General features: G+C 63.4%; 107 protein-coding genes, 1 pseudogene, 1 riboswitch and 1 other annotated feature (1 of these 110 running past the window's edge). Of the genes and pseudogenes, 33 read left to right on the forward strand and 75 right to left on the reverse strand.

Annotation, left to right across the window (positions count from 1 at the left end; translation table 11 throughout):
• From xdhA to M8997_RS14675, 4 genes are all read right to left on the reverse strand, one after another.
• Positions 1 to 797 carry the 5' portion of a xanthine dehydrogenase small subunit gene (xdhA, locus tag M8997_RS14660; RefSeq protein WP_250014773.1) on the reverse strand. 616 nt of this gene lie to the left of the window's left edge, so the window shows 797 of its 1,413 coding nt (coding positions 1-797); it begins with the start codon at positions 795 to 797; its stop codon lies beyond the left edge, outside the window.
• A 111-nt stretch (positions 798 to 908) separates the two neighbouring features.
• Positions 909 to 1,418 carry an ureidoglycolate lyase gene (locus M8997_RS14665; protein WP_250014774.1) on the reverse strand — a complete coding sequence of 170 codons (510 nt, stop codon included), beginning with the start codon at positions 1,416 to 1,418 and terminating at the stop codon, positions 909 to 911.
• On the reverse strand, positions 1,415 to 2,329 hold the full coding sequence (gene puuE / locus M8997_RS14670; protein WP_250014775.1) for an allantoinase PuuE: 915 nt from the start codon (positions 2,327 to 2,329) through the stop codon (positions 1,415 to 1,417). The genes M8997_RS14665 and puuE overlap by 4 nt, the downstream gene beginning before the upstream one ends.
• Positions 2,330 to 2,335: 6 nt before the next feature.
• Positions 2,336 to 2,923, reverse strand: coding sequence for a biotin transporter BioY (locus M8997_RS14675; RefSeq protein ID WP_250014776.1), 588 nt, complete (start codon positions 2,921 to 2,923; stop codon positions 2,336 to 2,338).
• 102 nt (positions 2,924 to 3,025) lie between these two features.
• Between M8997_RS14675 and M8997_RS14680 the strand changes: the two genes are divergently transcribed.
• Positions 3,026 to 3,925 (forward strand): MBL fold metallo-hydrolase, encoded by a 900-nt coding sequence (locus tag M8997_RS14680; protein ID WP_250014777.1) that lies wholly within the window; start codon positions 3,026 to 3,028, stop codon positions 3,923 to 3,925.
• A gap of 25 nt (positions 3,926 to 3,950) precedes the next feature.
• On the opposite strand, the gene M8997_RS14685 is transcribed toward M8997_RS14680, so the two are convergent.
• The gene (locus tag M8997_RS14685) at positions 3,951 to 4,760 is read right to left on the reverse strand and encodes a DUF1499 domain-containing protein (protein WP_250014778.1); all 810 of its coding nucleotides are present in this window, start codon (positions 4,758 to 4,760) and stop codon (positions 3,951 to 3,953) included.
• Between the two features lie 178 nt (positions 4,761 to 4,938).
• Between M8997_RS14685 and M8997_RS14690 the strand changes: the two genes are divergently transcribed.
• Positions 4,939 to 5,295, forward strand: coding sequence for a hypothetical protein (locus M8997_RS14690; RefSeq protein ID WP_250014779.1), 357 nt, complete (start codon positions 4,939 to 4,941; stop codon positions 5,293 to 5,295).
• Positions 5,296 to 5,378: 83 nt separating this feature from the next.
• On the opposite strand, the gene M8997_RS14695 is transcribed toward M8997_RS14690, so the two are convergent.
• Both M8997_RS14695 and M8997_RS14700 read right to left on the reverse strand, forming a co-directional pair.
• Entirely contained in the window at positions 5,379 to 7,649 is a 2,271-nt protein-coding gene (locus tag M8997_RS14695; RefSeq protein ID WP_250014780.1) for a phosphocholine-specific phospholipase C, read from the reverse strand.
• 76 nt (positions 7,650 to 7,725) lie between these two features.
• The gene (locus M8997_RS14700) at positions 7,726 to 8,268 is read right to left on the reverse strand and encodes a hypothetical protein (RefSeq protein WP_250014782.1); all 543 of its coding nucleotides are present in this window, start codon (positions 8,266 to 8,268) and stop codon (positions 7,726 to 7,728) included.
• Positions 8,269 to 8,519: 251 nt separating this feature from the next.
• Between M8997_RS14700 and M8997_RS14705 the strand changes: the two genes are divergently transcribed.
• Positions 8,520 to 9,911 (forward strand): aminotransferase, encoded by a 1,392-nt coding sequence (locus tag M8997_RS14705; protein ID WP_250014783.1) that lies wholly within the window; start codon positions 8,520 to 8,522, stop codon positions 9,909 to 9,911.
• Between the two features lie 65 nt (positions 9,912 to 9,976).
• Here the strand turns inward: M8997_RS14705 and M8997_RS14710 are convergent, their stop codons facing one another.
• From M8997_RS14710 to M8997_RS14750, 9 genes are all read right to left on the reverse strand, one after another.
• On the reverse strand, positions 9,977 to 11,332 hold the full coding sequence (locus M8997_RS14710; protein WP_250014784.1) for an esterase-like activity of phytase family protein: 1,356 nt from the start codon (positions 11,330 to 11,332) through the stop codon (positions 9,977 to 9,979).
• A gap of 112 nt (positions 11,333 to 11,444) precedes the next feature.
• A complete protein-coding gene (locus M8997_RS14715; protein WP_250014785.1) occupies positions 11,445 to 12,194 on the reverse strand; it encodes a polysaccharide deacetylase family protein in 750 nt (249 codons plus the stop codon).
• Between the two features lie 67 nt (positions 12,195 to 12,261).
• A complete protein-coding gene (gene ppdK, locus M8997_RS14720) occupies positions 12,262 to 14,928 on the reverse strand; it encodes a pyruvate, phosphate dikinase (protein WP_250014786.1) in 2,667 nt (888 codons plus the stop codon).
• Between the two features lie 139 nt (positions 14,929 to 15,067).
• On the reverse strand, positions 15,068 to 18,526 hold the full coding sequence (locus tag M8997_RS14725) for a chromosome segregation SMC family protein (RefSeq protein WP_250014787.1): 3,459 nt from the start codon (positions 18,524 to 18,526) through the stop codon (positions 15,068 to 15,070).
• Between the two features lie 76 nt (positions 18,527 to 18,602).
• Entirely contained in the window at positions 18,603 to 19,268 is a 666-nt protein-coding gene (locus tag M8997_RS14730) for a DsbA family protein (protein ID WP_250014788.1), read from the reverse strand.
• Positions 19,269 to 19,387: 119 nt separating this feature from the next.
• Entirely contained in the window at positions 19,388 to 19,894 is a 507-nt protein-coding gene (locus M8997_RS14735; protein ID WP_250014790.1) for a DUF721 domain-containing protein, read from the reverse strand.
• Between the two features lie 24 nt (positions 19,895 to 19,918).
• Positions 19,919 to 20,893: an NAD-dependent epimerase/dehydratase family protein gene (locus tag M8997_RS14740; RefSeq protein WP_250014791.1), complete on the reverse strand. Its 975-nt coding sequence runs from the start codon at positions 20,891 to 20,893 to the stop codon at positions 19,919 to 19,921.
• Entirely contained in the window at positions 20,890 to 22,161 is a 1,272-nt protein-coding gene (locus tag M8997_RS14745; protein ID WP_252597207.1) for an O-antigen ligase, read from the reverse strand. Before M8997_RS14745 ends, M8997_RS14740 begins: the two co-directional genes overlap by 4 nt.
• A gap of 23 nt (positions 22,162 to 22,184) precedes the next feature.
• Positions 22,185 to 22,937 carry a glycosyltransferase family 25 protein gene (locus M8997_RS14750; RefSeq protein ID WP_250014793.1) on the reverse strand — a complete coding sequence of 251 codons (753 nt, stop codon included), beginning with the start codon at positions 22,935 to 22,937 and terminating at the stop codon, positions 22,185 to 22,187.
• 187 nt (positions 22,938 to 23,124) lie between these two features.
• On the opposite strand from M8997_RS14750, the gene mutY reads away from it, so the two are divergent.
• Positions 23,125 to 24,213, forward strand: coding sequence for an A/G-specific adenine glycosylase (mutY, locus tag M8997_RS14755; protein ID WP_250014794.1), 1,089 nt, complete (start codon positions 23,125 to 23,127; stop codon positions 24,211 to 24,213).
• A complete protein-coding gene (locus M8997_RS14760; RefSeq protein ID WP_250014795.1) occupies positions 24,213 to 24,824 on the forward strand; it encodes an HAD family phosphatase in 612 nt (203 codons plus the stop codon). Before mutY ends, M8997_RS14760 begins: the two co-directional genes overlap by 1 nt.
• Before the next feature lie 72 nt (positions 24,825 to 24,896).
• Here M8997_RS14760 and M8997_RS14765 read toward each other — a convergent pair whose 3' ends face one another.
• Positions 24,897 to 26,030, reverse strand: coding sequence for a site-specific DNA-methyltransferase (locus M8997_RS14765; RefSeq protein WP_250014796.1), 1,134 nt, complete (start codon positions 26,028 to 26,030; stop codon positions 24,897 to 24,899).
• A 189-nt stretch (positions 26,031 to 26,219) separates the two neighbouring features.
• Between M8997_RS14765 and M8997_RS14770 the strand changes: the two genes are divergently transcribed.
• Positions 26,220 to 26,909, forward strand: coding sequence for an HAD-IA family hydrolase (locus M8997_RS14770; RefSeq protein ID WP_250015430.1), 690 nt, complete (start codon positions 26,220 to 26,222; stop codon positions 26,907 to 26,909).
• A gap of 36 nt (positions 26,910 to 26,945) precedes the next feature.
• Here the strand turns inward: M8997_RS14770 and M8997_RS14775 are convergent, their stop codons facing one another.
• A complete protein-coding gene (locus M8997_RS14775) occupies positions 26,946 to 27,545 on the reverse strand; it encodes a hypothetical protein (protein ID WP_250014797.1) in 600 nt (199 codons plus the stop codon).
• Positions 27,546 to 27,688: 143 nt separating this feature from the next.
• Here M8997_RS14775 and thrC point away from each other — a divergent pair, with 143 nt between their 5' ends.
• From thrC to M8997_RS14795, 4 genes are read left to right on the forward strand one after another with little or no spacing between them, the layout of a single operon-like run.
• Positions 27,689 to 29,086: a threonine synthase gene (thrC, locus tag M8997_RS14780; protein WP_250014800.1), complete on the forward strand. Its 1,398-nt coding sequence runs from the start codon at positions 27,689 to 27,691 to the stop codon at positions 29,084 to 29,086.
• A 10-nt stretch (positions 29,087 to 29,096) separates the two neighbouring features.
• Positions 29,097 to 30,392 carry a pitrilysin family protein gene (locus tag M8997_RS14785; RefSeq protein ID WP_250014802.1) on the forward strand — a complete coding sequence of 432 codons (1,296 nt, stop codon included), beginning with the start codon at positions 29,097 to 29,099 and terminating at the stop codon, positions 30,390 to 30,392.
• A gap of 6 nt (positions 30,393 to 30,398) precedes the next feature.
• On the forward strand, positions 30,399 to 30,980 hold the full coding sequence (locus tag M8997_RS14790) for a GNAT family N-acetyltransferase (RefSeq protein ID WP_250014804.1): 582 nt from the start codon (positions 30,399 to 30,401) through the stop codon (positions 30,978 to 30,980).
• Positions 30,981 to 31,019: 39 nt separating this feature from the next.
• Positions 31,020 to 33,896 carry an EAL domain-containing protein gene (locus M8997_RS14795; protein ID WP_250015432.1) on the forward strand — a complete coding sequence of 959 codons (2,877 nt, stop codon included), beginning with the start codon at positions 31,020 to 31,022 and terminating at the stop codon, positions 33,894 to 33,896.
• Positions 33,897 to 33,902: 6 nt separating this feature from the next.
• On the opposite strand, the gene M8997_RS14800 is transcribed toward M8997_RS14795, so the two are convergent.
• Entirely contained in the window at positions 33,903 to 34,505 is a 603-nt protein-coding gene (locus M8997_RS14800) for a YqgE/AlgH family protein (RefSeq protein WP_250014806.1), read from the reverse strand.
• A 161-nt stretch (positions 34,506 to 34,666) separates the two neighbouring features.
• Between M8997_RS14800 and M8997_RS14805 the strand changes: the two genes are divergently transcribed.
• Positions 34,667 to 35,464, forward strand: coding sequence for a protein-disulfide reductase DsbD domain-containing protein (locus M8997_RS14805; protein ID WP_250014809.1), 798 nt, complete (start codon positions 34,667 to 34,669; stop codon positions 35,462 to 35,464).
• A gap of 90 nt (positions 35,465 to 35,554) precedes the next feature.
• Positions 35,555 to 36,040 carry a peroxiredoxin gene (locus M8997_RS14810; RefSeq protein WP_250014812.1) on the forward strand — a complete coding sequence of 162 codons (486 nt, stop codon included), beginning with the start codon at positions 35,555 to 35,557 and terminating at the stop codon, positions 36,038 to 36,040.
• Between the two features lie 67 nt (positions 36,041 to 36,107).
• Here the strand turns inward: M8997_RS14810 and rnhA are convergent, their stop codons facing one another.
• The 12 genes from rnhA to coxB all read right to left on the reverse strand — a co-directional run bounded on the left by rnhA (position 36,108) and on the right by coxB (position 45,670).
• Entirely contained in the window at positions 36,108 to 36,560 is a 453-nt protein-coding gene (gene rnhA / locus M8997_RS14815) for a ribonuclease HI (protein WP_250014814.1), read from the reverse strand.
• Entirely contained in the window at positions 36,557 to 37,537 is a 981-nt protein-coding gene (locus M8997_RS14820) for a homoserine kinase (protein ID WP_250014816.1), read from the reverse strand. Before M8997_RS14820 ends, rnhA begins: the two co-directional genes overlap by 4 nt.
• 2 nt (positions 37,538 to 37,539) lie before the next feature.
• Positions 37,540 to 38,541, reverse strand: coding sequence for a 4-hydroxy-3-methylbut-2-enyl diphosphate reductase (ispH, locus tag M8997_RS14825; protein WP_250014819.1), 1,002 nt, complete (start codon positions 38,539 to 38,541; stop codon positions 37,540 to 37,542).
• An 83-nt stretch (positions 38,542 to 38,624) separates the two neighbouring features.
• On the reverse strand, positions 38,625 to 39,371 hold the full coding sequence (locus tag M8997_RS14830) for an SURF1 family protein (protein WP_250014821.1): 747 nt from the start codon (positions 39,369 to 39,371) through the stop codon (positions 38,625 to 38,627).
• Between the two features lie 3 nt (positions 39,372 to 39,374).
• A complete protein-coding gene (locus tag M8997_RS14835) occupies positions 39,375 to 39,773 on the reverse strand; it encodes a DUF983 domain-containing protein (protein WP_250014823.1) in 399 nt (132 codons plus the stop codon).
• A 10-nt stretch (positions 39,774 to 39,783) separates the two neighbouring features.
• Entirely contained in the window at positions 39,784 to 40,284 is a 501-nt protein-coding gene (locus M8997_RS14840) for a murein L,D-transpeptidase family protein (protein ID WP_371929588.1), read from the reverse strand.
• 89 nt (positions 40,285 to 40,373) lie between these two features.
• Positions 40,374 to 41,252, reverse strand: coding sequence for a cytochrome c oxidase subunit 3 (locus M8997_RS14845; RefSeq protein ID WP_250014825.1), 879 nt, complete (start codon positions 41,250 to 41,252; stop codon positions 40,374 to 40,376).
• Between the two features lie 57 nt (positions 41,253 to 41,309).
• Positions 41,310 to 41,921: a cytochrome c oxidase assembly protein gene (locus M8997_RS14850; protein WP_250014827.1), complete on the reverse strand. Its 612-nt coding sequence runs from the start codon at positions 41,919 to 41,921 to the stop codon at positions 41,310 to 41,312.
• Between the two features lie 9 nt (positions 41,922 to 41,930).
• A complete protein-coding gene (locus M8997_RS14855) occupies positions 41,931 to 42,086 on the reverse strand; it encodes a hypothetical protein (RefSeq protein ID WP_250014830.1) in 156 nt (51 codons plus the stop codon).
• Positions 42,083 to 43,033 carry a heme o synthase gene (locus M8997_RS14860; protein WP_250014833.1) on the reverse strand — a complete coding sequence of 317 codons (951 nt, stop codon included), beginning with the start codon at positions 43,031 to 43,033 and terminating at the stop codon, positions 42,083 to 42,085. The genes M8997_RS14855 and M8997_RS14860 overlap by 4 nt, the downstream gene beginning before the upstream one ends.
• A 66-nt stretch (positions 43,034 to 43,099) precedes the next feature.
• The gene (ctaD, locus tag M8997_RS14865; protein ID WP_250014835.1) at positions 43,100 to 44,761 is read right to left on the reverse strand and encodes a cytochrome c oxidase subunit I; all 1,662 of its coding nucleotides are present in this window, start codon (positions 44,759 to 44,761) and stop codon (positions 43,100 to 43,102) included.
• Between the two features lie 39 nt (positions 44,762 to 44,800).
• Positions 44,801 to 45,670 carry a cytochrome c oxidase subunit II gene (coxB, locus tag M8997_RS14870; protein WP_250014837.1) on the reverse strand — a complete coding sequence of 290 codons (870 nt, stop codon included), beginning with the start codon at positions 45,668 to 45,670 and terminating at the stop codon, positions 44,801 to 44,803.
• Positions 45,671 to 46,123: 453 nt separating this feature from the next.
• On the opposite strand from coxB, the pseudogene M8997_RS14875 reads away from it, so the two are divergent.
• Positions 46,124 to 46,558 (forward strand): annotated as a pseudogene (locus M8997_RS14875) (invasion associated locus B family protein); the annotation flags it as partial.
• 93 nt (positions 46,559 to 46,651) lie between these two features.
• On the forward strand, positions 46,652 to 48,064 hold the full coding sequence (gene tldD, locus M8997_RS14880; RefSeq protein ID WP_250014840.1) for a metalloprotease TldD: 1,413 nt from the start codon (positions 46,652 to 46,654) through the stop codon (positions 48,062 to 48,064).
• A 5-nt stretch (positions 48,065 to 48,069) separates the two neighbouring features.
• Here the strand turns inward: tldD and M8997_RS14885 are convergent, their stop codons facing one another.
• From M8997_RS14885 to aroC, 9 genes are all read right to left on the reverse strand, one after another.
• Entirely contained in the window at positions 48,070 to 49,299 is a 1,230-nt protein-coding gene (locus tag M8997_RS14885) for a class I SAM-dependent RNA methyltransferase (protein WP_250014841.1), read from the reverse strand.
• Positions 49,296 to 50,030, reverse strand: coding sequence for a TlyA family RNA methyltransferase (locus M8997_RS14890; RefSeq protein WP_250014842.1), 735 nt, complete (start codon positions 50,028 to 50,030; stop codon positions 49,296 to 49,298). The genes M8997_RS14885 and M8997_RS14890 overlap by 4 nt, the downstream gene beginning before the upstream one ends.
• Before the next feature lie 5 nt (positions 50,031 to 50,035).
• A complete protein-coding gene (dxs, locus tag M8997_RS14895; protein ID WP_250014843.1) occupies positions 50,036 to 51,955 on the reverse strand; it encodes a 1-deoxy-D-xylulose-5-phosphate synthase in 1,920 nt (639 codons plus the stop codon).
• A gap of 114 nt (positions 51,956 to 52,069) precedes the next feature.
• Positions 52,070 to 52,993 (reverse strand): pirin family protein, encoded by a 924-nt coding sequence (locus M8997_RS14900; RefSeq protein WP_250014844.1) that lies wholly within the window; start codon positions 52,991 to 52,993, stop codon positions 52,070 to 52,072.
• An 86-nt stretch (positions 52,994 to 53,079) separates the two neighbouring features.
• Positions 53,080 to 53,334 (reverse strand): exodeoxyribonuclease VII small subunit, encoded by a 255-nt coding sequence (locus M8997_RS14905; protein ID WP_250014845.1) that lies wholly within the window; start codon positions 53,332 to 53,334, stop codon positions 53,080 to 53,082.
• 3 nt (positions 53,335 to 53,337) lie between these two features.
• A complete protein-coding gene (locus M8997_RS14910; protein ID WP_250014846.1) occupies positions 53,338 to 54,264 on the reverse strand; it encodes a histone deacetylase family protein in 927 nt (308 codons plus the stop codon).
• An 83-nt stretch (positions 54,265 to 54,347) separates the two neighbouring features.
• Positions 54,348 to 55,631 (reverse strand): cystathionine gamma-synthase family protein, encoded by a 1,284-nt coding sequence (locus M8997_RS14915; protein WP_250014848.1) that lies wholly within the window; start codon positions 55,629 to 55,631, stop codon positions 54,348 to 54,350.
• A gap of 148 nt (positions 55,632 to 55,779) precedes the next feature.
• Complete coding sequence (gene ribB / locus M8997_RS14920; protein ID WP_250014850.1) at positions 55,780 to 56,883, reverse strand: 3,4-dihydroxy-2-butanone-4-phosphate synthase; 1,104 nt, start codon at positions 56,881 to 56,883, stop codon at positions 55,780 to 55,782.
• A 12-nt stretch (positions 56,884 to 56,895) separates the two neighbouring features.
• Entirely contained in the window at positions 56,896 to 57,990 is a 1,095-nt protein-coding gene (aroC, locus tag M8997_RS14925; RefSeq protein WP_250014852.1) for a chorismate synthase, read from the reverse strand.
• A gap of 167 nt (positions 57,991 to 58,157) precedes the next feature.
• Here aroC and M8997_RS14930 point away from each other — a divergent pair, with 167 nt between their 5' ends.
• The gene (locus M8997_RS14930) at positions 58,158 to 58,421 is read left to right on the forward strand and encodes a DUF1344 domain-containing protein (protein ID WP_250014853.1); all 264 of its coding nucleotides are present in this window, start codon (positions 58,158 to 58,160) and stop codon (positions 58,419 to 58,421) included.
• Positions 58,422 to 58,427: 6 nt separating this feature from the next.
• On the opposite strand, the gene M8997_RS14935 is transcribed toward M8997_RS14930, so the two are convergent.
• From M8997_RS14935 to M8997_RS14950, 4 genes are all read right to left on the reverse strand, one after another.
• Positions 58,428 to 59,018, reverse strand: a complete 591-nt coding sequence (locus M8997_RS14935; protein WP_250015436.1) for a histidine phosphatase family protein — start codon at positions 59,016 to 59,018, stop codon at positions 58,428 to 58,430.
• 12 nt (positions 59,019 to 59,030) lie between these two features.
• On the reverse strand, positions 59,031 to 59,849 hold the full coding sequence (fabI, locus tag M8997_RS14940) for an enoyl-ACP reductase FabI (RefSeq protein ID WP_250014854.1): 819 nt from the start codon (positions 59,847 to 59,849) through the stop codon (positions 59,031 to 59,033).
• Positions 59,850 to 59,958: 109 nt separating this feature from the next.
• Positions 59,959 to 60,873 (reverse strand): DnaJ C-terminal domain-containing protein, encoded by a 915-nt coding sequence (locus M8997_RS14945; RefSeq protein ID WP_250014855.1) that lies wholly within the window; start codon positions 60,871 to 60,873, stop codon positions 59,959 to 59,961.
• Positions 60,874 to 60,995: 122 nt separating this feature from the next.
• Positions 60,996 to 61,346, reverse strand: coding sequence for an RT0821/Lpp0805 family surface protein (locus M8997_RS14950; protein WP_250014856.1), 351 nt, complete (start codon positions 61,344 to 61,346; stop codon positions 60,996 to 60,998).
• 176 nt (positions 61,347 to 61,522) lie between these two features.
• On the opposite strand from M8997_RS14950, the gene pdxH reads away from it, so the two are divergent.
• On the forward strand, positions 61,523 to 62,134 hold the full coding sequence (gene pdxH / locus M8997_RS14955; RefSeq protein ID WP_250014857.1) for a pyridoxamine 5'-phosphate oxidase: 612 nt from the start codon (positions 61,523 to 61,525) through the stop codon (positions 62,132 to 62,134).
• Between the two features lie 15 nt (positions 62,135 to 62,149).
• Here the strand turns inward: pdxH and M8997_RS14960 are convergent, their stop codons facing one another.
• The 7 genes from M8997_RS14960 to M8997_RS14990 all read right to left on the reverse strand — a co-directional run bounded on the left by M8997_RS14960 (position 62,150) and on the right by M8997_RS14990 (position 70,541).
• Entirely contained in the window at positions 62,150 to 62,902 is a 753-nt protein-coding gene (locus M8997_RS14960) for a crotonase/enoyl-CoA hydratase family protein (RefSeq protein WP_250014858.1), read from the reverse strand.
• Positions 62,903 to 62,910: 8 nt separating this feature from the next.
• Positions 62,911 to 64,695 (reverse strand): acyl-CoA dehydrogenase, encoded by a 1,785-nt coding sequence (locus M8997_RS14965; RefSeq protein WP_250014860.1) that lies wholly within the window; start codon positions 64,693 to 64,695, stop codon positions 62,911 to 62,913.
• Positions 64,696 to 64,880: 185 nt separating this feature from the next.
• Complete coding sequence (locus M8997_RS14970; RefSeq protein ID WP_250014862.1) at positions 64,881 to 66,257, reverse strand: NAD(P)H-dependent oxidoreductase; 1,377 nt, start codon at positions 66,255 to 66,257, stop codon at positions 64,881 to 64,883.
• A gap of 34 nt (positions 66,258 to 66,291) precedes the next feature.
• Positions 66,292 to 67,809 carry a tripartite tricarboxylate transporter permease gene (locus M8997_RS14975; protein ID WP_250014864.1) on the reverse strand — a complete coding sequence of 506 codons (1,518 nt, stop codon included), beginning with the start codon at positions 67,807 to 67,809 and terminating at the stop codon, positions 66,292 to 66,294.
• Positions 67,810 to 67,864: 55 nt separating this feature from the next.
• A complete protein-coding gene (locus M8997_RS14980) occupies positions 67,865 to 68,365 on the reverse strand; it encodes a tripartite tricarboxylate transporter TctB family protein (protein ID WP_250014866.1) in 501 nt (166 codons plus the stop codon).
• A 63-nt stretch (positions 68,366 to 68,428) separates the two neighbouring features.
• On the reverse strand, positions 68,429 to 69,412 hold the full coding sequence (locus M8997_RS14985) for a tripartite tricarboxylate transporter substrate binding protein (RefSeq protein ID WP_250014868.1): 984 nt from the start codon (positions 69,410 to 69,412) through the stop codon (positions 68,429 to 68,431).
• A 67-nt stretch (positions 69,413 to 69,479) separates the two neighbouring features.
• Entirely contained in the window at positions 69,480 to 70,541 is a 1,062-nt protein-coding gene (locus M8997_RS14990) for a 4-hydroxythreonine-4-phosphate dehydrogenase PdxA (protein WP_250014870.1), read from the reverse strand.
• Between the two features lie 200 nt (positions 70,542 to 70,741).
• On the opposite strand from M8997_RS14990, the gene M8997_RS14995 reads away from it, so the two are divergent.
• Complete coding sequence (locus tag M8997_RS14995; protein ID WP_250014873.1) at positions 70,742 to 71,425, forward strand: GntR family transcriptional regulator; 684 nt, start codon at positions 70,742 to 70,744, stop codon at positions 71,423 to 71,425.
• 6 nt (positions 71,426 to 71,431) lie between these two features.
• Here the strand turns inward: M8997_RS14995 and M8997_RS15000 are convergent, their stop codons facing one another.
• Both M8997_RS15000 and M8997_RS15005 read right to left on the reverse strand, forming a co-directional pair.
• A complete protein-coding gene (locus tag M8997_RS15000) occupies positions 71,432 to 72,109 on the reverse strand; it encodes an aldolase (protein WP_250014875.1) in 678 nt (225 codons plus the stop codon).
• A 15-nt stretch (positions 72,110 to 72,124) separates the two neighbouring features.
• A complete protein-coding gene (locus M8997_RS15005; RefSeq protein WP_250014877.1) occupies positions 72,125 to 73,120 on the reverse strand; it encodes a LacI family DNA-binding transcriptional regulator in 996 nt (331 codons plus the stop codon).
• A 164-nt stretch (positions 73,121 to 73,284) separates the two neighbouring features.
• Between M8997_RS15005 and ltnD the strand changes: the two genes are divergently transcribed.
• The 4 genes from ltnD to M8997_RS15025 all read left to right on the forward strand — a co-directional run bounded on the left by ltnD (position 73,285) and on the right by M8997_RS15025 (position 77,750).
• Complete coding sequence (gene ltnD, locus M8997_RS15010; RefSeq protein WP_371929593.1) at positions 73,285 to 74,214, forward strand: L-threonate dehydrogenase; 930 nt, start codon at positions 73,285 to 73,287, stop codon at positions 74,212 to 74,214.
• Positions 74,215 to 74,216: 2 nt separating this feature from the next.
• A complete protein-coding gene (gene otnI, locus M8997_RS15015) occupies positions 74,217 to 74,993 on the forward strand; it encodes a 2-oxo-tetronate isomerase (RefSeq protein WP_250014879.1) in 777 nt (258 codons plus the stop codon).
• A 5-nt stretch (positions 74,994 to 74,998) separates the two neighbouring features.
• Positions 74,999 to 76,288, forward strand: a complete 1,290-nt coding sequence (gene otnK, locus M8997_RS15020) for a 3-oxo-tetronate kinase (RefSeq protein ID WP_250014881.1) — start codon at positions 74,999 to 75,001, stop codon at positions 76,286 to 76,288.
• A gap of 283 nt (positions 76,289 to 76,571) precedes the next feature.
• Positions 76,572 to 77,750, forward strand: coding sequence for a GH25 family lysozyme (locus tag M8997_RS15025; protein ID WP_250014883.1), 1,179 nt, complete (start codon positions 76,572 to 76,574; stop codon positions 77,748 to 77,750).
• 958 nt (positions 77,751 to 78,708) lie between these two features.
• Here the strand turns inward: M8997_RS15025 and purD are convergent.
• Positions 78,709 to 79,986 carry a phosphoribosylamine--glycine ligase gene (purD, locus tag M8997_RS15030; RefSeq protein ID WP_250014885.1) on the reverse strand — a complete coding sequence of 426 codons (1,278 nt, stop codon included), beginning with the start codon at positions 79,984 to 79,986 and terminating at the stop codon, positions 78,709 to 78,711.
• A gap of 147 nt (positions 79,987 to 80,133) precedes the next feature.
• On the opposite strand from purD, the gene ubiA reads away from it, so the two are divergent.
• Positions 80,134 to 81,129, forward strand: a complete 996-nt coding sequence (gene ubiA / locus M8997_RS15035; protein WP_250014888.1) for a 4-hydroxybenzoate octaprenyltransferase — start codon at positions 80,134 to 80,136, stop codon at positions 81,127 to 81,129.
• A gap of 8 nt (positions 81,130 to 81,137) precedes the next feature.
• On the opposite strand, the gene M8997_RS15040 is transcribed toward ubiA, so the two are convergent.
• From M8997_RS15040 to M8997_RS15070, 7 genes are all read right to left on the reverse strand, one after another.
• Entirely contained in the window at positions 81,138 to 81,710 is a 573-nt protein-coding gene (locus M8997_RS15040; protein ID WP_250014890.1) for a DUF6101 family protein, read from the reverse strand.
• Between the two features lie 212 nt (positions 81,711 to 81,922).
• Complete coding sequence (locus M8997_RS15045; protein WP_250014893.1) at positions 81,923 to 83,338, reverse strand: FAD-binding oxidoreductase; 1,416 nt, start codon at positions 83,336 to 83,338, stop codon at positions 81,923 to 81,925.
• Entirely contained in the window at positions 83,335 to 84,327 is a 993-nt protein-coding gene (locus tag M8997_RS15050; protein WP_250014895.1) for an L-threonylcarbamoyladenylate synthase, read from the reverse strand. Before M8997_RS15050 ends, M8997_RS15045 begins: the two co-directional genes overlap by 4 nt.
• Positions 84,328 to 84,461: 134 nt before the next feature.
• On the reverse strand, positions 84,462 to 86,756 hold the full coding sequence (glyS, locus tag M8997_RS15055) for a glycine--tRNA ligase subunit beta (protein ID WP_250014898.1): 2,295 nt from the start codon (positions 86,754 to 86,756) through the stop codon (positions 84,462 to 84,464).
• A complete protein-coding gene (locus M8997_RS15060) occupies positions 86,756 to 87,691 on the reverse strand; it encodes a glycine--tRNA ligase subunit alpha (protein ID WP_256473344.1) in 936 nt (311 codons plus the stop codon). Before M8997_RS15060 ends, glyS begins: the two co-directional genes overlap by 1 nt.
• A 238-nt stretch (positions 87,692 to 87,929) precedes the next feature.
• Entirely contained in the window at positions 87,930 to 89,687 is a 1,758-nt protein-coding gene (locus M8997_RS15065; protein WP_250014900.1) for a tetratricopeptide repeat protein, read from the reverse strand.
• A gap of 119 nt (positions 89,688 to 89,806) precedes the next feature.
• The gene (locus M8997_RS15070) at positions 89,807 to 90,823 is read right to left on the reverse strand and encodes a polyprenyl synthetase family protein (RefSeq protein WP_250014902.1); all 1,017 of its coding nucleotides are present in this window, start codon (positions 90,821 to 90,823) and stop codon (positions 89,807 to 89,809) included.
• Between the two features lie 186 nt (positions 90,824 to 91,009).
• Between M8997_RS15070 and M8997_RS15075 the strand changes: the two genes are divergently transcribed.
• From M8997_RS15075 to moaB, 6 genes are all read left to right on the forward strand, one after another.
• Complete coding sequence (locus tag M8997_RS15075; RefSeq protein ID WP_250014904.1) at positions 91,010 to 91,231, forward strand: DUF2007 domain-containing protein; 222 nt, start codon at positions 91,010 to 91,012, stop codon at positions 91,229 to 91,231.
• Between the two features lie 3 nt (positions 91,232 to 91,234).
• On the forward strand, positions 91,235 to 92,008 hold the full coding sequence (locus tag M8997_RS15080; RefSeq protein WP_250014907.1) for a tRNA1(Val) (adenine(37)-N6)-methyltransferase: 774 nt from the start codon (positions 91,235 to 91,237) through the stop codon (positions 92,006 to 92,008).
• 71 nt (positions 92,009 to 92,079) lie between these two features.
• Complete coding sequence (locus tag M8997_RS15085; protein WP_250014909.1) at positions 92,080 to 92,937, forward strand: S49 family peptidase; 858 nt, start codon at positions 92,080 to 92,082, stop codon at positions 92,935 to 92,937.
• Positions 92,938 to 93,033: 96 nt separating this feature from the next.
• Entirely contained in the window at positions 93,034 to 93,219 is a 186-nt protein-coding gene (locus M8997_RS15090; protein ID WP_250014911.1) for a hypothetical protein, read from the forward strand.
• Between the two features lie 5 nt (positions 93,220 to 93,224).
• Positions 93,225 to 94,109 carry a 4-(cytidine 5'-diphospho)-2-C-methyl-D-erythritol kinase gene (locus tag M8997_RS15095; RefSeq protein ID WP_250014913.1) on the forward strand — a complete coding sequence of 295 codons (885 nt, stop codon included), beginning with the start codon at positions 93,225 to 93,227 and terminating at the stop codon, positions 94,107 to 94,109.
• A 2-nt stretch (positions 94,110 to 94,111) separates the two neighbouring features.
• A complete protein-coding gene (gene moaB / locus M8997_RS15100) occupies positions 94,112 to 94,663 on the forward strand; it encodes a molybdenum cofactor biosynthesis protein B (protein ID WP_250014914.1) in 552 nt (183 codons plus the stop codon).
• A gap of 3 nt (positions 94,664 to 94,666) precedes the next feature.
• Here moaB and M8997_RS15105 read toward each other — a convergent pair whose 3' ends face one another.
• Positions 94,667 to 95,173 (reverse strand): glycosyltransferase family 2 protein, encoded by a 507-nt coding sequence (locus tag M8997_RS15105; RefSeq protein WP_250014915.1) that lies wholly within the window; start codon positions 95,171 to 95,173, stop codon positions 94,667 to 94,669.
• Positions 95,174 to 95,316: 143 nt separating this feature from the next.
• Here M8997_RS15105 and M8997_RS15110 point away from each other — a divergent pair, with 143 nt between their 5' ends.
• Both M8997_RS15110 and M8997_RS15115 read left to right on the forward strand, forming a co-directional pair.
• Positions 95,317 to 96,468 (forward strand): PA0069 family radical SAM protein, encoded by a 1,152-nt coding sequence (locus M8997_RS15110; RefSeq protein ID WP_250014916.1) that lies wholly within the window; start codon positions 95,317 to 95,319, stop codon positions 96,466 to 96,468.
• A gap of 205 nt (positions 96,469 to 96,673) precedes the next feature.
• Positions 96,674 to 97,333 carry a ribonuclease HII gene (locus M8997_RS15115; protein ID WP_250014917.1) on the forward strand — a complete coding sequence of 220 codons (660 nt, stop codon included), beginning with the start codon at positions 96,674 to 96,676 and terminating at the stop codon, positions 97,331 to 97,333.
• A 439-nt stretch (positions 97,334 to 97,772) separates the two neighbouring features.
• Here M8997_RS15115 and M8997_RS15120 read toward each other — a convergent pair whose 3' ends face one another.
• The 10 genes from M8997_RS15120 to M8997_RS15165 form a co-directional block, all read right to left on the reverse strand.
• A complete protein-coding gene (locus M8997_RS15120; RefSeq protein WP_250014918.1) occupies positions 97,773 to 98,258 on the reverse strand; it encodes a F0F1 ATP synthase subunit B in 486 nt (161 codons plus the stop codon).
• Positions 98,259 to 98,268: 10 nt separating this feature from the next.
• The gene (locus tag M8997_RS15125) at positions 98,269 to 98,907 is read right to left on the reverse strand and encodes a F0F1 ATP synthase subunit B (protein WP_250014919.1); all 639 of its coding nucleotides are present in this window, start codon (positions 98,905 to 98,907) and stop codon (positions 98,269 to 98,271) included.
• Positions 98,908 to 99,074: 167 nt separating this feature from the next.
• Positions 99,075 to 99,302: a F0F1 ATP synthase subunit C gene (locus M8997_RS15130; protein WP_008125314.1), complete on the reverse strand. Its 228-nt coding sequence runs from the start codon at positions 99,300 to 99,302 to the stop codon at positions 99,075 to 99,077.
• A 115-nt stretch (positions 99,303 to 99,417) separates the two neighbouring features.
• Positions 99,418 to 100,170: a F0F1 ATP synthase subunit A gene (locus M8997_RS15135; RefSeq protein WP_250014921.1), complete on the reverse strand. Its 753-nt coding sequence runs from the start codon at positions 100,168 to 100,170 to the stop codon at positions 99,418 to 99,420.
• A gap of 51 nt (positions 100,171 to 100,221) precedes the next feature.
• A complete protein-coding gene (locus M8997_RS15140; protein WP_250015443.1) occupies positions 100,222 to 100,632 on the reverse strand; it encodes an AtpZ/AtpI family protein in 411 nt (136 codons plus the stop codon).
• 293 nt (positions 100,633 to 100,925) lie between these two features.
• A complete protein-coding gene (locus M8997_RS15145) occupies positions 100,926 to 102,410 on the reverse strand; it encodes a SulP family inorganic anion transporter (RefSeq protein ID WP_250014922.1) in 1,485 nt (494 codons plus the stop codon).
• A 68-nt stretch (positions 102,411 to 102,478) separates the two neighbouring features.
• Positions 102,479 to 102,534: a sequence feature (sul1 is cis-regulatory element that is thought to sense ions involved in sulfur or methionine metabolism; They are found in Alphaproteobacteria), on the reverse strand.
• 91 nt (positions 102,535 to 102,625) lie between these two features.
• Positions 102,626 to 103,792, reverse strand: coding sequence for a cell wall hydrolase (locus tag M8997_RS15150; RefSeq protein ID WP_371929594.1), 1,167 nt, complete (start codon positions 103,790 to 103,792; stop codon positions 102,626 to 102,628).
• A 122-nt stretch (positions 103,793 to 103,914) separates the two neighbouring features.
• Positions 103,915 to 105,384, reverse strand: coding sequence for a ribosome biogenesis GTPase Der (gene der / locus M8997_RS15155; protein ID WP_250014924.1), 1,470 nt, complete (start codon positions 105,382 to 105,384; stop codon positions 103,915 to 103,917).
• 17 nt (positions 105,385 to 105,401) lie between these two features.
• Complete coding sequence (locus M8997_RS15160; protein WP_250014925.1) at positions 105,402 to 106,082, reverse strand: tetratricopeptide repeat protein; 681 nt, start codon at positions 106,080 to 106,082, stop codon at positions 105,402 to 105,404.
• A gap of 109 nt (positions 106,083 to 106,191) precedes the next feature.
• Complete coding sequence (locus M8997_RS15165) at positions 106,192 to 106,773, reverse strand: NnrU family protein (protein ID WP_250014926.1); 582 nt, start codon at positions 106,771 to 106,773, stop codon at positions 106,192 to 106,194.
• A 196-nt stretch (positions 106,774 to 106,969) separates the two neighbouring features.
• Here M8997_RS15165 and M8997_RS15170 point away from each other — a divergent pair, with 196 nt between their 5' ends.
• Positions 106,970 to 107,989, forward strand: a complete 1,020-nt coding sequence (locus M8997_RS15170) for a polysaccharide deacetylase (protein WP_250014927.1) — start codon at positions 106,970 to 106,972, stop codon at positions 107,987 to 107,989.
• 46 nt (positions 107,990 to 108,035) lie between these two features.
• Here M8997_RS15170 and dhaL read toward each other — a convergent pair whose 3' ends face one another.
• From dhaL to M8997_RS15185, 3 genes are all read right to left on the reverse strand, one after another.
• Positions 108,036 to 108,674 (reverse strand): dihydroxyacetone kinase subunit DhaL, encoded by a 639-nt coding sequence (gene dhaL, locus M8997_RS15175; RefSeq protein ID WP_250014928.1) that lies wholly within the window; start codon positions 108,672 to 108,674, stop codon positions 108,036 to 108,038.
• Positions 108,675 to 108,683: 9 nt separating this feature from the next.
• Positions 108,684 to 109,691, reverse strand: a complete 1,008-nt coding sequence (locus tag M8997_RS15180) for a dihydroxyacetone kinase subunit DhaK (protein ID WP_371929589.1) — start codon at positions 109,689 to 109,691, stop codon at positions 108,684 to 108,686.
• Between the two features lie 140 nt (positions 109,692 to 109,831).
• Positions 109,832 to 110,308 (reverse strand): 6,7-dimethyl-8-ribityllumazine synthase, encoded by a 477-nt coding sequence (locus tag M8997_RS15185; RefSeq protein WP_250014930.1) that lies wholly within the window; start codon positions 110,306 to 110,308, stop codon positions 109,832 to 109,834.
• An 88-nt stretch (positions 110,309 to 110,396) separates the two neighbouring features.
• Positions 110,397 to 110,558, reverse strand: a riboswitch (FMN riboswitch).
• Between the two features lie 192 nt (positions 110,559 to 110,750).
• Here M8997_RS15185 and M8997_RS15190 point away from each other — a divergent pair.
• Positions 110,751 to 111,914, forward strand: coding sequence for a YbfB/YjiJ family MFS transporter (locus M8997_RS15190; protein ID WP_250014932.1), 1,164 nt, complete (start codon positions 110,751 to 110,753; stop codon positions 111,912 to 111,914).
• Positions 111,915 to 112,017: 103 nt separating this feature from the next.
• Positions 112,018 to 113,271 carry a peptide antibiotic transporter SbmA gene (gene sbmA, locus M8997_RS15195; protein WP_250014935.1) on the forward strand — a complete coding sequence of 418 codons (1,254 nt, stop codon included), beginning with the start codon at positions 112,018 to 112,020 and terminating at the stop codon, positions 113,269 to 113,271.
• Positions 113,272 to 113,368 lie beyond the last annotated feature (97 nt).

The following is a 113,368-nucleotide window of genomic DNA, read 5'->3' on the forward strand; positions in this document are numbered from 1 at the left end:
GGAACGACGCTGCCGAGCACTTCTTCCCATGTCACCGCCGCGCCGAAACTCAAATGATGCTCCGTCTCGCGGATGGCGCGCAGCTCGCGCACCCGGGCGAGCGATATGACCTCGTTCCAATCGCCATGATAATCCGCAAGCGCAACGCCGAGATCGGTGCCGCCGGCAAGCAGCACCGCATCCGGCTTCTCGCCCCGCAACGGCAGAAGTTCGTTCAGCGAGACCGGCTGGTGAAAGGCGGCGCCTCCCGCCTCCAGCAAGCCGGGCTGCAGCGCCGCGACCTCGGCGGCGCCGGGTCCTGCGATCGCGGCACCGCCGCCGGCGACGACCTTGCGGGCGGCCTCGACGATCGGTCGATAACCGGTACAGCGGCAGAGATTGCCCGCCAGCGCATCATGGATGGCCTCGTCATCGGCATCCTTGTTCGCTGCCGTGAGGCCTGCCAGAGAAATGACGATGCCGGGGGTGCAGAAGCCGCATTGCGACGAGCCGTTTTCCGCCATCGCCGCCTGTATCGGATGCAATTGGCCCGCCTTCAGCCCCTCCACGGTCACGACCGCGCGGCCATCGACCTGCCCCATGGCGAGGATGCAGCTATTGGCGGCATGATAGCGCATGTCGCCGTCGTCCGGGTCGCCGATGAGGACCGAACATGCGCCGCAATCGCCCTCCGCGCAGCCCTCCTTGGTGCCCGTGAGGCGGGCGGAAAGGCGCAGCCAGTCGAGCACCGTCATGTCCGGCCGGACCGATGCCTCCTGCTTCCTGCCATTGAGAAAGAACCTTATGGAATTTGCCATGTATCCAGCTTCAACCGGCGTGGCGCAGCCGTCAAGTGGGCCCGGATGCCAATCCCGCGAACTATTTTCGGGCGCCGGGAAGCCTTTTTCCGCCATGACGTGCGAACCGAACTATGCCGGATCGAGCCGCGCTATCCTGAATTTGCCCCCGGCAAAGAAATGCTCTTCGAGATTGTCGCCTGCGCCGCCGCGATCGACGACGAGAAAGGCCGATTTCTCCCCGAGGGCGATCAGCGGATGATGCCAGACGTTGCGGCCATAATTGACGCCCTGGTCGCCGCGGCACAGAAAAGCTCGCGGCCGGCCGGGAACGCCATTCTCGTCCGGCGCGACCACGGCCAGGAACGGCCGCGCCTGCAGCGGATAAAAGGCCTGGCTGCCGAACGGGTGACGTTCGAGCATCTCGATCGTGATCGGCGGCGAGAAGGCCTGGCCGACAAAGATATTGACGAGCACGCGGGCGTCCGGCCCGGCAATATCGACCTTGGCAAGATCGTGGAAGCGCTCGGTGCTGCCGCCATTGATCAGGCGCATCTGCGCGCCCTCCGTCTCGATCACATCGCCGAACGGCGCGAACGCCGCCCTGGTCAAGGGCTCCACCGTGAGGTCTTCGACACTCATGGCTGCGACGGCCGATGATGTTCGTGCCAATGACGGGCGATATCGACGCGCTGCGCCACCCAGACCTTGTCGTGCTGCTGCACATAATCCAGGAACCGCTCCAGCGCCGCCGCGCGGCCGGGCCGGCCGACCAGGCGGCAATGCAGGCCGACGGACATCATTTTCGGTGCGCCTTCGAGGCCCTCGCGGTAGAGGACGTCGAAGCTGTCCTTGAGGTAGCAGAAGAACTGATCGCCGCTGTTGAAGCCCTGCGGCGTGGCAAAGCGCATGTCATTGGCGTCCAGCGTATAGGGCACGATCAGATGCGGCCCCTTCGGCCCCTGCACCCAATAGGGCAATTCATCGGCATAACTATCGGCCGAATAGAGAAACCCGCCCTCTTCCATCACCAGCTTCAATGTCTGGCTGGACGGCTTGCCCTGGTAGATGCCGAGGGGACGGGAACCGGTGATCTCCGTATGAAGCCGCACCGCCTCCAATATGTGTTCGCGCTCGCGCTCCTCGGAAAAGTCCTTGTATTCGAGCCAGCGCAGGCCATGGCTGGCAATCTCCCAGCCCGCTTCCTTCATGGCGGCGACGGCTTCCGGATTGCGGGCCATGGCAAGGGTGACGCCATAGACGGTTACCGGCAGGGAGCGGCGCGTGAACATGCGCCACAGGCGCCAGAACCCGGCGCGCGCGCCATATTCATAGATCGATTCCATGTTGAGATTGCGCTGCCCCGGCCAGGGCTGGGCGCCGACGATCTCGGAAAGCAGGCTCTCCGAGACGGGATCGTCATCGAGAATGCAGCTCTCGCCGCCCTCCTCGTAATTGACGACGAATTGTATGGCGAGCTTGGCGCCCTCCGGCCATTGCGGGTCCGGAGAGTTGCGCCCATAGCCGACGAGATCGCGCGGATAGGCCTGCAAGGACGATCAACCGCGCTTGAGCAGCGCGCCGACGGCAGGAACCGCAAGCGCGGCAAGAACGAGCTTCAGCACATCGCCGAAGATGAACGGGCCGACGCCGAAGGCCAGCGCCTTTTCCGCACCGAAGAGATAGGCCATCCACAGGAAGCCCATGCCGAGGATGATGATCTCGCCGGCGGCCATGGCGAGCCCCAGCCGCAGCGGATTGCGGGTGAAACCGATATCGGCTGCCTTGCCGATCACCCAGGCGGCGACGAGATAGGCGAGAAGATAGCCGCCGGTGGGGCCGACCATATAGGCAAGGCCGATGCCTTTTTCCGGCGTCCCGGTGAAGACCGGCATGCCGAGCGCGCCCTGCATGAGATAGAGGGCCATGGTCGCCACGGCGAGGCGCGAGCCATAGGCCGCGGAGATGGCGAAGACCGCGAATGTCTGCATCGTCACATTGACGAACACCATGTCCACCTTGGTCTTGGCGGCAAGGGTCATGAGCGCCGAACCGACCAGGGCGAGGCTGACATACCAGACCGCCTTGGCGATTTGCGATTCGGGCTGGAACGTCTCGGCGAGCGAACGGGTCTGGGCGGTATTCATTCTCTGGTCCTCCGGGCTGGCTTTCACCACTTGATGCAAACGGTATATTAAGGAACATGCCGCACCGCAATACGCCATTTGTAGCACAAGGACCTTCCCCGCATGTCTCTGGTTTTCGACAATAGCTTCGCCCCGAATTATGGCGAGGCGGTAGAGATCGCACCTGCCATACGGCGGATGACGGTGAACAACCCCAGTCCCTTCACCTTTCACGGCACCAATTCCTATATCATCGGACGCGACACGCTCGCCATCATCGATCCCGGCCCGCTGGACGACGACCATCTTGCCGCCCTGCGAAGGGCGATCGGCCCGCGCCCCGTCAGCCACATCTTCGTCAGCCACACGCATCGCGACCACTCGCCGCTCGCCGAGACATTGCGCCGGGAAACCGGGGCGCTGGTCGTCGCCGAGGGTCCGCACCGGCCGGCGCGGCCGCTCCACACCGGCGAGGTGAACCTGCTCGACGCCAGCGCCGACACGGAGTTTTCGCCCGATATCGAGGCCGCCGACCAGTCGCTGATTGCCGGGGATGGCTGGACCATCCGCACGATCCACACGCCGGGACACACCGCCAATCATGCCGTATTCGCGCTGGAAGGAACCGGCATCGTCTTTTCCGCCGATCATGTCATGGCCTGGTCGACATCGATCGTCGCACCGCCGGATGGCTCCATGTCGGACTACATGGCCTCGCTCGACCGCATGCTGGAACGCCGCGACCGCGTCTATTTCCCCGGCCATGGCGGACCCGTCACAAAGCCAGGCGCCTTCGTCAGGGGCTTGAAAACACACCGCAAGATGCGCGAGCGCGCCATTCTCGAGCGCGTGCGCGCCGGCGACCGGACCATTCCCGCAATGGTCAAAGCGATCTATCGCGAGACCGATCCGCGGCTGCATGGCGCGGCCGGCCTCTCGGTATTGGCGCATCTGGAGGACATGGTGGCGCGCGGCCTGGTGCAGACCGAGGGCAACCCCGCCATCGACGGCATCTACTCGTAGCTATCCGGGCGTATTGCCTGTCCGGTCAGGTCGGGTCTTCCGCCGGCGACCGCGTCGTTTCCTCTTCCGGCTGCGCCCCCTGCACCTCGGCGTCGAGCGCCGTCATGAAAGCCGCGATGCGGTCGGCATTCTCGCCGAGATCATGAATGCCATAGCGGGAAACGGAGCGCATATCGACATAGGTCGTCTCGCTCTCGTCGCTCAGGCGGATCGCCACGTCGCTGGTGAAGCCGAGCAGCCAGGTGCGGGCGACGACCTGCACGAGGATTTCCTCGTCCTCGCCGGGCTCGCCCTTCTGCTGTACGATCGTCCAGCCATTATTGGCGATCACCGTCTTCACGGCGGTCAGGATACGGTCCGGCGAGCCGTCATAGCGCCGGCCTGTCACCTGCGGATAGGCGGCGGTCTGCAACTGCCGCGAGGCGCGATCGCTCACCAGCGGGTTCATCCGCTCGGTTCGGCCCGACGCCGCGAAGAGCGATGGCGGATCGACGATATCGGTCGAGACGTCATAGATCGTCGGCAATGCCAGGATCTGGTAGAGGGTGGTTGCGAAGGGAACGAGGACCAGCAAGGCGACAATCGCGCCCCAGAACGCCTTGGAGAAGCCGATATCGCCGCGCCGCCACAGGCTGGTGAAGCCCTTCATCGCGAGGAGCAGCGCCAGGATGGCCATGGTGCCGACGATCGCCAGCAGCCACAGGAACTCCGGTGTCTCGATGCGCTCGAACCGATGCCCCAGCCCCGACAGCACGAAGAGAATCACCGCGAGAAAAGCGATGCGAACCGACCATCGGGCCGAGATGGAGTGACGGCGGCGAATATGCGTTCGCATGGGTTCCTCGTATCAAGCGCTTCACAGCTAACCCCAATTGGCATTCCAGACAAGCGCCAGACGCCCGTGCCGCCACGGAACAATCGCCATCATGTATGCCATTCACAATTTATGAATGTATCGCGTTGCACAAACCTGTCATCATTCCGCCATGTGATTTGGCGGATTGCCGCAAACAATGGAGGATGAGGGCCTGTCGCAATCGGGAAACAACAAGAACGGGCTTGAGAACAGCCCGCAGATAAACGAAACGATCTCGCTCGAAATGGTCGAGGTGGAACTGGCGCTGGGCGCACAGGACATCGTCACCCAGGGCTTCGAGGAAACGCTGCGCAAAGCCGCGGATCTTGTCGGCGGCAAGCTGATATTCAACGTCCGCGCCGAGGAAGACAGCGATCATCAACGGATCGCGGCCATCGCCATTTCCGATGGTTCCGCCGAACAGACCGTCTATGTTCTCCTCGCCAATGACGGGCTGACAATGACCGTGACCTCCGACAAGAGTTCATTCCACCGCGGACTGCCGCAACTGTAGGCGAATGTGACCCGCCAGCCCGTTTGCGGCCGGCTTCGCAGAGAGCCGGCGGACGTTTCGGCGCCGGTTGCGACCAGGCAGGTTCAGGCAGCGACCTCGAGATAGACGCGCTGGACCTCGTCGTAGAGCATACCGATGGCGGGATCGCTCCTGCTGATCCTGCCATTCTCCATATGCCCGGCATAGCGCCTCAAATAGCGGGACGGGTTCGCCGCATCGATGAACGCCACGTCGTACCAACCGTCCCTGGTCTGCTGTTTGATGCTCGTTCTTCCATTCTCCAGCGTAGTTTCCTCGCCCGTATAGGCGTTTATGACCTTGAGCCGACCATTGGCGGTCGGCCAATCGCTGAAGTCGAACCGGGCAAATTTGCCATCTTCGTCGGCGATGACCTTGACGATGTCCGGCAATAACTGCTGGCTGGGATCGTCCGAATTGCCATAGAATTCGCCAAGATAACCGTTCGGGCCGTGGATAGCATAGGCATAGTCACCAGCGAATCGATGAGTCTCCAAGTCGGCCGCCAGGCTCCAGCTATCGGAAATTTCAATGGGCTCGCCGCTCGTCCCTTCGACGCTATAGAACCAGCCCCCATCCATCCGGTCATAGGACAGCACAGTGAAAGCCACGCCGAGTTTACCCCGGTTGCGGAAGGTGAAGTTCAGGCGTCTCGTACCGCCTCTTTTGACAAACGAGGCGAGCACCTCGAAGTCGTAGCCGATCGGCAATATATCGCAGCGCTCACGGTCCTGCTTGGCTACGACGGGAAATTTCGCGGCCGGATCGTTGTTGACATCGCCCATGTCCGGCTCGAGAACCGAGGTGGTCTTGGCTTTCGCAACTTCAGCCGCAGTCCAAACCCTTGCCGGTTTTGCCGTCTCCACCAGCTCTGACATTGGGCCGAATTGTGTCCGGTCGAAGTCGAAGGCGCTCGTAAGGTCGCCGGCAATCGCACGCCGCCAGGACGATATGTTCGGGAAGAGCGGGGCCTCCTTGGGTTGCTTGCCCTTGGCCGTAAGCCATGTTTCCAGGAACTGGATCACGGAGGTGTGGTCGAATACTTCCGAGCAGACCCGCCCGCCGGCACTCCAGGGCGAGATGACCAGCATGGGAACGCGCATTCCCATGCCTATGACGCCCCTGGTAGCCCCGGAAACCGATTGTTCAGAATTGAAATCGCGTGGCCCACCTTGCTGGGGGATCACGATGCCGGCGGATGTCTTCCCCATGTCCCCGTTCAGCGGCGGGACGGGCGGCAACACATGGTCGAAGAAACCGCCATTCTCATCATAGGTGATCAAGAATACGGTCTTGCGCCATAATTCCTTGTTGGCAAGAAAGGCCCGCAATATCTCGTTCACGTAATATTCGCCGAAATGGGGAGGGAATTTCGGGTGTTCCGTATAGGCCTCGGCCGGAACGATCCAGGATATCGGCGGCAGCGTGCCATCGCGAATATCCCGTTCGAATTGCGATTCCTCATCCGCTTTCGTACGCAGTACCGAATTCACGGTCTGGTTCTTGGCATATAATCTGGTCGTCTTGTCACGATATTGCCGGAAATATTCCAGCGTATTGTCGCCGTAGTTTCCGGCGAACGGCTGGCCATTCGTCCAGGTCAGTCCGTCCTGGTAGAATTTCCAGTCGACGCCCAGTTCCTCCAGCCGTTCCGGATAGGTCGCCCACGTGGGACGGCTCGCCTCGGGAAGCCCGGGCGAGCTGAAATAAGTATTGCTCGTGCGGCCGTCGCAGGTTCCGGTCCAGAAATAGCTGCGGTTGGGATCGGTGGCGCCATTATGCGAACAGAAGGTGCTATCGCAAATCGTGAATGCCTTGGCGAGCTTGAAATAAAGCGGGATATTGGCGCCGACGTAATGCGCCATCGTAACTATCTTCTTATTCTCGATCCACCTATCGCTCCATCCAAAGTTCCACGCGTCAAGGCCAGAGCCATATTCGTGGTCCGGATCCTGAAGGAAAACATGGCCGGCATCGGTACCGTCGCGTTTGTTAGCCAGATGGTAGGGGCGAATCCGCTGGTTCCGGTTCGTGGGATTCGGCTGGTGCCAGATAGGCTCGCCATCCCGCATCTTCAGCGGGCGCGGATCTCCGAAGCCGCGTACGCCGCGCAGCGTGCCGTAATAATGGTCGAAGGAGCGGTTCTCCTGCATGAGGATGACCACATGTTCGATATCTTTCAGCGAGCCCTTCTCGCAGTGAACATCCGCCGCCAGCATGTCCTTGATCACGGTCGATTCCGCCAGCGCCTTCTGCATATAGGCCGAACAGGCGGCGTAGGCTGCGGTGCTGGTGCCCGCAAGACCGAGCATCTTGATAAAATCACGTCTTTCCATTGTAACATCCTGAAAAATATAAATAAAAGAATGGAGCTCACTCAGATCCCTGTCGTGGCAACACGAAATTCATGGCCTATTTGCATAGATCTTCTCTGCGAGCCGCGAGCGTCTTGCCGCTATTCTCCAGATCGGCCTTGCTCTCCGCTAACGGACTTTCCTTTTCGGCGACGGCATTATCGGCGTTGGCAGGCTGGGCGACGAGAACCTGGCTTGCCTCGGCGCCCGCCACGACGGGCTCAACGGTGGCTGGCAGCTTCGACGCAAGGTCCTGCTCCAAGCGCGGTTCGGCGTCAGGCGCAACAGCGGGCTCTTTCGCGCCATGTTCGACTTCGGCTTCGAGACTGGGCTTGTCGGCTGTGTACGGTTGTGTAGTGGTGATATTCGCCGCAGGCGTGTCGATCCCGGCTTCGGCGGCTACCGCGGGCGGTGCGACAACAGCAATCGTGTTCGACGCAGCAGGCTGATCAGAGACCGGGTGTTCAATGCGTACCTCGCCCGTTTTTGCCTCGCTGAAAGTCGATTGCGCCGGGGTCGGCGAATTTTCCTCGGTCCCGTCGCAGGCTGTCACGAGAAGCAGCGGTAACAGGAAATAATATCGGCCATTCAAAATCATCATCTCCAAAAACAGACATTAAAAACGAACATAAAAAATACAGCTAATTCCGCCGAGCGTATCTGGTACCGCAATGAGGCCAGTTGGCGCCACGCATAGTGCCGGCATATGAAATTCTGATGACACGGCGTGTCCGGATATCCGGCCAAATCGGCTTCACCGCCTCTTCGCACCGCTTCCGGCGGCGTCCCTCTTTGCTCTTTGAGGGGAGTCTGGTTAAGCTCGCTCAACCAGACAAGACGGAGTGATTTGAAATGGCCAGCATGCCCCTTACCAATGTCCAGCAGCGCGACATGGACGCCCTCCTCCATCCCTATACGCCCCTGCACAAGCTGCATGAAAACGGCCCGCTGGTGATGGGCCAGGGCAAGGGCGTCTATCTCTACGATACGCAGGGCAAGGAATATATCGAGGGCATGTCCGGCCTCTGGTGCGCCGGCCTCGGCTTCGGCGACGAGGAGATGATCGAAGCGGCGACGGAGCAGATGCGCACTTTGCCCTATTATCACCTCTTCGGCGGCAAGGGCATGGAACCGGCGATCGAGCTTGCCGAGAAACTGAAGGAGATCGCACCGGTGCCGATTTCCAAGGTCTTCTACACTTCCTCCGGTTCGGAAGCGAACGATACGCAGGTGAAGCTCGCCTGGTACTACAACAATGCGCTCGGGCGGCCGAAGAAGAAAAAGATAATTTCGCGGGTCAAGGCCTATCACGGCGTCACCGTCATGGCGGCTTCGCTGACCGGCCTGCCCTATAATCACAAGGGCTGGGATCTGCCCGTAGAGGGCGTCCTGCACGCGGATTGCCCGCATTATTACAGGTTCGGCCTCGAAGGCGAGAGCGAGGCCGAATTCGTGCAGCGGCTGGCCGCATCGCTGAAGGACATGATCGAGCGCGAGGGGCCGGACACGATAGCCGCCTTCATCGCCGAGCCGGTCATGGGCGCCGGCGGCGTGCTGGTGCCGCCTTCCGGCTATTTTGCCGCCATCGAGCCGATCCTGCGCGAGCACGACATTCTGATCATCGCCGACGAGGTGATCAATGGCTTCGGCCGTACCGGCAATTGGTGGGGCAGCCAGAGCGTCGGCATGACGCCGACCACCATTTCCGCCGCCAAGCAGCTGACGGCCGCCTATTCGCCGCTCGGCGCCGTGCTGGTGCCGGAGGATGTCTACCAGGCCTATGTCGACCACAGCGCCGCCATCGGCACTTTCGGCCATGGCTTCACCTATGGCGGGCACCCGGTCGGCTGCGCGCTGGGGGTCAAGGCGATCGAGATCTACCAGCGGCGCAACATCGTCGATGAGGTGCGCAAGCTGACGCCGACATTCGAGGCAAGGCTGGCCCGGGTCAGCGACCATCCGCTGGTCGGCGAAGTGCGCAATTGCGGGCTGATGGGCGCCGTGGAACTCGTAGCCGACAAGGCAACCAAGCGGCCGTTCAACCCCGCCGATGGCGTCGGTCCAGCCCTGGCGCGTTTCCTCGAGGGCCATGGAGCGGTGCTGCGCGCCGTCGGCGACGCGATCGCCTTCTGCCCGCCGATGATCATCACCGAGGACGAACTGAACGAATTGTTCAACCGGTTCGAGCTCGCCCTGGCCGATACGGAAGCCCTGGTCTCGGCGCAGAATCTGCGCGCGGCGTAACATCGGGGAGCGGAGGCGAAGGCCTCCGCCCCGTCTCCTGTTTGCGGCCGTCTGCTATTTGCGGCCTAGCGGGCCTTGAGGAAATCGCCGACTTCGAGCACGACGAATTCGGTATCGTCAGCCCGGTCCACCGCACGCCCGGCCGAGAATGGCAGGTTGTTGTCATTGCCGACGATGATATGCGTGGCATCCACCACGTCGACGTTCTCGATGGTGACGAACGGCATGTCATAATAGCCGTCGCCGCCGCCCTGGCGCTTCTTGCCGTCCGGATCGGCAATCTTCATCAGGTCGATATAGCCGATCTTGCGCGCGGCTTTGCCGACTTCGGCATCCGACATTTCGATCTTGTAGATGCGCTTGTGCTTCGATGGAGCTTCGAAGCAATCGGCTTTCGGCGCCTTCGGGTCGGCGCATGCCTTGGCCGCGGTGCCGGCGCCATTGTCGCGCTCGATGACGAGGGCGGTGGTCGCATCGATCATGTTGAAATCGCCGATGGCCTCGCCGCCGGCCGATAGCGGATAGAGCCAGGAACGGCCCGTCCAGGCTTTGTCCGCGACATTGAACTCGATGATCCTGAGGGCAGGCATGCCATCGACCTTTTCGACAGTGCCATCCTCGCCGAACAGCGGGCCTTCCAGCAGCGCATAGAGCTTGCTGCCATCCTTCGACTGGGCGAGGCCTTCGAAGCCACCGGAGCGCTTCAGGTTGAAGGCCGGGTTCTTCAGGCTCGGATTGGCGGGCAGCCCGATGGCCGGATTGTCGGGCGAGCGCACCGCGATATCGCCGACCATGGTCGGCACGACATCGGTGACCTTGCCGTCGCGGCTAACCTTGACGAGATAGGGGCCGAACTCCTCGCCGAGCCAGAAACCGTCCTCGACCGGCTGAATGGATTCGACATCGAAATCACTACCGGTCAGATAGCGGCTGTCGCTGCCTTCCATCACGATCGGAAATGGCACTTTACGATCCGGGTCGCGCAGGAATATGGTCTCGCGGCGATCGACGACACCCTTGTCCCAGTCGAAGGCGACATGGTGCAGCATCAGCATCGCATCCGGCGAATTGAACTTGCTGCCGAAGCCATTGTCCGAAAGCGTCCAGTAGGTGCCGTCGCCGATTGCCTTGATACCGGAAAAGCCCTGCAATGGCTGGCCCTGGAACGGCATCGACAGGCCGGTCAGGCGTGCGCCATCCTTGCCGGGGACCGTGCCCATGCCTTCGGCGCGCTTGCGGTCGGGCGTGGTGAATTTCCCCGATGTCTTGAGGTGTTCCGGCGCGTCGTTCGGCGCATCGACCATGGTATTGGCGGGAAGGATGGCCTGGGAGACGAGCTTGGCGTCAAATTGCCGTTCGTCGGCATGGGCAGCCGTGATCGCCAATGCCGAAGCAATAATGGAAAGGAATATCGGTCGCATGAATTCACCTGGGAGTTGAACTTTAATCATCTCCACCGGCATAGGTGTGCCAAATTACAGCCGTTTGTTCTTTTCATGAAACATTTACAACACCCCTCCGTGGCCGGTTTCATCAGGCTCCCGGCCTGACCGGACGCTCCGCCGTGGTGACGTCTTCGAGGCGCACGAAGCGGAAGCCCCGCGCCTTGAGCGCGAGGATACCCTTCACCACCCCCTCGCCGGCCGCGCGCGTAGGCTGGTTGATATGGGCGATGATCACGTCGCCATCCCTCGCCTTTTCCAGCCGTCGCTCCACCTGCCCCGCCAGCAGCGAAGCGCCCATGTCGGCATTGAGCGAATATCCTGCCAGCCGGTAGCCGAGGCCGTGAATGAGCGCCACCGCATCGGTGCTGTATCGGGCAGTGGCGTCGCGGTACCAATGCGGCCGCGGCAGGGCGGCCCGTTGCATGGCATCGGCGCCGCCATCGATTTCGCCCTGGATGGCTCCCAGCGATCCCGCCGTTTTCAGCCCGAACATCGTCGGCTGGTCGTCAATCGCCGGCACATGGGCCAGCCCATGATTCTCGAGTTCGAACAGGTCCGGGTGAGCCAGCAGCGTCGCGATTGCGGCTGGGTTGCGCTTCAGCCACCGCCCGGTGACGAAGATCGTCGCCTGGATCCGGTTGGCGACCAGCATGTCGAGTATGCGCTGGTCCGTCTGGCCCGAACATGCGTCGAGCGTCAAGGCCAGTTGCGGTGCATCCGGGCCGCCCTGGTGCACGTAAAGCTGCGGCTCGACGAAATGCGGCCTGCCGCCGCCGATCGCCGTACCGGCAGCCGCAAATGTGAAGATGGCAGCCAGGGCTGCAGCATGAGCACGCATTTTTTCGCCGAAAACTCCGTTTGCTCGCGAAGATCGCGCAAATAGAGCCGGATTTAAGGCAACCCCACTAGCCGGCCGGTTTTGCCGATGCCTGCGCTGCCGCCAGCCTGGCGATCGGCACGCGGAACGGCGAACAGGAGACGTAGTCCAGCCCCACCTCCTCGCAGAAGTGGATCGAAGCAGGGTCGCCGCCATGCTCGCCGCAGATGCCGAGCTTGATGTCGGGTCGCGTCGCCCTGCCCTTTTCCGCCGCCAGCCGCACGAGTTCGCCGACGCCATCGACATCGATGGAGACGAAGGGGTCCTGGGCGATGATGCCCTTTGCCTGATAGGTCGTCAGGAAGGAAGAGGCGTCGTCGCGGGAGATGCCGAACGTGGTCTGGGTGAGGTCATTGGTGCCGAACGAGAAGAACTCGGCGGCTTCGGCAATCGAATTCGCCCTCACCGCCGCACGCGGCAATTCGATCATCGTGCCGACAAGATAGTCGATGGTGAGACCGGCTTCCCGCATCACCTCCGCCGCCACGGCGTCGATCCTGGCCTTGACGAAATCGAGTTCGGCCCGAAGCCCGACCAGCGGCACCATGATTTCCGGCACGACCGGAGCGCCCGTGGACTTGGCGGCTTCGACCGCGGCTTCGAAAATGGCGCGCGCCTGCATCTCGGCGATTTCCGGATAGGAGATGGCGAGGCGGCAGCCGCGATGGCCCAGCATCGGGTTGAATTCATGCAGGGCGTCGGTGCGCTCGCGCAGCTTTTCGACGCCGACATTCATCACCGCCGCCACTTCCGCTATTTCCTCGTCGGTCTTCGGCAGGAATTCATGCAGCGGCGGATCGAGCAGGCGGATCGTTACCGGCAGGCCGTTCATGATCTCGAAAAGCTCGACGAAATCCGCACGCTGCATCGGCAGCAGCTTGTCGAGCGCGGTCCTGCGGCCTTTTTCGTTCTCGGCGAGGATCATTTCGCGCATGGCGATGATCCGCTCGCCATCGAAGAACATGTGTTCCGTGCGGCAAAGGCCAATGCCCTCCGCGCCGAAGGAGCGGGCGGTGCGGGCGTCATTGGGCGTTTCGGCGTTTGCCCTGACCTTCATGCGGCGTGCGCCGTCCGCCCATTCCATGATCTTGCCGAAATCGCCGGAAAGCTCCGGCTGCAGCATCGGAACCGCGCCCTTGAGCACCTGGCCGATACCGCCATCTATGGTGATGATATCGCCCTTCTTCAGGGTGACGCCCATGGCGAGCAAGGTCTCGTTGCGGTAATCGACCCGCAGCGAGCCGGCACCCGATACGCAGGGCTTGCCCATGCCCCTTGCGACCACCGCCGCATGGCTGGTCATGCCGCCGCGCGTCGTCAGGATGGCTTCGGCGGCGTGCATGCCGTGAATATCCTCGGGGCTCGTCTCGATGCGCACGAGAATGGCCTTGCGGCCCTCGGATTTGAGCTGCTCGGCATCCTCGGAGGAGAAGACGATTTCGCCGGTCGCCGCGCCGGGCGAGGCCGGCAGGCCGGTGCCGATCACCTCGCGCTGCGCGCGCGGGTCGATGGTAGGATGCAGCAATTGATCGAGCGATCCCGGCTCGATGCGCAGCACCGCCTCTTCGCGCGAAATCAGCCCCTCTTCCGCCATTTCCACGGCGATCTTCAGCGCGGCCTTGGCGGTGCGCTTGCCGGAGCGGGTCTGCAGCATCCACAACTTGCCGTTCTCGATGGTGAATTCGAGATCCTGCATGTCCCGGTAGTGCTTCTCCAGCCTGTCCGAAACGGCACAGAATTCGGCGAAGGCCTCGGGCATGATCTTTTCCAGCGAGGGCCGGTCGGAACCGGCAGCAAGGCGCGCCTCTTCGGTGATGTTCTGCGGGGTGCGGATGCCGGCGACGACGTCCTCGCCCTGGGCATTGACGAGAAATTCGCCATAGAGCTTCTTTTCGCCGGTCGACGGGTTGCGCGTGAAGGCCACGCCCGTGGCGGACCGGTCGCCCATGTTGCCGAAGACCATGGCCTGGACATTGACCGCCGTGCCCCAGCTTTCCGGCATGTTGTGCAGGCGGCGATAGGTCACCGCGCGCGCGTTCATCCAGCTTGAGAATACCGCGCCGATCGCGCCCCATAATTGCTGCTGCGGATCCTGCGGGAATGGCGCCTCGAGTTCTTCCTCGATCTTTTCCTTGTAGAGGGCGATCACGCCTTTCCAGTCGTCCGCCGTCAGGGCCGTATCGACATCATGGCCGAGATTTGCCTTGGTATCCTCCAAAATCTCTTCGAAAACCGAGTGATCCAGCCCCATCACCACGTCGGAATACATCTGGATGAAGCGCCGATAACTGTCATAGGCAAAGCGGGCATCGCCGGATTCGCGTGCGATCGCCTCGACCGTCTCGTCGTTGAGGCCGAGATTGAGCACCGTATCCATCATGCCGGGCATCGAAGCGCGCGAGCCGGAGCGCACGGAAACCAGCAATGGCCTGGCATTGTCGCCGAGCTTGCGGCCTGTCACCGCGGCAATGTGCCCGAGCGCGGCCTCGACGTCCTTTTCCAGCGATGCGGGGTAGCTGCGGCCGTTTTCATAATACCAGCTGCAAACTTGCGAGGTGATGGTGAAACCGGGCGGAACCGGCAGGCCCAGCGCGCACATCTCGGCGAGGTTTGCGCCCTTGCCTCCCAGAAGATCACGATCGCCGGCGGATCCTTCCGCCTTGCCATCGCCGAAAGTATATACCCACTTTTCCATTCGCAGCCTCCCATGCCGACGAGCATGATTGAGGTCTACGCGATCGACCGGGCAAGCGCCAGTGCGAATTGTTGCGATGCAGCATTCAAATCGATTAAGAGGGTAAAACCACGTTAACCCTTGAAATTCTTCGTCAAAACTAGCTGGCTTCGCGCAACTGCTCGGCGGTCTGAAGATCGACGGAAACGAGCTGGCTAACACCCTGCTCGGCCATGGTCACGCCGAAGAGCCGGTTCATGCGCGCCATGGTGATCGGATTGTGGGTGATCACCACGAACCTCGTATCGGTCGAAGCGGCCATCTCGTCCATGAGATTGCAGAAGCGCTCGACATTGTGGTCGTCGAGCGGGGCGTCGACCTCGTCGAGCACGCAGATCGGCGCGGGATTGGTGAGGAACACCGCGAAGATCAGCGCCATGGCGGTAAGCGCCTGCTCGCCGCCCGAAAGCAGCGTCATCGTCTGCGGCTTCTTGCCGGGCGGGCGGGCAAGGATCTCAAGTCCCGCTTCCAGTGGGTCGTCGGATTCGATCAATTGCAATTCCGCCGTTCCGCCACCGAAAAGATGGGTGAAAAGCCGCTTGAACTGGACGTTCACCACTTCGAACGCCGCCAGCAGCCGCTCGCGCCCCTCGCGGTTCAGGCTTTGTATGGCCTGGCGCAATTTCTTGACGGCCTCGATGATGTCTTCGCGCTCGCCGATCAGCGCTTCCAGCCGCTCGGAAAGCTCCTGCTGCTCCTCCTCGGCGCGCAGATTGACGGCGCCGAGCCGCTCGCGCTCGATCTTCAGGCGCTCCAGATTGCGCTCGATCCCATCCACGTCCGGCAGTGGCGATTCCGGCGTCAGGCCGGTCAGCTTGACCGCCTCGTGCGGCGGGCAGTTCAGCGTCTCGACGATGCGCGTCTCGGCATCCTGGCGGCGCTCCTGCGTGGCGGCCAGCCGCTCCTCGGCGCGGGCCCTCGCCTCGCGCGCGGTCGCCAGCGCCTGAATGGCGTCGGTGGCGCTGCGGTCGAGTTCCTGCTGCCGGCTCTCCGCCAGTGCGAGCCGGTCGCCGGCCTCCTTGCGCAGGGCCTCGGCTTCGGACAATTGCGAAAGCAGCGTGCGGTTGCGCTGCTCGATGTCGTCCGGCGCATCGGCGAGGCTCTGGGCCTCCCGGTCCGCCTCGATGCGGCGCTCTTCCAGCGAGCGGATATGATTGTCGGCGTTCTGGGCGCGCGTGATCCAGCTCTTGCGCTCATCGCCGATGGCTTCAAGCCGGCGCTGGCGCGTTTCCGCCTCGCGCCGCAAGCCGTCATGGATCGCCCGCGCCTCGGCCAGCGCCGCACGGTCGCGCATGACATCGGCCGTCAGATCGGCCAGCCGCGCATTGATATCCTCCAGATCGGCAGCGGTTTCGAGCCGCATCTCGATCTCGATGAATTGCTCCTGCGCCTCCTCCAGCGATTCGGCGAGCCTTGAGCGCCCCTCATCGAGCGCCGCACGGCGGCTGGCCAACTGACCGGATGCACGCTCGGCAGCGGCAAGCGCCTCACGGGCATCGCCCAGCGCGCGCTGCATGGCACGCCAATGGTCGCGCGCGGTGCGCTCGGCCTCGACCTGCTGGCGTACCTGCGCCTCCGCCTCGGCAAGCGCTGTCTCCGCCGAGCGCAGCCGCTTCGTCGCCTCGACGATCTCCTCGTCCAGTTCCGCCAGGCGGTTCTTCTGCGCAAGGCGTTGCGCCGCCGGTGTCGGAGCATCGGCGCTGGCCGTATAGCCATCCCAGCGCCATAGCGCGCCCGACCGGCTGACGAGGCGCTGGCCCGCCTTCAACTGTGCCTGGAGGCGCGGGCCGTCAGCCTCGTCCACGACGCCGATCTGCGCCAGGCGGCGCGACAGCTGCGTCGGCGCCTTGACGAAATCGGCGAGCGAAGGGACCGCTGAAGGCAGCGGCGCGTCGCCGCCCCTATCGCCTGGCTCGCCCCAATAGACCGGCGCCGCCTTGTCGAGCGGTGCATCGAGATCCTCGCCAAGCGCCGCGCCGAGGGCAGTCTCGAAGCCCTTTTCGACCCTGACGGTCTCCAGAACGGCGGGAAAGAGGTCGGCGCCACCGGCATTGATCATCCGCGACAGCGTATTCGCCTCCGCTTCGAGGCTGCTCAGCCTGCCGCGCGCTTCCTGCAGGGGCTGGCGCAATTCCGTCTCGCGGCGACGCGCTGCCTCGACCGCCGCTTCCGCGCCCATGGCCGCCTCTTCCGCTTGAACGAGAACGGCCTCGGCTTCATCGACAAGCCGCTGTTTCTCCGCTGGATCGTCAAGCGCCGCAATCTGCGCCGTCACGCTGGCGAGGTCGCGCTCGACATCGCCGATCTGGCGAACGAAGCGGTCGCGGCGCTCGGTGCTTTCGCGCAGCAGCCGCTCGATCTGCGCCCGCTCGGCAGCGGCCTCGGCGCGTTCCGCCGTCACCTTGCCAAGCGCGGACTCGCTTTCGCCGAGCTTCGCCTGCGCCTGTTCGAAGGCCGCGCGCGTCTCGATCTCGCGCTCGCCGGCATTGGCATTGTCGTCGTTGAGCCTGCGCTCCTCCTCGTCGAGGCGGACCAGGACATCCGCATTCTCGCGCACCATCTGCTCTTCCCGGGCGATATCCTCGCCAAATTGCAGCAGGCGCTTGGCGATTTCCGACTGCCGCGCGCGCACGCGCTCGGCCTCTTCCTGCAGTTGGCTTCGCGCAATCGTCAGCCGCTGCAGGGCGGCGGCGGCGCGAGCCTCGGCCTCGCGAAGGTCGGGAAGCTGATGCGCGCCGATCCCCTGTTCCCTGGCGGCGTTCATCTGGCGTTGCGCCTGCTCGGCGACGCCGGAGGTCGCTACGGCGAGGATGGATTGCGCCTCGGCTTCCTGCGCCTTGGCCAGCGACCATTTGAGATGCAGCAGGATCGCCTCGGAACGGCGGATATCCGCCGACAGGCTCTTGAACCTGCTTGCCTGCCGCGACTGGCGCCGCAGGCTCTCGATCTGCGCTTCCAGCTGTCCGACCACGTCTTCCAGCCGTTCGAGATTCTGTTCCGCCGCCCGCAGCCGCAGCTCCGCCTCGTGGCGGCGCGTGTGCAGCCCGGAAATGCCGGCCGCCTCTTCCAGCAGCGCACGCCGCGCCTGCGGCTTGGCCTGGATCAGTTCGCCGATGCGCCCCTGCCCGACCATCGACGGCGAGCGGGCGCCGGTCGACTGGTCGGCGAACAGCAATTGCACGTCCTTGGCGCGCGCATCCTTGCCATTGATACGGTAGACCGAACCGGCCTCGCGCTCGATGCGGCGCGAAACCTGCAGCTCGTCGGCATTGTTGAAGGCCGGCGGGGCGCTGCGATCCTGATTGTCGAGGAAAAGCGTGACTTCGGCGGTGTTGCGGGCGGGACGTGCGCCCGAGCCGGAGAAGATGACGTCGTCCATGCCGGAAGCGCGCATGTTCTTGTACGAGCTCTCGCCCATGACCCAGCGCAGTGCTTCGACGAGATTGGACTTGCCGCAGCCATTGGGACCGACGACGCCGGTCAGGCCGCCCTCGATGACGAATTCCGCCGGTTCGACGAAGGATTTGAAGCCGAGAAGCCGGAGCTTGGTAAAGCGCATCGGCCGCCCCTACCCGACCATCGGGGAAGAAATGACGGGCGCGCCGCGGCGCCCGCCAGTTGAAGGAAGGCGGGACCTAGAGAAGCGGGTCGATAATCGCTGACATCTGGTCAACCGTCAGGGCTCCCGAATATTTGGCGCCGTTGATGAAGAAGGTCGGGGTCGAATCCACACCGAAATCATTTGCGCCGCGCTCGCGCACTGCATTCACATCATCCAGAAGTTTCTGGTTCGTCAAGCAAGCCTTGAATGACTCTTGTGTAAAACCGGCCAATTTGGAGATTTGCAGCAGCGGTTCCTCTGCATTAGCCGCCGCGGCCCATTGTTCCTGCTGTTTGAACAGCACTTCGACCAGCGGATAATAACGCTCTTCCGGCGCGCACCTGGCCAGCATGAAGGCTGCCGCAGCGCGCGGATCGAAGGGGAATTCGCGCAGGATCAGCTTCGCCTTGCCCGTATCGATATATTTCGCCTTGATCGTAGGCAGTGTCGTCACCGAGAAATGGGCGCAGTGCGGGCAGGTCATCGACGCATATTCGACGATGGTCACAGGCGCATCCGCCTTGCCCATGACCATGTCCTTCAGGCTGCCCTGTTCCAGAAGCTTCGCCGCATCGACCTTGCCGCTCGAGGCTGGGGCAGCTTCCTGCGACCAGGCAGACCCGTTTGCGGCCAGTGTCATGGCGGCCGTGGAAACGGCGGCGAGCGCCAGGATTTGTCTACGTGTCAGCGGTTCATTCATCAGGGTCACCTGTCTCCGGCGTTGATGTCAGTTTTTCGCAATTAGTATGCAATGCCAGTCTCTTTAAGGCACGCTTGCCCGTCTGTCTTTGAATTTTTCGTGATTTCGGCGCGCCGAGCTCAGGATTTGCCGAGCTGTCTGGCCGCGTGGATGGTCTGCCCGAGCCGCTGCAGCGCCTCTCTCAGCCCGTCGTCCTCGATGCCGCCGACCGAACGATTGATCCTGCTTGCGGTCGCCGCATCCACCGGCGGCAAGGCGGGCCGCCGCTTGACCGGCTGGCTGACGGGCTTCTGCTCGATCTTGATGCGGCCCACCGCCGAAAAGCCAAGGAAAGCGTTGACGCGGCTGATCAGTTCGCCGGTCTCATGCTGGAGGCGCATGGCGGTGAAGCCCTGGCAGGCGATGAGCAGAGTCGCCGGTTGAAACGGATCATCCTCATGGGCGCGGCGGGGCCAGATCAGCTTGAGGGGCCGCGACTGCTCGCCGAGGGCTGGCCCGACGATCTCCTCCCATGATTGCACCAGTTCGATGGCTACGCCCGCACGCTTGCGCAGCACCGGATCGAGAACGCCGGATGCCGGATCCGCGAGCGGGCGGAAGCCTCTCTTGTCACGTTCATTGCTCATGGCATTTCCTGACGGTTTTCGGGCTCAGCGCCCATTATAGCCGCGAAACCATTCGACGAACAATGGAAGCCCGTCTTCCAGCGAAGTGGCCGGCGAAAAGCCGAGATCGCGTGCAGCAAGGCCGATATCGGCATAGGTCCGCGGCACGTCCGCCGCCGGCATGGGCGCAAACTGCTTGATCGCCTCGCGCCCGCAGGCCTTCTCGATGATCTCGATGAAGCGCATCAGCTGCACCGGCTTGTTGTTGCCGAGATTGTAGACCGGCGCGGTTTCGTCCGGCCGATCCAGTATGCGGCGCACCGCGCCCACGACGCCGGCGACGATATCGTCGATGAAGGTGAAATCGCGCTCCATCTTTCCGTGGTTGTAGACCTTGATCGGTTCGCCCTTCAAGATTGCGTCGGTAAAGAGCCAGGGCGCCATGTCGGGCCGGCCATAGGGCCCGTAGACGGTGAAGAATCGCAGCCCGGTCGACGCGATGCCATGGACATGGCGGTAGGAATAGGCCAGCAGTTCGGCAGAGCGTTTCGTCGCTGCATAGATCGAAACGGGATGATCGACCCGATCCGTCTCCGAAAACGGCACCTTGGTATTGGCGCCATAGACCGACGAGGAGCTGGCATAGACGACCGGCGGGCGCCTGGACATCCGCCGCGCCTGCTCGAATACGGCGACCTGCCCGTGGATATTGGCATCGACATAGGCGGCCGGGTTTTCGACGGAATAGCGCACACCGGCCTGGGCAGCGAGATGGACGATGACATCGGCATCCTGGTGGGAGCGAAGCGCCGATGCGAGGGCCTCACCATCCGCCACATCGACGAGCGCGAACTCCACATTGCTCGCACCCTCGAGGGCGGCAAGCCGCGTTTCCTTGAGAGCGACGGGATAATAGGGGTTCATGTTGTCGAGGCCGACAATTTCGAAACCCTGTTGCGCCAATCGCCGTGCGACGTGAAAACCTATGAAGCCGGCGGCCCCTGTAACGATTGCCTTCATGCTGTACCCGGCACTGCCAGTTTTCGCCTTTCCTGCATTATCCTGCGCGACGTCGCGGCGTTCAGCGCCCCGAAAAAGAAGAACAGAGCCGCGATGGTCGTCTCGTGCAAGAGCGGATTGTGCAGGACACCGTAGCTGATTCCCACCACGACGAAATAGCATGTGGCGCGCACGAGGCCCGCACTGGACGCATTGCGCAGGATGTGCCACAGGCCGAACGCCCAGGTGCCGATAAGCAGGATCAGCCCGATGGCGCCATTGTTGAGGAGCTCGTCCAGAATGGCATTGTGCACATGCAGGTACCCGCTCAGCATCGGCGCCTTGTCGCCCGCCTTGGCGCGGACCGCATCCATCTTGCCGTAGGAACCGACGCCGGTGACGGGATTTTCCTTGATGACCCGGACCGCCCCCGACCAAAGCGTCATGCGGATATCCGCCGAGGCCTTGTCCTTCCATTTCGAACTGTCGCCGGTGTCGTAATATTCGACCATGCCGAAGAAGCGCTCATGGATCTTGTGCCCGATCGGCCCCACCATGACGACGGCAGCCAGGGCCACTGAAGAGCCGATATAAATGGCGGAACGCCGAACCGGGCTGTGCTTCGCGGCGAAAACGAGGATCTCCACGAAGATGAAGATCGGCATCACCACGAGAACCGCCCGCGTTTCCGATATGGCGACCGATACCGCGCCGAAGATGAGATATTGCGGCCCGTCGGGCAGGAAGCGCGCGATTGCCGCCGTGAACGCGGACCAGAGGCCCGGCCGCTTCGGCGGAAAACGATTGGGCTGGTCGCGCAACGGTATGGTGGCGCCGATTGCCGCGAGGGCCGCAACGAAGGCGAAGACCGCCGCATTGCCGCCCACGCCGATGCGCCCGCCTTCCATGAGGAAGGAGCAGGCGGCGATGAGGAAGGCCAGCACCGTGCCGAGGCGGGAGCCTAGAACGAAGGCCCGCAGCGGATCGTGAATGAGGATCATGCCCGGCCCGGCAAAGGCGAAGAGCGAAAAGAGCAGCGTATAGCCGATCTGCCTGTTCCCGATGATCGGCTCGCCGCGATAGAAGATGAGCCCGAGCGACCACACGGCATAAAGCAGGGCGAAGAGGTAGAATTTCCCGGCGAACAGCCGCGCGGTACGGTGGCGCGCAATCGCGAGATAGAGGCCGACGCAGGAGAAGATCAGCAGCGAGACCGGACCTATGACGATGCGGATCGGCATGGCGACAGCGCCTAGTCCGAGCAGCCATTTGTCAAAACGGCGCCGCATCAGGAAAATGCGTTGGACAAGCCTCACTCTTTCAGTTCCTTCAATCGAACCGTCTGCAATCCATAAAGGACTCGGCGGATATAGTCACCTGTCCGGAACAACAGCGCGCCGGAGCGCTTCCAGGCGGCAGGCTTGGTGGAGGAGTAGCGCTTGCGGCTCCCGATCGTCGTCGGCGCCTCGGGGGAAAGCCCGACAACACGCTCCCTGGTGGCAAGCAGGCTGAAACGGCCGGCCCAGCCGCGCTCCAGCGCCACGTCATAGGGCAGCGACATGGGCAGCAGCGCACGCGCCAGCCGCGCCGCGCCTTCGCGGGTGACCATATAGGCCGCCGCACTGCCGAGCGGCCCGTGCAGGCAGCGACCGACGTGAACGCCATCGATCGTCGCAAAGGTCCGGAAAGCCGCGGTGCGATGGTTGACGAGCTTCACCGCATCCCAACCGCCGAGCCGCGACAGCCGTTCCACAAAGGGCAGAAAGCCGGGCTTGAACTCCACATCGTCCTCTACGATCACCGCATGAGGCTCCTCGCCGGCAGCGATCGCATTAAGCGCCGCGATATGGCTGAGATAACAGCCGATCTCGCCCGGAAGCACCGAGCGCCCATGCTGGCGGAAGAATGCGCGCTCATCGAGTTCAGCCACCCCGGGCACATAGGCGCCGCCATCGACGGCCTCTATGCGCCGGATATCGATGTCAAACTTTTCGGCACTGCCCCGAATTGTCTCCCAGCGCTTATGGGAGCGCTCGAGATTGATGACGTATACAGGTACAGACAAGCGTAAATTCTCGCATGGGTTTATTTGCGTATCTGCTCGTGGAGCGGTTGGACCTGAATGTCAACACAAACAAAATTACCGTGGCTTAGACAAAAGTTCGCGTCCGGGCGCTTTCGGGAACGCTCTGCGTCTGCTTGCGGCATTTCGGAAGATGCATTCGGTAACGGTCTGCGGTAATCAGGCGGCCATGGACAGTTGCGGCCCCGATCTCAGTGCGAAGCTCTTGGCATGGTACGATTCGCACCATCGGATTCTGCCATGGCGGACGGCCCCGGCGGACCGGCGGGCAGGCAAGCGGACCGATCCCTACGCCGTATGGCTTTCCGAAATCATGCTGCAGCAGACGACGGTCGAAGCGGTAAAGCCGTATTATCGAACCTTTCTCGAGCGCTGGCCGACGATCGAGCATCTCGCAGCGGCGAGCCAGGACGATATTTTGCGGGCCTGGGCCGGACTTGGCTATTATTCGCGCGCCCGCAACCTGAAGAAATGCGCGGATGTGGTCGCCAGCCAATATGGCGGGCGCTTTCCCGACGATGCGGAAGGGTTGAAGCGCTTGCCGGGAATAGGCGACTACACCGCCGCCGCCATCGCATCCATCGCGTTCGACCGCCCTGTCGCGGTCGTCGATGGCAATGTGGAGCGCGTCGTCTCCCGGCTCCACGCCATCGAGACGCCGCTGCCGGCAGCCAAGCCATTGATCCGCTCGCATACGCAGCGCATCACCCCATTGGAGCGGCCCGGCGATTTTGCGCAGGCGATGATGGACCTCGGCGCCACGATCTGCACGCCGAAGCGGCCGGCCTGCATCATCTGCCCGGTGCAGCCCGATTGCGAGGCATTCCGCAGCGGCGACCCGGAACCCTTTCCGGTGAAGGCGCAAAAGCAGGCCAAGCCGGTGCGCGTCGGCGCGGCTTTCGTCGCCATTTCCGCCGATGGCGCGGTCTATCTGCAGCGGCGCGCCGAATCCGGCCTGCTTGGCGGCATGAGCGAGGTGCCGACGACGGCATGGACCGCACGGCAGGACGGCGAAGCCGGCGTCGCGGGCGCACCCTACCCCGCGGACTGGCTCCCATGCGGCACGATCACCCATGTCTTCACCCATTTCGAACTGAGACTGAGCGTTTTTCGCCTCGAAGATGCCCCGGCATTGCCCGGACTTCCCGGCTGGTGGGTACAAATCGACCGATTGTCCGAAGAAGCGTTGCCGACGGTCATGAAAAAGGCCATTGCTGCTGCAATTCCCTACGCTTTCGCAACGAGAAGGAACAAATGATGACGCCCGTGAAGCATATTGTCTTCGATATCGGCCAGGTTTTGATCCATTATGAACCGGACGCCGCCTTTCGTTCGTTGATACCCGATGCCGACGAGCGCAAATGGTTTTTCGACAATGTCTGCACCAGCGCCTGGAACATCGAGCAGGATCGCGGCCGCAAATGGGAAGACGCGGAGGCGCTGCTGATCGCCGATTTCCCCGATTGCGAGCAGCACATCAGGGCGTTCCGCCAGAACTGGCACCTGATGATCACCCATTCCATCGATGGCAGCGTCGAAATTCTCCGCAAGCTCATCGCCGATGGGCATGATGTGACGATGCTGACGAATTTCGCCTCGGATACATTGCGCGAGGCCTGGGAGCGCTTCCCGTTCCTGACGACAAGCCGCGGCGTGACGGTCTCCGGCGATATCGGATACATCAAGCCGGACCGGGAAATCTATGACCGCCACGTCGCGGCCTTCGACCTCGACCCGGCGGCGACGCTGTTCATCGACGACAGTGCCAAAAATGTCGTCGGCGCACAGAATGCCGGCTGGCAGGCGGTGCAGTTCATCGACCCAGCGACATTGCGCGCCGACCTGGCGCGGTTCGGAATAGCCGTCTGACGCAGTCGATCCCCGCTTCGAGGCGAGGATCGGTCTACCGGCCAGGCAGCGGCTCGTTGAGGCAGCGGCTCGTCAGGCTCCGGCCGGCGCCATGCCGCTGCGAACCTGCTTGCGCAGTTCGTCGATGGGCTTCAGCTGGCCTTCGTCCTCGAAATGCCAGAAGGTCCATCCATTGCAGGCATCCAGGCCCTGGACCCGGGCTCCCATGCGGTGGATCGATCCGGCATCGCCGCCCGATGCGACAGTGCCGTCCGCGCGCACGATGGCCGCATGACGCCGGCGGGCGTCGCTGAGGATCGCTCCCGGCTTCAACATGCCGGATTCGACGATGGTCCCGAAGGCGACGCGCGGCTCGGCGCGCTTGCTCGACATGACCGTCAGTTCCGCTCCCGCCAGAGGCTCGACAGCCGCGATGCGAGCAGTCGCGGCGTCGATATATTTCTGCTCCCGCTCGATGCCGACGAAGTGGCGCCCGAGACGTTTTGCGACGGCGCCGGTCGTCCCCGATCCGAAGAAGGGATCGAGAATGACGTCGCCGGGCTTGCTCGAAGCCATGAGTATCCGGGCCAGCAGCGCTTCGGGCTTCTGTGTCGGGTGGACCTTGTCGCCATTCTCATCCTTGAGACGCTCCGCCCCGGTGCAGATCGGGAAAAGCCAATCCGAACGCATCTGCAGATCGTCATTGGCTGCCTTCATGGCCTCGTAATTGAACGTGTATGATTTTGCCTGGCGATCCCGCGATGCCCAGATCATCGTCTCATGCGCATTCTGGAAGCGCCGGCCGCGGAAATTCGGCATGGGGTTGTTCTTGCGCCAGATGATGTCGTTGAGCATCCAGAAGCCAAGGTCCTGCATGGCGGTGCCGACGCGGAAGATATTGTGGTACGAGCCGATGACCCAGATCGTGCCGCTGGGTTTCAGGACACGGCGGCACGCCAGAAGCCAGGCGCGGGTGAAGGCGTCATAGGCCTGGAAACTGTCGAACTGGTCCCAATGGTCGTCCACCGCATCAACTTTCGATTGATCTGGACGAAGCAACTCACCCTCAAGCTGCAAATTATAGGGCGGATCGGCAAAAATCACATCGACGGAATGGTCCGGCAGGCGGTTGAGGGCGGCGACGCAATCACCTTTCAGGATGGTGTCGCGCCAGGAAGCCTGCGGCGCAACTTGGGGAAGTTCATTCACAAGGCGTACAACTGACATGGGATACTCGACTACTCGGGACGCTAAACTCCGCTTATGGTTACCGGGCACGGTAAATATCGCGTTAAGAGGCCGCGCCCCGCCGCAAGATGCCAGCTTTTCTTTGACGCCCCGGCGATTAGCGTGTAGTCAGCCGCCATCCCCCAAGATTGTCCGCTGCTGGCGGACGCACTCCGCATGGACAGGTATATCATGGAACCCCAGCTCATTATTTTCGATTGCGACGGCGTGCTCGTCGATTCGGAATTTCTCGCCGCCCAGGTCGAGTCCGAATTGCTGACGCAGTCCGGCTATCCGATCGATCCCGAGACGATTGCCGAGCGTTTCGCGGGACTGACCTGGACGGACATCCTCCTCCAGGTGGAGAAGGAGTCCGGCATACCGATCTCGGCACAGCTCATCGAGGAATCCGCCCGGCAGATGGACCACAAGCTGCGTAACGAGCTGAACGTCATCGAGGGCGTGGAGCAGGTCGTGGCCAACCTGCCCTATCGCAAATGTATCGCATCCAACTCCATCGGATCGTCGCTCAAGATGATGCTCGAGCAGAGCACGCTCTACGAGCTCTTTGCTCCGCACATCTTTTCGGCAAGGGAAGTCGGCACGCAGAAGCCGAAGCCGGCGCCTGACGTCTTTCTCTATGCGGCCAAGCAGTTCGAGGTCGATCCACGCCACGCCATCGTGATCGAGGATTCGTCCCACGGCGTTCATGCGGCCAGCGCCGCCGGCATGCGGGTCATCGGTTTTACCGGCGGCTCCCATACCTATCCCGGCCATGCGGACCGGCTGACTGATGCGGGCGCCGAAACCGTCATCAGCCGGCACAAGGACCTGCCGGCCGTCATTCAGGCGCTGTCGATCTGGTCAGAGGCCAGCTGAGCCGGAAGCCGGGCCAGCCAGCCCGGCCTCTTTCATTCAGCTCTTGCGCTTCTTGGCGGGCGCCGCGCCAGCCTCGTCGAAACCGATGAAGACCTGCACATTCTGCGCCGTCGGCTTGGGGAATGCGACTTCCGCATCATTGAACACGAACTGCGTCGCTGCGCCCGGCGTTGCCGAAATCTGCTGCGTGTGCAGCTTCGAATAGAGCACATCGCTGCCCTGCACGACCGCGACGCGGATCGGCATGTTGACGGTGCCCGGCGCGAACTTCGGACCCGGCACGATCTTGCCGGCGATGGCGACATTCATCGTGAGCGTGCCGTCCACGGTCTTGCAGGAACGGGTCTCGTTCGAGATGGAGGCCTGGTAGATCAGGTTTTCAGGGGTTTTCTCCGCCTTGCCGTAATTGCTGATGATGGCCGTGCCTTCGCGGATGGTCACCGGCGGGCAAAACCCGAGCAGGTCCGACGCTTTGATGCGCTCCTGGGCCTGCGCCAGTTCCTGGGCCTTCGGGCTGTTTGGATCGGTGGCATCGCTCGATGTGGAACATGCACTCAGGCCGAAAGCGAAGATCATTGCAAAGAATGGGGCGCAATGTTGATAGAATGGCCGAGATTTTTCTGTTTCAGACTTCATGAACGGTATTTCCTCGAACAACAAACCTTGACGAATGGACATGATCTATACCAACGGTACGCCGAGAATGCGACGGGGCATTGCGAGCTTTTTTGCCGGTTGCAATAACCGCACTTCTACGCAAGGGATCTAGGGCAGGTAATATGAGATATGTCAGCACCCGCGGCACAGCGCCCGAGTTGAACTTTTCCGACGCGCTTCTGGCGGGTCTCGCCCGCGATGGCGGCTTGTACCTGCCGCGGGAGTTTCCGAGCTTTTCCGCCGAGCAGTTGAGAGCGATGCGCGGCAAGACCTATGCCGAGATCGCCATCGAAGTCCTGACGCCCTTCATCGAAGGCGATATCGACGGCGGCGAGTTCGAAACCATGGTCCGCGAGGCCTATGGCACCTTCCGCCACGAAGCCGTCTGCCCTCTGGTCCAGACCGGCCATAATGAATTCGTGCTCGAATTGTTTCATGGGCCGACGCTCGCCTTCAAGGATGTCGCCATGCAGTTGCTTGCGCGCCTCATGGATCACATCCTGACCCGGCGCGACCAGCGCGCGACGATCGTCGGCGCGACCTCCGGCGATACGGGCGGCGCTGCCATCGAGGCTTTCGCCAATCGCGACCGCACGGATATTTTCATCCTGTTTCCGCATAACAGGGTCTCGCCGGTCCAGCAGCGGCAGATGACGACCTCCGGCGCGGCCAATGTGCATGCGCTGGCCGTAGAGGGCAATTTCGACGATTGCCAATCGCTCGTCAAAGGCATGTTCAACGACCTGAAATTTCGCGATTCTCTCGCGCTTTCCGGGGTGAATTCGATCAATTGGGCGCGGATCATGCCCCAGATCGTCTATTATTTCACCAGCGCCCTTGCGCTCGGCAGCCCGGACCGGCCGGTTTCCTTCACGGTGCCCACGGGCAATTTCGGCGATATTTTCGCAGGCTATGTCGCCAAGAAGATGGGGCTTCCGATAGAGCGGCTCGTCATCGCCACCAATGACAACGACATTCTGATGCGGACGCTTGCATCCGGTTCATATGAGACCCGCGGCGTCCTGCACACCACCTCGCCATCCATGGACATCCAGGTTTCCTCCAATTTCGAGCGATTGCTGTTCGAGGCGCATGGGCGCGACGCCAGCGCGATCGTGCGGCTGATGGACGGGCTGAAACAGTCAGGGAGCTTCACCATCGGCGCGGACGCACTGACGCGGATCAGGGCGGAGTTCGACGCGGGCCGCTCCACCATGGACGAGACGGCGAAGATGATCGGCGACGTGCTGGAGAAGTCCGGCTATCTGCTCGACCCGCATTCCGCCATCGGCGTCAAGGTAGCGCGCGAAACGCTTGCCCCGGGCAGCACGAGCGTGGTCCTCGCAACGGCCCATCCGGCCAAATTTCCCGATGCAGTTCAAGCTGCTAGCGGCATCACGCCCGAGCTTCCGCATTGGCTTGCCGACCTGATGCAGCGAAAAGAACGCTTTGCGGTACTTCCCAACGACCTGTTAAATGTGGAAGAGTACGTAAGCCGGCACTCAAGGGCCGCGAAGTAAGGAGCATTGCATGGGCGTTGAAATCAGTCGCCTCTCCAACGGTTTGACGATTGCGACAGAGACGATGCCGCATGTGGAGAGCGTAGCACTTGGCATCTGGGTCAAGGCGGGTTCGCGGAACGAGGCCAAGGGCCAGCATGGCATAGCCCATCTGCTCGAGCATATGGCGTTCAAGGGGACCGAAAACCGGTCCGCATGGAAGATCGCCGTGGATATCGAGGATGTCGGCGGCGAGATGAATGCCGCGACGAGCGTCGAGACGACATCCTATTTTGCACGAGTGCTGCGCGATGACATGCCGCTGGCGATCGATATTCTCACCGACATCCTGACCAGCCCCAAATTCGACGAGGAGGAACTGGAGCGCGAGAAAAACGTCATCATGCAGGAGATCGGCGCGGCGCATGATACGCCCGACGATGTCGTGTTCGACCGTTTTACCGAGGCTGCGTTCCAGGACCAGACGATCGGCCGGACCACGCTCGGCACGCCTGAAACCGTCGCATCCTTCTCATCGGCGGATCTGCGCCGCTACATGGAAGAACAATATAGCGCGGAGCGCATGGTGGTCGTGGCCGCCGGCGGCGTCCGGCACGACGAATTCGTGCGCGAGGTGGAAAAGCGCCTCGGCTCCTTCCGCTCCACGGCCACGGCGCCCGAGCCGGATGTTTCGACCTATATCGGAGGCGATTTCCGCGAGCATCGCGACCTGATGGACGCGCAGGTGGTGATCGGCTTCGAGGGTCGCGCCTATCACGTGCGCGATTTCTACGCCTCGCAGCTGCTTTCGATGGTCCTCGGCGGCGGAATGTCGTCGCGGCTGTTCCAGGAAGTGCGCGAAAAGCGCGGGCTGTGCTATTCCGTCTATGCCTTCCACTGGGGCTTTTCCGATACCGGCGTCTTCGGCATCCATGCCGCCACCGGGCGCGACCATCTGACGAAGCTGGTGCCCGTCATCATCGACCAGCTGCATGAAGCGTCGCAGAATATCCACCAGGACGAACTGAACCGCGCCAGGGCGCAATACCGCGCCAGCCTGCTGATGTCGCATGAGAGTGCGGCGAGCCGGGCCGGTCAGGTCGCGCGGCAGATGCTGCTTTACGGCAATCCGGTCTCGACCGAGGAACTCGTCGAGCGGCTGTCGAAGATCACGGTGGAACGCCTGACCGATCTTGCCGGCCGCCTGTTCCTCGATACGACGCCGACCATCGCAGCCGTCGGACCCATCAAACCCTTGATGGGCTTCGAGGATCTGCGCGGCCAATTGAAGCCAGCGACGGCAAGCCTGCGTAAAATCGCCGTCTAGCCAGCCATGATAGCGCTCCCCTTCCTGAAAAGCGCTACACCGACGCTGCAGGGGGAGCGGCTGCATCTCAGGCCGCCGCAGCTGTCCGACTACAGGGCCTGGGCCAGCCTGCGCGCCCAGAGCCGCGACTTTCTGGCGCCATGGGAGCCTCTCTGGGCGCCGGACGATCTGGAACGGGCCGCCTTCCGTCACAGGATCCGCCATTATGACGAGGAAGCCGCGGCCGGCACCGCCTTTCCGTATTTCCTGTTCCGCAACGCGGATTCCCGCCTGCTGGGCGGGATAACGCTCGGCAACATACGGCGCGGCGTCGGGCAGAACGCCATGATCGGTTATTGGATCGGCCAGCCCTTCGCCGGCCAGGGCTATATGTATGAGGCGCTCAAGCTGCTTATTCCCCATGCATTTGGCAAGGTAAGGTTGCACCGGCTGGAAGCGGCCTGTATTCCATCAAATGAGAGATCCATAAGGCTTCTCGAAAAAGCCGGATTTCAGAGGGAAGGACTGTTACGCTCTTACCTAAAGATTAATGGTGTATGGCAAAACCATCTGCTCTTCTCATTGATCGAAGACGATGTGCGGCGCTAGTTAAAGGTTCGATCAGTGGTATTTTCTATAGGACAGGTGCTGAAAGGCTTCATCCGCGTGTTTGTCCTTGCGGCAATTCTCGTGGCAACCCAATCGGCGGCGAATGCCCTTGAAACCATCAAGATCACCAAGGAAAGCACCGCGCTCGATCTCTCCAAGGCCGTGGAAATCTACCGCAACCAGGGCGATTCCTTCCAGATATCCACTGCACCCGGCGCGGATGGCATCGTCAGGCGCATCGAGGTTCCGGCCAATGACAAGCGCGCGACCGGCGACTGGGCGGCTTTCTCGCTGGCCAATCCGACCGACGAGCAGATCGACCGCCTCATCGTCGCGCCGCATTTCCGCCTCGTCGGCTCCGGTTTCATCTGGCCCGATCTCGGCTCGACCCGCATAGCGTCGATCACGCCCAGCGAAGGCTTCGCGCTGGACCGGCAGGCGAGCGACGATGCCGATGTGTTCCTCATCACGCTCGATCCGGGGACCGTCATCACGCTCGTCGCCGAGCTTGCCTCGCCCAACCTGCCGCAGGTCTATCTGTGGGAGCCCGATACCTATAAGGACACGGTGAATTCCTATACGCTCTATCGCGGCATCCTGCTCGGCATTGCCGGGCTTCTCGCGCTGTTCCTGACCATTCTCTTCGTGGTCAAGGGCACTTCGCTCTTTCCGGCCACCGCCGCCCTCGCCTGGGCCGTGCTGGCCTATATCTGCGTCGATTTCGGCTTCTGGAGCAAGCTGATCGAGATCACGCCCGGCAATGAGCAGATGTGGCGCGCCGGCACCGAGGTGGCGCTGGCCGCGACGCTGGTGATCTTTCTCTTCACCTATCTCAACCTCAATCGCTGGCACGACAATTTCAGCTATGGCGCACTGACCTGGATTCTCGGCCTCGCCATCGTCTCCGGCGTCGCCATCTTCGATCCGCCGATCGCCGCAGGCATTGCCCGTTTCTCCTTCGCCCTGACCATCATCGCCGGAACCGTGCTGATCGGCTTCTTCTCGTTCCGCAGCTATGACCGGGCGGTGATGCTCATTCCCACCTGGCTGCTGCTGCTGGTCTGGCTGCTCGGCAGCTGGCTGACCGTCTCGGGTCTGCTTTCCAACGACATCATCCAACCTGCCCTCGCCGGCGGCCTCGTGCTCATCGTGCTCCTGATCGGCTTCACGGTGATGCAGCATGCCTTTTCCGGCGGCGCGCTGCAGCAGGGGCTGTTCTCCGATGTCGAGCGGCAGGCGCTCGCGATCATCGGTTCGGGCGATATCGTCTGGGATTGGGACGTGCCGCGCGACCGCGTGGTGACGACGCCGGACCTCACCAATTTCCTCGGCGCCTCGGCGAGTTCCCTGCATGGCGCGGTGCGCAACTGGCTGCCATCATTGCATGCCGACGACCGCGACCGTTTCCGCACGACGCTCGACGTGATCCTGGAGAACCGGCGCGGGCGCATCTCGCAGACCTTCCGCCTGCGCGCCAATGACGGCCATTATTACTGGTATTCGCTGAAGGCCCGCCCGGTGATCGGCTCGGATGGCGAGATCGTCCGCTGCGTCGGCACGCTGATCGACGTGACCGAGCAGAAAAAGGCGGAAGAACGGCTCCTGCACAATGCCGTCCACGACAATCTGACCGGACTGCCGAACCGCGAGCTCTTTCTCGACCGCCTCGGCTCCGTCATCACCATGGCCCAGACGGAAAGCAAGATTCGCCCGACGGTGTTCATCATCGATATAGACCGCTTCAAGCAGGTCAATGACGGGCTTGGCCTCTCCGCCGGCGATACTTTCCTGCTGACGATTTCCCGCCGCCTGCACCGTCTCCTGCGCCCGCAGGACACGCTCAGCCGATTGAGCGCGGACCAGTTCGGGCTCATCCTCGTATCGGAGAGCGAGCCGGCCAAGATCGCCGCCTTCGCCGATGCCATCAAGCAGGCGATACGCGCGCCCATCGCCTTCTCCAAGCGCGAGATCGTGCTGACGGCGTCGCTCGGCCTCATCACCTGGACCAGCGGCAGCACCGCCTCGCCCGAGGATCTCGTCAAGGATGCGGAACTTGCGATGTTCCAGGCCAAACGTTTCGGCGGCGATCGTATCGAACCGTTCCGGCCGGCTTTCAGGGCCGTGGGCAGCGACCGCCTCCAGCTCGAATCCGATCTGCGCAGGGCGCTGGAGCGCCGCGAAATCCACATGGCCTACCAGCCCATCATCCGGCTCGAGGACAACAGCATTGCCGGGTTCGAAGCGCTGATGCGATGGGACCATCCGCGCCGCGGCTCGATACCGCCTTCGGAGTTCATTCCGATTGCCGAAAGCTCCGGCCTGATCGTCCAGCTCGGCCTCTTCGCCATGCAACGCGCCGCCGAGGACCTTGTCGGCTGGCAGCGCACAGTCGGCGCCACGCCGCTGTTCGTATCGGTGAATATCTCCAGCAGCCAGCTCATCCGCCAGGACTTGATCGACGATGTGCGCTCGGTGCTGCTGCAGACCCAGATCAAGCCCGGCAGCCTGAAACTCGAGCTTACCGAGTCCCTGATGATGGAGAATCCGGAGCGCTCCGCCTATGTGCTTTCGAGCGTGCGGGCGATGGGCGTCGGCGTATCGCTCGACGATTTCGGCACGGGCTATTCGTCGCTCTCCTACCTCACCACGTTCCCGTTCGACATGATCAAGATCGACAGGTCGTTCCTGCGTGCCGAACAGCCGCAGAAGGTCACGCTGCTGCGCTCAATCATCAGCATGGCGCATGATCTTGGTCTATCCGTCGTCACGGAAGGCATCGAGAGCGAGAGCGATGCGCTTCAATTGCGCCAGATGGGCTGCGAATATGCGCAGAGCTTCATGTTCAGCCCGCCGCTGACGATCGACGCGGTGACAAAGCTGCTGCGCGAGCAGTTCCAGCAGTCGAAAGCTTCGTGAGATAGCTCAGGCGTGGCCGGCCTCGGTCGCCAGCCGCGAGGGATCGACACCCATGTGGTTCAGGATGCGATCATATTTCCGCTCGATATCCGTATCGAACAGCAATTCCTGGGTGGCAGTACAAGTCAGCCAGCCATTATTGGCGATCTCGTTTTCCAGCTGCCCCGAGGCCCAGCCGGAATAGCCAAGCGTCATCAGCGCCCGCCGCGGACCGCGGCCGCCGGAAATCGCCCGCAATATGTCGATAGTTCCGGTGAGGCAGATCTCCTCAGCCACGGGCATGGTCGAATCCGTCAAATAATCATCGGAATGCAGAACGAAACCGCGGCGCATCTCGACCGGGCCGCCGCTGCGCACCAGGAAATCCCGCGTCCTGTCGGGCATGACAATCGCCTGTTCCTCGTCGAGCACGCCCAATTGCACCAGAATGTCGGCGAATTCCATCTCCTGCACCCGGTTGATGATCAGGCCCATGGCGCCCTTGTCCGAATGGGCGCAGACATAGATGACCGAACGTGCAAAACGGCTGTCATCCATTCCCGGCATGGCGAGAAGGAAGTGCCCATTGAGAAAACCAGTGTTCTTTGTCGGGTCGCTGAAAATCTCCATCCCTCAAGGTTACCAAGGAATTTGCAAATGACAACGACATGACGGATAAATTCTGCCCTCCGGCTCTCGTACTTTCGTAGCCCATGCTCTCACGGATAAATGATGATTGCGGCCTGCAAGCTTCCTTGTTCCCGCCCCAAAGCGCTGTAATGTGCGCCTCCATGAGAAAAGCTCTCCTCATCATGCTGGCTGCCACCGCCTTCGCTTCGACTGCGAATGCCGGCAGTTCGCAATGGACGAAAACGCCCGGCGGAGCGGTTCGCCTTATCGTGGAAGAACCTGCCGCAGGCGCGCGCGCGGTGCGCGGTGCCTTGCAGATCAACCTCGATCCGGGCTGGAAGACCTATTGGCGCGAGCCGGGAGATGCCGGCGTTCCGCCCGAGCTCGATCTTTCGCAAAGCGCCAATATCGCCGGGCACGAATTGTCCTTCCCTGCCCCGCACCGTTTCAAGGATGGCGCGTCGCATTGGGCAGGGTACAAGAAGCCGGTATTTCTGCCGGTTTCCATCACGCTTGCCGATACATCCAGGCCTGCCCACATCAAGGGGCACGCTTTTCTCGGCATTTGCGAGACGGTCTGCATTCCGGTAACCGCTGAGTTCGACGTTGCGGTGGGCGGCCAGAAAAGCGATCCGCTGACCGATACGCTGGTCGATACCGCATTCCAGCAATTGCCGGCACCGGCCAGCGATGCCTTCGGCATATCGAGCGGCAAGAAGAAAGGCGATGTGCTCTACCTCACCGTCAAGCTGCCATCGCAGGACCCGGCCATCGATCTCTTCGCTGCGGGACAGAGCGGCATCACGCTCGGCATGGCTCACCTCAAGAAGCGCGAAGGCACGGAGGCGACGTTCGCCGTGCCAGTGCTTTCCGGCAAGGACCGCCCGGCCGGTGTCCTGGACTACACGCTGGTACAAGGGCAAGAGGCGGTTTCGGGCCACATATCCATCGAGGATTGAGTCAGGCCCGAATATCGCGCCGCAACGCCTCGCAAATCCATGGCGCATCATCTATATGCGCTGTGTCGAAATTTTCACCAAGGAGCAGATATGACCATCAAGATCGGCGAACGCTTGCCTGACGCTACGTTCAAGAGCAAGACCGACGAGGGTGTCAGCAACATCACATCGGACGAGCTGTTCAAGGGCAAGAAGGTGGTATTGTTCGGAGTGCCGGGCGCTTTCACGCCCACATGCAGCATGAACCATCTGCCCGGATATCTGGAAAACCGCGATGCCATCCTCGGCAAGGGCGTCGATACGATCGCCGTCGTGGCGGTCAACGATCCCCATGTGATGGGCGCCTGGGCCAAGGCCACCAATGGCGAGGGCAAGATCCTCTATCTTTCCGATGGCAACGCCACTTTCACCAAGGCCGTCGGTCTCGAGATCGATCTGGCGGCGGGTTCCATGGGTGTCCGCTCGAAGCGCTATTCCATGCTCATCGAGGATGGCGTGGTCAAGCAGCTCAACATCGAAGACGCGCCCGGCCAGGCCATTACCTCAAGCGCCGCCACCATACTGGAGCAGCTCTAGCAAACCCGCCGCGGTGGAAGCCCTCTTTCATCGCGGCTGGCAAGTTCTGCTGGTAGAGCACTGATTTTCAACCGGCTTTTCTCGGGCGCTTGAAGGGTGCCATGCCGGCGCGGGCGAGCTCGTCGGCGCGCTCGTTTTCCGGGTGGCCGGCATGCCCCTTGACCCAGTGCCAGACGACGTGATGACGCCGCCTCGCCTCGTCCAGTGCCTGCCACAGCTCGGCGTTCTTCACCGGCTTCTTCGCCGCGGTCTTCCAGCCATTCTTCTTCCAGCCCTCGATCCAGCCGGAAATGCCGTCGCGCACATAGACGGAGTCGGTATAGAGATCGACATGACACGGCTCTTTCAGCGCGTTGAGGGCGGAGATCGCCGCCATCAATTCCATGCGATTATTGGTCGTATCCGCCTCGCCGCCGGAAAGTTCCTTTTCATTGCCGTTCCAGCGCAGCACCGCTCCCCAGCCGCCGGGACCGGGATTGCCCGAACAGGCGCCGTCGGTAAAAGCTTCGATCTGCTTCACGAAGCGACCCTTTCGGCTGCAAGCCCATATTCCTCGGCCGTCTTCACGGCCCTGTGGAAGCGCATGCGCCGGACATATTCCATCGGGTCCTTCTTCACGACGAGGCTGCCCTCCGGCGTGTTCAACCAGTCATAGAGGCGGGTCAGCATGAAGCGCAGCGCCGAACCGCGCGCCAGGACCGGCAGGCTTTCCACCTCCTGCGGCGAAAGCGGGCGCACCGAATTATAGCCGCGCAGCAATGCCGTGCCCTTGGTGATGTTGAAGGAATAGTCTTTTTCGAAGCACCAGGCGTTGAGACATACGGCAACGTCATAGGCCAGTATGTCCGTGCAGGCGAAATAGAAATCGATGAGGCCGGAAAGCTTCGCCCCGAGGAAGAAGACATTGTCGGGGAAGAGATCGGCATGGATGACGCCGGCAGGCAGATGCGCCGGCCAGTTCTCCTCGAGGAAGGCGAGATCGGCTTCCGTCTCGCGGGCCAGCCCCGGCTCGACGCGATCCGCATCGTCGCGCGAATTGTTCCAGAGCGGCCGCCAATCCTGCACCGAGAGCGCATTCCTGCGCCGCATGGGGAAATCGGCGCCTGCGACATGCAGATGCGCCAGCGCCTCGCCGACGGCATGGCAATGCTGGGCGGTCGGCCGGCGCATCCACATGCCTTCGAGGAAGGTGACGAGGGCGGCAGGGCGTCCGGCCAGCCGTCCTATGCTGTTGCCGTCCTTGCCGATCACCGGCAGCGGACAGCTGATGCCCTTGCCGGCCAGGTGCTGCATGAGCCCGAGGAAGAATGGCAGATCGTTGCTGTCGACGCGCTTTTCGTAAAGCGTCAGGATATAGGCGGCCTTGCTCGTATGCAGGAGATAGTTCGAATTCTCGACGCCTTCCGCGATCCCCTTGTAGGAGAGCAGTTCGCCAACGTCGTAATCCTTGAGAAAGCCCGCGAGGTCCGTTTCGTTGATATCCGTATAGACCGCCATGCTCAGTGCGCCCCGTTGACGAACGCCATGTCGCTGTTCGTCAATTCCACATCGCGCAAATCGCGCATGACGTGGAAATTCTCGGTTTCCACGGTCGTTTCGGCCAGTTCTATCGATACGGCATAACGCTCGGAAAATGCCTCGATGATCTCGTCGACGATGATCTCCGGGGCCGACGCGCCAGCGGAAAGCCCGACAACGCCGATTTCGCCAATCGCCGCCCAGTCGATGTCCGAGGCGCGCTGCACCAGCATGGACTGCGTTGCGCCCGAGCGCTCAGCCACTTCGACGAGGCGCTTGGAATTCGACGAATTGGGCGCACCGACGATAAGAAAGAGATCGCAGCCCGGCGCGGCCGCCTTCACCGCATCCTGTCGGTTGGTCGTGGCGTAGCAGATGGATTCGGCGGCCGGCGCGGTCAATTGCGGGAAACGGCGCTGCAGCGTCGCTATGATGCCCGCCGTATCATCCACCGACAGCGTCGTCTGCGTGACGAAACCGAGATTCGCCGGATCTTCGGGCATATAGGCCTCGGCATCCTCGATGGTTTCGATGAGGGTGACTGCCCCCTCCGGCAACTGGCCCATGGTCCCGATCACTTCGGGGTGGCCCGAATGCCCGACCAGCACCACATGGCGCCCGAGGCGCTGGTGCCGCATCGCCTGCTTGTGCACCTTGGACACCAGCGGACAGGTGGCGTCGAGATAGAAGAGGTTCTTGTTCTCCGCATCCGTCGGCACGGATTTCGGCACGCCATGGGCGGAGAAGATCACCGGCTGCCGGCGATGCCAGTCCGGTATCTCGTCGAGTTCCTCGACGAACACCGCGCCCCGCGCCTGCAATCCCTCGACCACATAGCGATTATGCACGATCTCATGGCGCACATAGACCGGAGCGCCATATTTCTTCAGAGCGAGAATGACGATCTGGATGGCGCGATCCACCCCGGCGCAAAAACCGCGCGGTCCGCACAGGCGGATTGTCAGTGGGCTCTTGTCGGTCATGTTCTCCGGATCTCGCAGGTAGTGTTGCTTCACCACGGAATTGGGCGGCAAATGGCGCGAAGTCAAGCCCGAAACAGCTTTTCTCACGCCGGCGGCCCGTCCCGCGGGGTCTGTTTGCGGCGCAGGAAGGAGATTGCCGCGATGATCAGCAGCGTCGCTGCAAGCCCGTACCATGTCACCGCATATTGCAGATGATTGTTGGGCAGGTCGATGATCGTGACGCCGCCGACGGGAAGCCCGCCGGGGTTCGGGGCCTCATTGGCATCGACGAAGAATGGCAGCACTCTATCGGCAGCGATGCCCGATTGCGCCGCCATTCCCGCCAGGTCTTTCCAGTAATAGATATTGCTCGCGGCGTCATTGTCCGGCAGCAGCGAGGACGGCTTGCCGGGCAGCGGATTGCGCGCGAGGCCCGTTATCGTCACCGGGCTTGCCACCTGCCCCGCCGGACGGGTCGCCGGGTCCTTCCGGTCATAGGGAACGAAGCCGCGATTGACGAAGATCGTCCTGCCATCCTCCAGCGCCAGCGGCGTATAGACATTATAGCCGGACGTGCCCTTGTAGGTGGTGAAGAAGTGGCGTTCCTTGTCGTTCAGGAGCCGGCCCGACAGGGTGACCGTGCGGTAATCGACATCGTGGCTGTCGCGCCAGAGCGCTTCGATTTCGCCAAGCGAGGCACCGGGGGCATGGCTGCGGGCCTCAATTTCCGCGAGCAGCCCTTCCTTCCATTGCAACCGCTCCACCTGCCATGTGCCAAGACCGATCAAGGCCAGGAACACCAGGAGGCCCAGGATGAATTTCACCCAGGGAAAGCGCCTTCGTTCAGCCATTGCTCAATGCTCATGCGTATGCGGGAGGTCGAGCTTGCCTTCTTCGGCCTTGTGCTTGTACTGGAGCGCGATCAGGACGCCCTTCATCCAGCGCAGCGCCGTCAGGCACAGGACGAGCGCGAGCGGTATCCACAGCAGGAAATGCACCCATAGCGGCGGGCCGACATTGACCTCCATCCACAGCGCCAGCCCGACGACGATGAAGCCTATGAGCAACATGACAAGCACGGCCGGGCCATCGCCGGAATCGATGAACGAATAGTCCAGCCCGCAGCTCGAGCACTGGCGCGCCGGCGCTATGAAGCCATTGAACAGCCTGCCCTGGCCGCAGCGCGGGCAGCGGGCCTTGATTCCAGCGCTGAACGGATCAACGGGCGGATATAGGGCCTTGTCATCTTGCATGATTTCCAACTCAGGGGTTTATTTCGATTGGCGTTCCATCCTGGACGAGCGCCCAGATTTCATCCATCTGCGAATTAGTGACCGCTATGCAGCCATCTGTCCAGTCGATAAGTTGTAGCACCCAGCCCCACCAGCCATAGCCGTTGACGGCGCCATGGATCATGATGTCGCCGCCCGGCGAGACGCCAAGCGCGCGGGCCGCCGCCCTGTCCTGCGCATTGGGGTAGGAGACATGGATGGATTTGTGCGCCATGCTTTTCGGGTTGCGCCAGTCGAGCACATATCGCCCCTCCGGCGTGCGTTCATCGCCTTCCCAGCGCTTGTGGCCGACGGGCCGCGCGCCAAGTGCGATCCTGTATTCCCTTATGGGCTTGCCCGCCGACAGCAGTTCCATGCGGCGCTCCGCCTTGTAGACGCGCACGAGATCGACCGGACCATCCTGCGCCGGCGCCGAAGCGGCCATGCCGAGGCAAAGCAGGATGGCGCAGAGGATGGTTTTCCAGATCGGCATGAATCCAGCATATCGCCGGCGAATGCGTCCAAATAAAGAGGGCGGCAGGTCTGACCTGCCGCCCTGATGACTCGCCCGGATCGGAGTGCCTATTCGGCGGCCAGCGGCGCGCCCCACGAAGCCCATACATAGACCGTGAAGAACAGGAACAGCCATACGACGTCGACGAAGTGCCAGTACCAGGCGGCAGCCTCGAAGCCGAAATGCTTCTGCGGGGTGAAATCGTTCTTGATCGCCCGGATGAGGCAGACGAGCAGGAAGATCGTCCCGATGATCACATGGAAGCCGTGGAAGCCGGTCGCCATGAAGAAGGTGGCGCCATAGATCGAATCCTTGAACGCGAATGGCGCATGGATGTACTCATAGGCCTGCACGAAGGAGAACAGCACGCCGAGGATCACCGTCAGCGACAGGCCGGTGATGAGGCCCTTGCGATCATTGTGCAGCAAGGCATGGTGGGCCCAGGTCACCGTGGTGCCGGAAAGCAGCAGGATCACCGTGTTGTAGAGCGGCAGGTGCAGCGGGTCGAGAACTTCGAGGCCCTTGGGCGGCCACACGCCGCCGGTGAAGGCTGCGCGGGCTACCTGCTCCGCGTCGGCGGGGTAAAGGCTGGCATCGAAGAACGCCCAGAACCAGGCGGCGAAGAACATCACCTCGGAGGCGATGAACATGATCATGCCATAACGCAGGTGCAGCGAGACGACCCGCGTGTGGTGCCCCTGCTTGCCTTCCTTGATCGTATCCGACCACCAGCCAAACATGGTGTAGAGTACGATCACCAGACCGACCAGGAATATCCAGGGGTTGGTCAGGTTGGCATTGAAGAGAACGAACTCGCCGCCGGAATGGTACCGCATGAAGCCGATACCGCCGATCGCCAGGATGAAAGCGCCGACCGAGGCGAGAAAGGGCCAGGGGCTCGGATCGATAATATGGTAGTCGTGGTTCTTTTGGTGCGCTTCGGCCATTTTAACCCCCGCAAGGTCTGTTATCGAATAAACATCGGCAGCACTGCCGGTGCAAGTTCAGAGTTGTCCCGCCTTGTCCTTCTTCGTCACATCGGCGCTGGCGGCAACCGGCGCAGGCATGTCGATCGGAAAGAATGTATAGGACAAGGTAATTGTGTGAACGCCTTCAAGTTCCGGCGCATTGACGATCTCCGGGTCGACGAAGAAGACCACCGGCATCTCCATGTCCTCGCCCGGCTTCAACACCGTATCGGTAAAGCAGAAACACTCCACCTTGTTGAAATAGGCTCCCGCCGCCTGCGGCGTGACATTGAAGGACGCCCTGCCCGCCGTCGCCTTGCCGGTGACATTGCGGGCCTCGTACTTGATCAGCGTCGTCTCGCCGATATTCATCGTCACTTCGCGCTGCACCGGCTTGAAATCCCAGGGCAGCCCGCCCGACGTATTGGCGTCGAAGCGCACCGTGATCTTCCTGTCGAGGATCGTATCGGAAACCTGTTCGACCCGCTGCGTCGTGCCGCCATAACCCGTGACCTGGCAGAACATCGCGTAGAGCGGAACCGCGGCAAAGGCCATGCCCACCATGCCGAAGAAGAAGGCGAGGCACGAAATCGCTATGGTCCGGTCGGACCAGCGGGATTTCCTTGCGGGTGCGTTGCTCTGTGTCATTCTTCCAACCTACATCGGCCTGTTGAAGAGAGCGGCACCGAGCTTTGCCCAGGTGCCCACATAGACGATGACCACGAAGGCGGCCAGCGCCAGCGCCAGGGCCAGCGACCGGCTGCGCCGCGCCCGCTTCTGCTTTTCCGTGAGGGTAACGCGATCCTCGCTCATATCGCCCCACCGAACGCCGCCATCGCCTTGCCGACCAGAACCTCGCCGAGGAGGACGGCATAGAGCGAAAACAGGTAGAAGATCGAAAATGCGAACAGCTTCTTTGCCGGGCTGATCATCGGCTCGCCGACTTCCGCGCGCCACACCTTGAAGGCGTAGAGCAGGAACAGCGCACCCATCACGATGGAGAACACGCCATAGGCCGGCCCGGCAAAGCCCATCACCCAGGGCAGCACGCCAACCGGCGCCACCAGCACCGTATAAAGGAATATCTGGAACTTGGTCGAAGCCGCGCCCATCACATTCGGCATCATCGGGATGCGGGCCTTTTCATAATCGTCCGACATGAACAGCGACAGCGCCCAGAAATGCGGCGGCGTCCACAGGAAGATGATCATGAACAGCACGATGCTCTCGATGCTGACGGAATTGGTGACGGCGGCCCAGCCGATCATGGGCGGGAACGCACCCGCCGCGCCGCCGATGACGATGTTCTGCGGCGTCGAGCGCTTCAGCCAGATCGTATAGATCACCGCATAGAAGAAGATGGTGAAGGCGAGCAGGAAGGCGGCAAGGAGATTGACGAAGAGCCCGAGCGTGACGACCGAGAATGCCGACAGCACCAGGCCGAAGCCCAGCGCTTCCTCGCGCGAGACGCGTCCGGCCGGGATAGGCCGCTTGGCGGTCCGCTTCATCACCGCGTCGATATCGGCGTCGTACCACATGTTGAGCGCGCCGGAGGCGCCGGCTCCAACGGCAATGCACAGAATGGCGATCGCCGCGATGACCGGATTGATATGGCCGGGCGCCGCCATCATGCCGACGAACCCGGTGAAGATGACGAGCGACATGACCCGAGGCTTGAGCAGGGCAATGAAATCCGATGCGCTGGCCTCTGAAAGACCTGCGCCCGCATCCATGACTGCCTGTTTCTCGATAAGTGACATTCGCTTTTTAAAGTCCGCTGCTGTGTTGGTCGGGCGGGCCGCCATGAAGACGGCCCGCCCTGATCGTTACTTGATGCGTGGAAGCTGTTCCCACTGATGGAAGGGCGGCGGCGAAGAAAGCTGCCATTCCAGCGTCGTGGCGCCGACACCCCACGGATTGGCTCCTGCTTCGCGCTTCTTGGCAAAGGCTTCGAAGACGCCGAAGAGGAAGATCAGTACGGCGACGCCCGAGATGTAGGAACCGATCGAGGATACCTCGTTCCAGCCCTGGAACGCATCCGGATAATCGATATAGCGGCGCGGCATGCCGGCAAGCCCGAGGAAATGCTGCGGGAAGAAGACAAGGTTGACGCCGATGAACGTTACCCAGAAGTGCACATGGGCGATCGTCTGGTTGTACATGTAACCGGACATTTTCGGGAACCAGTAGTACCAGCCCGCGAAGATGCCGAAGACAGCGCCCAGCGACAGGACGTAGTGGAAGTGGGCAACCACGTAGTAGGTGTCGTGCATCGCGCGGTCGAGACCGGCATTGGCCAGCTGCACGCCGGTGACGCCGCCGACGGTGAACAGGAAGATGAAGCCGATAGCCCAGACCATTGGCGGCTTGAACGAGATCGACCCGCCCCACATCGTGGCGATCCAGGAGAAGATCTTCACGCCGGTCGGAACCGCGATGACCATCGTCGCGAAGACGAAGTAGCGCTGCGTCTCGAGCGACAGGCCCACCGTATACATGTGGTGCGCCCAGACGATGAAGCCGACGACGCCGATGGCGACCATGGCATAGGCCATGCCGAGATAGCCGAAGATCGGCTTGCGCGAGAAGGTCGAGACGATGTGGCTGACGATGCCGAAGGCCGGCAGGATCATGATGTAGACTTCAGGATGACCGAAGAACCAGAAGAGATGCTGGAAAAGGATCGGGTCACCGCCGTTTTCGGGAGCGAAGAAGGCAGTGCCGAAATTGCGGTCGGTCAAGAGCATGGTGATGCCGCCTGCGAGCACCGGCAGGGCCAGGAGCAGCAGGAAGGCGGTGATCAGCACCGACCAGGCGAAAAGCGGCATCTTGTGCAGCGTCATGCCCGGCGCGCGCATGTTGAAGATCGTGGTGATGAAGTTGATCGCGCCGAGGATCGACGAGGCGCCGGCAATATGCAGCGACAGGATCGCGAGATCCATCGCCGGACCGGGCTGGCCCGAGGTCGACAGGGGCGGATAGATCGTCCAGCCGCCGCCTGTGCCGAAGCCGCCTGCCGGGCCCGGAACGAAGAGCGAAAGCAGGAGGAGAAGCAGTGCCGGCGGGAGCAGCCAGAACGAGATGTTGTTCATGCGCGGAAACGCCATGTCCGGCGCACCGATCATGATCGGCACCATCCAGTTGGCGAAACCGCCGATCAGCGCCGGCATGACCATGAAGAAGATCATGATGAGGCCGTGGGCCGTCGTGAAGACGAGATACATGTGCTTGCCGGCATCGAGCGCCGCATCGCCCTCGAACCCGTAGACCATGGCGGCGAGGCCGTGGAATATCTGGATGCCGGGCTGCTGGAGCTCCGCACGCATGGCGATCGACAAGACACCGCCGATAATGCCCGCGATGATCGCGAAGATCAGATAAAGCGTTCCAATGTCCTTGTGGTTGGTCGAATAGACCCAACGCACCCAACCACGCGGTTTGTGATCGTGGTGTTCGTGGTGGGCTTCGTGAGCAGCTGAACCTGCCATGAGATAGCTCCCGTTCCTCAAATGCAAAGCGCAGCTGGCTTAGTTGCCAGCCACATTGATGTTCTTGCCGGCTTCCACCGAAGCGGCGAGCGTCTTGTAGGCCCCCGGCAGATCGCTGCCGGCAGCCGCGAACCAGGCATCATACTGCGCCTGCGAGACGACGCGTATGGCGATGGGCATGAAGGCATGGTCCTTGCCGCAGATTTCCGAGCACTGGCCGTAATAAAGGCCTTCCTTGTCGGCCTTGAACCAGGTCTCGTTGACGCGGCCGGGCACGGCATCGATCTTCACGCCGAAGGCCGGCATGGCGAAGGCGTGGATGACGTCGGCGCCGGTCACGAGGACGCGCACCGTCGTGTCGACCGGCACGATCATCTCGTTGTCCACAGCCAGGAGGCGCGGATAGGCCTTGATGTCTTCCTTGCCGGCGGTGCTGCGATCGGCATCCTTGAGCATGACCGAATCGAAGGAAAGCGGCGTCTCGCCCGCCTGGTACTCATAACCCCAATACCACTGGTAGCCCGTGGCCTTGACGGTGAGCTTCGGATCTTCGGGCGAATATTGCGCCGTCAGCAGCTGGAAGGACGGCACGGCGAGGAAAAGCAGGATGACGACCGGCGCCACCGTCCAGACGATTTCCACGGCGGTGTTGTGGCTCGTCTTGGAAGGCACGGCGTTCCTGCTCGCGCGGTAACGCAGCATGACCCAGGCCAGGAGGCCCATGACGAAGAGCGTGATCGGAATGATAAACCAAAGCGTGTAGCGCTCGAACCAGACAATCTGCTCCATGATGCCGGAAGCGGCCGGTTGGAACGTGATCTGCCAGGGTTCGGGCTGTGCCGCAAAGGCAGTGCCAGCGCACAAAAGGCCACCCAGGATACCGGTCAGCGTGACAATGTTCTTCTTCACCTAGAAATCTCCCGAATGAAGCTTTGGTTCCATACATTATTGCCGGGCGGCGAGGCCCGGGTCCTGCCGCGTTCAAACCACACATTAGCCCACATCGCAAGGAAGGCGAACGTGAACCCATGCGGCATTTTTGCGCGCAGCCTGCCCGATAATTGACCCGATGCGGCCAAACGGATGAATTTTTAGCCGCGATGGCGTGTTTTCCTCGCCAGAGCGGCGTTCAGCACACAATCCGGCCACTTTTGCGCTGCACCAAACCGGAATGGCTGCCATACGCTGGGGAGTGTTCAAGTGGCATTCTTTTCATCCGGTTCGGGGCGGTTTATCGTCTGGATGATTCGTTTTGGAGCCGCCATGTCATTTTTTGCGTTACATAAGATTACAGCACGTAAGATTATCGCCGGCCTGTTTGTCGCTTCGATCGCGGCCTTGCCCGCCAACGCCCTTGCGGCGCCCCAGAGCGGAACCGTGAAATCGACTCATGGCGCATGGTCCATTCTCTGCGACACGCCGGCCGGAGCCAAATCGGAGCAATGCGCGCTCGTCCAGAACGTGGTCGCGGCGGATCGGCCCGAAATGGGCCTTTCGGTCGTGGTGCTCAAGACCGCCGACAACAAGGCGAAGATCCTGCGCGTCCTCGCACCGCTCGGCGTGCTGCTGCCGAACGGGCTCGGCCTCAATGTCGACGGCAAGGACATAGGCCGCGCCTATTTCGTCCGCTGCTTCGAAGATGGCTGCTATGCGGAAGTCATTCTCGAGGACCAGCTGGTGCAGACGCTGAAGACCGGCAAGGCGGCGACATTCATCGTCTTCCAGACGCCCGAGGAAGGCATCGGCATCCCGGTCGAACTGAACGGATTCGGCGCAGGTTTCGACGCCCTCCCCTGAGCGCTTCAAAGCGGGCTTCAAATTTCGGGTTGTCCCGCGCTGGCCGAAGTCCTACATCCGTTCTTGTAATTGCCATTGGAACCGGATGTTGCCATGAAAAGCCTTATCGACAGTTTTGACGCCCCCCGGGAGAAAATCCTCGAAACTGTCAAGCATGCGCTTGGCTCGGCCGATGATGGCGAGCTTTTCGTGGAATATCGCGAATCGGAAGGCCTCGTCTTCGACAATGGCCGGCTGAAGAACGGTTCGTTCAACCAGGATCGCGGCTTCGGCCTGCGCGCCGTCGCGGGTGAAGCCGTCGGCTATGCCCATGCGGGCGAGCTTTCGCTGAATGCGCTTGGCCGCGCCGCCGATGCCGTCTCGGCCGTCGCCACGGGACATGCTGGCACCTACCAGGCTGCGCCGCCAAGAACCAATATCAGCCTTTATGGCGACGAAAATCCCCTCGGCGCGCCGAGTTTCGAGGAAAAGGTCAAGCTGCTCCAGGAAATCGACGCCTATCTGCGCGCCAGGGATCCCAAGGTGCGCCAGGTCACGGCTTCGCTCGCCGCCTCGTGGCAGCAGGTGGAAATCCTGCGCGCTGATGGACATTTCGTCCGCGACGTCAGGCCCATGGTGCGGCTCAACGTTTCCGTCGTTGCCGGCGATGGCGATCGCCAGGAGAGCGGCAGCTATGGCGCCGGCGGGCGCAAGGGCTTTGGCGAATTCATCGCCGGCGGCAATTGGCAGCATGCGGCCGATGAGGCGCTGCGGCAGGCGCTGGTCAATCTGGAGGCGATCCCCGCCCCGGCCGGCACCTTCGACATCGTACTTGCCAGCGGCTGGCCGGGCGTCATGCTGCACGAGGCCGTCGGCCATGGCCTCGAAGGCGATTTCAACCGCAAGAAGACGTCGGCCTTTGCCGGGCTTCTCGGCCAGCGCGTCGCTTCGAAGGGTGTCACCGTCGTCGATGACGGCACGATCACCGAACGCCGGGGCTCGCTGACGGTCGATGACGAGGGCATGCCCACCAACAAGACGGTGCTGATCGAGGACGGAATCCTCGTCGGCTACATGCAGGACCGCCAGAACGCCCGGCTGATGGGCATGGCGCCGACCGGCAATGGCAGGCGGGAATCCTACGCCCATGCCCCGATGCCGCGCATGACCAATACCTATATGCTGAGCGGCGACAAGACACCCGAGGAGATCATCGCTTCGGTAAAGAAGGGCATCTACGCCGTTTCATTCGGCGGCGGCCAGGTCGACATCACCTCAGGCAAGTTCGTCTTCGGCTGCACCGAGGCCTATATGATCGAGGACGGCAAGATCGGCGTCCCGGTCAAGGGCGCCATGCTGATCGGCAATGGACCGGACGCCATGCAGCGCATCTCCATGGTCGGCAACGACATGCAGCTCGATACGGGTATCGGCAATTGCGGCAAGGGCGGGCAATGGGTGCCGGTCGGCGTCGGCCAGCCGCATCTGCGCATGGATCGCATGACGGTCGGCGGGACCTCGGTCTGATCCGGCTATTTCTTGCTCAGGAGCGCCACCGTCTCCACATGGGCCGACCATAGAAACTGATCGATCGGCACCACCCGGTCGATCTTGTAGCCGCCCTTCGCCAATATGCTCAGATCCCGCGCCAGCGTGATCGGATTGCACGACACGGCCGCGACCTTCGGCACGGCAGATTTCGCAAGTTCGAGGCATTGCGCCTCGGCACCGGCACGCGGCGGATCGAAGAGCACGCCATTGAAGGGCGCAAGTTCGCGCGGAAGCAGCGGCCGGCGGAAGAGGTCGCGCCGCTCGACCGTCAACGGCTTGAGGCCCTGGACGTGACGCACGGCCCTGTCCAGCGCGTTCACGGCGGCCTGATCGCCCTCGACGGCATGGACGGCCGACTTTTCCGCCAGCCGCAGTGCAAAGGTGCCCGAGCCCGAAAACAGATCCGCCACGCGCTTGGACTTGCCGAGATGCGCCGTGACGAGAGCAGCCATCGCGTTCTCAGCATCGAGCGTAGCCTGCAGGAAACTGCCCGGAGGAACGGCAACGGGCACGCGGCCGAACTGCACGACAGGCTTGCGCGGCTCGACAATGATCTCCCCGTCGAGGCTGAGCCGGGCGAAACCCTTCTCGATGACAAGCGCAGTCAGGGCGCGGCGCTGGGCGCCATCGGGCGCGGCGCAGCCGGATGCCATGATGTCGAGGCCGCTTGCCGTCGCCGTCACCGTCAGCTTGAACGGTTTCATCGCCCCGCCGAGCACGGCAACCAGCTGCCGCAGATCGGCCAGTCGGTCGGTGATGGCCGGCACGGCAATGGGACATTGGGAAATATCGATAAGCTCGTGGCTGTGATGGCGATTGAAGCCGAGCTGCGGCCCGTGATCGCTGTTGCGGACGGCGAACACCACCCTGCGCCTTGTCTGCGGCGCGCAGGATATCAGCGGATCGAGCGTAAACTGCAATCCGCGCCCGGCAAGGGCATCCTGCACCAGCGACCGTTTCCAGGCGCGATAGGCATCCTCCTGCCAATGCTGCAATGTGCAGCCGCCGCATTCCTCGAAATGCTGGCAGACCGGCGCCACGCGCTGCGGCGATGGCTCCAGAAGCGCCATGATCGTACCGCGCCCGTTCTCGACGGCGATATTGGCTGTTTCGCCGGGAAGGGCAAAAGGCACGAACGCCGTTCCGCCGGCAAGGGATACGATCCCATCGCCGCCAGCACCCATCCGCTCTATCGTGACCCGTGTCGTCATTGTTCCTTCAGTCCTGCAAGCAGGAATTCGCGGTTGCCGTCGCCGCCTTCGATCGGTGATGGATGCAGCCCCAGCGACCGCCAGCCCGGCAGGCCGTCCAGCCACTCCCTTAGAGCATTTGCCACGCGTTCGCCATCGCCGGCGTCGCGCAAAATGCCGCCCTTGCCGATTGCCTCGCGGCCCGCCTCGAATTGCGGCTTGACCAGCAGCACGCAATGGGCGCCGTTTTCCGCCAGCGACAATGCCGGTGGCAAGGCAAGCTTCAGCGAGATGAAACTCACATCGGACACCACAATGCCTATCGCGTGGCCGGCCAGGTGGTCCCGCTCCAGTTCCCGCGCATTCAGCCCTTCAAGGCTGGTGACGCGGCTGTCGGCGGCAAGCACGGGATCGATCTGCCCATGCCCGACATCGACCGCGACGACATGGCGGGCGCCGCGCTCAAGCAGCACCTGCGTAAACCCGCCGGTAGACGCGCCGATATCCAGTGCGGCCCTGCCGGCGACGTCGATCCCGAAGGCGTCGAGCCCGGCGATGAGCTTGAGAGCAGCGCGCGATACATAGGCACTCGCCGGGTCATCGACCATGATTTCCGCCGCCGAGCCGCATTCCGCACCCGCCTTGCGCACGACGCGGCCATCGACCTGCACGGTTCCGCGCAGGATGGCGTCGCGTGCGCGGGATCGGCTGTGGAAGAACCCACGCTCGACCAGCAGTTGATCAAGCCGCATGGCGATCAGGCGCGGACCGGCGCCACCAGCCGGTCACGGCCAAGCGCGGCGAATACCGTCTGGACGATGCCGGCTGCGTTCAATCCGGCGCGGGCATAGAGCGTCTCGGGCTTGGCATGGTCGAGATAGCAATCCGGCAAGGTCATGGTGCGGACACGCAGGCCGCCGTCAAGCAGGCCCTCGCCGCTGAGGAAATGCAGCACATGCGAGGCAAACCCGCCGATAGCGCCCTCCTCCACCGTAACGAGCACTTCATGCGAGCGCGCGAGACGCCTGATCAGGTCCTGGTCCAGCGGCTTGGCGAAGCGCGCATCGGCGACCGTCGTCGGCAGGCCGGCGGCGTCCAGTTCCTCGGCGGCAAGCAGACATTCCTGGAGCCGCGTTCCGAACGAAAGAACAGCGATCTTGCCGCCCTCGCGGACGATGCGCCCCTTGCCTATGGCGAGGACTTCGCCGCGCTCCGGCAGTTCGACGCCGACGCCATCGCCACGCGGATAGCGGAAGGAGATCGGGCCCTCGTCATATTCGGCAGCAGTGCGCACCATGTGGCGAAGCTCGGCCTCGTCCGACGCGGCCATGACGACGAAGCCCGGCAGCGCGGCAAGAAAACCCGTATCGAACGAACCGGCATGGGTGGCGCCGTCGGCGCCGACGAGACCGGCCCTGTCGATCGGAAACCGAACCGGCAATTGCTGCAGCGATACGTCGTGGACCACCTGGTCATATCCGCGCTGCAGGAAGGTCGAGTAGATGGCGGCGAACGGCTTGTAGCCCTCGCTGGCCAGCCCTGCGGCGAAGGTCACGGCGTGCTGCTCGGCTATGCCGACATCGAATACGCGGCTCGGAAATGCCTGGCCGAAAAGATCGAGCCCGGTGCCGCCGGGCATCGCAGCGGTGATCGCGACGATCTTCTCGTCGTGGCGCGCCTCCTCGATCAGGCTTGTCCCGAAAATCTTGGTGTAGCTTGGAGCATTGGCCGGCGGCTTCGCCTGCGCGCCCGTGATCACGTCGAAACGATTGACGCCATGATATTTGTCCGCCGATGCCTCCGCCGGCGCATAGCCCTTGCCCTTCTGGGTGACGACGTGGATCAGCACGGGACCATCCATCGTATCGCGCACGTTCTTCAGGACGGGAAGCAGGTGTTCGAGATTATGACCGTCGATCGGGCCGACATAATAGAAGCCGAGTTCCTCGAACATCGTTCCGCCGGTCCAGAAACCCCTGGCATATTCTTCCGACAGCCGCGCCTTCTCCTGCAGGAATTTCGGCAGCTTGCGCGCCAGCTGCTTGGCCGTTTCGCGGAAAGTGCGGTAGGTGCGTCCCGAAACGAGGCGGGCGAGATAGGCGCTCATCGCGCCCGTCGGCGGGGCGATGGACATATCATTGTCGTTGAGGATGACGATGAGGCGGGCGTCGAGCGCACCGGCATTGTTCATCGCCTCATAGGCCATGCCGGCGGACATGGCGCCGTCGCCGATGACGGCGATCACATTGCGCTTCGTGCCCGAAAGCTCGCTGGCGACGGCCATGCCGAGACCCGCCGAGATCGACGTGGAGGAGTGCGCCGCACCGAAAGGATCATATTCGCTCTCGCTGCGCTTGGTGAAGCCGGACAGCCCGCCCTCCTGCCGCAGGGTGCGGATTCGATCGCGCCGGCCGGTCAATATCTTGTGCGGGTAGGCCTGGTGGCCGACATCCCAGATGATGCGGTCCTCCGGCGTGTCGAATACGTGGTGCAGCGCCACCGTCAGTTCGACGACGCCGAGCCCGGCGCCGAGATGGCCGCCGGTCGTCGATACGGCGTCGATCACCTCGCTGCGCAGTTCGGCGGCGAGGCGCGGCAGCTCGGATTCCGGCAGCCGGCGCAGGTCGGCCGGGATCGTCACGCTGTCCAGTAGCGGCGTTTCGGGTTTCTTGGTCAAGCCTCGGTTCCATCATGCAATTGCATGCCTGTTCCTAAAGCCTTTTGCGGGCGAATAGAAGAGGCTCCGTCTCCCCGACGGTGAGACAATGCGCGCGATGCTGTCGAACAACCCCTATGCTTCAGGCAGCGGAATGAATTCTTCCTCGTCGCCGGGAACGATATCGAAGCGGCCGCTGCGCCATTCTTCCTTCGCCTGCTCGATCCGCTCGCGCGACGACGAGACGAAATTCCACCAGATATAGCGCTTGGATGGCAGGGCAGCGCCGCCGAACAACATGAAATGTGCGCCTTGCGGCGCAGAAACGAGGATCTCGTCGCCGGCGCGGAAGGCAAGGAGCCGGTCGGCGGGAAACGACTGGCCGGCGATTTCCACCGAGCCGTCCAGCGTATAGATCGCCCGTTCTTCCGCCGCCTTGGCGGGAATGACGATGCTGCCGCCCGGCTGCAACCTTATATCCACATAGAGCGTCTCGGCATGCTGGGTCACGCCGGAACGCGCGCCGTGGAACGTGCCCATCACGATTCGGGCCTCCATGCCGTTTTCCTGCAGCACCGGCAGGTCACGCACGCCCGTATTCGCAAAAGCCGGGTCGATCTCTTCGAGATGGTCGGGCAGCGCCAGCCAGGTCTGCAGCCCCGAAATCGGCAATGGCTCCGTCCGCAGTTCTTCCGGCGAGCGCTCGGAATGGACGATGCCGCGCCCCGCCGTCATCAGATTGACGTCGCCCGGCTTGATGACCATCTCGGTACCGAGGCTGTCGCGATGGCGGATATTCCCGTCAAACAGATAGGTCACGGTCGATAGGCCGATATGGGGATGCGGGCGCACGTCGAGCGGATCGGTCGGGCGCAGGATCGCCGGGCCCATGCGGTCGAAGAATATGAAAGGACCGACCAGCCGGCGCTTGGCGGTGGGCAATGCGCGCCGCACCTCGAGCCCGCCTATGTCGCTCGTCCGCGGTATGATCAGCGTTTCGATCGAATCGACCGCCGCCGCATCGCCGGGTTCGGGATCATTGCCGGGGAAGAAACTCATGGCACGCACGCTCCAGTTGTGGAAGCTGCCAGACTAGCGGCTCGTGCCTGCCATGGATAGTCCGCGCCACTGCAACAGTGTGTCGCCTATTCCGGATCGAGCGGCTCGGTGCCTGTCGGCTGGCCGTCGCGGCCAAGCCTGATCTTCTGCACCTTGTCTTCAGCCGCCTTCAACAGGCTGTCGCAATGTTTCTTCAACGCTTCGCCGCGCTCATAGATCAGGATCGACTGTTCGAGCGGCACGTCGCCCCGCTCCAGATCGTCCACGATCTTTTCCAGTTGATCGAGCGCCTGCTCGAAGCTCATGGCGGCGATATCGGAATTGTTCGGGGCGTCGGCCATGCTTTAACCTCTCATCAAGCGTTTGATATGTGCGCCCGCGGAGAGCGACATTCCCTTCAGGTCGTAACCGCCTTCCAGGAGGCTGACAAGGCGGTTCGACGCGTAGTTCCCAGCAGTTTCGAGCATAAGCCCCGTCGCCCAGTCGAAATCGTCCTCGGTCAGGTTGATCTCTGCCAGCGGGTCGCGGTGATGGGCGTCGAAACCGGCGGAAATGATCACCAGTTCCGGCCGGAACGCTTCCAGGGCCGGCAGGATGCGGCTGGTGAAGGCCTCCCGGAAGTCGGTGCTTCCGCTGTCGGGAACCAGGGGCGCATTGACGATATTGCCCTCGCCGGTCTCGTTCTTGCCGCCGGTGCCGGGATAAAGCGGCATCTGGTGCGTGGAACAATAGAGCACGGAAGGATCGGACCAGAAGATGTCCTGCGTGCCATTGCCGTGATGCACGTCCCAATCGACGATGGCGACGCGCTCGACCCCGTGCTTCTTCTGGGCGTGGCGGGCTGCGATCGCCGCATTGTTGAACAGGCAGAAGCCCATGGCCCTGTCCTTTTCCGCATGATGGCCGGGCGGGCGCGACGCCACGAATACATTGTCCGCCCTGCCCTCGAACACGTCGTCGATGGCGGCATTGGCTGCCCCGATGGCCGTCAGCGCCGCTTCCCAGCTCTTCGGACTGACGGACGTGTCGGCATCGACCCGGCTGAGGCCTTCCTGCGGCACCGCCTCGCGCACCCTTTCGACGAAAGTCTCCGGATGGGCAAGCAGGATCGCCTGCTCGTCGCCCATCGGCGCCGTCACCCGGTCAAGCGCATCGAATTCACTGTCCTCCAACACTTTTGCCAGCGCGCGCAGCCGGTCCGGCCGTTCGGGATGGCCGGGCGGCGTCAAATGTTCCAGATAGATCGGATGAGAATAGAGGCGCGTGACCATGAAACTTCCCGTTGCGTCGTCGAGCTACAAGTTGCACCAGGCAGCCGAAGCAGCGCAAGGGGGCCTCCATCCGATTTGACCGGTCAGGCGGCGGCGAGCGCCTGGGCGAGATCCGCGATCAGATCGTCCGGGTGCTCTATGCCGATAGAAAGCCGGATCGTCGAATCCAGCACGCCGATACGCTGCCGCACGTCGACCGGAACGCCGGAATGGGTCATCGTGGCCGGGTGGCTCGCCAGCGATTCGGTTCCGCCAAGGCTGACGGCCAGTTTCAGGATCTCGAGCGCATTCAGGAAGCTGAACGCCGCCGGCTGGCCGCCGCGAATGTCGAACGAGAATGTGGAGCCTGCGCCGGTGCATTGCGCGGCGAAAACCTTGCCGATGGGCGATGCCGGGTCGTGGTAGGGCAGATAATGGATATGTTCGACCTTCGGATGGTCGCGCAGGAAATCTGCCACGGCCTTTGCATTCGTATTGGCCTTTTCCATGCGGATCGACAGTGTTTCCAGTGAACGGCCGAGCATCCAGCAGGAATGCGGGTCGAGCTGGGTGCCGATCGCGCCGCGCAGCGCCTTGACCTGTTTCATCACGGCTTTCGAACCAAGCGCCGCGCCGGCGATGAGGTCGGAGTGGCCACCGACATATTTGGTCAGCGAGTACAGCGAGATGTCGGCGCCATGTTGCAGCGGGCGCTGGAACACCGGTCCGAGCAGCGTGTTGTCGCAGGCTATGACCGGGCGATGGCCCTGCCGCTTCTCGATCGCATCGGCTATGCGGCCGATCATGGCGACATCGACCAGGCTGTTGGTCGGATTGGCCGGCGTCTCGATCAGGATCAGCGACACGCGGCCACGTTCCATGGCGTCATTGGCGGCCTGCCTGACGCTGTCCTCGTTGACGCCGTCGGCAAAACCAACGGCGGCGATGCCAAGATTGAGGAAGGTCCTGGCGAGCAGGGTCTCGGTGCCGCCATAGAGCGGCTGCGAGTGGAGGATGGCGTCGCCGGGGCGGGCGAAGGCCAGCAGCGTCGTGGCGATGGCCGACATGCCGGAAGAGAACAGCGCACAACTCTCGGTCTTTTCATAGACGGCGAGGCGATCCTCGACGATTTCGCTGTTCGGGTGGTTGAAGCGCGAATAGACGAGGCCGGCGCCGGTTCCCGCCGGGGGTTCGCGCCGACCCGAGACGAAATCGAAGAAGTCCCGACCCTCTTCCGCCGATTTGAACACGAAGGTCGAGGTCAGGAACACCGGCGGCTTTACGGCGCCCTCGGAAAGCTCCGGGTCGAAGCCGTAATTGAGCATCAGCGTTTCGGGGTGCAGTTCGTGATTGCCGATATGGGTCTTGGAGGGATGTGGAGCGGTCATGCCGGTACCTCGCTTAACTGACTGAACCCGCGAGGTTACAATAAATTCGCCGATCGTTCCTTGCTTATTTGGGCCTGTCTGGCGCACGAACCGCAATGGGACGCGCCGCCGGCGCGACGCTTCCCAAGACTTCGAGGACCCAAGGCCGTTAGAGGATTTCGGTGCGGGTGATCTCGATGCCGAAGCCTTCGAGGCCGACATAATGGCGCTCACGCGAGGCGAGAAGCCGGATTGAGGTAATGCCGAGATCCTTCAATATCTGCGCCCCGAGGCCGATCTGCCGCCATTCCTCGTCGCGGACCTTGGCTTCGGCATGGCCCTCGCGCTCCTGGAGCAGCGCCCGGTTGCGATCATCCTCGCTGCCGACACCGACCGAACCCTCGCGCAGATAGACGATGACGCCGCGCTTTTCCTCCGCCATGCGCTTCATGATGCTGTCCAGCGTATTGCGTGCGCCGAACACGTCCGTCAGCACGTCCTCGCGCTGCAATCGCACCGGAACATCCTCGCCATCGCGAATGTCGCCATAGACGATCGCCGCATGGTGCATCGGCTCCCACGGCAGCGAATAGGTGATGGCGCGCGCCTTGCCGGCACAGGTGTCGACATCGATTTCGCCAATGCGCTCGATCAGGGTTTCCTTGCGCTGGCGGTAGGCGATGAGGTCCGCCACGGTAACCTGATGCAGATCGTGGGTCTCGGCGAAGTTTTGCACCTGCGGGCCGCGCATGACCGAGCCGTCATCATTGACGAGTTCGCAGATCACGCCGATCGGCGGCAGGCCGGCAAGCTTGCACAGGTCGACCGCCGCTTCCGTATGGCCGGAGCGCATCAGCACCCCGCCTTCACGGGCGACGAGCGGGAAAATATGGCCGGGACGGACGAAATCCGCGGCGCCGGCATTGGGATTGGCAAGGTTGCGCACCGTCAGCGTGCGGTCGTCGGCGGAAATGCCGGTGGTCGTGCCGTGCTTGTAATCGACGGTGACGGTGAAGGCCGTCGAATGCGGCGCGTCGTTCTCCGCCACCATCGGCGCGAGGTTCAACCGGCGCGCCTCCTGCCGCGTCATCGGCGTACAGACGATGCCGGACGTATGCCTGACGATGAAGGCCATCTTCTCGGGCGTGCAGTGAACCGCCGCGACGATCAGGTCGCCCTCGTTCTCGCGGCCGTCATCATCCATGACGACGACGATCTCGCCCCGCTCGAATGCCCGCAGGGCATCCACGACACGCTTCTGATTATAGGCCATTCCGTTGCCCCCTTAGATGCGGCCCGTCTGGCCGCGATGTCTGAGATAATGATCGGCGATCGCGCAGGCCACCATGGCCTCCCCGATCGGCACGGCCCGGATGCCGACGCAGGGATCGTGCCTGCCCTTGGTCATCACATCGACCTGCTGGCCGTCGGCATCGATGCTGCGGCGCGGGGTCAATATCGAAGATGTCGGCTTGACGGCAAAACGCGCAACGATGGGCGCGCCGCTCGATATGCCGCCGAGGATACCGCCGGCATGATTGGAGAGGAAGATCGGCTTGCCGTCATTCCCCATGCGCATCTCGTCGGCATTGGCTTCGCCCGTAAGCTCGGCCGCGGCAAATCCGTCGCCGATCTCGACGCCCTTCACCGCATTGATCGACATCAGATAGCTGGCGATGTCCTGGTCGAGCTTGGCATAGACCGGAGCGCCGAGGCCCGCAGGAACGTTTTCGGCAACGATCTCGATCACCGCCCCTATGGACGAGCCCGCCTTGCGAAGACCGTCCAGATAGGTTGCAAAGCCATCGACTGCACCAGCATCGGGTGTAAAGAACGGGTTCCTGTCCACCTCTTCCCAATCCCAGCGGCTGCGGTCTATCGAGTGCACGCCCATCTTGACCAGCGCGCCACGGACGACGAGCCCCGGCACCACCTTGCGGGCGATCGCCCCGGCAGCCACCCGCGCGGCCGTCTCGCGCGCCGAGGAGCGGCCGCCGCCGCGATAGTCCCTGATGCCATATTTCACGTCATAGGTGTAATCCGCATGGCCGGGCCGATATTGCCGGGCAATGTCGCCATAATCCTTCGAGCGCTGGTCGGTGTTCTCGATCATCATGGAGATCGGCGTGCCGGTGGTGATCATGGTCACGCCGTCATCCTGCAGCATGACGCCGGAAAGCACGCGCACCTGGTCGGGCTCGCGCCGCTGCGTGGTGAATTTCGACTGGCCCGGCTTGCGCTTGTCGAGATAGGCCTGCACCTCCGCCTCGGTGAAGCTGATGCCGGGCGGGCAGCCGTCCACGACGCAGCCAAGCGCTATGCCATGGCTTTCGCCCCAAGTTGTGACGCGGAAAAGATGACCGAAACTATTGTGAGACATGCGCCTACCCGACTTTGTGTGAGGCGGTTTTATGAGCCTTTCGCATCGCGGTCAAACCTGCCTGTGAAATTCCTTCATCCGGCGCGAAAAAAGCAATTCTTTTGCCACAAATGAAAGCTCTAACTGACGCCATAGCAGATATGTATTTTGTCCGAGAGGTTCCCGCCATGCGCCATTTCGTTGCCGCCTTCATGTTTTTCGCTTCACTTTTCCCCGTCGGTGCCCTTGCTGACGATGCGCAAGGCACGATCACCAAGATCGACGAGGACAATTCGACGATCACGCTCGACGATGGCAAAGTCTACAAGCTGCCGGGCGAATTCGACCTGAGCGCGATCGAGAAGGGCATGAAGGTGACGCTGATGTTCGACGTGGTCGACAAGGAGCGCTACATCACCGACATCGAACAGGCGACCGATCTGGCCGAGTAAGCGGGATCACATCCAGGTCAGCTGACCGTTCTCAAGCCGCAATATATGGTCCTGCGTGATCGCCATGTTGGCGGCATCGTGGCCGTCGAGGCCATTGACCATCTGGAAGATGGTGCGCAGGCAGCCGCCATGGGTGACGCAGACCGTCGGCTGGCGCACCTCGGATAGCCAGTCGGCGACACGCACGCCGAGCAGCGCATAGCTTTCGGCGGCCGCGCCCGGAGGTACGAAATTCCACTTGTCGCGGGCGCGCGCATCCACGAGTTCCGGCGTCCTTGCCGCGATATCCTCGATCATAAAGCCCTGCCAGTCGCCGAAATGCACCTCCTTGAGGCGCGCATCGGTGCGATAATCGTGCGGGTCGAGCCCCATGCGCGTCCTGATGCGTTCCATCGTCTCGCGCGTGCGGCGCAGTGGGCTTGCGACGAAATCGAAGCCGCTGCCATCGCCGATCAGCGATTTGATCATGTCGCCATTGCGGTCGGCCTGCACCTTGCCGCGGGCATTGATGTCGATGTCTTCCTGCCCCTGGATGCGCTCGGACACATTCCAGTCCGTCTCGCCGTGTCGCGAGAAATAGATGACCGAACTCGGCAATTTCACTTGATATCAGTCCTTAACGACGGAGATGTCCGGAGCGTCGACCGCCTTCATGCCCACGACGTGATAGCCGCTATCGGCGTGGTGAACCTCGCCGGTGACCGAGCGCGAAAGGTCGGAGAGGAAATAGAGGCCGGCATCGCCGATCTCCTCGATGGTCACCGTGCGGCGCAGCGGTGCGTTATATTCGTTCCACTTCAGGATATAGCGGAAGTCGCCGATGCCGGAAGCGGCCAGCGTCTTGATCGGGCCGGCCGAAATGGCGTTGACGCGGATATTGTCCGGGCCAAGGTCGACGGCGAGATATTTCACGCTCGCTTCGAGCGCGGCCTTGGCGACACCCATGACATTGTAGTTGGGCATGACCTTCTCGGCGCCATAATAGGTGAGCGTGAGGATCGATCCGCCATCGGTCATCAGCTTCTCGGCGCGCTTGGCGACGGCCGTCAACGAATAGACGGAGATGAGCATCGTCTTGGTGAAGTTCGCCTCTGACGTGTCCACGTAGCGGCCGGTCAACTCGTCCTTGTCGGAGAAGCCGATGGCGTGCACGAGGAAGTCGATCTTGCCCCAATGTTGTTCGAGCGCCGCAAAGCAGGCATCGATGGTCGAGGCATCCGAAACATCGCAATGGCCGCAAAGATAGGCGCCGAGCTCTTCCGCCAACGGCTCCACGCGCTTTTTCAGCGCATCGCCCTGATAGGTAAAGGCGAGTTCGGCACCCGCATCATGGGCTGCCTTGGCGATGCCCCAAGCAATCGAGCGATTGTTGGCGACACCCATGACAAGCCCGCGTTTACCCTGCATCAAACCAGTTTTGGCGGTCATCTACCAACCCTTCATGTAACTTCTGATTGACTGCGGTATCGCACAGCCCGCGCCGGGCTTCAAGCCATGCCGTCATAGCCTATTTGGGTTTTCCGGAACGTGCGCAGATCTAGCTCTCCGATTGGCGCAGAAACGCCTCAAGTGCGGGATCGCCATTCTCCGGCAGCATGATGCGGACATGGACGAAAAGATCGCCATGTCCATCCGGCTTGCGGGGCAGGCCCTTGCCCTTCAATCGCAGGACGCGGTCCGAACTCGTCCACGGCGCGACCTTCACCGCGACGCGCCCGTTCAGCGTCTCCACCTCCTGGCGCGAACCGAGCACGGCATCCTTCAACGAAACCGGCAGATCGGCGTGGAGATCGCGGCCCTCGACGCGGAATCGCGGATGCGGCCGGAAACGGATGGTGACGAGCGCATCGCCCGGCGTTCCGCCGAGAACGCTCTCGCCCTGGCCCTTGAGGCGAATCGTCTGGCCGTGCTCCACCTGCGTCGGCAGCTTGATCGCCAGCCGCTTGCCGGTCGGGAACACCGCCTCCACCTTCTCGGCACCGGCGGCCTGTTCCAGGGTGATGTCGATCGTGGCCTGCAGGTCCGCGCCCTTGCGGGAAGAGCCGCGCCGCGCACCGCCCGCGCCTGCCGTCTCGCCGAACAGGCTGCTGAGGATGTCCTCGGCGTCGAAGCCGCCCATGCCGCTGCGGAACTCGAAGCCGCCCGGGCGCGCTCCGCCCCCGCCGAACCCGGCAAACGGATCGCCGCCGCCGCCGCGGGCGAAGCCTTCGAAGCCATGGGGGGCGCGCTGCTTGCCCTCGCCATCGATCTCGCCGCGGTCGAACTGGGCCCTGCGGTCCTTGTCGCCGACGATTTCGTAAGCCTGGTTTATCTCGGAGAACTTGGCCTGCGCCTTCGGATCATCCTGATTCTGGTCGGGATGATATTTCTTGGCGAGCTTGCGAAACGCCGATTTTATTTCCTCGGGCTTCGCCGTCTTGGCGACGCCCAGCACGCTATAGGGATCGCGCATGCGTGTGCCTTTCCTCGCGACATGCGAATGGATATGAAATTCAGTCCACGCCTATATGGGCTCAAATAGGAAGAAATTCCATATTGTGTCATGAAAAACACGAAAAATCTTGATGTCCGCCCCTACATAGGAGCGAAGGATTTCAATGTCCACTGGCCGCCATTCTGCAGGCAGGTTTCGCCCTTGTAGAGCATGACGCCATCAAAGGATTCGCGCGAGGTCTGGAATTCGCGGCAGAGCTCGGCACCGGCCTTCTTCTCGGCGATGGCGGTAATGGTGCCCTGGCTGCCGGTCTCGGGGTTCGACCATGGCAGGGGCTTGTTGCCCCATTGCGTGAAATTCAGGGCCGAGACGATGTTGCGCACGGTGTTCTGGTCGGAAGATGTCTGTCCGTCCACCGGCTTATGCGAGGCGACCGAGCCCGTCACGGTACTCTGATCCGGCACCGCATCCTCGACGCCGATGCCCTTCATGGCACAACCGGAGAGAAGGCATAGCGCTACGACCGCCGTTACTACGCCGCCGTGGAAAGTGCCCGAGCCAACCCGTATAATTGCTCCGGACTGCTTGCTATCGGATCGTAGAAGCGCCAAACACATATCTCTCTTTAACAAGCCCAAACCGAATTGACCATGGGACTATGAATTAAATGAAGTTAACAATGGATGACTTCACGCAAAAAACCGATCCTTTTGCGTTGTTCGAGGAATGGTTGCAGGACGCAACGAAGACGGAACCCAACGATCCGAACGCGCTGGCGCTGGCGACGGTCGATGAAGATGGCCTGCCGGATGTGCGCATGGTGCTGCTGAAGGGCTTCGATAGCGACGGTTTCGTCTTCTACACCAATTTCGAAAGCCGCAAGGGCGTCGAGATCCTGGGGTCGATGAAGGCAGCCATGTGCTTCCACTGGAAATCGCTGCGCAGGCAGGTGCGCGTGCGCGGACCGGTCGAGATCGTGACGGCGGCCGAAGCCGATGCCTATTACGCCACCCGGCCCCGTGGCAGCCGCATCGGTGCATGGGCGTCGAAGCAGTCGCGACCGCTCGAAAGCCGCTTCGCGCTGGAGAAGGCCGTGGCGGAATATACGGCGCGCTACGCCGTCGGCGACATTCCGCGTCCCGCCCACTGGTCGGGCTTCCGTATCCGGCCCATTTCGATCGAATTCTGGCACGACCGGCCGTTCCGGCTGCATGATCGCGTCGTTTTCGAGCGTACTTCGCCTGACGAGCCGTGGAGCAAGACCAGGCTCTATCCTTGAGAGCAGGCGGGCGGCTCAGCCCTTCTTGCGCGCGAGGAAATTCATCATCGCGGCGCGCGCTTCCTCCGATTGCAGGCGCTCGGCGAAATGCCGTGCCTCGAGCGCCATCCGTTCGGCCACGGCCTCGCGCGGGCCGCGCAGCAGGTCCCGCGTGATCTGCATCGCCTCAGGCGGCTTGGCCGCGATCTCCGTCGCCGCCGCCAACGCGGTTTCCTCGAGCTGCGCGGCATCGACGATCCGGTAGACGAGCCCCGCCGCCTTCGCCTCCTCCGCGCTCAGGCCGTCGCCCTTGGCCAGGAAAGCGAAAGCCTGCTGCGGGCCCATCAGCCGCGGACCCAGCAGGCTGGACGCCGCCTCGGGAACAAGGCCGAGATCGACGAAGGGCGTCCTGAACAGCGATTGCGGCGTGGCGAAGGTCAGGTCGCAATGGAAATGCAGCGTCGCGCCGATGCCGATGGCAAGGCCGTCCACGCCCGCAAGCAGCGGCTTGCGCGCCTGGCCGAGCGCCATGATGAAGTCGAACACCTCATTGCCCATCTGGCCGCTGATGGCGAAGGCCATGAAATCCTGCAGGTCGTTGCCGGAGGAGAAGGCGCCGGGAACGCCGAGAAAGAGATTGGCGCGGATCGAGGCGTCGGCCTCGCTGTCCACGAGCGCCGCGGTCATGGCGGCATACATGGCGCGGGTCAGGGCGTTCTTCTTCTCCGGGCGGTTCATCCGGATGAGCTGGACTGCGCCCTGTCGTTCGATCTTGATATGGTCTGACATCGTCTTTCCTAGGTTTCGAGTGCGCTTCGTGCGGCAAGCAGGCTTTCTGCGCCATTGACCACCCGGTCCATCAGCGCCGTGGTTTCGCCAAGGAGGTTCTCGGCAAAGAAGCGGGCCAGCGCCACACGGCCCGCATCGGCGGACGAAAGGGCTCCCCTGGCGAGGCAGGCGCCGCCGGCGGCGAGCCCGAACAGGCGCAGGAACGGCGTCGCGCCGGCCAGCGCCTGCGCTACCTGCCGCTCCGCCAGCCGCTGCTGCAACCAGGTCGCCGCGGCCTCGAAATCGTCGAGAGCGCGCGCCAGCCGCTGGCCCGTATCGCCGAAACCTTCGCCGCCGGAGGCCTGCACCGCCTCGGCGATGCCGCGCAGTTCGGCGATGTAGCCGCGAATATGCCCGCCATTGCCGAGCGGCAGCTTGCGCTGCACGAGATCGATGGCCTGGATGCCGTTCGTGCCCTCATAGATCGGCGCGATGCGCGAATCGCGCAGGAACTGGGCGGCGCCCGTCTCCTCGATGAAGCCCATGCCGCCATGGACCTGAATGCCGAGCGAGGCGACATCGACGCCTGTATCGGTGGAGAACGCCTTGGCGACGGGCGTCAGGAGATTGGCGCGATCGGCCCAATGGCCCGCATCATTGTGGGCATCATCATCGGCTTTCCCGGTCTTCGCCATGTCCAGCGCATGGGCGCAGCTATAGGCAATGCCGCGGGCCGCGCCGGTCAGCGCCTTCATGGTGAGCAGCGTCCGCTGCACGTCCGGATGTTCGATGATCGGGCTCGGTCCCTCGCCCGTCCAGCCCGGCGCCCGCATCTGCCGGCGCCCCTGCGCATAGGCCAGCGCCTGCTGATAGGCCGCCTCGGCCACCGCGACGCCCTGGATGCCGACCGCAAGCCGCGCATTGTTCATCATGGTGAACATGCAGGCGAGGCCGCGATTCTCCTCGCCGATGAGCCAGCCGATGGCGCCGGGCTCGCCGGCAAAGCCATCGCCATAGATCATGGTGCAGGTGGGCGAGCCGTGAATGCCGAGCTTGTGTTCGATGCCACCGCAGAAGACGTCGTTGCGGGCGCCGAGCGAACCATCATCATCGACGAGGAACTTCGGCACGAGAAACAGGGAAATGCCCTTGTTTCCCTCCGGCGCATCGGGAAGCCGCGCCAGCACCAGATGGATGATATTTTCGGTAAGGTCATGCTCGCCATATGTAATGAATATCTTGCTGCCGAACAGGCGATAGGTGCCGTCATCGCTTCGTTCCGCGCGGCAGCGCAGCGCACCGACATCCGACCCGGCCTGCGGCTCGGTCAGGTTCATCGTCCCCATCCACTCGCCGGAAACGAGCTTCGGCAGATATTTCCGTTGCAGTTCCTCGGTGGCGTGGGCTTCGAGCGCCTCGATCGCGCCGAGCGTCAGCGTCGGCCCTATGCCGAAGGCCATGGACCCGGAATTCCACATTTCGAAGGTCGCGATGGCCAGCATCATCGGCAGGCCCTGCCCGCCATGGCGCTCGTCGCCGGTCAGCGCATTCCAGCCGCCTTCGATCCACTCGCGGTAGACGTCCTTCCAGCCGGGCGGCATGGTGATCTTGCCATCGGCCAGCGGCGTACCATGCTCGTCGCCGACGCGCAGCAGCGGTGCGACGCGCTGTGAGGCGAAACGCCCGGCCTCTTCCAGGATGGCATCGACGAGATCGCTGGAAAGCTCGCCGAACCGGCCCTGTTCAATGGCTGCTTCGAGCCCTGCGACCTGTTTCAGGCAATGGGCGATTTCCTCCACCGGCGCGCGGTACATGTCAAAGTCTCCTCATCCGTCATGCTGGCGCACTTTGAAACGGCGGGACGCGGAAAGGCAAGTGCATTTTTACGTAAACGTAAGCTTTTTCGATGGAGCCGGCATTTTGCCGTGACCGGCCGCGACCATCCGGCCGGATGGATCGGCGGCGAGGCGGGTACGCATGGACCTGCCTTTGGTTGTATTCAGCGGAAAAACTGCGCGTCCTGGTCCCGGCGCAGCGCCAAGAGCAGCGAACCGCCCAGCTCCACATCGCCGAGACGGACCGGATCGCCGGCTTTCACGTCGCGGATGAGACGCCGGTTGGCGACCAGGTAGAATGGCGCGGCCTCGCCATCGGCGACAGGCGCCGCCGGCACCAGGGCGGAGGAGAGATTGGCGATCGCATGGTGGTGGCCGGTCGCCGACAGGACCGTGCCCGCCGCGATATCGGCATCGGCAACGGCGATGAGGTCGAGGCGCGGCCTTGGCTCTGCGGCGCCGCTCGAACGGCCCTTCAGGCCGGCTTCGAGAACGCTTGTTGCGGCCTCGAGCCCCAGCAGATGGCGCGGCAGGTAGATCATCGCCGCCGTGCCGTTGCGGCTGATGACATGGCCTTTGCCGGCGAGAAGCTCCCAGCTCGTGGCATCGTCGCAGCGGATGACCACGAAGACGCCGCCGGCAAAGCTGACCTCGCCCGGCAGGCGCAGGCAATGGAACACGTCGAGACGGCGATCGCCGCGAAGCAGGCCGCCCTCGGCGCGCGTCGAGAACAGCGATGGCACTTCGCCGATCCGCGCAATCGGGCAATGAAGATCCGGCCGGTCGGGAACGAGATCGACGGAATGGGAAGTCACCGCGAGTTCGCACAGATCGGGAACCGCGCGCTGCGGCAGCCGGGCTGCGGCGATGGAACGGGCCGCCACCAGCTCGGCGGCATCGCGGTCGCCAAGATCGAGGCAATCGCCGAGAGCCGCCGCCTCGATCTCCTGGCCGTTGCTGGCAAGGAGCCCGGTCGCCGGGTCGTAGACGAAATCATATTCGCTGGATTTTCCGGCGCAGATGATTTCGAAGCCGAGGGTTTCCGCCCAGGTGACGAGGCCGATCAGCAGGCTTGGCTGATCGCCGTCTACCGGCGTCACCACCTTCCCCGCCGCTCCGGCCCGCCGGGCGAGACCGGGGCCGACGACGCTGTCGACCTCCTTCGACACCAGCGCCACATGCTTGCCGTTGCGGATGGCGAGATCGACATGCCGCGCGCCGCCTTCGGGATGCCCGGTCGCCTCGACCAGAACGTCGAAGGGAAGATGCACCACATGGGCGAGATCGCCCGCCGCAATTGCCTTTCCGGCGCTCCAGGCGCTGCTCGCCTCTTCCGCGCTGGCGCATTCGGCGATGGCCGCGATGCCGAGGGATCGCAGCGCGGCGGCCGCCGTGGCGCTGTCGAGATCGACGGCGATGCGGCTGTTCATCAGCGGAACGTGACGGCTCTGCGCCAGGAAGCTGCGGCCAAATCCGCCCGTGCCGACGATACATGTTTCGACCGGGCGCGAGGCGCCGGAGAAATACTCATGAAAATTCATGCCGAAGCGATCCTTCTTTGCGATATTTGGCGGGTCAGGCAGAGCGTTGCGCCGGCCGGCGGCGCAGATTGCGCAGGCCGATGGCCTTGGCGATCAGCGGCCAGGCGAGCATGAGCAGGCCGATCGCCATGATCCCGCTGACGAGGGGGTTGGACCAGAAGATCGACAGCGAGCCGTTCGACATCAGCATGGACTGGCGGAATGCGTCCTCCGCCTTGTCGCCGAGCACCATGGCGAGGACCAGCGGCGCAATCGGATAGTCGAGTTTCTTGAACAGATAACCGAACACGCCGAAGCCGAGCACGAGCCACATGTCGAAGGTGGAGTTGGCGATCTGATAGGCGCCGGAGAAAATGATGGCGACGATCACCGGCCCGACGATGGCGAAGGGAACGCGCAGGATCGAGGCGTAGAGCGGCACGGTTGCCAGCACCAGTATCACCGCCACCACATTGCCGAGATACATGGAGGCGATCAGGCCCCAGACGAAATCCGGCCTGTCGATGAAGAGCATCGGCCCCGGCGTCATGCCCCAGATCATCAATCCGCCCATCATGACGGCAGCGGTGGCGGAGCCCGGAACGCCGAGGGCGAGCATGGGCAACAGCGCCGATGTGCCGGCCGAATGGTCGGCGGTTTCGGGCGAGACGATGCCGCGCGGGTCGCCCTTGCCGAATTGCGACTTGTCCCTGGCGAAGCGGCGGGCAAGGCCGTAGCTCATGAACGACGCAGCCGTCGGCCCGGCCGGCGTGATGCCCATCCAGATGCCGATGACGGTCGAGCGCAGGATGGACCAGGCATAGCGCGGCATTTCCTTCAGCGTCCGCAGGACGTCCATCGGGCGTACGCGGGCCTTTATGCCCTCGAAGCGCAGGCCTTCTTCCGTCGTCAACAGCAGTTCTCCGATGCCGAACAGCCCCATGACCGCGACGAGGAACGACACGCCCTTGATGAGGTCCGGTATGCCGAATGTCAGGCGCAGCCCGCCGGAGATCGTATCCATGCCGACGGTGGCGAAGGCGAAGCCCAGCATCATCATGACCAGCGACTTGGAAGGCGCGCTGGAACTCATGCCGATGAAGCTGGCGAAGGCGAGGAAATAGACGCCGAAGAATTCCGGCGACGAGAACTGCAGCGCAAAGCGCGCGACCCAGCCGGAAAGCAGCGTGATCATGACGACGCCGGCCAGCGCGCCGATGCCGGCCGACATGAAGGCGAGCGTCAGGGCGCGCGTCGCCTCGCCATTGCGCGCCATCGGGTAGCCGTCGAAGGTGGTGGCGACGGAGGACGGCTCGCCCGGAATGTTGAAGAGGATCGATGTGGTGGAGCCGCCGAAGAGCGCGCCCCAATACATGCAGGACAACAGGATGATCGCCGAAATCGGGTCCATGGTGAAGGTCAGCGGCAGCAGCAGCGAGACGCCGTTCGGCGCTCCGAGCCCCGGCAGCACGCCGACGAGGATGCCAAGCATGACCCCGATGATCATGATGACGATGTGATGGGCGGTGATGACGGTGGCGAAGCCGTCCATCAGATAGCCGATATTGCCCATTGCCGTTTTCCTCCCGAATTCCGATGCTATGGCAGGCAGCCTGGCCCTGCGGCCGTCAGTAAAGCCCGATGGCGTTTTCCAGCGGTCCCTTGAGCAGCGGAACCTGGAACCCGATCTCGAAGACCAGATAGAACAGCACGATCACGACAAGGCCGGTGAGCAGCGATATCCACCAGCGATAGCCGCCCTGCCAGGTCATGAAGCCGAATATGTAGAGCGCGGTGCCGACATAGAGCCCGAGGAGAAGCGAGACGACGATGAAGCCGATGATCGGCAGGAAGAAGCCGAGCACCGGCTTCGCCTTTTCCATGTCGAGGAATATCTCGCCCTCGTGCCGGTAGAAGAACATGGTCCGCAGCAGCGTCACGAGGCTGCCGAACACGATCAGGACGCCGATATAGAACGGGAAATACCCGGCCTCCGGCCCTGTTTCGCTCCAGCCGATGCCGCTTTTCCACGATCCGTAGCAAACGGCGAGACCGGCGCCGGCTGTGATCAGCGCGGTGACGATTTCCATGGTCCTGCGGGACAATGAGGATTTTTCGGACGCGGCCATGCTTTTCTCCCATGCGTGCCTTGTCGGGCGCCGCCGATGGCGGCACCCGATGGGGGTAGGTGGCTACTTGACCAGCCAGCCTTCGCGCTCAAGCACCTTGACCACGTTTTCGCGGTCCTTGGCCTGGTAGGACTTGAAGTCGTCCCCGGCCATGAATTGCGCCGTCTGCGAGGTCTTGGCGATATATTCCGCCCATTCCGGCGTTTCCGAAACCTTTTTCAGCACGTCCTGGTAGAAGGCGACTGCCTCCGCATCGACGCCGGCCGGCAGCCAGACGGTACGCGGCATGCGGTAGCTGTCGATGCCGAGACCGGCTTCGGCGCAGGTGGGGATATCGTGCCAGCCCTTGCCGTCATGCACCGCGTCGCTCTTCGGAAAACGGTCGGGACGGAACACGCAGAGCGGCTTCACCATTCCCGCCTGCCACTGGCCGCGATTCTCGTTGGGATTGTTCACATTGGCGTCGATATGCCCGCCCGCCAGCTGCACGCCGGCCTCGCCGCCGCTCTTGAACGGAATGTAGCGGAATTCCGCCCCCGTGGTCTCGCCAATGGACGATACGAGGATCTGGTCGGTGTCCTTCGACTGGCTGCCGCCGAACTGCACCGCCTGGGGCTTGGCCTTGGCCGCATCCAGGAAGGCCTTCACATCGGCATATTCGGACTGGCCGTTGACCCAGATCAGGAATTCGTCGAGCGCCATGGCCGCGACCGGCGTCAGGTCCTCCGGCGCATAGGGCACCTCGGCGACGCTCGGCAGGAGATATTCATTGTTGGTGCCGAAGGTCAGCTTGTAGGGATCGGCCTTGTAGCCGGCGGCGTAGACGAAGCCTTCCGCACCGCTGCCGCCGCCCTTGTTGGTGACGACGATCGGCGCCTTCATCAGCTTGTGCTTGCCGATGATCGCCTGCACGGTCCGTGCGAAATTGTCGGTGCCGCCGCCCGGCCCCGAGGTGACGACGAACTCCACCGGCCGCGTCGGCTCGAATGCGAGTGCCGGCACTGCCGACACGGCAAGGGCAAGCGCGAGGGTAATCTGTTTCAGCATTTTCGGTTCCTCCCGGTTATCGGTCCCCTGCCGCAAGCTCCTACCCGGCAGCGGGTTCCGTCTTCAATCAAGCAGTCTTGCGGTCTGCCTCCCTCTGCCGCGCCTGGCGGACAGCCATGCGCGCTGCGAGCAGGATGGCCTCGCGCGTCGCGCCGATATCGGCGACGCCCTGGCGGGCAATGTCGTAGGCCGTGCCATGCGCCGGCGTGCAGAGCGGGAACGGCAGCCCGCCCATCATCGTAACGCCCTTGTCGAAGCCCATCATCTTCATCGCGATCTGGCCCTGGTCGTGATACATGGTCAGCACCGCGTGGAAGCCTTCCTTCAGCGCCCGCAGGAACACCGTATCGGCGGGGAACGGTCCATCGACCGCATAGCCCTGCGCCCTGGCGCGCGCTACGGCGGGTTCGATCACGTCGATCTCCTCGCGGCCGAAACTGCCGCCATCGCCGGCATGGGGATTGAGCCCGGCAACCGCGATGCGCGGCTTGTCGATGCCGGCAAGCCTCAGGCAGGCGCTCGTCAGGTCGATCTCGGCCAGTATGGCCTCCTCGCTGATATGCGAGGACACGGCGGAAAGCGGGATGTGAGACGTTACGCGGGCATTCCAGATGCGCTCGAGCACGTTGAATTCGCGCATCTTGCCCTTGAAGGAAAGCACGTCGGAGACGAAGCGGATTTCGTCGTCATAGCCCGGATAGGCGTAGCGCATGGCCTTCTTGTTGAAGGGCGTGAAACATACGCCATCGACGCGGCCGGCATCGGCAAGCTCCAGCGCCAGGCGGAAATTCCGCGTGGCGAAGGTACCGCCCGCAAGCGTCGCCTCGCCGACGACGACATCGGCCGGATCGAGATGGCCGAGATCGACGAATACGGGCCTCTCGGCGGGTTCGGTGGAGAAACTGTCTTCGCCCCGGTATTCGATATCGAGTTCGACGCCGGCGATCTTCGCCCCGTCTTCCAATATGCGCCTGTCGCCGACGACGACGAAATGCGCAATCTCGCGAATGTCGGCAAGGGAGAGAAGACGCGCAGCCAGTTCCGAGCTGATGCCTGCGGGGTCACCCATGGCAAGGGCCAATACGGGACGCTGGTCCCCGCCGCCAACAGGCCTGTTGTTCTGCGCCATCCAAAAACCTCCCTCTTCGTCCGGTTCCCCAACGACTACGATCATATTCCCCGCTTTGCAAGTATTTTGTATACAGTATTAAAAATAGCGTATTAAGCCCAGTATCATTTTGCCGCGACAAATGCGAGAATACGCCAGATTCGGCGCTCGTATGGGCAGCACACGCCGCCCCCATGGGCAGCACAGGGATGGAGGATTGAATGGCATCGGAAGTCGTTGAGCCGGCGGGGCGCCGCGCGGTCGCCACCATTTCGCGCCAGTCCCTGCATGGAGAAATCGTCACCCGGCTGCGCGACATGATCATCGAGGGCGATCTGCAGCCCGGCGAGCGCATCTATGAGAACCAGCTCGGCGAGGAGCTCGGCGTATCGCGGACGCCGCTGCGGGAAGCGTTGAAGTTTCTCGCTAGCGAAGGCCTTGTCGAGCTCGTGCCCAGCCGTGGCGCGGTGGTGAAGCGCTTCTCCCCGAAAGACATCGAGGACATGCTCATCGTCATCAGGTCGATGGAGATGCTTGCCGGGCGCATCGCCTGCGCCATCGCGAGCGACGAGGGCATTGCCGGATTGCGGCTGCTGCACGATGCGATGGTCCGGCATTACGAGGCCGGCGAGCGGCTCGAATATTACAAGTTGAACCAGCAGATCCACACCGGCATCGTCGCCCTTGCCGACAATGCGCCGCTGGCGGAAGTGCATGGATTGCTGCAATCGCGGGTAAAGCGCATCCGCTTCATCGGGCATGAGGGGCCGGAGCGCTGGGCCAATGCGGTTGCCGAGCATGAGCGCATCATGGCCGCGCTCGAACGGCGCGACGCCGAGACGCTCGCCCGCGAACTCGACGTTCATCTCGCCAATGGCTGGGAGCGGGTGAAGTCGGTGCTCTGACGGCAATCACTCGTGATCGTGGTGATCGTGATCGTGCGCGACCGGCAGGTCGAGGCCGAATGTGCGCTCCAGATCGGCCACCTGCCCCGGTGAAAGATAGCGCGGATTGAGATTGCGCAGGAGCAGATAGAGCTTCGCCGTCTCCTCCAGTTCCTCGGTGGCGAAGACCGCCGCTTCCAGACTGTCTCCGGCGACGACCGGCCCATGATTGGCCAGCAACACCGACGAATAGCGCCCGGCAAGGCCGCGAATGGCATCGGCCACGGCCGGATCGCCCGGACGATAATAGGGGATCAATGCCGTCTGCCCGGCCCGCATCAGATAATAGGGCGTCATCGGCGGCAGCGCCGCGCGCGGGTCGATCTCCGGCAGCATGGTCAGCGCCACCGCATGCGTCGAATGGAGATGGACGATGGCGCGGGCGCTGGTGCGGCTGTCATAGAGCGCCGTATGAAGCGGGATTTCCTTGGTCGGCTTGTCGCCGGAGATCAGCTGCCCCGAACCATCGAGCCGCGAAATGCGCGCCGGATCGAGAAATCCCAGCGAGGCATTCGTCGGCGTGACCAGCCAGCCGCCATCGTCGAGCCGCAGCGAAATATTGCCGGAGGAGCCCGGCGTCAGGCCCCGCTCGAACAGCGACCTTCCATAGCGGCAGATTTCTTCGCGCAGGCGGGTATCGGACATGATGTCCCTCCGATGTCAGGCGGTGGCGCCAGTGATGAGTTCAAAGCCGAGATCGACGGTCTGCGGCGGTGCCTTGTCAACGATCAGTTTTGCCGCCACCTCACCCGTGGCGGCGCGCGGCGTCCTGATGGTGGACAATGGCTGCGGCATGGCCTTGCCGATATCGAGGCCGTTATAGCCGAATATCGCCAGCTGGCCCGGGATGGCGATCCCTTGGGCCAGGCAGTGGAAATATCCGCCGAGCGCCATGTCGTCATTGGAGAAATAGACCGCATCGAGATCCGGATGCCGCGCCAGCAGGCGCGACAGCGCCCCGCGCCCCTCCTCCACCGAGGACCGGCCCGGATGGATCTCCTCGCCGGCCAGCCCGGCGCCGTTTTCGACGAGCGCGTCGCGGAAACTCGCATGGCGCTTGGCGGCGCGCGTATCGCGCATGAGATCATGCCCGACATAGCCGATCCGGCGGTATCCGCGCTCCAGCAGGAAGCCGGCGCTGGCCCGCCCCGCCGCGTGATTGGAGAAGCCGACCGCCAGATCGAGCGCCGTGCCATCGATGTCGAGCAGTTCCACGATACGGCAGGACGCCGCCTGAAGCGTGCGCACAGTGCGCTCCGTATGCTCATAACCCGCCAGCATGATCGCCGCCGGCCGCCATGCGAGCATGGAGGCGACCAGCATTTCCTCGCGCTCGGCATCGTAATCCGTCACCGCGAAAACCGCCTGGTGCTGCGCCTGTTCCAGCGTGCCGATGGCGCCGCCCAGAAGATCGGCGAAGACGATGTTCGAAAGCGACGGGATGACGAAGGCGACAAGCGGCGAGCCGGACGAGGCGAGCGTGCCGGCAATGCGGTTCGGCACGTAGCCGAGCCGTTCCACCGCCGACAGGACGCGCTCCCGGGTCTTGGCGGAGAAGGAACCATGGTTCCTCAATACCCGCGACACGGTGCTTTCGCCGACGCCGGCCGCCTCCGCAACCTGCGCCAGCGTCGCCGACTGCTGCCTTGTGTCCATGGGCCGATTTCTCCCCTTGCAGCCTCTTCCTCCATGCCACGGATAATAGGGAAATTTTGGCAGCGCTACCATTTTATTATTGGCAGCGCTGCCAATTCATGGTTTACCATCGGACTGCCCTCTTGAGCGAGGCGATCCATGTCGATTGGGCGGAGGAGACCGATATTTTGGCCAATGAGAACAATCGTGGCGGCGTCACCATCGCCGTCATCGGACTGGGTTCGATGGGGCTCGGAATGGCGCAGTCCGCTGCCCGGGCCGGCCATGACGTGGCCGGGTTCGATATCGCGCCGGCAGCACTTGCAAAGCTCGCCGCCTTCGGCGCGCGCAGCGCCGCCTCGGCCGCCGATGCGGTTCGAAACGCCGACATCGTCGTTTCCGTCGTGGTGAATGCGCAGCAGACGGAGGCGCTGCTGTTCGGCGACGCCGGCATGGCCACTGCCATGAAGCCCGGCGCGGTGTTCGTGTCTTCCGCCACCATGGACCCGGCGGCGGCGCGCGATCTTGCGCAGCGCGTCGAAGCCGCCGGCCTGCATTATCTCGATGCGCCGGTTTCCGGCGGTGCCGTCAAGGCCCTCGGCGGCGAACTGACGATCATGGCATCCGGCACGCCGGAGGCGTTTCTCAAGGCGCGGCCGGCGCTCGATGCCATGGCGGCAAAGGTCTATGAACTTGGCGACGCAGCAGGCACGGGCGCGGCATTCAAGATGATCAATCAATTGCTCGCCGGCGTTCACATCGCCGCCGCTTGCGAGGCCATTACCTTCGCCGCCCGGCAGGGGCTGGATCTCGACAAGGTCCATGAGGTCATCACCGCCTCCGCCGGCAATTCGTGGATGTTCGAAAACCGGGTTCCGCATATCCTCGACGGCGACTACACGCCGCTGAGCAGCATCGATATTTTCGTCAAGGATCTCGGCATCGTCCAGGACATGGCGCGCAATGCCCGCTATCCCGTCCCGCTCGCCGCCGCCGCGCTGCAGATGTATCTGGCGGCTTCCGGCAGCGGCATGGGCCGCGACGACGATTCCTCGCTCGCCCGGCTTTATGCCGGTCTTTCCGGCACTGAGCTGCCCATGGCACCGGAGAAATAGACATGCCGAAATTCGCCGCCAACCTCACCATGATGTTCACCGAATGGCCGTTTCTCGACCGTTTCGACGCCGCCGCGGATGCGGGCTTCGGCGCGGTCGAATATCTGTTCCCCTATGAGGTGGAGCCGGGCGAAATCGCCCTGCGCCTCGAACGCAACAGGCTGGAACAGGCGCTGTTCAACCTGCCGCCCGGCGACTGGGCCGGCGGCGAACGCGGCATGGCGGCGCTGCCGGAACGGTTCGACGATGTCGCGGCCAGCGTCGGGCGCGCGCTCGACTATGCTGCGGCGACCGGCGTCCGGCGCCTGCACCTGATGGCCGGAATCGCCGACCGCTCCAGCCCCGCAGCAAGCGCCGCCTATCGCCGTTCGATCGTCCATGTGGCTGAACGGCTGGCGTCTGCCGGCATCGACCTCCTGCTCGAGCCGATAAATGGCCGCAACATGCCCGGCTATTTTCTCGACGATTTCGCCTTCGCGGCGGCGCTGATCGAGGAATTGCGCCTGCCCAACCTCAAGCTCCAGTTCGACATCTATCATCGCCAGATCATGGATGGCGATGTGGTGATGGCGCTGCGCCGGCTCCTGCCGATCATCGGGCATGTCCAGATCGCCAGCGTCCCCTCGCGCCACGAGCCGGACGACGAGGAGATCAACTACCCCTATCTGTTCGCGGAGCTCGACCGGCTCGGCTATGCCGGCTTCGTCGGCTGCGAATACAATCCGAGGAACCATACGCTGGACGGCCTCCGCTGGTTCCAGTCCTTCAAGCGGAGCTAGCTGACATGGCAATCCTTCTCGGGTCCATAGCGGACGATTATACCGGCGCATCCGACCTCGCCAACACCTTGTCGAAGAACGGCCTGCGCACCATCCAGACCGTGGGGATACCCGATCCCGGCCTTGCCATGCCCGATGTCGATGCGGTGGTGATCGCCATGAAAATCAGGTCGGTGCCCGCCGGCGAGGCCGTGGCCGCGGCCCGGACGGCCGAGAACTGGCTGCGCGGTCAGGGCGCGGCGCACATCCTCTACAAGATCTGCTCGACCTTCGATTCGACCGATGCCGGCAATATCGGGCCGGTGACCGAAGCGCTGCTCGCCGGGCAGCAGGCGCCGGTGCTGGTGACGCCGGCCTTTCCCGAAACCGGGCGCACGGTCTATTTCGGCCATCTCTTCGTCAATGGCCAGCCGCTCGACGAAAGCCCGCTGAAGGACCATCCGCTGAACCCGATGTATGATTCCGATCTCGTGAGGGTGCTCGGACGGCAGACGCGGCAAGCGGTAGGGCTTGTGGATCTGGCGACGATCCGCGCCGGTGCGGACGCGGTCAGGCAGCGCATGGCGCGGCTCGTCGGCGAAGGCCGGACCATGGCGATAGCCGATGCCATCGCCGAGGACGATCTTGAAGTGCTCGGCGAAGTCGCCGCCGATCATGGACTGTCGACGGGTGCCTCCGGCCTCGGTCTCGGCCTGGCGCGGGCCCTGAGACGCAGGCACGGAACCGGGGATGGCAGGACCGGGGAGACCAATACCGGGAATAGGGGCATCGGCGCGCCTGTCGGCGGGCATGCCGCCATCATCGCCGGCAGTTGCTCGCGGATGACGCTGCAGCAACTGGCTGCGGCCGAGAAGGCCATGCCCGTGCTGCGGCTCGACCCGGAGAAGCTGCTGGCCGGCACGGCGGAGATCGAACGGGCGCTTGCCTGGGCTGGCGAGCGCCTTGCGAAAGGCCCCGTCGCCATCGCCGCCAGCGCAACGCCGGAGGAAGTGGCCAGCCTGCAGGCAAGGCATGGGCGCGACGCCTCCGGCCATGCGATCGAGCGGGCGACGTCCACCATAGCGGCCGAACTCGTCGCCCGCGGCGTGCGGCGGCTGGTGGTGGCGGGCGGGGAAACTTCCGGCGCGGCGGTCGACCGGCTGGCTATCCCGGCCTTCCTGATCGGGCCCGAGATTGCGCCGGGCGTTCCGGTCCTGCGCACGGTCGGCGGCGGCCACGACATGCTGCTCGCGCTCAAATCCGGCAATTTCGGCGGCGAGGATTTCTTCGCACAGGCGCTGGACGCCATGCGCTAGTAGAACGAATTTGACATTCGCATCGCAGTCGACATCAAACACCATAGCGAATGTCAAATTCAAAGTTCCATTAGAATCATATCGTTGCTAGTGGTCTTTCGATTCTGACATTTGCCATGCGGGGTGTATCGGCGGGATACAAATGTCAGAATCGGACCACTAGACGGGGGCGCTAGGCGGGAGCTCACGAGCCAAGACCAGGCGTAGTTAACGCGGTGTTAACCCTGCTGGGCCAGCATTCACATTCTGGTCACTGAACCCCTTGAGGCGCGAGGGCGAAAATTTGGCATACCGCTATTCCGGCCTGTCCCTGCTTGTAGCAGTGCTTGCCCTGTTCGGCCCCGCCGAAGCATCGCGGGCGGAGTCGGAGTTCAGGACGCCGTGGACCGACAAGAACCGCGCCATCGTGCTCGACGGCTACGAGCAGAACACGTTCAACCTCGTCGAGATCGCCAAGGACCCGCGCATCGCCGCCTTCATCCACAAGGGCTCGGATGGCGTGCCGGTCAATTATCATTGCAAGCGCATCGACGATGCCATGCAGCAGGAATTGTGCCGGCGGATCTGGCGCAACTACGCAGTCTCGCGCGAGCTCTATCACACGCGCAAGATGCTGGCGAAGGCGATGGGACTGAAATGGGGCGCCTATCATCTTGGCCGCCCGGGCGATCCGATCGAGCAGGCCAATCATTTCATCGACTATGCCGAGCCGGCGGATGACGAGCTGATCGCCATCGACATCGAGGACAATGACCCGACGCGCTTCATGTCGCTGCGCGATGCGGAGATCTTCGCCGAACATATCAAGCTGCGGACCGGGCGCTATCCGGTTCTCTATACGAACGGCACCACCGCCAGGCATATCGCCGAGAACAGGCTGGAATTTCCGGTGCTTTCGCGGCTCCAGCTCTGGTATGCCCGCTACGAGGCCGATATCGCGCCGCATTTCCCCAAGGGCAACTGGCAGGACTACGCCCTGTGGCAGTTCGCCTCGCAAAGCAATTGCACCGAGGCGCGCTGCCCCTATCGCCCTGCCGGCACCAATCGCGATATCGACGTCAACATAGCCGATATGAGCGTTGCCGAACTCAAGGCGGCCTGGCCCCTCGGCGAACTCGTGCCGGCCCTGCCGCCGGATGGCGTGCCCCTGCCCGGCTCGCGGCCCTATGATCGCGACGACATCCTGATGGCGGCCGCCGCGCCGCCGCTCGTCGATTACCGCGCCCTGCTTGGCGCGGTGCGCACCCTGCCGCAGGCCGCGTCGCGGCTCATGGCGGAGGCCGGTCGCCTGTGGCAAGGACCCGACGCGGTCGACACCGTTACCACTGCCGCCATTCCAGCAAAGGCCGCGCCGACGCTCGCCGACATAAGGGCCGCGCTCGCCGAGCCCGCACGCGCCCGGTTCACCGCCTCGGGGGGCGCCCGGCAATGTGTGGCAATGACGGACATCGCCGCCAATTAGGGGATTTTGCTCTAAGAAACGATTGCACAAACGTTGCTGCGCCCTTCGACAGGCTCAGGATGAGGGAGAGTAGAGTTTTGCAGGGGGATAGATCTGCGAGGTTTCAGATCCTGGCTCCCGACTTTTCTGCAATCAAATCAATCATCCTCATCCTGAGCTTGTTGAATGACCCCGTGACGGCAATGCAACACACGTCCCCTCTGGTGGGATAAATGGAAACTTATCCCACCACTTTGAAACCGGGTTATTGTGATTCGGTCCTTTCCAGTGGGGGAGCAGCTTCCGGTGCTGTTTCGATTGCTGGGAAAGGGTGGCGTTGCTGAATAGTCGGAAGTGACAACCCCGATCGGCCGGCAAACTGCAGAAGGAAACGGAGGTGGCGCTCTTGTTCCCGGGTTGTTGCGTCTGACAAACGCAGGAACAGCAGGCAAAGACGTCGCGGGCGGTCTTCGGACCTCGACCCTGATACCTACTGACGCGCTGAAGACCGCCCGTCTCCCCCCATTTCAATGACCAGACGCGATTGCGCGGGCGTGGTGAGGATTTTCCGTATCCAGCATCTCCAACAAGGGATTGCAGCAACGTTGCTGCGCCCTTCGACAGGCTCAGGATGAGGGAGAGTAGAGTTTTGCAGGGTTCTAGTTCTGCAAGGCTTCAAACCCAAGCTCCCAACCTTTTTGCAATCAAACAAAACCCCTCATGCTGAGCTTGTCGAAGCACGCACGATGCTTCTGCAGCGCTCCAAAGAAGGATTGCACAAACGTTGCAGCGCCCTTCGACAGGCTCAGGATGAGGGGAAATAGAGTTTTGCAGGGTGGTGGTTCTGAGATGTTGGCAGGTGTCGAGAGCTTGCAGAACTACCTACCTGCCACCAACCCACACCCCTCATGCTGAGCCCGTCGAAGCACGCAGCAACAGTGGTGCAATCAACTAGTAGTTCTGTGGGGTTTCAAACCCCTCAGGACCGCTCGCGCTCGATGGCGCGCCAGCCAATATCGCGGCGGTAGAAACCTTCCGGCCAGTCGATCCGGGCGATGGTTTCATAGGCGGTCTTCTGCGCCTCGCTCACGCTGCGGCCGCTCGCCGTGACGTTCAGGACGCGGCCGCCATTGGCGACGAGTTCGCCATTGCGCAGCGCCGTGCCGGCATGGAAAATCTCGACGTCGCCGCCCGCTGCGGCCGCATCGACGCCGCGGATGACGCTGCCCTTTTCCGGCGCTGCCGGATAGCCGCGCGCCGCCATGACCACCGTCAGCGCCGGCTCGGCGTTCCAGCGCACCGACACCTGGTCGAGCGCGCCATCGGCGGCGGCCTTGAGCAGGAGCAGGATGTCGTCCTTCAGGCGCAGCATGAGCACCTGGGTCTCGGGATCGCCGAAACGGGTATTGTATTCGATCAGCCTGGGCCCGTCGCTGGTGATCATCAGGCCGGCAAAAAGCGTGCCGCTGAAGGGCGAGCCGAGTTCCGCCATGCCGCGCATGGTCGGCTCGATCAGTTCGCGCATGGTGCGCTCGATCATGGCGTCGGTCATCACCGGCGCCGGCGAATAGGCGCCCATGCCGCCGGTATTGACGCCCGTATCGCCCTCGCCGACGCGCTTGTGGTCCTGGGCCGTGCCGAAGGGAATGGCCGTCCTGCCGTCGCAAAGGCAGAAGAAGCTCGCCTCCTCGCCCTCGAGATATTCCTCGACGACGACTTCCGCGCCCGCGCCGCCAAAGGCGCCGTCGAAACAGGCGTCGACCGCATCGAGCGCTTCCTCGAGCCCGAAGGCGACGACGACGCCCTTGCCGGCAGCCAGCCCGTCGGCCTTGACCACGATCGGCACGCCCTTCGAACGAATATAGTCCTTCGCCGGGCCCGCCTCGGAAAAGCGCTGGTAATCGCCGGTCGGAATGCCGAAACGGGCGCAGAGATCCTTGGTGAAGCCCTTCGACCCCTCGAGCCGGGCCGCCGCCTTCGAGGGCCCGAACACCGATATGCCGGCGGCGCGCAGATCATCGGCAAGACCGGCCACCAGCGGCGCCTCCGGTCCTATGACGACGAAATCCACCGCATTTTCCCGGCAGAAGGCGGTGATCGCCGCGTGATCGGCGGGATCGAGCGGCACGCAATCGGCGACGGCGGCCATGCCCGGATTGCCGGGGGCGCAAAAGAGCTGCGTCAGCACCGGCGACGCCGCGATCTTCCATGCCAGGGCATGTTCGCGCCCTCCCGAACCGATAAGCAGGACTTTCATTGGATTTCGCTCCGCGCTGGCCAGATTCAAGGAAATTCGAGGTTTCGGTATGGCTTTGCAGCCCGGGGGTCAAGCGGCCAATCGAAAAATCCGCTTGAAAACCCTCATTGCGCTTGACTGTGCGACGTCTCGCTGCAAGGTCACGCCATGACATCAGAAAAAGACATCATCCAATCGGCGCAGGCGCGCGGCCGGGTGTTCGATGCGCCGTCCGGCCACTGGGTCTACCGGGTGCTGCCGAACCGGCTCTGGCCCTATGCCCAGCTCGCCCGCTGGGACAGGCCGATCGGCTGGTGGCTGCTGCTCTGGCCCTGCTGGTGGGCGACGGCGCTGGCGGCGACCGCTGGCGCGCGGACCGGCGACCCGCTCGTCACCGTGCTGCCCTCGTTCTGGCATCTGCTGCTTTTCCTCATCGGCGCCATCGCCATGCGCGGCGCGGGCTGCACCTATAACGACCTTGCGGACGAGGATATCGACAATCAGGTGGCGCGTACCCGTTCGCGGCCGCTGCCCTCCGGCCAGGTGACGCGCAGCCAGGCCAGGCTGTTCCTGGCGCTGCAGGCGCTGGTCGGTCTCGTCGTGCTCGTGCAATTCAACCGCTTCACCATCGTCCTTGCCGTGGCGTCGCTTGCCATCGTCGCGGTCTATCCGTTCATGAAGCGCATCACCAACTGGCCGCAGCTGGTGCTCGGGCTCGCCTTCTCCTGGGGCGCGCTCGTCGGCTGGTCGGCCCATTTCGGCACGCTCGGCTGGCCGCCGGTGCTGCTCTATGCCGGGTCGATCCTGTGGGTGATCGGCTATGACACGATCTACGCCCATCAGGACAAGGAGGACGACGCTCTCGTCGGCGTCCGTTCCACGGCGCGGCTCTTCGGCAGCCGCACCCGCGAGGCGCTGATGATCCTCTATGGCGGGGCGCTGGCGCTGTTCCTCGGCGCATTCGCCCTCGCCGAAGTGCCGATGCCGGCCATTGCCGGGCTGCTTGCCGCCGGCGCGCACATGTATCGCCAGATCAGCGTGCTCGACATCGACGATCCCGCCGAATGCCTGCGCCTGTTCAAGTCGAACACGGTCGTCGGCTGGCTGATCTTCCTCGGCCTCGTGGCCGGCGGCCTGTGGACGGTGGTCAAGCCGCTCGTCTGACGGGCGCCCTACCGCGCCCGCTGCGGGATGATCTCTTCACCGCCGATGACGAGGCGCATGCCGAGATTGCCGACCTGGCGGCGCGCCAGGAAGCGCGGGCGGCGGCGGTTTGCCTCGCTGCCCTTGCGGCGGGGCATGGCTTCGCGCACGGTCACCGGGCCGACCTTGTGTTCGAGCGGCCGCGCCACGCCGTCTTCCTCGACCATCAGCATCGGCAGCGCGAAGATCGACGACCATGCGCGCCAGTCGGCGGCGACATCGTTGAGATCATGCGCCACCAGCAATGGCACCGAAAGCTGCGGGTCCGTGTGCATCAGTTCGAGCGTCACGGTGATGTCGCCGGCATCGTCCTCCACCGCGCGGGCGGCAATGCCGCGAAAGGCGCATGTCGGCAGCGCCATGGAAACCGGCAGGTGGCTCGCCGGCAATAGCCGCTTCAGCACGGCGCCGCGTTCATGCAGGGTGAAGGTGATGTCGCCACTGTCATCGCGGGTGGCGTAGGTTACGGTCTGGGGCAGGTGGAATGGGTCAAGCCGGAGTTCCCGGCCTGCCCAAACCGGCTTGGTTCCGGCTTGTTTCATTTGACGCCTTCTGTCGATCCTGAGAGCCGGTTTTCCCGGGCTTCTCTTTTTTCCCTGTTAGGAGCGGACCCTTCTGGGTCTCGTTGGACTGACAATAGCGCGCTCTTTCCCAAGACCGCTTAATGAACGGGGTTAACTCTTTATGATTAGATCGAATGGTTATCGAAAGCCAACCGGGGCCAAGAAACTGGTAAGGTTCCCGGCCTTTCGGGCTAGATCACCTTGCCCGGGTTCATGATGCCGGCGGGATCGAAGGCGAGCTTGATGCGACGCATCAGGTCGAGCGCCACCGGCGATTTCGTCAGGGCCAGTTCCTCGCGCTTCAGCTGACCGATGCCATGTTCGGCCGAGATCGAGCCGTGACAGGAGCGGACGATATCGTGCACGCGCTTGTTCACCTCCGGCCAGCGCGCAAGAAAGGCGTCCTTGTCGGCGCCGACGGGCTGGGAGATGTTATAATGCAGGTTGCCGTCGCCCATATGCCCGAACGACACGATCCTCGCGCCGGGGATCATTTCGAGCACGGCGGCATCCGCCTCGGCGATGAAGGCGGGGATGCTGGCGACCGGCACCGAAATATCGTGCTTGATCGAGCCGCCTTCCGGCTTCTGCGCGTGCGACATCGCCTCGCGCATGTGCCAGAAGGATTTCTCCTGCGCCGTGCTTTCGGCAATGGTCGCATCCTCGACGAGACCGGCCTCGAACGCCTCCGTCAGGATCGCCTCGATGGTTTCGCGCGCATCCCCGGCCGAGCGCGACGAGGATATGTCGATCAGCACATACCAGTCATGCGGCTCCTGCAGCGGGTCGCGAACGCCCTCCGTATGCCGGACGGAGAACTCGACGCCGATGCGCGGCATCAGCTCGAAGCCGGTCAGGGATGGCCCCGCATGGTCCTGCGCCAGGCTGAGAAGCTGCAGCGCGGCCTCCGGGCTGGCGAGGCCGGCATAGGCGACGCCCTTGCCCTTCGGCAGCGGATAGAGCTTCATCACGGCGGCGGTGATGATGCCGAGCGTACCCTCGGCGCCGATGAACACATCCTTCAGGTCGTAGCCGGTATTGTCCTTCTTGACGCGGCGAAGATCGTTCAGCACCTCGCCATTGGGCAGCACCACTTCGAGCCCGAGGCAGAGCTCCCGCGTATTGCCATAGGCGAGGACGGCGGTGCCTCCGGCATTGGAGGAGAGGTTGCCGCCGATCTGGCACGAGCCTTCCGAACCCAGCGAAAGCGGGAACAGCCGGCCCGCATCGGCCGCCGCCTCCTGCAGCTTCTGCAGGATGACGCCGGCTTCGACGACGGCGAGATTGCCGGCGGGATCGATCGACCTGATGCGGTTCAGCCGGCCAAGCGACAGGATGACCTGGCTGCCGGTCGAATCCGGTATCTGCCCGCCGACCAGCCCGGTATTGCCGCCCTGCGGCACGATGGGCGTCGTGGTCTCATTGGCGAGCTTCAGGATCTGCGACACTTCCTTCACCGTTGCGGGGCGCAGCACCAGCCGCGTCGCGCCGCCGAACTTCTCGCGGGGCTCCAGCAGGAAGGGCGCGATGTCCTGCGCCTCGCGCAGCGCATTGGCCTCGCCCACTATTGCCGTGAAGCGTTCAATAAGCTCGGGTGTCAGGGTCATCTTGTCCGTTCCAGTTCGTCGACCGCCAGACCGCGCGGCGCCGCCGCACGGGTGAGACGGTCATTGATTGCCTCGCCGAGGCCGGTGAAAGGTATCGGCTCGACGGCGATGGATGCACCGCCGAGACGGTCCAGCTGCTTCATGAAGCCGAAGAGATTGGCCGCAGCCTCGCGCAGGTCGCCGCCGGGGCTGAGATTGAGGGTCGCGGCGGCCTTTTCGGCACCCGCCGCGCGCTCCGGCCCGAATGCCAGCAGCGCCTCGCCGTCGCGCAGCTCGCGCGCATTCAGCCGCACCGCCGCCGCCGGCGCATAATGCGAGGTGAGCATGCCCGGCGCCTGGATCGCCGCCCGCTGGTCGAGCCGGACGAGCTTGCGGCCGAGCGCCGCCTCGATTTCCTCCGCCGCCAGCCCGCCGGGCCGCAGCAGGCTGACCGTCTCGCCCTCGACCCGGACGATGGTCGATTCGAGCCCGACTTCGGACGGGCCGGCATCGAGGATCAGCGCGATCCGCGTACCGAGATCGTCGGCCACGGCTTCGGCGCTGGTGCCGCTGATCCGGCCGGACGTATTGGCGCTCGGCGCGGCAAGCGGCCGGTCCAGCGCGGCGATGATCGCGCCAGCGACGCCGCGCGGCATGCGCAATGCGATCGTATCGAGCCCCGCCGCGACCAGCGGATGAATGGCGGTGCCAGCGCGCAGCGGCAGGACCAGCGTCAGCGGGCCGGGCCAGAACTGCTCGATCAGGCGGCGCGACAGGCTGTCGATTTCGGCATAGCGCTCGGCCATGGCGATGCTGGCGACATGGCAGATCAGCGGATTGAAATGCGGCCGGCCCTTGGCCTCGAAGATGCGGGCGACCGCCTCGCCATTGGTCGCATCGGCGGCGAGGCCATAGACGGTCTCGGTGGGAATGGCGACGAGTTCGCCCCTCGACAGGGCGTCTGCCGCTGCCGAAATGGCTTGCGCGTCGGTTCCCATGATTTTGGCCATGCCACAACGATCCCAGTTTGATCATGAAGGCTCTAACGGAGCGCAGGCCGGGCTGCAAGTCATCCGCTGATGAACTCAGCGAATGACGTCATACGGCAAATCGCTGCCGCCGGGGCTGGATCACCGACCGAAGATCAGCCGGCGATCCGGGAGAAATCGGCTACGGTGCCGGTCGCCATGCGGATGCGGTCGAGCAAGGCCAGGCGGTTGGCGCGGATCGCCGCGTCCGGATCATTGACCAGCACCTTGTCGAAGAACCTGTCCACCGGCTCGCGCAGGACGCTCAGCGCCGACATGGCCGCGGCGAAATCCTCGCGCGCCACCGCCTCGGCGGCAGCAGCCTCCGCCTCGCCGATGGCGGTGAAGAGCACGCGCTCCTCATCCATCGCAAACAGGGCGGGATCGACGGCGGCGGTGACCGTGGTGCCCTTCTTTTCCTCGGCGCTCAATATGTTGGCGGCGCGCTTGGTGCCGGCGAGGAGATTGCGGCCCTCCTCGGTGTTCAGGTAGACCACCAGCGCTTCGACGCGGCGGGCGACCAGCATCAGATTGTCGGCGCCCTCGCTGATCACGGCATCGATCAGGTCGTGCCGCGCGCCGAGATCGCGCAGGTGCACCTTCATGCGGTCGTGGAAGAAGGCCAGCAGGTCGAGCAGGACCGGATGCGCCTGTTCGGAAACTTCGCCGCGCACGCGCTTCTCGAAGCCGGAAATGGCATTGACGACATCTTCCTCGCCGTCGACATCGCCGCTGCCGAGCTTCGCCTGCGCCGTCTCGAAGGCTTCGATGCGGCCCTCGACGTGGTTTTCGCGCAGCTGGGCGAAGGCGAACTCGAATATGGGCAGCAGCGAAATCTTCCAGTCGCCCGAAAGCAGCAGCCGGATCACTCCGAGCGCCGCACGGCGCAGCGCGAACGGGTCCTTCGAGCCGGTGGGCTTCTCGTCGATGGCCCAGAACCCGACCAGCGTGTCGAGCTTGTCGGCCAGCGCGACGGCGATCGAGACCGCGTCCTTCGGCACGATGTCCGAGGGGCCGAGCGGCTTGTAATGTTCCTCGACAGCAGCGGCGACGGAAGCATGCTCGCCCTGCAGCAGGGCATATTTGCGGCCCATGCTGCCCTGCAATTCAGGAAATTCGCCGACGATCTCGGTGGTCAGGTCCGCCTTGGCCAGGCTGGCGGCGCGGGCTGCCAGATCGGCATCGGCGCCGACGAGCGGTGCGATGTGCCGCGCCAGCGCGACGATGCGCGCCACGCGCTGACCCTGCGTGCCGAGCCGTGCATGGAAGGTGACGTCGAGCGCGTCGAGGCGGGCCATGCGCTGGTCGAGCGGCTTGCCGAGGTCGAGGCCGAAGCGCGCCGCGGAAGGTCCGAGCAGCTGGAGATCGGGCAGGTCCGACTGGTCGGTGTTCCAGAAGTAGAGGGCGTCCGACAGGCGCGCGCGCACCACCTTGGCGTTGCCATGGGCGATTTCGCGGCCGCCATCCGCCGCCTCGATGTTGGAAACGAGGATGAAGCGGTTCGACAGGCCGCTTTCGTCGCCGGGCTTGCGCGTCACGAAGCATTTCTGGTTGGTCTTGATCGTCAGGCGAACGACTTCGGCCGGTATGGTCAGGAATTCCTCTTCGAATTCGCCCATGAGAACGACGGGCCATTCGACGAGGCCGGCCACTTCCTCCAGCAGGCCCTCATCTTCGACGAGTTCGAAGCCGGAGGCGAAGGCGACGTTGCGCGCGTCGGAAAGGATGATCTCCTTGCGCCGGTCCGCATCGAGCACGACCTTGGCCTTTTCGAGCTTCGCCACGTAATCGTCGAAGCGGCGGACGGTGATCGGCGCGCCGTCGCTGAGGAAGCGGTGCCCATAGGTCACATTGCCGGCGCGCAGCCCGTCGATCTCGAAATCGACGACGACCGGCTCCTCGGTCTCGGGGCCGAAGGTGCACAGGATCGACTGCAGCGGCCGTACCCAGCGCAGGCTGCCGGGCCGCGCCGATGCCGCGCCCCAGCGCATGGATTTCGGCCATGGGAAATCGCGGATGATGCGCGGCAGGAGCTCGGCGATGATCTCTTCGGCGGCCCTGCCCGGCCGGGTCAGGTGCGCGACGTAGAAATCGCCCTTCTTCGGATCGGTATGGACATGCGCCTCGGATATATCGCTGAGCCCGGCCGAGCGCAGGAAGCCGGCGATCGCCTGTTCCGGCGCATTGACGCTCGGTCCCTTGCGGTCCTCGTGCACATCGCGCGAGCGGGCGTTGAGGCCGCGAATGTCGAGCGTGAGACGCCGCGGCGTCCAGTAGTCTCCGGCTGCCTCATAGGTCAGGCCGGCTTCGACCAGCCCGTCGGTCACGAGCTTCTTCAGGTCGCCGGCAGCCTTGCGCTGCATGCGCGCGGGTATTTCTTCCGATCGCAGTTCAAGCAATAGATCAGGCATCAGAGGGACTCACTCTTGAAATTCGCGCCGCCGGCATCGGTCAACAGGAAGGCCTCGCCGCATTGGCGGGCGAGATTGCGCACGCGCAGGATATAGCTCTGCCGCTCCGTCACCGAAATGACGCCGCGCGCGTCGAGAAGATTGAAGGCGTGCGATGCCTTGATGCACTGGTCGTAGGCGGGCAGCACCATCCTGTGCAACGGGCTGTTGTCGCCGGCCTTCGGCGCACCGGCGCGCAGCAGGGCCTCGCATTCGGCTTCCGCATCCTCGAAATGGCGCAAGAGGACGCTGGTATTGGCATGTTCGAAATTGTGCCGCGAATATTCCTGCTCGGCCTGCAGGAACACCTCGCCATAGGTGACCTTCTCGGCCCCTTCCAACCCGTTGAAATTCAGGTCGTAGACATTGTCGACGCCCTGCACATACATGGCGAGGCGTTCGAGGCCATAGGTGAGCTCGCCCGAGACCGGCGAGCATTCGATGCCGCATACCTGCTGGAAATAGGTGAATTGCGACACTTCCATGCCGTCGCACCAGCACTCCCAGCCGAGCCCCCAGGCACCGAGCGTCGGGCTTTCCCAATCATCCTCGACGAAGCGCACATCATGCACCAGCGGATCGAGCCCGATCGCGCGCAGCGAGCCGAGATAGAGCTCCTGCAGGTTGGCCGGCGAAGGCTTCATGATCACCTGGTACTGGTAATAATGCTGCAGCCGGTTGGGATTTTCGCCGTAGCGCCCGTCCTTGGGCCGGCGCGAAGGCTGCACATAGGCCGCCTTCCACGGCTTCGGGCCGAGCGAGCGCAGCGTCGTCGCCGGGTGGAACGTACCCGCGCCGACTTCCATGTCATAGGGTTGCAGGATGACGCAGCCATGTTGCGCCCAGTAATTGTGCAGCGTGAGGATCAATCCCTGGAACGAACGGGTGGGCAGCATATGGTCGGGCAAGGAAGCAGTCACCGGATAAGCCTTTTCGAGGAGGATAAGCCTTTCTTGTCCCAGGGTTGCATCGGGCGCGGCGCCATTCGCGGCAAAGGGCACGGCACGGGGCGCGGCAGATGCTTCCATCCGGGACAAGAGAGGCTCTAAGTCCTGCGGCCCTGCCGGTCAAGCAAAAGGAGCCTGCGGCAGTTCGCATCGGCGCCGGGCCATGCCGGAATGCCGATGCTTCGCCTCAATTCGCCTTTTCGGTGCCGTTCTGGGCGACGCCCGGCGCCTTTTCCTCGGGAAGCCCGTTCTTCAGCTTCTCCTCGATCCTGGCGAGGTCTTCGGGTTCGGGCTTGCCGTCGCGCGCATGGGCCCACTGGAACGTCGCTTCGAGCTTGCGGCCTACCTTCCAGTAGGCATCGCCGAGATGATCGTTGATCGTCCAGTCCTCGGCCCGAAGCTTCACCGCCTTTTCGAGCTCGACCACCGCCTCGTCATACCGCCCGAGGCGATAATAGGCCCAGCCGAGCGAATCGACGATATAACCGTCCTGCGGCCGCGAGGCGACGGCGCGCTTGATCAGGTCGAGGCCCTCGTTCAGGTTGATATTGCGGTCGATCCAGGAATAACCGAGATAGTTCAGCACCTGCGGCTGGTCGGGGAAGAGTTCGAGCGCCTTCTTGAAGTCGGGCTCGGCCTTGTCCCACTGCTTCAGCCGCTCATAGGCGATGCCGCGCTGGTAGAAGATGGTCCAGTCGTTCATGACCGGTTCCTTGATCGCCGCAACGGCCTTGTCGTAGATTTCGGCGGCCTTCGCGAAGTTCTTGTCGCCGGCATAGATGCTGCCGATGGCGAGATAGGTGCGCATGTCCTGCGGATCGTTGGCGAGCAGCGTGTTCAGATGGCCGATGGCCTCGTCATTGCGCTTCAGCGCGGCGAGATTGATCGCCTGCTGCATTTCGGCATCGCGCCGATAGGGCGAATCCTTGGGCACCTTGTCGAAGAACTCGATGGCGCGCTCGGACTGGTCCATCTTGGAGCTGATGTCGCCGAGCTGGTAGAGCGTCGCGTCGTGGTTCGGCCTCAGCGGCAGCGACATCTGCAGATAGAGCTTGGAGAAGGCCTCGCCGCCGTCGCGGTTGATGGCCGTCGCCACCGTATAGAGCACTTCCGCCGCACCCTGCTGCGGCGTCGCGACCAGCGGCTCGACCGATTTCGCAGTGGCGATCTTCTTGCCGAATTCCGTCAGCACCATGCGGCCGGACAGCATCTCCGTTGCCTTGCTGACGAGCTCCTGCGCGCCCTCGCGGTCGCCGGAGCGCAGCTTGAACAGCGCGAAGGATTCGACGATGCGCTCATAGGTATCGGGCGCCGCCGCCACATTCGTCCGGTCGTCGATGGCGCTCTGGTAGAAGGCCGCGGCCTTGTCGTTCTGGCCGGCCATCTGGGCGATCAGCGCCGAACTATAGGTCTTGAACAGCGTGAAGCCTTCCGGTCCCTCCAGCTTGTCGATCGCGGCAAGAGCTTCGTTCGGCTTGCCGGCGCCGGCCTTGGCGAAGGCGGAAAGCAGGCCGGTGATCATCCGGTCCAGTTCCGACTGCAGCGCGAGCTTCAGGTAGGAATCGGCCGAGCGGTAGCGTTTCTTGGCAAGGGCGTCGACCGCCAGCGCCAGGCGCGAAAAGCGCTCGATCTCCGGCACGGTCTTCAGGTCCTCGGCGATCGGCAGCGCATCCTTGAACTGTCCGTCGGTCAGAAGGACGAGCATCAGGCTCTGGCGCAATTCGGTATTGCGCGGATCGAAGCGCAGCGCCTCGCGGTAGAAGGCGACGGCGCTGTCGAAATCATTGCTGCGTTCGGCTGTCCGCGCCGAAAGAAACGCCCCCGACAAGGTGCCGGTGCTGAGGGAAGGCGCCTGGTTCGTGGTGGCGGCCGCAGGAATCGAGCCTGCCATGACGGCGGCCAGCGCTGCGCCCGCGATGGAGCCAAGCAATTTGCTGCGTTGCATATTGTGTTCCTCTTTGGCCACCCTTGTGGCCCTCGATACGAATCCTGGCCGAAACCATGGCCTTTTTACGGTTTCACCACAAGTTTTCCCGAAACGGCCCCGGCTTTTTGCGCCGCCGGTCAGTTGACCCTGCTGATGCAGAAGTCGATGACGTCGAGCAGCGCATCCTTCTGCGGCGAGGCATCGAGAGGGGCAAGCGCGTCACGCGCGATGCCGCCAAAGTGGCGGGCGCGCTGGACCGTGTCGCTCAAGGCGCCATAGCGCGTCATCAGGCCCTTGGCCTTTTCGAGGTTCTTGTCGTCGTTCTGGCCGTTTTCCAGCGCTTCCTTCCAGAACAGCCGCTCCTCGGAGGTGCCGCGGCGATAGGTCAGCACCACCGGCAGGGTGATCTTGCCCTCGCGGAAATCGTCGCCCGTATTCTTGCCGAGGTCCTTGGCATTGCCGCCATAATCCAGCGCATCGTCGACCAGCTGGAAGGCGAGGCCGAGATTGAGGCCATAGGAACGCAGCGCCTGCCGGTCCGTGCGCGATGCCGCCGCGATGATCGGACCGACTTCCGCCGCCGCCGAGAACAGCGCCGCGGTCTTGGCCTTGATCACGGCCAGATATTCATCTTCCGTCGTCTCGAGATTCTTCGCTGCCGCAAGCTGCATCACCTCGCCCTCGGCGATGATCGAGGCCGATGTCGCGAGCACGTCCAGCGCTTCGAGCGAGCCGACATCGACCATCATCTTGAAGGCCTGCCCGAGCAGGAAATCGCCGACGAGGACGCTGGCCTGGTTGCCCCAGATCATGCGCGCGGTGCTGCGGCCGCGCCTGAGGTCGCTTTCGTCCACCACGTCGTCATGCAGCAGCGTCGCCGTATGCATGAACTCGACGCTGGTGGCGAGCTTCACATGGCCATCGCCCTGATAGCCGAACATGCGCGCCGCCGCGAGCGTGATCATCGGGCGCAGGCGCTTGCCGCCGGACGAGATCAAATGATTGGCGACCTCCGGTATCATCTCGACATCGGAACCCGCCTTGGACAGGATAAGTTCATTGACGCGGCCCATGTCGCCCCTGGTCAGATCGACCAGCGGCTGGACCGAACCGTCATTGCTTTTCTTCTCGTCGAGACTGACAACAACGCCCAAAACGAAACTCCTACTGTCCTGCTATCGTGCGGGTGCACCTTATTTTGACCGGCTGCGAGCCGCAAGCGGCGAATTGGCGCGCGGAATTTGATGCCTGCCATTGGATCGTGCTAGGCAAATCGTGCTAGGCCCCAAGCGGGCATGCAGCATCGCCGGAAGCCGGCATCCCTCGGAAGGTAGAATGACATGCTCGAAATCATGCGCACGAACGACCCCGTCCTGATTTCCTTCGTCGAGGCCCTGCTGAAGGACGCCAACATCAACTTCTTCGTCGCCGACGCCAATATGAGCATTCTCGAAGGCTCGCTCGGCGTGCTGGCGCGGCGCATCATGGTGGAGGAGGCGAACGCCTCCGAGGCGCGGCAGATCCTGACCGATGCCGGCATCGAGCAGGAGCTTCGTGACTGACCGATGCTGCCGGACGACGATACGAGCACTGTCGACGCCTTTCATCGCGGCCGCTTCCACGTGGTGCAGCCCGCGCTCAAGGGCCATCGTTCCGGCGTCGATGCCATGATCCTCGCCAGCATGGTGCCGGACGGTTTCAACGGCCGGATCGCGGATATGGGCGCCGGTGCGGGAGCCGCCGGCCTTGCCGTGCTGTCGCGCTGCCCGGAGGCGAGCGCGACGCTGATCGAGCGTTCGGCCTTCATGGCCGGTTTCGCCCGGCGGACGCTGGAACTTGCCGAAAATGCGGCGCTTGCCGGCCGCGCGGAAGTATTGGAAGCCGATGTCATGCTGACCGGGCGGGCCCGCGCCGCGGCCGGCCTGCCGGATGACAGCTTCGGCTTCGTCATCATGAACCCGCCCTTCAATGCGGCATCGGACCGGGCGACGCCGGACCCGCTGCGGGCCGAGGCGCATGTCATGGCGCCCGGCATGTTCGAGGGCTGGATCCGCACCGCCGGAGCGATATTGCGGCCGTCCGGCATGGTCGGCATCATCGCCCGCCCGGGCTCGCTGGCGGAAATCCTCGAAGCCCTGCGCGGCCGCTTCGGCCAGATCGTCATCGTCCCGGTTCAGCCCCGCCCGCAGGAAGCCGCCATCCGCATCCTCGTGCGCGCAGTCAAGGGCAGCAAGGCGCCCCTCGCCCTGCATCCGCCGCTGATCATCCATCACGAGAGCGGAAACGGCTTCACGCCGCGCGCCGACGCCATCAACAACGGGCTCGCCGGGCTTTTTTAGCCGTGGCGGGATTGTCATTCCGCCGCAGCCGCCTACATGCCAGTTGAAACACCACCAATGAGGAGAGCCCCTTGCCCCGATTCATCCGGAATCTGCTGCCGCGGCGCTGGCGCCCGGACCATCACGAAATTCCCGTGGTTCGCCTGCACGGCGCCATCATGTCGGGCAACAGCCGGTTCCAGAACAATCTGTCGATCGCCACGGCCGCCTCGGTGCTCGAAAAGGCCTTTGCCGACAAGGACGCGCCGGCCGTCGCCATCTCGGTCAATTCGCCCGGCGGCTCGCCCGTGCAGTCGCGGCTGATCTACCGGCGCATCCGCGATCTCGCCAGCGAAAAGAACAAGAAGGTCTATGTCTTCGTCGAGGATGTCGCGGCCTCCGGCGGCTACATGATCGCGCTCGCCGGCGACGAGATCATCGCCGACCCCTCCTCCATCGTCGGCTCGATCGGCGTCGTCTCGGCAAGCTTCGGCTTCACCGAACTGATCAAGAAGATCGGCGTGGAGCGGCGCGTCCATACGGCCGGCAGGAACAAGGCGACGCTCGACCCCTTCCGCCCGGAAAACAAGGACGACATCGAACATCTGAAGGCGCTGCAGCTCGAAATCCACGAGACCTTCATCGGCCTCGTCAAGGAGCGGCGCGGCGACAAGCTGAGCGAGGCGCCGGACCTCTTCACAGGCCAGTTCTGGACCGGGATCCGCGGCCTCGAACTCGGGCTAGTCGATAGCCTCGGCGACATGCGCTCGCATCTCCAGGCGCAATACGGGCCGAAGACCAGGCTGAAGCTGATCTCGCAGCCGCGCGGGCTTTTCGGCCGCAGGCTGCCCTCCGCCGAAGTGGGGCTGGAGCGTCTCGGCGCCGGTCTCGCCAATGGATTGGCGGCTTCCGTGGAGGAACGCGCCCTGTGGTCGCGTTTCGGCCTGTAGACGGGAGCCGGAATTTCCGCACCGGCCGCTTTGGCAAGCGCGGCCGGCCATGCTATATCTGGTCTTGAACAGCCGCATGTTTCGAGGGTTACGCCGATGCCACAACTGATCTTCTTCCTGCTTGTCGGCCTCGCCGCCTATTATGGCTACCGCTCCTTCAAGCGCGAGGCGCAGCGCGTTTCGCAGCGTGTGCGCGAGGCGGAAAAGGAAGCGCAGAACAGGGCCGACGGCACCCTGGTGCGCGATCCGAAAACCGGTGAATACCGCCTGCGCAAAGACTGAAAACCATGTTCGACAGCCCAGCGCCCGGCACAGTGAGCCGTGTTGCTCCCGCCAAGATCAACCTTGCGTTGCATGTGACGGGCCGGCGCGACGACGGCTATCATCTCCTCGACAGTCTCGTGGTGTTTGCCGGCCATGGCGACCGCATCAGCGTGAAAAGCACCGCCGCCGACAGTTTCGCCATCAGCGGCCCTTTCGCGGCAGGACTGCCGGCGGACGACGGCAATCTGGTGATCCGCGCGCGCGACGCCCTGCGTTCGCTCTTCCCCGGGCATTCGGGCGCCGTTGCCATTCATCTCGAGAAAAACCTGCCCATCGCCTCCGGCATCGGCGGCGGATCGAGCGACGCAGCGGCGGTCCTGCTGGCTCTCGCCCGGCTGTGGCGCCTGCAGATCGAGCCCGGAGCCCTGCTGCCGGTCGCGCTGAAGCTCGGCGCCGACCTGCCGATGTGCCTGCACGGGCGCCCGCTCATGGCGCGCGGCATCGGCGAGGCCATCGAGCCGGTGGCGCAGTTTCCGCATCTGCCGCTGGTACTGGCCAATTGCGGCCTTGCCGTCTCGACACCGCAGGCCTTCGCGGCGCTCGACCGGCGCGACAATCCCGGCTTGCCGCCATTGCCCGGCCTCGCCTCGGCGGCGGCGCTTTGCGACTATCTCGCGGCGACGCAGAACCATCTCTACCTCGCCGCGCGCAAGCTCTCGGCGAGGATCGACGACACGCTTCACGCGCTGGAAAATACCGGCCCGCTTCTGGCGCGCATGTCCGGCTCGGGTGCGACCTGCTTTGCCATCTATGACAGCGACGCGGCGGCGGCGCTTGCCGCGCAGCGCCTGCAACAGCAGCATCCGGACTGGTTCGTCATGGCCACACATAGTCCGGCGGAGGGATGATCATGGACAGGATAGACGAAAGCCGCGCCTTCGTGCCGGTGAAGATAGCGGTGCTGACCGTCTCGGACACCCGCACCACGGACGACGACAAATCCGGTGCGACCCTCGCCGAGCGTATCGTCAAGGCCGGGCATATCCTCGCCGACCGCGCCATCGTCGCCGACGAGCTCAGCGTCATCCGCTACAAGGTCATCGCCTGGTCGGAGGACCCAGAGATCGATGTGATCATCACCACCGGCGGCACCGGCTTTACCGGCCGCGACGTGACGCCAGAAGCGCTGGAGCCAATATTCGAGAAGCGGATGGATGGTTTTTCCGCCGTCTTCCACCGGATATCGCAGGACAAGATCGGCACCTCGACCATCCAGTCGCGGGCAACGGCAGGCCTGTTGAATTCGACTTTCGTCTTCGTCCTGCCCGGCTCGCCCGGCGCCTGCAAGGATGCCTGGGACGGCATACTCCAGCACCAGCTCGACTACCGGCACATGCCGTGCAATTTCGTCGAGATCATGCCGCGCCTCGACGAGCACCTGCGCCGCGGCGCTGCAAGCTGAAATCTATCTGGCCGGCGCCGGCACGATCTCGGCGCGCATGCGCTTCATGGCCAGCCCGCGCGCAAGATCCGCCGCCCTCGTATCCGGCTTCAGCAATGTCAGCGACTGGCGGCGCGATATCAGCAGGCCGTCCGCTATGGGATTGGCCGCCGAGAACAGCCGCTTCAACAGCGGCTTGCGGTACATGGAGGCACGGGTGAAACAGGCCGGCCCCTGCATGCGCTCCACATGCACCGCCACCGGCTCGATCCAGCCATCCATGAGGCGCGCGCCGGGCTCCAGCAGCAGGAACCAGTCGCTGCGGCCCCGCATGAAGCCATCGATCAGCATCTGGTCCTGCAGGAAGATGCAGCCGGCCGCATCGGCGACGCGGTGCGTCTGGTCCTGCGAGCCATGATCGACGACGATGACGTCGCTCAACAGCCCCTCCACCGCTCCGCCGACCAAACCGGTGAGCGTCCTGGCCAGAAGTTCGTCGGAATTGTGGGTTTCAATCAGGACGGAGATCATAAAAAGCAATTATAGCAAGCGCGCGAAAATTTCCATCACTGCTTTTGGCTAAATTGTTCTTGCTTTGTTCTATCCGCGTGCTAGGAATAGATTCATGTTTAGCAGCGATGCGAATCGAGCCGTTCCTGAAGAGGGAGGATGCAATGGATATTGTAGTGCAGGCTGACAAGGCCGCTTTCGGCGATGGCCGGGCGCAACATGCCAATGCGCTGCTCGACGAGACGGGCATGCGCGTCGATTCCGAACGCCGGCGCGGCCGGGGTGCGGGCATCAACCCGACAGGGCGCTACGAGAGCGAGACCAGGCACGTCTATGATGATGGCTGGGAGACGATCGAGGACCTGCCGCCGTTCAAGACCGACGTCCAGGTGGAAAAGCCGCGCACCATCATCACCCGCAACGATTCCCCCGATATCAGCTTCGACCGCTCGATCAATCCCTATCGGGGCTGCGAGCATGGCTGCATCTATTGTTTCGCCCGGCCGACGCACACCTACATGGGGCTTTCGGCGGGGCTCGACTTCGAATCGAAGCTGTTCGCCAAGCCCGACGCCGCGAGGATGCTCGACAAGGAATTGTCGCGGCCGGGCTATCAGGCCAGGACCATCGCCATCGGCACGAATACCGATCCCTACCAGCCGATCGAGAAGAAATGGCGCATCATGCGCGATATTCTGCAGGTGCTGGAGGAGCATCAGCATCCCGTCGGCATCGTCACCAAATCGGCGCTCGTCATGCGCGACCAGGACATTCTCGCGCGCATGGCCGAGAAGGGGCTGGCCAAGGTCTGCCTTTCGGTGACCTCGCTCGACGGCAGGCTCGCCCGCACCATGGAGCCGAGGGCCTCGACGCCGACAAGGCGGCTGCAGGCGCTGCGCAGCCTCGCGGATGCGGGCGTTCCCGTCGGCGTGATGGTGGCGCCGGTCATTCCCGGGCTCAACGACCATGAGATCGAGCGCATTCTCGACGCGGCCCATGCCCAGGGCGTGCGCGAGGCCGGCTATGTCCTGCTTCGCCTGCCGCTGGAGGTGAGCCCGATCTTCAAGGAATGGCTGCTGCGCAACTACCCGGACAGGTATCGCCATGTGCTTTCGCTCGTCCGTTCCATGCGGCAGGGCAAGGATTACGACGCCGAATGGGGCAAGCGCATGCGCGGCGAAGGGCCCTATGCCTGGCAGATCGGGCGGCGTTTCGAGCTGGCGACAAAACGCCTCGGCATCAACACGAACAAGAAGAGGTTGAGGACCGACCTGTTCGCGCCCACACCCGCGAGCCAGCAATTATCGCTTTTCTAGCGATCCGGGTTCACTGGCGCCCTGTTTCTACGCGTTTTCCCGGTGGAGAAATCCACCGACTTTTCCGGAAGACGCACCAGGTGAAAGCTTCCCCTTCGTCCCGGCGGCACCCCAACCTCGCCGGGACGAGCCTCCCTGATGCCACCCGCCCCCCGAGCATCAGGGACTTGCAGAGAATCGGAACGAATGCGAGTGTCGCCGCAAGATGTCTCGATCGCGTTCTGATTCTCTGCTGCTTTCCCTGGAGCCCGCCAAGCCGGACTTTGCCAGCGAGCGCAAATGGATGCGTTCCGGTGTCGAGTTCGTCGCCGGCATAGACGAAGCCGGGCGCGGACCGCTCGCCGGCCCCGTGGTTGCGGCGGCGGTCATCCTCAATCCGAAGAAGATTCCCGAAGGGCTGGACGATTCGAAGCGGCTGACAGCGGCGCGGCGCGAGGAATTGTTCGAGACGATCACCGCGACGGCACTGGCCTGCTGCGTCGCCAGCATTTCCGCCCCGGCCATCGATGCCACCGACATTTTGAAGGCGGCGCTGGAGGCGATGCGCCGCGCGGCGCGTGGCCTTGCGATCCTGCCCGGCCATATCCTCATCGACGGGCGCGATGTCGCCCCCGGCCTGCCCTGCCCGGCGACGGCGCTGATCAAGGGCGACCAGCGCTCGGTCTCCATCGCCGCCGCCTCGATCCTGGCGAAAGTCACGCGCGACCGCATGATGGCGCAGACCGGCCGCTACTACCCGCTCTACGGGCTGGAACAGCATGCCGGCTACGCCACGGAAATGCACCGCAACGCCATGGAACAGCACGGCCCGCTGACCGGCCTGCACCGCTTCAGCTTCTCCCCGCTGAAGGACCGCATCGCCTGACAGGGTCGATTCTGTCCCGAGCGCCCCGCTCTCATTCCTGACTCTCCGCCTCCCGCATGCCGAGCCAACTTCCCTCATGGTGAGTTGCACCTCCCTCATGCTGAGCTCCAACCTCCCGCATGCCGAGCCTCCGCCTCCCTCATGCTGAGCCTGTCGAAGCACGCTGCAACGTTTGTGCAGTCTCTCATTAGGGAGTTGCATCAAAATAGTGCGTGCTTCGACAGGCTCAGCATGAGGGAGGCAGGAGCTCAGCATGAGGGCGGTAGGCTCAGCATGAGGGCGGGTGGCTCAGCATGAGGGGGGGAGTTCGGTATCAGTGAGGTGGAAGGGTTGCACACCCCCCGGCCCCATTGCCCCTCAGCCCCGGCCCCACCCCAAATGCAAAGAGCCGCCCTGCGGCGGCTCTCGATCAGATGCGAATGACGGTGTGGCGCGAGGCTCAGTTGAGCCGGGATTTCACTTCCGTCAGCGATGATTTGAACAGTTCGGCCGAGGTCTTGGCATCGACCTTGTCGGCGAGGACCTTGCCGGCGGCGGCGATGGCGACATCGACGGCCGTGGCGCGGACCTCGTTGACCGCCTCGAGCTCGGCCTGGGCGATCTTCTGCTCGGCAAGCTTGGTGCGGCGCGCGACATATTCCTCGGTCTTCTGCTTCGCCTCGTCGAGCAGGCCATGGGCCTCGCGCTGGGCGATGGCGACGATCTCGCCGGCTTCCTTCTCGGCTTCCTTGCGCTTGCGCTGGTATTCGGCGAGCAGCGACTGGGCCTCCTCGCGCAGGCGGCGGGCCTCTTCAAGCTCGTCGCGGATCTTGTCGGCGCGCGCATCGAGCGACTTGCCGACGGTGCCCGGCACCTTCAGGTAGACGACGAGGGCCAGAAAGATGATCAGGCCGACCAGCGCATAGAATGTTGCATCGAAGTGCATGATGGTCTCCTCAGCCCCGTACCGATTTCACGGCGGCGGCAATGCTCGGCCTGTCGACCGTCCCGCCCAGGATCTTGCGCACGACTTCCGTCGCGGTGTCCTCGGCGATGGTGCCGACTTCCTGCATGGCCTTGTCCTTGATGGCGGCGATGCTGGCTTCGGCGTCGCTCAGCTTCTTTTCCAGCGCGGCGGAAATCTCCGCCTGCTCGGCTTCCGCCTTGGCCTTGGCCTCGTCGCGAGCCGTCTGCGCAATGGAATTCGCCTTGGCCTTGGCGTCGGCAAGTTCCTGTTCATAGGCAGCGAGCGCCTCGTCCGACTCCTGCTTCATCCGCGCGGCCTGGTCGAGATCCGTGGCGATACGATCGCGGCGGGTCTCGATCGTCCCGCCGATGCGCGGCAGGACCACGCGCGACAGGAAGAGGTAGAAGACGGCGAATGTCAGGGCCAGCCAGAGCAGCTGCGATGCGAAATGCGTTGAATCGAAGGGCGGGAACACGGCCTTCTCATGGCCGGCGCCAGTCTCGGTATGCGCCGTGGTGGCTCCATGCGCGTCGGCGCCGGGCGTACCATGCGCGTCAGCGCCGGGCGTTTCAGCCTGAGCGACTGTTGTTTCCGTTGTGGATGCGGCGTGAGCCGATGACACAAACATGCGTCGTCCCCTTGGGTTGATCCTCGAGCCGTTCGCCGCCCCTGAGGGCAGGCCCGGCCTCGTCATTGTTGCGAATGTACCAGAGAACGCCGCTACGGCCCCGCTGGATTCGCCTCGATAGATGCTACTGGCTGCGCCTGGACGCAGCCAGTATGGCAGGCTGTCTGTTAAACAGCGAAGAGAAGCAGAAGAGCGATGAGCAGCGAGAAGATGCCCAGAGCTTCGGTAACGGCGAAGCCGAATACCAGGCGGCCGAACTGGCCGTCAGCTGCCGAAGGATTGCGCAGCGCACCGGAGAGATAGCTGCCGAAGATATTGCCGAGGCCGAGGGCCGTGCCAGCCATACCAAAACAAGCCAGACCTGCGCCGATGTACTTTGCTGCTACCGGATCCATATTAAACTCCTTTAGATCGAATGGTCATTGATAGATTTGCGTTTGGCGGAACCCGCCGGCGAAGTATTCCAGGACGGACCGGACCTCGAAGTCCGGGACCCGCCCCGATTTGGTGTCAGTGGCCGCCCGGATGGACCGCATCATTGAGATACATGCAGGTCAGCACCGTGAAGACATAGGCCTGCAGGAAAGCCACCAGGAATTCGAGGCCCGTCAGGGCGACCGTCATGGCCAGCGGCAGGATGGCGCCGCCGATGCCGACTGCGCCGAAAGCGCTGAGCGAGGCAACGAAGCCGGCAAAGACCTTGAGCGTGATGTGCCCGGCCAGCATGTTGGCGAAGAGACGAACCGAGAGGCTGATCGGACGCGACAGGAACGAGATGATCTCGATCGGCACGACGAGCAGCAGGAGCGGCGCCGGCACGCCCGAAGGCACGAAGACGCCGAGGAACTTGAAACCGTGCTTGGCAAAGCCGTAGACGAGCACCGTGCCGATGACCAGCACCGCCAGCGCGAAGGTGACGATGATCTGGCTGGTCACGGTGAAGAAATAGGGGAACATGCCGAGCATGTTGGCGACGAGCACGAACATGAAGAGCGAGAAGACGAAGGGGAAGAACTTCATCCCCGCGCTGCCCGCCGATTCGCGCAAGGTCGACGCCACGAATTCATAGGCCATCTCCGAGACCGACTGGAGCCGGGTCGGGATCAGGCCGCGATTGGAAGAGGTCAGATAGAGGAATGCGGAAGCGACGGCCACCGTCGCCACCATGAAGGCCGAGGAATTGGTGAAGGAAAGATCAACGCCGCCCACATGCAAGGGGATCCATTGCGAAATGTGGAACTGATGAATCGGATCGTTGGCCACTATTACCTCGTCTCTAATTTGTTCCTGCAGCCGGTTTTACTGGCTGAAGCCCTATTCCGTCTTGTCGCGGCCGGTGTCCTTGCCGGACTCCAATCCGCGATTTTCCGCCACACGGCCCGCCGCGCGCAGAACGTTCAGCGTGCCGGCACAAAAGCCAAGGAGAAGCAGAATGATCAGCCCCCATGGCGACGTGCCCAAAAACCGGTCGGCCAACCAGCCGAGCCCCGCACCCACCAGAACACCGGCGATGAACTCGCTCGACAACTTCATGGCCTGTGCGACACCGGAGGCGGTATCCGTCCCCTTGTCGTCCGAACCTTCGCCCGGCGCGACGCGTCTCGAACCGAGTTTCGATTCCAGCGCCCGGCGCCTCAGCTCCAGCTCTTCCGAAGTCGGTCCCCCACCCGCACCCTTCGCGGCTCCGACAGGACCAGACTTATCGGGATCGTTACCCGTGGCCAATGGCATGTCCTTTGCGCGCAGAATGCGGGTTTCACCCCGCTTCGAAGTCGCGCGCAACATATTGTTACGTTCCGCGCTAGTCAAGGCGCAACGGCAGGAGTCCCAAGGCTAATTTTCAGGCAGGATATCAATATGTTAGCCGAATATGACTATATGCCTCACCTCTCGCGCGCGTTTTTGCCGCCGATCGCGGCCTCTCACGGCGGCAAATGGCATCCCGGGAAGCGCCGGGCGGCCGGGCCCGAACGCAAAGGGCCGCCGAGCCCGAGCCGCGGGGATCGGGCCGCCAGCCCCTAATGCCCGAATGCGCGTTCGAGCGCTGCCGGATCATTATGCACCGCGAGCTTGTCCATGATCGTCGCGCTCGCCTCGTTCATGCCGACCACCTCGGCCTCGATGCCCTGCTTGCGGAATTTCAGCACGGCACGGTCGATCGCGCCGACGCCGGTGAGATCCCAGACATGGGCATGCGAAACATCGATGCGGACGAGGCCCGGCCTTTCGTCGAAATCGACGGCATCGAGGAAATTGTCGGCGGTGGCGAAGAACAATTGCCCGTAGACGGTGTAGCTGCGGGTGCGCCCATCGGCGGAAAGCTCCGAGGCCACCCGGAATATCTGCGCCACCTTCCAGGCGAAGAAGATGCCCGACAGCAAGACGCCGACACCGACGCCGAGCGCGAGATTATGCGTGCCGACCACCGTGAACACCGTTGCCAGCATGACGATGCTGGAGCGGCGCGGATGGGTGCGCAGATCGTTCAGCGACGACCATGAGAAGGTACCGATCGACACCATGATCATGATGGCGACGAGCGCCGGCATCGGGATGATGCGGACCCAGTCATCGAGCACGAGAAGCAGGACCAGCAGGAACGAGCCGGCGACGAAAGTCGAAAGCCGGCCGCGCCCGCCCGATTTCACATTGATGACCGACTGGCCGATCATGGCGCAGCCGGCCATGCCGCCGAGGAAGCCGGTGACGAAATTGGCGATGCCCTGGCCGACGCATTCGCGGTTCTTGTCGCTCTTGGTATCGGTCATCTGGTCGACGATGGATGCGGTGAGCAGGCTTTCCAGCAGCCCGACCGCCGCAACGCCGATGGAATAGGGCAGGATGATCCACAATGTCTCGAGATTGAACGGCACGTCGGGGATGAGGAAATGCGGCAGGCTGGAGGGAAGCTCGCCAAGATCGCCGACGGTGCGCACGTCCAGTCCCAGCGCCAGCGTCGCAAGTGTCAGGACGATGATGCAGACCAGCGGCGACGGCACGGCCGTGGTGATGCGGGGGAAGAGGTAGATGATCGCAAGCCCGGCCGCAATCATGCCGTAGGTGCCGACGGGCACGCCGACAAGCTCCGGCAATTGCGCCATGAAGATCAGGATCGCCAGCGCATTGACGAATCCCGTCAGCACCGAGCGCGAGACGAAGCGCATGACGCGGCCAAGCCGGGCGAAACCGGCGAGGACCTGCAGGATACCCGCAAGGATTGTGGCCGCCAGCAGGTATTGCAACCCGTAATCGCGGACAAGCGAGACCATGAGCACGGCCGTGGCGGCGGTGGCAGCAGAGATCATGCCGGGCCGCCCGCCGGTGATGGAGATGATGACGGCGATGGAAAACGAGGCATAGAGCCCGATTTTGGGATCGACGCCGGCAATGATCGAAAAGCCGATCGCCTCGGGAATGAGCGCCAGCGCCACGACGATGCCGGCGAGGACATCGCCGCGAATGTTGGAAAGCCAGTCGCGGCGCAATTGAGCGGGAAAAGACATGAATATCCCTGAATGGACAGCAAGACCTTCCGCGCGGCGTGGCGGTGTCGGAACGACGGGTCTTGCGGGATTGTCCGGCGGGTTGGCGGCCGGAAGAGCCACCCGGGGTTGCACCGGGTCCTTGTCACTACCGGTTCTATAGCGAACCGGGCCCGGCCTTGCAACAGCGGCCCGCCGCGTGGCCCGAACTTCTGTGTCTGGTGGATCAGCCGTGCCTAGATCCAGCCGCCGCCATAGGTGCGGTAGAAGATGTGCGTGCCGATCTTGTCGACCCGCTTCATCGTACGCGCCCAGTTGGGACGGACATAGGTGGCGTGGTAATGGGTGGCCGAGCCGACCTCGGGCAGGAATATGCGGCCGGAGGTTACCGCCATTGCCACTTCCTGCGCCATTTTCCAGTATTTCGGCTCAGTCACGTTGAGCTTGCGGCCTTCGCAGGCGAAGGAGAACTGGCAGCGGTTGATCCAGTCATTGTTCTGGTAGACGACATTGCAGATCGACTTCGGATAGGCGGGATTGCGGACGCGATTGAGGATGACCTGCGCCACCGCCGCCTGGCCCTTGACGCTCTCGCTGCGGGCTTCGAAATAGATGCCGGTGGCCAGGCATTTCTGCTCGGCCTTGCTGAAGACGGAAGGCGGCAATGGCGTTGCCAGCCATTCATGGTCGCCCTTGCCGAGAGGCGGGATGAACCGGCCACCCTGCTTCGGCTCCGTCAGGATGTTGTCGAAGGGCGAGGTCTTGTAATAATCCGGCGTCGACGGCGCATAGCCGAGGGCGAGCACGTCGGGCTGGTCATTGTTGACGAGCTCCGCCAGCATGGGCGAAAGATTGGAAGCGGGCTTCTCCGGCGCCCTGTCGTGGAACGCGCGCGCGATCTGGATTTCCTTGCCGGCGATCTTCGGCCTGGCAAAGGCCATCTCGACCTCGACGCCATGGGTGGGGCGGATGATCATGCTCGAACGTTGCAGGATCGAACCGGCGCTGAAGGCCTTGGGCGGCGTCTGCCGCTGGATCGAGACCACCCGGCCGCGCTTCTCCTTGCGGTTGATGCGCTCTTCGTCCGGCGCGATGTTCCCGCCCTTCAGCGCGCCCTTGATGGCGACGCGGCCGACGCCCGGCGCATTGATGCCGCTGGCCGGCAGCGAGCCGGTGATCGCCTTGTCGTCGGTAAAGGCCATGTTGGCCTTCTGGATCGAGCCGGCGGGAGATTTCTCGAGATAGGCGGTCCAGCGCCCGCGCCCCGATTCGCTGCCCGAGATCAGGCTGGCCATGTCCTGGTAGCCGACCATGGTGGGCGAAAGGAGGTAGATGGCGGCGCCGAGAACGAGAGGAGCGTAATTCCGATCTGCCTGATGCTTGCGAAGCCGGCCGCACGCCAGCAAGAACCCCGAGAAACGCACGCCGATACCCCACTCACGACCGAATAATCCTGTCGCCGAAAATGAAGCATTAACCTTGATGGAGAGTTAACGCCGGAGCTGTTGTCGCCTCCGGCGATGGCCTATCGCTTCTTGCGGGCGCGATTGGCGAAGGGATTGTCCGAGGTGCGCAGCACGACGCGGATCGGCACGCCGAGAATATCGAAGGTCTCGCGCAGGCCGTTGGTCAGGTAGCGGACATAGGAGGTCGGAAAGGCTTCCGGCCGCGAGCAGGAAATGACGAAGCCCGGCGGGCGCGTCTTCACCTGCGTGATATATTTTATCTTGAGCCGGCGTCCCGCCACGGCGGGGGGCGGATGATGGGCGATCACGCCTTCGAGCCAGCGGTTGAGCCGCCCGGTCGAGATGCGGCGGTTCCACATTTCGTCGGTCGCGGCCACCGCCGCCATCAGCTTGTCGATGCCCTGGTTGCGCTCGCCGGAGATCGGCACCGCGCGGATGCCGCGCACCTGCGGCAGCAGCCTGTCGGTCTTCTCGCGCAGGTCGGCAAGGACCATCTGGCGGTTTTCCACCAGGTCCCATTTGTTGAAGGCGATGACCGGCGCGCGTCCCTCGCGGATGATGAGATCGGCGATCTGCAGATCCTGCTTCTCGAAGGGGATGGTGGCATCGAGGACGATGATGACGACTTCGGCAAAGCGGATCGCACGCAGCGCGTCGCCGACCGAAAGCTTCTCGAGCTTCTCCTGCACGCGCGCCTTGCGGCGCAGGCCGGCCGTATCGAACAGCCGGATCTTGCGGCCGTTCCATTCCCAGTCGGCCGAGATCGAATCGCGGGTGATGCCGGCTTCCGGCCCGGTCAGCAGGCGTTCCTCGCCAAGCATCGAATTGATGAGCGTCGACTTGCCCGCATTGGGGCGGCCGACAATGGCGATGCGCAGCGGCTTGGACGGATCGTAGGAAGGAATGTCCTCCGCATCCGGATCGTCGATATCGTCGCCGATCAGCTCGTCATGCGGACGCGGCACCGCCGGTATGGTGACATTGGCGGCATCGCCCTCCTGCTGCGGCGCATGTTCGTCCGGAAACACCGTCTCCTCGCCCAGCGCCTCGACAATGGCGTCGCGCAGGTCGGGAAAGCCCTGGCCATGCTCGGCCGAAATGGGGCAAGGCTCGCCGAGGCCGAGCTGGTAGCTGTCATACATGCCGGATTCGGCGCCGCGCGCCTCCGCCTTGTTGGCGACGAGAATCACCTTCTTGCCGGAGCGGCGCACCAGATCGGCAAAGGTGACGTCGGCGGGGTTGATCCCGGCCTTGGCATCGACGACGAAGAGCACGAGATCCGCCTCGTCGATGGCGAGCTCGGTCTGCGCCCGCATCCGCCCTTCCAGCGACTGGCTCGCCACTTCCTCGAGGCCCGCCGTATCGATGACCTGGAAAGTCAGGTCGTAGAGCTTGGCGTCATGGATGCGCCGGTCGCGGGTAACGCCGGGCAGATCGTCGACGAGCGCGATCTTCTTGCCGACGAGGCGATTGAACAGCGTCGATTTTCCGACGTTCGGACGGCCGACAATGGCAAGGGTGAAGCTCATCGGCTCTCGTTCCTATCTCAGCCGGCAGCAGCGGCGGGCGAAGCGCCCGTGCTCTTGAGGAGATCGAGCATCTGGTCCGCGAACTGGCGGGCATTGCCCGGCGCGGCCTGATCGTCGGAAATCTGCTGGAACAGCTTGGTTGCGTCCTCGCCCCGGCCGGCCTTCCAGGCGGCAAGGCCGAGCGCCTCGCGCGCCGAATGCCGCATCGGGTTGTTGTCGGCGGCCAGTGCCTGCACGCGGTTGGCTACGTCGTCATAGGAGCCCGTGTCGATGAGGATGAAGGCAGCGCGCAGCTTCGCCAGATCGCGGAGGGACTGCGGGATGGAACCGTCGGCGGCCACCTTGTCGAAGGCGGCGACGGCGCCCGCAAGGTCGCCCTTCTGCGCCAGCACGCCGGCGGAGCGCATCCGCGCCAGCACCGGATAGGCGCCATAGCCATCCTTTTCGAGTTCGGCGAGCGCCGCCACGGCCTCGTCATTCTTGCCCTCGCGCACGAGATTGAGCGCGGCCAGGAACTTGTCGCCCGATTGGGAAGCCTGCCTTTCGGTGTAATATTCGTAGAAGGCGAAGATGCCGGTGCCGATGACGACGGCGATCACGGCGCCGATCAGCACGGTGCCGTAGCGCTCCCAGAACGCCCGCATCTTGTCGGTGCGCAGTTCTTCATTCACCTCGCGGAAAAAGCCGTCGTCAGTCATGGTGCCTCTTGGCCGTATCGATTGTCATGGCGCGCGCATCAACGCGCAAAGTTCAGGGGCTTTTAGTCGTAAACGCCGCCGGATGTAAGGGCCTTGCACAAAATTGGCGTCAGATAGGCGAAATGCCGATCAAAAGCGCATGCAGCTTCCACAGGAACAGGCCATAGAGCAGCACGCCGATGCCGATGGCCATGAGGTCGTTGGCCACCGGCCCCGGCGCGATATAGGGCGTGGCGAAGCCGGCCTCCGCCTGGCGCCTGATCGCAACGCGGTCGAAGATGGCCCAGACGAGAAACGACAGGAACAGGATCAGCGAGGCGAGGTCGCCATTGGCGAGGAGATGCGCCAGCGCCCAGATCTTGATGGCGACGAGCATCGGATGCTTGATCGCCGGCTTCAGCCGGCCCGGCCTCGCGATGAAGACGCCGAGAGAAATGAACGCCAGAAGCATCAGCAGCAGCGCGATATGCTTCATCCAGACGGGCGGCTCGTAGAGCACCGGCGCGACGAGCCTCGCCTGGCCGAAACCCCAGACGAGAAGCACGAGGCCGACGACCGAAACCAGCGAATAGAAGCCTTTCCACCGCCCCTCGCCCCATTGCTCCATCTTGGCCAGCCGCCATCGCGGCGCAACGATCCGGACCGAATGAATGCCGAGAAATATGATGATGCCAAGGATCAGTAACAACATGCAGGCGCCCTCCCCGCCGCCATCTTAAAACCTTTCACCGGTGAAAGAAAAGAGCGCTGGTGGGGATGACCCTGCAATCAAACCGCCATGCTCATGGATATTCATGCAACCTCCACGATGACCCGATCATCGCCACAATTGCCAACTAGCGACAATGCCACCCCCATTTGAGCATCCGGGGAGTATCTGGAGTATCATGCCGTCAGCGTCCCGCCTTGCCGCCACACTCATCATCCTTGCGTCCAGCACGGCGGCCCCGGCGGAAGAGGCGCAGCTGCGCGGCACCATCGGCACGCAGCCGCAATATGTGCTGATCTCGTTCGACAATGCCGGCAACAACGATCTGTGGGACCGCAGCCGTGCGCTCGCCCAGCGCTCCAATGCCAAATTCACCTATTTCCTGTCCTGCGTCTTCCTGATCGACCGCAAGGACCGTAAATCCTACCAGCCGCCGAGCATGGGCGCCGGCCGCTCCAATATCGGCTTTGCCGCCTCGCGCGAGGATATCGCCCTGCGGCTGGACAATATCTGGCGGGCGCGCAACGAGGGCAATGAGATCGCCAGCCATGCCTGCGGCCATTTCGACGGCAAGGACTGGTCGAAGGCGCAATGGGAGACCGAGCTCGTCACCTACAAGTCGGTGCTGCGCGATGCCTGGGCCAGATATGGCCACGGCGCCGAACCTGCCGACTGGAAGAGCTTCGTCGACGGGGAAATCCGCGGCTTCCGCGCGCCCTATCTGTCGGAGAGCCCGGCGCTGATCGCCGCGCTGAAGGCGCAGGACTATCTCTATGACGGCAGCGGCGTTTCGAGGGGGCCGGCCCTGCCGCAACGGTCGGGCGGGCTCTATCGCTTCGGGCTGCCGACCATCCCCGAAGGGCCGAAGGACCGGCCCGTCATCGCCATGGACTATAATCTCTTCGTGCGCCATTCCGGCGGCTTCGAGCGCAAGGACCATCTCGGCGAATTCGAGAACCGCGCCTATGCGGCGTTCAAGGGCGCGTTCGAACGGCAATATGACGGCAAGCGCATCCCCTTCCAGATCGGGCTGCACTTCACGCTGATGAACGGCGATGCCTATTGGCGGGCGCTGGAGCGCTTCACGCAGGAAGTCTGCGTCAAACCCGATGTGCGCTGCGTCACCTACAGCGATTATATCCGGGAAACCGGCGGCATCGCCTCCGCCGCCGCTCACCACAGCCAGAGCGGCATCTAGGCTTCCGGGTGGTGGGCGAGCCAACCACCCTCACGCCGAGCCTGCCCTACCCCAGAGCCCGGGCCATCGAGCGGATCATGATTACGGCGGATGCGGCGCCGGGGTCCATGTGGCCGAGGGAGCGTTCGCCGAGCCGGGCGGAACGGCCCTTGGTCGCCACCATCGCCCGGGTGGCCTCGGCCCCTGCAGCGGCGGCGGCGACGGCGCGGTCCAGCGCATCCGGCAACGAGGCGCCGGCGGCCCGCGCCTCCTCCATGGCACGGGCGGCGGGCGCCCAGGCGTCGATCATGGTCTTCTCGCCCGGTTCCGCCTTGCCGCGGTCCTGGATGCCCTTGGCCATGGCGATGAAGCAGGCGCAGACATCGTCGTCGCCGAGCACCGGCTTGCCCTTGGCCGCCGCGCCCGCACGCATGAACGCCGTGGCATAAAGCGGCCCCGAGGATGCGCCGACGGCGTTGAGGAAGGATTTGGCGGCGGTATTGAAGATCGCCGACGGATCGCTCGCCGCCGGGTCGATCCCGTCCAGCGCCCTGGCGACGGCGGCAAAGCCGAGATCCATGGCAATGCCGTGATCGGCATCGCCGATGACGCCGTCGAGTTCGCAGAGTTCGCCCTTGGCGGCGGCCATCGCAGCGGCGATGTCGCGGAACATTTGCGCAAGGATCGCGGGTGTGATCTCGCTCATTGCAACCTCCTATCCGGCGCGGAACATGATGCAATCGCAGGGATGGTCGATCAGCTCCTGCAACTCGTCATCGAGGTGCATGAGCGTGATGGAAGCGCCCGCCATTTCCAGCGAGGTGCAATAATTGCCGACGAGGCTCGTATGCAGCGCGAGGCCGGCGGCGTCGAGCCGCTTCCGCACCTGGCGCATCAGGATGTAAAGCTCCATCAGCGGCGTCGAACCCAGCGAATTGACCAGCACGGCCACCCGGTCGCCGCTATCGGCGCCCATCTCGGCGAGTATCCGGTCCATCAGCGCATCGGCGATGGCATCGGCGGGCTGCAGCTCGCTGCGCGCTATGCCGGGCTCGCCGTGGATGCCCATGCCGACTTCCATTTCCGTTTCGCCGAGCGTGAAGTTCGGCTTCAGCGTCTGCGGCAGCGAACAGGGCGAAAGCGCGACGCCCATGGTGAAAGTGCGGTCATTGGCCTTGCGCGCGATACGCTCGCATTCGTCGATATCGAGGCCCTTGTCGGCGGCCGCGCCCGCCGCCTTGAACACGAAGACATTGCCGGCAACGCCGCGGCGCTTGTCGCGCTGGTCGCGCGGCGCGGAGGCGACGTCGTCGGTGGTGAGGACCGTGCGCACCTCGATATCCTCCATCGCCGCCATCTCCGCGGCCATGTCGAAATTCATGACGTCGCCGGCGTAATTGCCATAGAGATAAAGGACGCCGGCGCCATTGCTGACCGCCCTGGTGCATTCGACGATCGGGTCCGGCGGCGGCGAGGCGAAGACATTGCCGATCGCCGCCGCGTCGGCGAGGCCCTTGCCGACAAAGCCGAGGAAGGACGGTTCATGGCCAGAGCCGCCGCCGATGACCAGCCCGACCTTGCCGGGGCGCGGGCCATGGCGCGAAACGATGGAGCGGGGAGAGCCGTCGATGGCGAAAACCTTGTCCGAATGGGCGGCGAGCACCCCTTCGAGCATCTCGTCCACGGCATTGGCGCCGTCATTGATGATCTTCTTCGTCTTCACGGATTTTCCTCCCCGCCTGTTGCTGCCTGCCTACGCCGTGGCAAGCGCCAGCCTAGTGACCCGAATCTGAAGTTCGTCTGACGCTGCTGCAACAATGTAGTGAACTTCAGATTCGAAAGGCTCCGGCCCTGCCGCCATAGTCAGGCGTATTCCGATACCGCCACACTAGCGCGGGCCTGCAATATCTGCGAGCAGGCATTGGCCGCTTCCACACCCTTGACGACGAAATGTTCCTTGAAGAAGGCGATATGGGCTGCCGATTCCTGGAAATTATGCGGCGTCAGCACCGCCGAGAGCACCGGGATGTTCTGGTCGAGCTGGACGCGCATCATCGCATCGAGCACCGTGCCCGCGACGAAATCATGCCGGTAGATGCCCCCATCGACGACGAAGGCCGTTCCGAGGATCGCCGAAAAGCGGCCGGTGGCGGCAAGCGTCTGGGCATGGAGCGGGATTTCGAGCGCGCCCGGAACGTCGAAGATCTCGACGTCGGAAGCCTCGCCGCCGAGCGCGGTCCATTGCGTCACGAAGGAATTGACGCATTGATCGACGATATCGGCGTGCCAGCGGGCACGGATGAGGGCTATTCTGGTCTGGGGATGGGAAATTGCAGTCATTTATCTGGCCTTTCAAGGGTTTTGCCATTTTTCAATGATCCCTTGGGCGAACGCGCGAATCGGCGGCTCTCGTCGAAAGCTCCTATCCGCTTGTCCTCTTTCATCCGGACTATGACCGTCGGCTCCGGAATTCGACCGGATCTGCTGACCTTCCGGCACGCCGGAAGCGCTCGCGGGCTTCAGTGTCCGGGCTTGCACCCGGGCATCTGCTACCGCCGGTGGGGAATTTCGCCCCGCCCTGAGAACTACGCGGATGAATATATCCATGGCGGGAACGAGGTCAATCCCACTTTGCCCGGGTTGAGGCGCCTGCATTTCTCCAACGGGCATTCCCCGACTGGCATTGCCCAATTGGCACCAAGGCGGGATTCATAACCGGGACTGCACCAGCCATCAATTTTATTGGCTTGTCCGCCGGTTGGGCGGGGGTAATGTCCCGGCCATGAATCAAAGCTCCGCCACTCCCCTGCGCTATTCGCTCGGCGGTCTCGTCGCCATGGCGGTCGGCATGGGCATAGGCCGCTTCATCTATACGCCGATCCTGCCGGGCATGATGAGCGATCTCGGGCTCAGCCCCAGCGATGCGGGCATCATCGCCTCCGCCAATTTCCTCGGCTATCTCGTCGGCGCCGTCGTCGCCGGCTATGGCTGGGCCGCGGGCCGCGAGCGCGGCGTGATGCTGGCCTCGCTCGGGCTGAGCGCCGCCCTCTGCCTGGCGATGGGCATCAGCAGCGACGTCTTGCTGCTGTCACTGATCAGGTTCCTCGCCGGCGTCGCCAGCGCCCTCATGCTGGTTTTCGCCGCCACCATCGTCTTCAGCCATCTCGGCGCCGCCCGGCGTCTCGACCTGCAGGCGGTGCATTTCGGCGGCGTCGGCACCGGCATCGCGCTATCGGCGCTGCTGGTGGCCGCCGGCACCAGCGCCGGCTATGGCTGGCGCGCCGACTGGATGGCCGCCGGGCTGGTTTCCTTCGCCGGCCTGCTGGCGGTCGCCCTGCTCATCCGCGACGGCCCCGTGCGCGACGGCTCCGGCAGCAAGGAACCGGCGATCCGCTGGACCGCAGCCTTCGTCAAGCTGAACATCGCCTATGCGCTGTTCGGCATCGGCTATGTCATCACCGCGACCTTCATCATCGCCATCGTGCGCGACAGCAATGGCGGGCCGTTCACGGAAGCGCTGGTCTGGCTGTGCACCGGCCTTGCCGGCATCGTCTCCGTCTGGGCATGGAACCCGGTCCTGCGCCGCGTCGGGCCGTTCCGCTCGCTGGCGCTCAGCCTCATCGCGCTCGCGGCGGGCGTCTCGGCCAGCGTCATCGTTCCCTCGCCCATCGGCCCGCTCATCGGCGGGCTGCTGCTCGGCTTCACCATCATGGTCATCACCGCCTTCGCGTTCCAGGCCGGGCGCGAACTCGTGCCGCTGGCGCCGCGGCGCATGATGGCCATCACCACGGCGGCTTTCGGCATCGGCCAGATCGTCGGCCCGCTCATCGGCGGCTACCTTGCGGATGTCAGCGGCAGCTTCACCTCCGCCACGCTGCTCGCCGCCGCCGGCCTCGTCATCGGCGCCTATTTCGCCTATTCGGCCGAGCCGGAAGCCCGATCCTAACATTAATTTAATACTTGCCCTTTGCACTTCGCCCAATTCTCGCTGATAAGCTGGCATCAGGTCTTGCGACTAAAGCAGCAGGAGCCAGAAAGGGCAGATCGACGTGTTCGTTTCATTTTTCCCCAAGCCGACGGCTTTCTTCATTTCCGCGGCGCTATGGTCATTGGCGGCCGTCCTGTTCTGGATGTTCGCCGGAGAACAGCTCGGCGCGGTGTTCGGCCTGCCGCCGGCAGACCCCGCCGCTCCGCCGGTCGTCGGCATCGGCATCTTCGTCACCCCGCCCTATCTCTGGCTCTATATCTATTTCGCCTTCTGCGTCGCGCTCTTCGCCGGGTTCTGGATGTGGTACGCGCCGCATAAATGGCAGGCATGGTCTGTCTGGGGATCGGCCTTCATCCTGTTCAGCACCTATTTCGACGTCCAGCTCAACATTGCCCTCAACACCTGGCGCGGCCCGTTCTTCGACCTGTTCCAGAAGGCGATCACCACGCCGAACTCCGTCCAGCCCTCCGAGCTCTATTATCTGCAATGGCTGTTTGCCGGGATCGGTTTCGTCAACATCATCCTCTTTGTCGGCACCAGCTTCTTCATCAGCCATTACGTCTTCCGCTGGCGCACGGCCATGAACGAATATTACATGGCGCACTGGCAGCAGCTGCGGCACATCGAAGGCGCCTCGCAGCGCGTGCAGGAAGATACGATGCGCTTCTCCTCGACGGTCGAGGGCCTGGGCGTCAGCCTGATCCAGGCGCTGATGACGCTGATCGCCTTCCTGCCGCTGCTGGCGCAGCTTTCGCACCACATCACCGAACTGCCGCTGATCGGGCAGATACCCTATTCGCTGGTGGTCCTCGCCATCGTATGGTCATTGTTCGGCACCGGCATACTGGCGCTGGTCGGCATCAAGCTGCCCGGCCTGCAATTCCGCAACCAGCGCGTCGAGGCCGCCTACCGCAAGGAGCTCGTCCTCGGCGAGGACGATGCCGCGCGGGCGCAGCCGCCGACGGTCGCCGAACTCTTCGGCAATGTCCGCCGCAACTATTTCCGGCTCTATTTCCACTACACATATTTCAACGTGGTGCGCAGCCTCTACGGGCAGGCCGACGCCATCTTCCTCAACCTCATCCTGGTGCCGACCGTCGTCGCCGGCAAGATCACCATGGGCCTGTGGCAGCAGATCGCCACGGCGTTCGGGCAGGTGACGAATTCGTTCCAGTACCTGGTGACGTCGTGGACGACCATCGTCGAGCTGATGTCGATCTACAAGCGCCTCCGCGCCTTCGAGGCGGTCATCCATGACGAGCCGCTGCCGGAAATCGACCAGCACTATCTGGCAACCCAGAGCGAGGATGTGTAGGGGGCGGCCCTTCGGAGATCGGAGCCGGCAACACTTATCCCCCTTTTTCGGATTAACCGGCTGTTTGGGGATGGATTTGGGGCCTCAGAAAAATATT

It is taken from the genome of Phyllobacterium sp. 21LDTY02-6 (assembly GCF_023554255.2).
In the GTDB taxonomy this organism is placed as follows: domain Bacteria; phylum Pseudomonadota; class Alphaproteobacteria; order Rhizobiales; family Rhizobiaceae; genus Phyllobacterium.

What these genes read in the sequence shown, in the direction of transcription:
- M8997_RS14965 (WP_250014860.1), bottom strand. Translation starts at nt 64,695, where the DNA reads ATGTACCGCGCGCCGGTGGAGGAAATCGCCCATTGCCTGAAACAGGTC.
- M8997_RS15165 (WP_250014926.1), bottom strand. Translation starts at nt 106,773, where the DNA reads ATGTTGTTACTGATCCTTGGCATCATCATATTTCTCGGCATTCATTCG.
- M8997_RS15145 (WP_250014922.1), bottom strand. Translation starts at nt 102,410, where the DNA reads ATGTCTTTTCCCGCTCAATTGCGCCGCGACTGGCTTTCCAACATTCGC.
- M8997_RS14905 (WP_250014845.1), bottom strand. Translation starts at nt 53,334, where the DNA reads ATGGCCGACGCCCCGAACAATTCCGATATCGCCGCCATGAGCTTCGAG.
- M8997_RS14975 (WP_250014864.1), bottom strand. Translation starts at nt 67,809, where the DNA reads ATGGGCAATATCGGCTATCTGATGGACGGCTTCGCCACCGTCATCACC.
- M8997_RS15125 (WP_250014919.1), bottom strand. Translation starts at nt 98,907, where the DNA reads ATGTTTGTGTCATCGGCTCACGCCGCATCCACAACGGAAACAACAGTC.
- M8997_RS14700 (WP_250014782.1), bottom strand. Translation starts at nt 8,268, where the DNA reads ATGATGATTTTGAATGGCCGATATTATTTCCTGTTACCGCTGCTTCTC.
- M8997_RS14735 (WP_250014790.1), bottom strand. Translation starts at nt 19,894, where the DNA reads ATGAGCAATGAACGTGACAAGAGAGGCTTCCGCCCGCTCGCGGATCCG.
- tldD (WP_250014840.1), top strand. Translation starts at nt 46,652, where the DNA reads ATGAAAAGCCTTATCGACAGTTTTGACGCCCCCCGGGAGAAAATCCTC.
- M8997_RS15005 (WP_250014877.1), bottom strand. Translation starts at nt 73,120, where the DNA reads ATGGACACAAGGCAGCAGTCGGCGACGCTGGCGCAGGTTGCGGAGGCG.
- M8997_RS14810 (WP_250014812.1), top strand. Translation starts at nt 35,555, where the DNA reads ATGACCATCAAGATCGGCGAACGCTTGCCTGACGCTACGTTCAAGAGC.
- ppdK (WP_250014786.1), bottom strand. Translation starts at nt 14,928, where the DNA reads ATGGAAAAGTGGGTATATACTTTCGGCGATGGCAAGGCGGAAGGATCC.
- M8997_RS14730 (WP_250014788.1), bottom strand. Translation starts at nt 19,268, where the DNA reads ATGAATGAACCGCTGACACGTAGACAAATCCTGGCGCTCGCCGCCGTT.
- M8997_RS14690 (WP_250014779.1), top strand. Translation starts at nt 4,939, where the DNA reads ATGGAGGATGAGGGCCTGTCGCAATCGGGAAACAACAAGAACGGGCTT.
- M8997_RS14740 (WP_250014791.1), bottom strand. Translation starts at nt 20,893, where the DNA reads ATGAAGGCAATCGTTACAGGGGCCGCCGGCTTCATAGGTTTTCACGTC.
- M8997_RS14945 (WP_250014855.1), bottom strand. Translation starts at nt 60,873, where the DNA reads ATGCGCGATCCCTATAGCGTGCTGGGCGTCGCCAAGACGGCGAAGCCC.
- M8997_RS15115 (WP_250014917.1), top strand. Translation starts at nt 96,674, where the DNA reads ATGTCTCGATCGCGTTCTGATTCTCTGCTGCTTTCCCTGGAGCCCGCC.
- M8997_RS14980 (WP_250014866.1), bottom strand. Translation starts at nt 68,365, where the DNA reads ATGGCCGCGTCCGAAAAATCCTCATTGTCCCGCAGGACCATGGAAATC.
- ctaD (WP_250014835.1), bottom strand. Translation starts at nt 44,761, where the DNA reads ATGGCAGGTTCAGCTGCTCACGAAGCCCACCACGAACACCACGATCAC.
- M8997_RS14830 (WP_250014821.1), bottom strand. Translation starts at nt 39,371, where the DNA reads ATGGCTGAACGAAGGCGCTTTCCCTGGGTGAAATTCATCCTGGGCCTC.
- M8997_RS15160 (WP_250014925.1), bottom strand. Translation starts at nt 106,082, where the DNA reads ATGACTGACGACGGCTTTTTCCGCGAGGTGAATGAAGAACTGCGCACC.
- M8997_RS14840 (WP_371929588.1), bottom strand. Translation starts at nt 40,284, where the DNA reads ATGCCGATCTGGAAAACCATCCTCTGCGCCATCCTGCTTTGCCTCGGC.
- M8997_RS14685 (WP_250014778.1), bottom strand. Translation starts at nt 4,760, where the DNA reads ATGCGAACGCATATTCGCCGCCGTCACTCCATCTCGGCCCGATGGTCG.
- M8997_RS14695 (WP_250014780.1), bottom strand. Translation starts at nt 7,649, where the DNA reads ATGGAAAGACGTGATTTTATCAAGATGCTCGGTCTTGCGGGCACCAGC.
- M8997_RS15075 (WP_250014904.1), top strand. Translation starts at nt 91,010, where the DNA reads ATGCTCGAAATCATGCGCACGAACGACCCCGTCCTGATTTCCTTCGTC.
- ubiA (WP_250014888.1), top strand. Translation starts at nt 80,134, where the DNA reads ATGACATCAGAAAAAGACATCATCCAATCGGCGCAGGCGCGCGGCCGG.
- M8997_RS14910 (WP_250014846.1), bottom strand. Translation starts at nt 54,264, where the DNA reads ATGGTCACGCGCCTCTATTCTCATCCGATCTATCTGGAACATTTGACG.
- ispH (WP_250014819.1), bottom strand. Translation starts at nt 38,541, where the DNA reads ATGACCGACAAGAGCCCACTGACAATCCGCCTGTGCGGACCGCGCGGT.
- otnI (WP_250014879.1), top strand. Translation starts at nt 74,217, where the DNA reads ATGCCGAAATTCGCCGCCAACCTCACCATGATGTTCACCGAATGGCCG.
- M8997_RS14665 (WP_250014774.1), bottom strand. Translation starts at nt 1,418, where the DNA reads ATGAGTGTCGAAGACCTCACGGTGGAGCCCTTGACCAGGGCGGCGTTC.
- M8997_RS14850 (WP_250014827.1), bottom strand. Translation starts at nt 41,921, where the DNA reads ATGACACAGAGCAACGCACCCGCAAGGAAATCCCGCTGGTCCGACCGG.
- glyS (WP_250014898.1), bottom strand. Translation starts at nt 86,756, where the DNA reads ATGCCTGATCTATTGCTTGAACTGCGATCGGAAGAAATACCCGCGCGC.
- M8997_RS14765 (WP_250014796.1), bottom strand. Translation starts at nt 26,030, where the DNA reads ATGTCAGTTGTACGCCTTGTGAATGAACTTCCCCAAGTTGCGCCGCAG.
- M8997_RS14680 (WP_250014777.1), top strand. Translation starts at nt 3,026, where the DNA reads ATGTCTCTGGTTTTCGACAATAGCTTCGCCCCGAATTATGGCGAGGCG.
- M8997_RS15185 (WP_250014930.1), bottom strand. Translation starts at nt 110,308, where the DNA reads ATGACTGCAATTTCCCATCCCCAGACCAGAATAGCCCTCATCCGTGCC.
- M8997_RS14960 (WP_250014858.1), bottom strand. Translation starts at nt 62,902, where the DNA reads ATGTCAGACCATATCAAGATCGAACGACAGGGCGCAGTCCAGCTCATC.
- M8997_RS15130 (WP_008125314.1), bottom strand. Translation starts at nt 99,302, where the DNA reads ATGGATCCGGTAGCAGCAAAGTACATCGGCGCAGGTCTGGCTTGTTTT.
- M8997_RS14785 (WP_250014802.1), top strand. Translation starts at nt 29,097, where the DNA reads ATGGGCGTTGAAATCAGTCGCCTCTCCAACGGTTTGACGATTGCGACA.
- M8997_RS14805 (WP_250014809.1), top strand. Translation starts at nt 34,667, where the DNA reads ATGAGAAAAGCTCTCCTCATCATGCTGGCTGCCACCGCCTTCGCTTCG.
- M8997_RS14985 (WP_250014868.1), bottom strand. Translation starts at nt 69,412, where the DNA reads ATGCTGAAACAGATTACCCTCGCGCTTGCCCTTGCCGTGTCGGCAGTG.
- M8997_RS14890 (WP_250014842.1), bottom strand. Translation starts at nt 50,030, where the DNA reads ATGCGGCTTGATCAACTGCTGGTCGAGCGTGGGTTCTTCCACAGCCGA.
- der (WP_250014924.1), bottom strand. Translation starts at nt 105,384, where the DNA reads ATGAGCTTCACCCTTGCCATTGTCGGCCGTCCGAACGTCGGAAAATCG.
- M8997_RS14800 (WP_250014806.1), bottom strand. Translation starts at nt 34,505, where the DNA reads ATGGAGATTTTCAGCGACCCGACAAAGAACACTGGTTTTCTCAATGGG.
- M8997_RS15120 (WP_250014918.1), bottom strand. Translation starts at nt 98,258, where the DNA reads ATGCACTTCGATGCAACATTCTATGCGCTGGTCGGCCTGATCATCTTT.
- M8997_RS15045 (WP_250014893.1), bottom strand. Translation starts at nt 83,338, where the DNA reads ATGACCCTGACACCCGAGCTTATTGAACGCTTCACGGCAATAGTGGGC.
- M8997_RS15190 (WP_250014932.1), top strand. Translation starts at nt 110,751, where the DNA reads ATGAATCAAAGCTCCGCCACTCCCCTGCGCTATTCGCTCGGCGGTCTC.
- dhaL (WP_250014928.1), bottom strand. Translation starts at nt 108,674, where the DNA reads ATGAGCGAGATCACACCCGCGATCCTTGCGCAAATGTTCCGCGACATC.
- M8997_RS14675 (WP_250014776.1), bottom strand. Translation starts at nt 2,923, where the DNA reads ATGAATACCGCCCAGACCCGTTCGCTCGCCGAGACGTTCCAGCCCGAA.
- M8997_RS14845 (WP_250014825.1), bottom strand. Translation starts at nt 41,252, where the DNA reads ATGGCCGAAGCGCACCAAAAGAACCACGACTACCATATTATCGATCCG.
- M8997_RS14900 (WP_250014844.1), bottom strand. Translation starts at nt 52,993, where the DNA reads ATGAGTTTCTTCCCCGGCAATGATCCCGAACCCGGCGATGCGGCGGCG.
- M8997_RS15050 (WP_250014895.1), bottom strand. Translation starts at nt 84,327, where the DNA reads ATGGCCAAAATCATGGGAACCGACGCGCAAGCCATTTCGGCAGCGGCA.
- purD (WP_250014885.1), bottom strand. Translation starts at nt 79,986, where the DNA reads ATGAAAGTCCTGCTTATCGGTTCGGGAGGGCGCGAACATGCCCTGGCA.
- M8997_RS15090 (WP_250014911.1), top strand. Translation starts at nt 93,034, where the DNA reads ATGCCACAACTGATCTTCTTCCTGCTTGTCGGCCTCGCCGCCTATTAT.
- M8997_RS14970 (WP_250014862.1), bottom strand. Translation starts at nt 66,257, where the DNA reads ATGAATTTTCATGAGTATTTCTCCGGCGCCTCGCGCCCGGTCGAAACA.
- M8997_RS14915 (WP_250014848.1), bottom strand. Translation starts at nt 55,631, where the DNA reads ATGACCGCTCCACATCCCTCCAAGACCCATATCGGCAATCACGAACTG.
- M8997_RS14745 (WP_252597207.1), bottom strand. Translation starts at nt 22,161, where the DNA reads ATGCGGCGCCGTTTTGACAAATGGCTGCTCGGACTAGGCGCTGTCGCC.
- M8997_RS14760 (WP_250014795.1), top strand. Translation starts at nt 24,213, where the DNA reads ATGACGCCCGTGAAGCATATTGTCTTCGATATCGGCCAGGTTTTGATC.
- M8997_RS15095 (WP_250014913.1), top strand. Translation starts at nt 93,225, where the DNA reads ATGTTCGACAGCCCAGCGCCCGGCACAGTGAGCCGTGTTGCTCCCGCC.
- thrC (WP_250014800.1), top strand. Translation starts at nt 27,689, where the DNA reads ATGAGATATGTCAGCACCCGCGGCACAGCGCCCGAGTTGAACTTTTCC.
- M8997_RS14820 (WP_250014816.1), bottom strand. Translation starts at nt 37,537, where the DNA reads ATGGCGGTCTATACGGATATCAACGAAACGGACCTCGCGGGCTTTCTC.
- M8997_RS14775 (WP_250014797.1), bottom strand. Translation starts at nt 27,545, where the DNA reads ATGAAGTCTGAAACAGAAAAATCTCGGCCATTCTATCAACATTGCGCC.
- moaB (WP_250014914.1), top strand. Translation starts at nt 94,112, where the DNA reads ATGGACAGGATAGACGAAAGCCGCGCCTTCGTGCCGGTGAAGATAGCG.
- M8997_RS15110 (WP_250014916.1), top strand. Translation starts at nt 95,317, where the DNA reads ATGGATATTGTAGTGCAGGCTGACAAGGCCGCTTTCGGCGATGGCCGG.
- M8997_RS14885 (WP_250014841.1), bottom strand. Translation starts at nt 49,299, where the DNA reads ATGACGACACGGGTCACGATAGAGCGGATGGGTGCTGGCGGCGATGGG.
- M8997_RS15080 (WP_250014907.1), top strand. Translation starts at nt 91,235, where the DNA reads ATGCTGCCGGACGACGATACGAGCACTGTCGACGCCTTTCATCGCGGC.
- M8997_RS15170 (WP_250014927.1), top strand. Translation starts at nt 106,970, where the DNA reads ATGCCGTCAGCGTCCCGCCTTGCCGCCACACTCATCATCCTTGCGTCC.
- M8997_RS14855 (WP_250014830.1), bottom strand. Translation starts at nt 42,086, where the DNA reads ATGAGCGAGGATCGCGTTACCCTCACGGAAAAGCAGAAGCGGGCGCGG.
- M8997_RS14860 (WP_250014833.1), bottom strand. Translation starts at nt 43,033, where the DNA reads ATGTCACTTATCGAGAAACAGGCAGTCATGGATGCGGGCGCAGGTCTT.
- M8997_RS14950 (WP_250014856.1), bottom strand. Translation starts at nt 61,346, where the DNA reads ATGAAGGGCATCGGCGTCGAGGATGCGGTGCCGGATCAGAGTACCGTG.
- M8997_RS14790 (WP_250014804.1), top strand. Translation starts at nt 30,399, where the DNA reads ATGATAGCGCTCCCCTTCCTGAAAAGCGCTACACCGACGCTGCAGGGG.
- mutY (WP_250014794.1), top strand. Translation starts at nt 23,125, where the DNA reads ATGGACAGTTGCGGCCCCGATCTCAGTGCGAAGCTCTTGGCATGGTAC.
- M8997_RS14990 (WP_250014870.1), bottom strand. Translation starts at nt 70,541, where the DNA reads ATGGCGCAGAACAACAGGCCTGTTGGCGGCGGGGACCAGCGTCCCGTA.
- M8997_RS14725 (WP_250014787.1), bottom strand. Translation starts at nt 18,526, where the DNA reads ATGCGCTTTACCAAGCTCCGGCTTCTCGGCTTCAAATCCTTCGTCGAA.
- pdxH (WP_250014857.1), top strand. Translation starts at nt 61,523, where the DNA reads ATGAAGTTAACAATGGATGACTTCACGCAAAAAACCGATCCTTTTGCG.
- M8997_RS15105 (WP_250014915.1), bottom strand. Translation starts at nt 95,173, where the DNA reads ATGATCTCCGTCCTGATTGAAACCCACAATTCCGACGAACTTCTGGCC.
- M8997_RS14835 (WP_250014823.1), bottom strand. Translation starts at nt 39,773, where the DNA reads ATGCAAGATGACAAGGCCCTATATCCGCCCGTTGATCCGTTCAGCGCT.
- M8997_RS14930 (WP_250014853.1), top strand. Translation starts at nt 58,158, where the DNA reads ATGCGCCATTTCGTTGCCGCCTTCATGTTTTTCGCTTCACTTTTCCCC.
- M8997_RS14995 (WP_250014873.1), top strand. Translation starts at nt 70,742, where the DNA reads ATGGCATCGGAAGTCGTTGAGCCGGCGGGGCGCCGCGCGGTCGCCACC.
- M8997_RS15040 (WP_250014890.1), bottom strand. Translation starts at nt 81,710, where the DNA reads ATGAAACAAGCCGGAACCAAGCCGGTTTGGGCAGGCCGGGAACTCCGG.
- fabI (WP_250014854.1), bottom strand. Translation starts at nt 59,849, where the DNA reads ATGACCGCCAAAACTGGTTTGATGCAGGGTAAACGCGGGCTTGTCATG.
- M8997_RS14705 (WP_250014783.1), top strand. Translation starts at nt 8,520, where the DNA reads ATGGCCAGCATGCCCCTTACCAATGTCCAGCAGCGCGACATGGACGCC.
- aroC (WP_250014852.1), bottom strand. Translation starts at nt 57,990, where the DNA reads ATGTCTCACAATAGTTTCGGTCATCTTTTCCGCGTCACAACTTGGGGC.
- M8997_RS15060 (WP_256473344.1), bottom strand. Translation starts at nt 87,691, where the DNA reads ATGCTGCCCACCCGTTCGTTCCAGGGATTGATCCTCACGCTGCACAAT.
- M8997_RS15000 (WP_250014875.1), bottom strand. Translation starts at nt 72,109, where the DNA reads ATGTCCGATACCCGCCTGCGCGAAGAAATCTGCCGCTATGGAAGGTCG.
- M8997_RS14715 (WP_250014785.1), bottom strand. Translation starts at nt 12,194, where the DNA reads ATGCGTGCTCATGCTGCAGCCCTGGCTGCCATCTTCACATTTGCGGCT.
- ribB (WP_250014850.1), bottom strand. Translation starts at nt 56,883, where the DNA reads ATGGCCTATAATCAGAAGCGTGTCGTGGATGCCCTGCGGGCATTCGAG.
- M8997_RS14710 (WP_250014784.1), bottom strand. Translation starts at nt 11,332, where the DNA reads ATGCGACCGATATTCCTTTCCATTATTGCTTCGGCATTGGCGATCACG.
- otnK (WP_250014881.1), top strand. Translation starts at nt 74,999, where the DNA reads ATGGCAATCCTTCTCGGGTCCATAGCGGACGATTATACCGGCGCATCC.
- M8997_RS15065 (WP_250014900.1), bottom strand. Translation starts at nt 89,687, where the DNA reads ATGCAACGCAGCAAATTGCTTGGCTCCATCGCGGGCGCAGCGCTGGCC.